This window comes from Novosphingobium sp. BL-S-21, assembly GCF_055521655.1.
Genome location: NZ_CM145496.1, coordinates 2,257,414 through 2,372,756, shown reverse-complemented (window position 1 = coordinate 2,372,756; position 115,343 = coordinate 2,257,414). Strand labels below are relative to the sequence as shown.

The 115,343-nt window shown below is 65.2% G+C and carries 97 protein-coding genes, 2 tRNA genes and 2 pseudogenes (2 of these 101 only partly in view); 46 read left to right on the top strand and 55 right to left on the bottom strand.

Going from position 1 to position 115,343, the window contains the following annotated elements; translation table 11 throughout:
- The 9 genes from ACZ1J6_RS19735 to coxB all read right to left on the bottom strand — a co-directional run.
- A protein-coding gene (locus tag ACZ1J6_RS19735) for a class I SAM-dependent methyltransferase (RefSeq protein WP_431568534.1) crosses the window boundary here: on the bottom strand, window positions 1–151 show its 5' end (the start). 752 nt of this gene lie to the left of the window's left edge; only the first 151 of its 903 coding nucleotides appear in the window; its start codon is at window positions 149–151; the stop codon falls past the left edge of the window.
- On the bottom strand, window positions 151–1,551 hold the full coding sequence (gene thrC / locus ACZ1J6_RS19730) for a threonine synthase (RefSeq protein ID WP_465127852.1): 1,401 nt from the start codon (window positions 1,549–1,551) through the stop codon (window positions 151–153). Before thrC ends, ACZ1J6_RS19735 begins: the two co-directional genes overlap by 1 nt.
- A gap of 209 nt (window positions 1,552–1,760) precedes the next feature.
- Window positions 1,761–2,327 (bottom strand): SURF1 family protein, encoded by a 567-nt coding sequence (locus ACZ1J6_RS19725; RefSeq protein WP_465127851.1) that lies wholly within the window; start codon window positions 2,325–2,327, stop codon window positions 1,761–1,763.
- 100 nt (window positions 2,328–2,427) lie between these two features.
- Window positions 2,428–3,249, bottom strand: coding sequence for a cytochrome c oxidase subunit 3 (locus ACZ1J6_RS19720; protein WP_132268062.1), 822 nt, complete (start codon window positions 3,247–3,249; stop codon window positions 2,428–2,430).
- Window positions 3,250–3,338: 89 nt separating this feature from the next.
- Entirely contained in the window at window positions 3,339–3,944 is a 606-nt protein-coding gene (locus tag ACZ1J6_RS19715; RefSeq protein WP_132268061.1) for a cytochrome c oxidase assembly protein, read from the bottom strand.
- Window positions 3,944–4,075: a hypothetical protein gene (locus ACZ1J6_RS19710; RefSeq protein ID WP_279388332.1), complete on the bottom strand. Its 132-nt coding sequence runs from the start codon at window positions 4,073–4,075 to the stop codon at window positions 3,944–3,946. Before ACZ1J6_RS19710 ends, ACZ1J6_RS19715 begins: the two co-directional genes overlap by 1 nt.
- 11 nt (window positions 4,076–4,086) lie before the next feature.
- Window positions 4,087–4,998, bottom strand: a complete 912-nt coding sequence (locus ACZ1J6_RS19705; RefSeq protein WP_132268059.1) for a heme o synthase — start codon at window positions 4,996–4,998, stop codon at window positions 4,087–4,089.
- A gap of 92 nt (window positions 4,999–5,090) precedes the next feature.
- Window positions 5,091–6,779, bottom strand: coding sequence for a cytochrome c oxidase subunit I (ctaD, locus tag ACZ1J6_RS19700; RefSeq protein WP_465127850.1), 1,689 nt, complete (start codon window positions 6,777–6,779; stop codon window positions 5,091–5,093).
- Between the two features lie 27 nt (window positions 6,780–6,806).
- Window positions 6,807–7,871: a cytochrome c oxidase subunit II gene (gene coxB / locus ACZ1J6_RS19695; RefSeq protein WP_132268055.1), complete on the bottom strand. Its 1,065-nt coding sequence runs from the start codon at window positions 7,869–7,871 to the stop codon at window positions 6,807–6,809.
- 207 nt (window positions 7,872–8,078) lie between these two features.
- Here coxB and pyrE point away from each other — a divergent pair, with 207 nt between their 5' ends.
- From pyrE to ruvX, 7 genes are read left to right on the top strand one after another with little or no spacing between them, the layout of a single operon-like run.
- A complete protein-coding gene (gene pyrE, locus ACZ1J6_RS19690) occupies window positions 8,079–8,663 on the top strand; it encodes an orotate phosphoribosyltransferase (protein ID WP_132268053.1) in 585 nt (194 codons plus the stop codon).
- A gap of 47 nt (window positions 8,664–8,710) precedes the next feature.
- Window positions 8,711–9,451: a pyridoxine 5'-phosphate synthase gene (locus ACZ1J6_RS19685; protein ID WP_132268051.1), complete on the top strand. Its 741-nt coding sequence runs from the start codon at window positions 8,711–8,713 to the stop codon at window positions 9,449–9,451.
- Window positions 9,452–9,467: 16 nt separating this feature from the next.
- Window positions 9,468–9,878 carry a holo-ACP synthase gene (gene acpS / locus ACZ1J6_RS19680; RefSeq protein ID WP_465127849.1) on the top strand — a complete coding sequence of 137 codons (411 nt, stop codon included), beginning with the start codon at window positions 9,468–9,470 and terminating at the stop codon, window positions 9,876–9,878.
- A gap of 19 nt (window positions 9,879–9,897) precedes the next feature.
- On the top strand, window positions 9,898–10,866 hold the full coding sequence (gene lepB, locus ACZ1J6_RS19675; protein WP_132268048.1) for a signal peptidase I: 969 nt from the start codon (window positions 9,898–9,900) through the stop codon (window positions 10,864–10,866).
- The gene (locus ACZ1J6_RS19670) at window positions 10,866–11,963 is read left to right on the top strand and encodes an AI-2E family transporter (RefSeq protein ID WP_132268046.1); all 1,098 of its coding nucleotides are present in this window, start codon (window positions 10,866–10,868) and stop codon (window positions 11,961–11,963) included. Before lepB ends, ACZ1J6_RS19670 begins: the two co-directional genes overlap by 1 nt.
- Before the next feature lie 32 nt (window positions 11,964–11,995).
- Window positions 11,996–13,111, top strand: coding sequence for a DUF3089 domain-containing protein (locus tag ACZ1J6_RS19665; RefSeq protein WP_465127848.1), 1,116 nt, complete (start codon window positions 11,996–11,998; stop codon window positions 13,109–13,111).
- Window positions 13,093–13,578, top strand: a complete 486-nt coding sequence (ruvX, locus tag ACZ1J6_RS19660; RefSeq protein ID WP_132268043.1) for a Holliday junction resolvase RuvX — start codon at window positions 13,093–13,095, stop codon at window positions 13,576–13,578. The genes ACZ1J6_RS19665 and ruvX overlap by 19 nt, the downstream gene beginning before the upstream one ends.
- Before the next feature lie 84 nt (window positions 13,579–13,662).
- On the opposite strand, the gene ACZ1J6_RS19655 is transcribed toward ruvX, so the two are convergent.
- The 7 genes from ACZ1J6_RS19655 to argH form a co-directional block, all read right to left on the bottom strand.
- Window positions 13,663–14,571 (bottom strand): transposase, encoded by a 909-nt coding sequence (locus tag ACZ1J6_RS19655; protein ID WP_465127847.1) that lies wholly within the window; start codon window positions 14,569–14,571, stop codon window positions 13,663–13,665.
- The gene (locus ACZ1J6_RS19650) at window positions 14,559–15,575 is read right to left on the bottom strand and encodes a hypothetical protein (protein WP_465127846.1); all 1,017 of its coding nucleotides are present in this window, start codon (window positions 15,573–15,575) and stop codon (window positions 14,559–14,561) included. The genes ACZ1J6_RS19655 and ACZ1J6_RS19650 overlap by 13 nt, the downstream gene beginning before the upstream one ends.
- Window positions 15,576–15,581: 6 nt before the next feature.
- Window positions 15,582–15,764 carry a hypothetical protein gene (locus tag ACZ1J6_RS19645; protein ID WP_132268037.1) on the bottom strand — a complete coding sequence of 61 codons (183 nt, stop codon included), beginning with the start codon at window positions 15,762–15,764 and terminating at the stop codon, window positions 15,582–15,584.
- Window positions 15,765–15,944: 180 nt separating this feature from the next.
- On the bottom strand, window positions 15,945–16,748 hold the full coding sequence (locus ACZ1J6_RS19640) for a precorrin-2 dehydrogenase/sirohydrochlorin ferrochelatase family protein (RefSeq protein ID WP_465127845.1): 804 nt from the start codon (window positions 16,746–16,748) through the stop codon (window positions 15,945–15,947).
- An 81-nt stretch (window positions 16,749–16,829) separates the two neighbouring features.
- The gene (gene lysA, locus ACZ1J6_RS19635; protein ID WP_134093809.1) at window positions 16,830–18,089 is read right to left on the bottom strand and encodes a diaminopimelate decarboxylase; all 1,260 of its coding nucleotides are present in this window, start codon (window positions 18,087–18,089) and stop codon (window positions 16,830–16,832) included.
- Between the two features lie 70 nt (window positions 18,090–18,159).
- Window positions 18,160–18,399: a hypothetical protein gene (locus ACZ1J6_RS19630; RefSeq protein WP_132268031.1), complete on the bottom strand. Its 240-nt coding sequence runs from the start codon at window positions 18,397–18,399 to the stop codon at window positions 18,160–18,162.
- 5 nt (window positions 18,400–18,404) lie between these two features.
- Window positions 18,405–19,778, bottom strand: coding sequence for an argininosuccinate lyase (gene argH / locus ACZ1J6_RS19625; protein WP_465128283.1), 1,374 nt, complete (start codon window positions 19,776–19,778; stop codon window positions 18,405–18,407).
- A gap of 19 nt (window positions 19,779–19,797) precedes the next feature.
- Here argH and ACZ1J6_RS19620 point away from each other — a divergent pair, with 19 nt between their 5' ends.
- Entirely contained in the window at window positions 19,798–20,388 is a 591-nt protein-coding gene (locus tag ACZ1J6_RS19620) for a TlpA family protein disulfide reductase (RefSeq protein ID WP_132268029.1), read from the top strand.
- Between the two features lie 67 nt (window positions 20,389–20,455).
- Here the strand turns inward: ACZ1J6_RS19620 and ACZ1J6_RS19615 are convergent, their stop codons facing one another.
- From ACZ1J6_RS19615 to ACZ1J6_RS19595, 5 genes are all read right to left on the bottom strand, one after another.
- Window positions 20,456–21,364 carry a VOC family protein gene (locus tag ACZ1J6_RS19615; RefSeq protein ID WP_465128282.1) on the bottom strand — a complete coding sequence of 303 codons (909 nt, stop codon included), beginning with the start codon at window positions 21,362–21,364 and terminating at the stop codon, window positions 20,456–20,458.
- A 19-nt stretch (window positions 21,365–21,383) separates the two neighbouring features.
- Entirely contained in the window at window positions 21,384–22,742 is a 1,359-nt protein-coding gene (locus tag ACZ1J6_RS19610; protein WP_465127844.1) for an aromatic ring-hydroxylating oxygenase subunit alpha, read from the bottom strand.
- Window positions 22,743–22,830: 88 nt separating this feature from the next.
- Window positions 22,831–24,072: an MFS transporter gene (locus tag ACZ1J6_RS19605; protein WP_465127843.1), complete on the bottom strand. Its 1,242-nt coding sequence runs from the start codon at window positions 24,070–24,072 to the stop codon at window positions 22,831–22,833.
- Complete coding sequence (locus tag ACZ1J6_RS19600) at window positions 24,065–24,439, bottom strand: EthD domain-containing protein (protein ID WP_465127842.1); 375 nt, start codon at window positions 24,437–24,439, stop codon at window positions 24,065–24,067. Before ACZ1J6_RS19600 ends, ACZ1J6_RS19605 begins: the two co-directional genes overlap by 8 nt.
- A 40-nt stretch (window positions 24,440–24,479) precedes the next feature.
- Window positions 24,480–26,090 carry an SMP-30/gluconolactonase/LRE family protein gene (locus ACZ1J6_RS19595; RefSeq protein WP_465127841.1) on the bottom strand — a complete coding sequence of 537 codons (1,611 nt, stop codon included), beginning with the start codon at window positions 26,088–26,090 and terminating at the stop codon, window positions 24,480–24,482.
- Window positions 26,091–26,329: 239 nt separating this feature from the next.
- On the opposite strand from ACZ1J6_RS19595, the gene ACZ1J6_RS19590 reads away from it, so the two are divergent.
- Together ACZ1J6_RS19590 and ACZ1J6_RS19585 are read left to right on the top strand one after the other, a co-directional pair.
- Window positions 26,330–27,286, top strand: a complete 957-nt coding sequence (locus tag ACZ1J6_RS19590; protein ID WP_465127840.1) for an SDR family NAD(P)-dependent oxidoreductase — start codon at window positions 26,330–26,332, stop codon at window positions 27,284–27,286.
- Between the two features lie 101 nt (window positions 27,287–27,387).
- A complete protein-coding gene (locus ACZ1J6_RS19585; RefSeq protein WP_465127839.1) occupies window positions 27,388–29,274 on the top strand; it encodes a flavin-containing monooxygenase in 1,887 nt (628 codons plus the stop codon).
- A 57-nt stretch (window positions 29,275–29,331) separates the two neighbouring features.
- Here the strand turns inward: ACZ1J6_RS19585 and ACZ1J6_RS19580 are convergent, their stop codons facing one another.
- From ACZ1J6_RS19580 to ACZ1J6_RS19565, 4 genes are all read right to left on the bottom strand, one after another.
- The gene (locus ACZ1J6_RS19580) at window positions 29,332–30,114 is read right to left on the bottom strand and encodes an enoyl-CoA hydratase/isomerase family protein (RefSeq protein ID WP_465127838.1); all 783 of its coding nucleotides are present in this window, start codon (window positions 30,112–30,114) and stop codon (window positions 29,332–29,334) included.
- A gap of 1 nt (window position 30,115) precedes the next feature.
- Complete coding sequence (locus tag ACZ1J6_RS19575; RefSeq protein WP_465127837.1) at window positions 30,116–31,387, bottom strand: acetyl-CoA hydrolase/transferase family protein; 1,272 nt, start codon at window positions 31,385–31,387, stop codon at window positions 30,116–30,118.
- Window positions 31,384–32,271 (bottom strand): HpcH/HpaI aldolase/citrate lyase family protein, encoded by an 888-nt coding sequence (locus ACZ1J6_RS19570; RefSeq protein ID WP_442046443.1) that lies wholly within the window; start codon window positions 32,269–32,271, stop codon window positions 31,384–31,386. The genes ACZ1J6_RS19575 and ACZ1J6_RS19570 overlap by 4 nt, the downstream gene beginning before the upstream one ends.
- A gap of 115 nt (window positions 32,272–32,386) precedes the next feature.
- Complete coding sequence (locus ACZ1J6_RS19565) at window positions 32,387–33,553, bottom strand: acyl-CoA dehydrogenase family protein (protein WP_465127836.1); 1,167 nt, start codon at window positions 33,551–33,553, stop codon at window positions 32,387–32,389.
- A gap of 151 nt (window positions 33,554–33,704) precedes the next feature.
- Between ACZ1J6_RS19565 and ACZ1J6_RS19560 the strand changes: the two genes are divergently transcribed.
- The 4 genes from ACZ1J6_RS19560 (at window position 33,705) to ACZ1J6_RS19545 (ending at window position 41,505) form a co-directional block, all read left to right on the top strand.
- Window positions 33,705–34,904 carry a CaiB/BaiF CoA transferase family protein gene (locus tag ACZ1J6_RS19560; RefSeq protein WP_465127835.1) on the top strand — a complete coding sequence of 400 codons (1,200 nt, stop codon included), beginning with the start codon at window positions 33,705–33,707 and terminating at the stop codon, window positions 34,902–34,904.
- A 138-nt stretch (window positions 34,905–35,042) separates the two neighbouring features.
- On the top strand, window positions 35,043–36,818 hold the full coding sequence (locus ACZ1J6_RS19555; RefSeq protein ID WP_465127834.1) for a thiamine pyrophosphate-binding protein: 1,776 nt from the start codon (window positions 35,043–35,045) through the stop codon (window positions 36,816–36,818).
- A gap of 94 nt (window positions 36,819–36,912) precedes the next feature.
- Window positions 36,913–38,334 (top strand): aldehyde dehydrogenase family protein, encoded by a 1,422-nt coding sequence (locus ACZ1J6_RS19550; RefSeq protein WP_465127833.1) that lies wholly within the window; start codon window positions 36,913–36,915, stop codon window positions 38,332–38,334.
- A 219-nt stretch (window positions 38,335–38,553) separates the two neighbouring features.
- The gene (locus ACZ1J6_RS19545) at window positions 38,554–41,505 is read left to right on the top strand and encodes a TonB-dependent receptor plug domain-containing protein (RefSeq protein WP_465127832.1); all 2,952 of its coding nucleotides are present in this window, start codon (window positions 38,554–38,556) and stop codon (window positions 41,503–41,505) included.
- 74 nt (window positions 41,506–41,579) lie between these two features.
- Here ACZ1J6_RS19545 and ACZ1J6_RS19540 read toward each other — a convergent pair whose 3' ends face one another.
- The 6 genes from ACZ1J6_RS19540 to accD all read right to left on the bottom strand — a co-directional run bounded on the left by ACZ1J6_RS19540 (window position 41,580) and on the right by accD (window position 45,815).
- The gene (locus ACZ1J6_RS19540; protein WP_132268007.1) at window positions 41,580–41,846 is read right to left on the bottom strand and encodes a hypothetical protein; all 267 of its coding nucleotides are present in this window, start codon (window positions 41,844–41,846) and stop codon (window positions 41,580–41,582) included.
- A gap of 107 nt (window positions 41,847–41,953) precedes the next feature.
- Window positions 41,954–42,027, bottom strand: a tRNA-Gly gene (locus ACZ1J6_RS19535).
- A gap of 152 nt (window positions 42,028–42,179) precedes the next feature.
- Window positions 42,180–43,127, bottom strand: a complete 948-nt coding sequence (locus tag ACZ1J6_RS19530; protein ID WP_132268005.1) for an acetyl-CoA carboxylase carboxyltransferase subunit alpha — start codon at window positions 43,125–43,127, stop codon at window positions 42,180–42,182.
- A gap of 35 nt (window positions 43,128–43,162) precedes the next feature.
- Window positions 43,163–44,512 (bottom strand): acetyl-CoA carboxylase biotin carboxylase subunit, encoded by a 1,350-nt coding sequence (accC, locus tag ACZ1J6_RS19525; protein WP_132268003.1) that lies wholly within the window; start codon window positions 44,510–44,512, stop codon window positions 43,163–43,165.
- A gap of 14 nt (window positions 44,513–44,526) precedes the next feature.
- Window positions 44,527–44,970 carry an acetyl-CoA carboxylase biotin carboxyl carrier protein gene (gene accB / locus ACZ1J6_RS19520; RefSeq protein WP_132268001.1) on the bottom strand — a complete coding sequence of 148 codons (444 nt, stop codon included), beginning with the start codon at window positions 44,968–44,970 and terminating at the stop codon, window positions 44,527–44,529.
- The gene (gene accD / locus ACZ1J6_RS19515) at window positions 44,967–45,815 is read right to left on the bottom strand and encodes an acetyl-CoA carboxylase, carboxyltransferase subunit beta (protein ID WP_132268000.1); all 849 of its coding nucleotides are present in this window, start codon (window positions 45,813–45,815) and stop codon (window positions 44,967–44,969) included. Before accD ends, accB begins: the two co-directional genes overlap by 4 nt.
- Window positions 45,816–46,282: 467 nt before the next feature.
- On the opposite strand from accD, the gene ACZ1J6_RS19510 reads away from it, so the two are divergent.
- The 3 genes from ACZ1J6_RS19510 (at window position 46,283) to ACZ1J6_RS19500 (ending at window position 48,659) form a co-directional block, all read left to right on the top strand.
- Window positions 46,283–46,699: a secondary thiamine-phosphate synthase enzyme YjbQ gene (locus ACZ1J6_RS19510; protein WP_134093796.1), complete on the top strand. Its 417-nt coding sequence runs from the start codon at window positions 46,283–46,285 to the stop codon at window positions 46,697–46,699.
- Between the two features lie 153 nt (window positions 46,700–46,852).
- Window positions 46,853–48,232: an L-serine ammonia-lyase gene (locus ACZ1J6_RS19505; protein WP_465127831.1), complete on the top strand. Its 1,380-nt coding sequence runs from the start codon at window positions 46,853–46,855 to the stop codon at window positions 48,230–48,232.
- A gap of 205 nt (window positions 48,233–48,437) precedes the next feature.
- On the top strand, window positions 48,438–48,659 hold the full coding sequence (locus ACZ1J6_RS19500) for a hypothetical protein (protein WP_132267994.1): 222 nt from the start codon (window positions 48,438–48,440) through the stop codon (window positions 48,657–48,659).
- Between the two features lie 55 nt (window positions 48,660–48,714).
- Here the strand turns inward: ACZ1J6_RS19500 and wecC are convergent, their stop codons facing one another.
- Both wecC and wecB read right to left on the bottom strand, forming a co-directional pair.
- Complete coding sequence (gene wecC, locus ACZ1J6_RS19495) at window positions 48,715–50,016, bottom strand: UDP-N-acetyl-D-mannosamine dehydrogenase (RefSeq protein WP_132267993.1); 1,302 nt, start codon at window positions 50,014–50,016, stop codon at window positions 48,715–48,717.
- On the bottom strand, window positions 49,994–51,148 hold the full coding sequence (wecB, locus tag ACZ1J6_RS19490; protein WP_465127830.1) for a non-hydrolyzing UDP-N-acetylglucosamine 2-epimerase: 1,155 nt from the start codon (window positions 51,146–51,148) through the stop codon (window positions 49,994–49,996). The genes wecC and wecB overlap by 23 nt, the downstream gene beginning before the upstream one ends.
- Before the next feature lie 124 nt (window positions 51,149–51,272).
- Between wecB and dcd the strand changes: the two genes are divergently transcribed.
- The 4 genes from dcd to ACZ1J6_RS19470 all read left to right on the top strand — a co-directional run bounded on the left by dcd (window position 51,273) and on the right by ACZ1J6_RS19470 (window position 56,037).
- Window positions 51,273–51,827, top strand: a complete 555-nt coding sequence (gene dcd / locus ACZ1J6_RS19485) for a dCTP deaminase (RefSeq protein WP_132267991.1) — start codon at window positions 51,273–51,275, stop codon at window positions 51,825–51,827.
- Window positions 51,828–51,900: 73 nt separating this feature from the next.
- Window positions 51,901–52,488: a DoxX family protein gene (locus tag ACZ1J6_RS19480; RefSeq protein WP_314468355.1), complete on the top strand. Its 588-nt coding sequence runs from the start codon at window positions 51,901–51,903 to the stop codon at window positions 52,486–52,488.
- A 246-nt stretch (window positions 52,489–52,734) separates the two neighbouring features.
- Window positions 52,735–52,810 (top strand) — tRNA-Val (locus ACZ1J6_RS19475).
- Window positions 52,811–53,100: 290 nt separating this feature from the next.
- Window positions 53,101–56,037, top strand: a complete 2,937-nt coding sequence (locus tag ACZ1J6_RS19470; protein ID WP_465127829.1) for a TonB-dependent receptor domain-containing protein — start codon at window positions 53,101–53,103, stop codon at window positions 56,035–56,037.
- A 97-nt stretch (window positions 56,038–56,134) separates the two neighbouring features.
- Here ACZ1J6_RS19470 and ACZ1J6_RS19465 read toward each other — a convergent pair whose 3' ends face one another.
- From ACZ1J6_RS19465 to ACZ1J6_RS19445, 5 genes are all read right to left on the bottom strand, one after another.
- On the bottom strand, window positions 56,135–57,052 hold the full coding sequence (locus ACZ1J6_RS19465; protein ID WP_465128281.1) for an SDR family NAD(P)-dependent oxidoreductase: 918 nt from the start codon (window positions 57,050–57,052) through the stop codon (window positions 56,135–56,137).
- Between the two features lie 110 nt (window positions 57,053–57,162).
- A complete protein-coding gene (locus ACZ1J6_RS19460) occupies window positions 57,163–58,371 on the bottom strand; it encodes a CaiB/BaiF CoA transferase family protein (RefSeq protein ID WP_465127828.1) in 1,209 nt (402 codons plus the stop codon).
- Window positions 58,371–59,393 (bottom strand): alpha/beta hydrolase, encoded by a 1,023-nt coding sequence (locus ACZ1J6_RS19455; RefSeq protein ID WP_465127827.1) that lies wholly within the window; start codon window positions 59,391–59,393, stop codon window positions 58,371–58,373. Before ACZ1J6_RS19455 ends, ACZ1J6_RS19460 begins: the two co-directional genes overlap by 1 nt.
- 102 nt (window positions 59,394–59,495) lie before the next feature.
- Window positions 59,496–60,638: an FAS1-like dehydratase domain-containing protein gene (locus ACZ1J6_RS19450; protein WP_442046455.1), complete on the bottom strand. Its 1,143-nt coding sequence runs from the start codon at window positions 60,636–60,638 to the stop codon at window positions 59,496–59,498.
- 33 nt (window positions 60,639–60,671) lie between these two features.
- Entirely contained in the window at window positions 60,672–62,249 is a 1,578-nt protein-coding gene (locus tag ACZ1J6_RS19445; RefSeq protein WP_465127826.1) for an acyl-CoA synthetase, read from the bottom strand.
- A gap of 118 nt (window positions 62,250–62,367) precedes the next feature.
- Here ACZ1J6_RS19445 and ACZ1J6_RS19440 point away from each other — a divergent pair, with 118 nt between their 5' ends.
- On the top strand, window positions 62,368–63,159 hold the full coding sequence (locus tag ACZ1J6_RS19440) for an IclR family transcriptional regulator (RefSeq protein WP_465127825.1): 792 nt from the start codon (window positions 62,368–62,370) through the stop codon (window positions 63,157–63,159).
- Here the strand turns inward: ACZ1J6_RS19440 and ACZ1J6_RS19435 are convergent.
- Window positions 63,156–64,031 (bottom strand): LysR family transcriptional regulator, encoded by an 876-nt coding sequence (locus ACZ1J6_RS19435; protein WP_465127824.1) that lies wholly within the window; start codon window positions 64,029–64,031, stop codon window positions 63,156–63,158. The genes ACZ1J6_RS19440 and ACZ1J6_RS19435 overlap by 4 nt on opposite strands.
- 125 nt (window positions 64,032–64,156) lie before the next feature.
- On the opposite strand from ACZ1J6_RS19435, the gene ACZ1J6_RS19430 reads away from it, so the two are divergent.
- The 5 genes from ACZ1J6_RS19430 to ACZ1J6_RS19410 all read left to right on the top strand — a co-directional run bounded on the left by ACZ1J6_RS19430 (window position 64,157) and on the right by ACZ1J6_RS19410 (window position 68,959).
- Window positions 64,157–65,758, top strand: a complete 1,602-nt coding sequence (locus ACZ1J6_RS19430; RefSeq protein ID WP_465127823.1) for a carboxyl transferase domain-containing protein — start codon at window positions 64,157–64,159, stop codon at window positions 65,756–65,758.
- Window positions 65,759–65,763: 5 nt separating this feature from the next.
- The gene (locus ACZ1J6_RS19425) at window positions 65,764–66,075 is read left to right on the top strand and encodes a DUF3088 family protein (protein ID WP_465127822.1); all 312 of its coding nucleotides are present in this window, start codon (window positions 65,764–65,766) and stop codon (window positions 66,073–66,075) included.
- Entirely contained in the window at window positions 66,072–67,916 is a 1,845-nt protein-coding gene (locus tag ACZ1J6_RS19420) for an acetyl/propionyl/methylcrotonyl-CoA carboxylase subunit alpha (RefSeq protein ID WP_465127821.1), read from the top strand. Before ACZ1J6_RS19425 ends, ACZ1J6_RS19420 begins: the two co-directional genes overlap by 4 nt.
- Window positions 67,917–68,023: 107 nt before the next feature.
- Window positions 68,024–68,443 (top strand): hypothetical protein, encoded by a 420-nt coding sequence (locus ACZ1J6_RS19415; RefSeq protein WP_134093785.1) that lies wholly within the window; start codon window positions 68,024–68,026, stop codon window positions 68,441–68,443.
- A 63-nt stretch (window positions 68,444–68,506) separates the two neighbouring features.
- Window positions 68,507–68,959 (top strand): MaoC family dehydratase, encoded by a 453-nt coding sequence (locus tag ACZ1J6_RS19410; RefSeq protein ID WP_132267969.1) that lies wholly within the window; start codon window positions 68,507–68,509, stop codon window positions 68,957–68,959.
- Between the two features lie 44 nt (window positions 68,960–69,003).
- Here ACZ1J6_RS19410 and ACZ1J6_RS19405 read toward each other — a convergent pair whose 3' ends face one another.
- The 6 genes from ACZ1J6_RS19405 to ACZ1J6_RS19380 all read right to left on the bottom strand — a co-directional run bounded on the left by ACZ1J6_RS19405 (window position 69,004) and on the right by ACZ1J6_RS19380 (window position 75,806).
- Window positions 69,004–70,008: an LLM class flavin-dependent oxidoreductase gene (locus ACZ1J6_RS19405; RefSeq protein ID WP_465127820.1), complete on the bottom strand. Its 1,005-nt coding sequence runs from the start codon at window positions 70,006–70,008 to the stop codon at window positions 69,004–69,006.
- 132 nt (window positions 70,009–70,140) lie between these two features.
- Window positions 70,141–71,178, bottom strand: coding sequence for a DUF2889 domain-containing protein (locus ACZ1J6_RS19400; protein ID WP_465127819.1), 1,038 nt, complete (start codon window positions 71,176–71,178; stop codon window positions 70,141–70,143).
- 33 nt (window positions 71,179–71,211) lie between these two features.
- A complete protein-coding gene (locus ACZ1J6_RS19395; protein WP_465127818.1) occupies window positions 71,212–72,246 on the bottom strand; it encodes an NADP-dependent oxidoreductase in 1,035 nt (344 codons plus the stop codon).
- Entirely contained in the window at window positions 72,243–73,565 is a 1,323-nt protein-coding gene (locus ACZ1J6_RS19390; protein WP_465127817.1) for a cytochrome P450, read from the bottom strand. Before ACZ1J6_RS19390 ends, ACZ1J6_RS19395 begins: the two co-directional genes overlap by 4 nt.
- A 2-nt stretch (window positions 73,566–73,567) precedes the next feature.
- The gene (locus tag ACZ1J6_RS19385; protein WP_465127816.1) at window positions 73,568–74,368 is read right to left on the bottom strand and encodes an SDR family NAD(P)-dependent oxidoreductase; all 801 of its coding nucleotides are present in this window, start codon (window positions 74,366–74,368) and stop codon (window positions 73,568–73,570) included.
- 13 nt (window positions 74,369–74,381) lie between these two features.
- Window positions 74,382–75,806 (bottom strand): aldehyde dehydrogenase family protein, encoded by a 1,425-nt coding sequence (locus ACZ1J6_RS19380; protein WP_465127815.1) that lies wholly within the window; start codon window positions 75,804–75,806, stop codon window positions 74,382–74,384.
- 238 nt (window positions 75,807–76,044) lie between these two features.
- Between ACZ1J6_RS19380 and ACZ1J6_RS19375 the strand changes: the two genes are divergently transcribed.
- Complete coding sequence (locus ACZ1J6_RS19375; RefSeq protein WP_465128280.1) at window positions 76,045–77,496, top strand: NAD-dependent succinate-semialdehyde dehydrogenase; 1,452 nt, start codon at window positions 76,045–76,047, stop codon at window positions 77,494–77,496.
- Window positions 77,497–77,569: 73 nt separating this feature from the next.
- Here ACZ1J6_RS19375 and cydX read toward each other — a convergent pair whose 3' ends face one another.
- The 3 genes from cydX to ACZ1J6_RS19360 are packed head-to-tail and all read right to left on the bottom strand — an operon-like array spanning window position 77,570 to window position 80,454.
- Entirely contained in the window at window positions 77,570–77,686 is a 117-nt protein-coding gene (gene cydX, locus ACZ1J6_RS19370; RefSeq protein WP_313435557.1) for a cytochrome bd-I oxidase subunit CydX, read from the bottom strand.
- Between the two features lie 10 nt (window positions 77,687–77,696).
- On the bottom strand, window positions 77,697–78,845 hold the full coding sequence (gene cydB / locus ACZ1J6_RS19365) for a cytochrome d ubiquinol oxidase subunit II (protein ID WP_465127814.1): 1,149 nt from the start codon (window positions 78,843–78,845) through the stop codon (window positions 77,697–77,699).
- A 13-nt stretch (window positions 78,846–78,858) separates the two neighbouring features.
- Entirely contained in the window at window positions 78,859–80,454 is a 1,596-nt protein-coding gene (locus ACZ1J6_RS19360) for a cytochrome ubiquinol oxidase subunit I (RefSeq protein ID WP_208324835.1), read from the bottom strand.
- Window positions 80,455–80,745: 291 nt separating this feature from the next.
- Between ACZ1J6_RS19360 and ACZ1J6_RS19355 the strand changes: the two genes are divergently transcribed.
- Together ACZ1J6_RS19355 and ACZ1J6_RS19350 are read left to right on the top strand one after the other, a co-directional pair.
- Complete coding sequence (locus tag ACZ1J6_RS19355) at window positions 80,746–82,197, top strand: ABC transporter ATP-binding protein/permease (protein ID WP_465128279.1); 1,452 nt, start codon at window positions 80,746–80,748, stop codon at window positions 82,195–82,197.
- Window positions 82,194–83,804, top strand: coding sequence for an amino acid ABC transporter ATP-binding/permease protein (locus ACZ1J6_RS19350; RefSeq protein ID WP_465127813.1), 1,611 nt, complete (start codon window positions 82,194–82,196; stop codon window positions 83,802–83,804). Before ACZ1J6_RS19355 ends, ACZ1J6_RS19350 begins: the two co-directional genes overlap by 4 nt.
- Window positions 83,805–83,809: 5 nt before the next feature.
- Here the strand turns inward: ACZ1J6_RS19350 and ACZ1J6_RS19345 are convergent, their stop codons facing one another.
- Entirely contained in the window at window positions 83,810–84,229 is a 420-nt protein-coding gene (locus tag ACZ1J6_RS19345) for an ArsR/SmtB family transcription factor (protein ID WP_465127812.1), read from the bottom strand.
- 1 nt (window position 84,230) lies between these two features.
- Entirely contained in the window at window positions 84,231–84,890 is a 660-nt protein-coding gene (locus tag ACZ1J6_RS19340) for a peroxiredoxin (RefSeq protein WP_465127811.1), read from the bottom strand.
- Window positions 84,891–85,268: 378 nt separating this feature from the next.
- Here ACZ1J6_RS19340 and ACZ1J6_RS19335 point away from each other — a divergent pair, with 378 nt between their 5' ends.
- The 7 genes from ACZ1J6_RS19335 (at window position 85,269) to ACZ1J6_RS19305 (ending at window position 96,627) form a co-directional block, all read left to right on the top strand.
- Window positions 85,269–88,070, top strand: a complete 2,802-nt coding sequence (locus tag ACZ1J6_RS19335) for a TonB-dependent receptor (protein WP_465127810.1) — start codon at window positions 85,269–85,271, stop codon at window positions 88,068–88,070.
- A gap of 189 nt (window positions 88,071–88,259) precedes the next feature.
- A complete protein-coding gene (locus tag ACZ1J6_RS19330) occupies window positions 88,260–90,482 on the top strand; it encodes a polysaccharide lyase 6 family protein (protein WP_465127809.1) in 2,223 nt (740 codons plus the stop codon).
- Complete coding sequence (locus tag ACZ1J6_RS19325) at window positions 90,479–92,770, top strand: alginate lyase family protein (RefSeq protein WP_465127808.1); 2,292 nt, start codon at window positions 90,479–90,481, stop codon at window positions 92,768–92,770. The genes ACZ1J6_RS19330 and ACZ1J6_RS19325 overlap by 4 nt, the downstream gene beginning before the upstream one ends.
- On the top strand, window positions 92,767–94,029 hold the full coding sequence (locus tag ACZ1J6_RS19320; protein WP_465127807.1) for an MFS transporter: 1,263 nt from the start codon (window positions 92,767–92,769) through the stop codon (window positions 94,027–94,029). The genes ACZ1J6_RS19325 and ACZ1J6_RS19320 overlap by 4 nt, the downstream gene beginning before the upstream one ends.
- A 13-nt stretch (window positions 94,030–94,042) precedes the next feature.
- The gene (locus ACZ1J6_RS19315) at window positions 94,043–94,795 is read left to right on the top strand and encodes an SDR family NAD(P)-dependent oxidoreductase (protein ID WP_134093774.1); all 753 of its coding nucleotides are present in this window, start codon (window positions 94,043–94,045) and stop codon (window positions 94,793–94,795) included.
- A 29-nt stretch (window positions 94,796–94,824) separates the two neighbouring features.
- Complete coding sequence (locus tag ACZ1J6_RS19310; RefSeq protein ID WP_465127806.1) at window positions 94,825–95,760, top strand: rhamnogalacturonan acetylesterase; 936 nt, start codon at window positions 94,825–94,827, stop codon at window positions 95,758–95,760.
- A gap of 129 nt (window positions 95,761–95,889) precedes the next feature.
- Entirely contained in the window at window positions 95,890–96,627 is a 738-nt protein-coding gene (locus tag ACZ1J6_RS19305) for a FadR/GntR family transcriptional regulator (protein ID WP_465127805.1), read from the top strand.
- Window positions 96,628–96,727: 100 nt separating this feature from the next.
- Here ACZ1J6_RS19305 and ACZ1J6_RS19300 read toward each other — a convergent pair whose 3' ends face one another.
- Both ACZ1J6_RS19300 and ACZ1J6_RS19295 read right to left on the bottom strand, forming a co-directional pair.
- Window positions 96,728–97,417 (bottom strand): hypothetical protein, encoded by a 690-nt coding sequence (locus ACZ1J6_RS19300; RefSeq protein ID WP_465127804.1) that lies wholly within the window; start codon window positions 97,415–97,417, stop codon window positions 96,728–96,730.
- A gap of 241 nt (window positions 97,418–97,658) precedes the next feature.
- Window positions 97,659–98,723 carry an ABC transporter permease gene (locus ACZ1J6_RS19295; protein WP_465127803.1) on the bottom strand — a complete coding sequence of 355 codons (1,065 nt, stop codon included), beginning with the start codon at window positions 98,721–98,723 and terminating at the stop codon, window positions 97,659–97,661.
- 180 nt (window positions 98,724–98,903) lie between these two features.
- On the opposite strand from ACZ1J6_RS19295, the gene ACZ1J6_RS19290 reads away from it, so the two are divergent.
- The 5 genes from ACZ1J6_RS19290 (at window position 98,904) to ACZ1J6_RS19270 (ending at window position 109,936) form a co-directional block, all read left to right on the top strand.
- Window positions 98,904–99,581 carry a TetR/AcrR family transcriptional regulator gene (locus ACZ1J6_RS19290; protein WP_465127802.1) on the top strand — a complete coding sequence of 226 codons (678 nt, stop codon included), beginning with the start codon at window positions 98,904–98,906 and terminating at the stop codon, window positions 99,579–99,581.
- A 258-nt stretch (window positions 99,582–99,839) separates the two neighbouring features.
- Complete coding sequence (locus ACZ1J6_RS19285; RefSeq protein ID WP_465127801.1) at window positions 99,840–101,039, top strand: DUF418 domain-containing protein; 1,200 nt, start codon at window positions 99,840–99,842, stop codon at window positions 101,037–101,039.
- A gap of 199 nt (window positions 101,040–101,238) precedes the next feature.
- Window positions 101,239–102,174: a glycosyltransferase family 2 protein gene (locus tag ACZ1J6_RS19280; protein ID WP_465127800.1), complete on the top strand. Its 936-nt coding sequence runs from the start codon at window positions 101,239–101,241 to the stop codon at window positions 102,172–102,174.
- Between the two features lie 46 nt (window positions 102,175–102,220).
- Window positions 102,221–103,660: a lipopolysaccharide biosynthesis protein gene (locus tag ACZ1J6_RS19275; RefSeq protein WP_465127799.1), complete on the top strand. Its 1,440-nt coding sequence runs from the start codon at window positions 102,221–102,223 to the stop codon at window positions 103,658–103,660.
- A gap of 540 nt (window positions 103,661–104,200) precedes the next feature.
- Window positions 104,201–109,936, top strand: a complete 5,736-nt coding sequence (locus ACZ1J6_RS19270) for a hypothetical protein (RefSeq protein ID WP_465127798.1) — start codon at window positions 104,201–104,203, stop codon at window positions 109,934–109,936.
- 446 nt (window positions 109,937–110,382) lie between these two features.
- On the opposite strand, the pseudogene ACZ1J6_RS19265 reads toward ACZ1J6_RS19270, so the two are convergent.
- Window positions 110,383–110,595, bottom strand: a pseudogene (locus tag ACZ1J6_RS19265) (IS110 family transposase); the annotation flags it as partial.
- A gap of 106 nt (window positions 110,596–110,701) precedes the next feature.
- On the opposite strand from ACZ1J6_RS19265, the gene tnpA reads away from it, so the two are divergent.
- Together tnpA and tnpB are read left to right on the top strand one after the other, a co-directional pair.
- Window positions 110,702–111,094 (top strand): IS66-like element accessory protein TnpA, encoded by a 393-nt coding sequence (gene tnpA / locus ACZ1J6_RS19260; protein WP_465127797.1) that lies wholly within the window; start codon window positions 110,702–110,704, stop codon window positions 111,092–111,094.
- Window positions 111,091–111,303, top strand: coding sequence for an IS66 family insertion sequence element accessory protein TnpB (gene tnpB, locus ACZ1J6_RS19255; RefSeq protein WP_465127796.1), 213 nt, complete (start codon window positions 111,091–111,093; stop codon window positions 111,301–111,303). The genes tnpA and tnpB overlap by 4 nt, the downstream gene beginning before the upstream one ends.
- 79 nt (window positions 111,304–111,382) lie before the next feature.
- On the opposite strand, the gene ACZ1J6_RS19250 is transcribed toward tnpB, so the two are convergent.
- Window positions 111,383–112,846 carry a recombinase family protein gene (locus ACZ1J6_RS19250; protein ID WP_465128278.1) on the bottom strand — a complete coding sequence of 488 codons (1,464 nt, stop codon included), beginning with the start codon at window positions 112,844–112,846 and terminating at the stop codon, window positions 111,383–111,385.
- Between the two features lie 240 nt (window positions 112,847–113,086).
- On the opposite strand from ACZ1J6_RS19250, the pseudogene tnpC reads away from it, so the two are divergent.
- Window positions 113,087–113,815: pseudogene (gene tnpC, locus ACZ1J6_RS19245) on the top strand (IS66 family transposase); the annotation flags it as partial.
- 4 nt (window positions 113,816–113,819) lie between these two features.
- On the opposite strand, the gene ACZ1J6_RS19240 reads toward tnpC, so the two are convergent.
- Complete coding sequence (locus ACZ1J6_RS19240) at window positions 113,820–114,089, bottom strand: DUF6429 family protein (RefSeq protein ID WP_465127795.1); 270 nt, start codon at window positions 114,087–114,089, stop codon at window positions 113,820–113,822.
- Between the two features lie 447 nt (window positions 114,090–114,536).
- Between ACZ1J6_RS19240 and ACZ1J6_RS19235 the strand changes: the two genes are divergently transcribed.
- A protein-coding gene (locus ACZ1J6_RS19235) for an FkbM family methyltransferase (protein WP_465127794.1) crosses the window boundary here: on the top strand, window positions 114,537–115,343 show its 5' portion. 126 nt of this gene lie beyond the right edge of the window; 807 of the gene's 933 nt are visible here — the first part of the coding sequence; the start codon lies at window positions 114,537–114,539; its stop codon lies off the right edge, out of view.

Genomic DNA, 115,343 nt, shown 5'->3' with positions numbered 1-115,343 from the left:
GGCGCGGCGTCCACATCGCCTGCGGTTCGGGGCGCACGAAGCGGTAGTCGCCATAGCGCTCCAGCTTGCGGCCGTGGCCCGAATCGACAAGGCCGTAATCGTCCCAGCCCTCTCCGGCGAGGATGACGGGTTGGGTTTCGAGGCGTGCCATCAGACCTTCGGGCTCGCGTGCTGGGCCACGAAAGTGGCGATCGAATCGTAGTCGCCGGTGAGTTCGACGCACTTTTCCTCGCGCTCGAACAAGTCACCGACGCGCGCGGGCAGGCCCGAGCGCTGGCCGGTGGCGCGCTCGACGGCGTCCGGGAACTTGGCGGGATGCGCGGTCGCCAGCGTGACGACCGGAATGCTCGCGTCGATTCCGGCAGTGCGGGCGGCGAAGAGCCCGCAGGCGGTGTGCGGATCGATCAGTTCGCCGCAGTTCTCCCAGGCCCAGCGGATGGTCGAGGCCATTTCGTCGGCATCGGTGCGCGCGGAGGAGAACAGTGCGGCAGCGCCTTCGCGCTGCGCATTGGTGAGCTGCATGGCCTTGGTCGCTTCGAATCCGTCCATCTGCGCGGCCAGCGCCTGGCCGTCGCGGCCGCCCAGGTCGAACAGCAGGCGTTCGAAGTTCGACGAGACCTGGATGTCCATCGACGGGGCGGCGGTGGGCGTGACGGTGCCTTGCGAATAGTCGCCGTCTGCCAGCGCGCGGTGGAGAATGTCGTTCACATTGGTGGCGACGATCAGCTTCTCGACCGGCAGGCCCATCTGCGCGGCGACATAGCCGGCGAACACGTCGCCGAAGTTGCCGGTCGGCACCGAGAAGGCGACTTTGCGATGCGGCGCACCCAGCTGGAGCCCGGCAGCGAAGTAGTAAACCACTTGGGCCATCAGGCGCGCCCAGTTGATCGAGTTCACCGCGCCGATGGCGAAGCGGTCGGTCATCGCCTTGTCGTTGAACATGCGCTTCACGGTCGCCTGCGCGTCGTCGAACGAGCCGTCGATCGCCACGTTGTAAACGTTGGGTGCCAGCACCGTCGTCATCTGGCGGCGCTGCACGTCGGACACGCGGCCCTTGGGGTGCAGCATGAAGATGTCGACCTTGGCGCGGCCGGCCACCGCGTCGATCGCGGCCGATCCGGTATCGCCCGAAGTCGCGCCGACGATCGTCAGGTTACGCTCCGATCGGCCGAGGAATTCCTCGAACAGCAGGCCCAGCAGTTGCAGCGCCACGTCCTTGAACGCCAGCGTCGGGCCGTGGAACAGTTCCAGCACCCACTGCTGCTCATCGAGCTGCTTCAGCGGCGTCACCGCCTTGTGCGCGAAGCGGCCGTAAGCCTGGGTGGTCAGTTCCAGCAGCCGGTCGTAGGTCAGGCTGCCCTCGACGAAGGGGAACATGATTTTCGCCGCCAGCTCGGCATAAGGCAGGCCCGCCATCGCGGCGATCTCTTCGCCGGAGAAGCGCGGCCATTCGCGCGGCACATAAAGGCCGCCGTCGGAGGCGAGACCGGCGAGCGTGGCGCCTTCGAAATCGAGCGCCGGTGCGCTGCCGCGGGTGCTGATGTAATCCATGGTGGCGCGGTTAGCCGCAGGGGCGCGAAATGAAAAGCCTGTCGTTGGGCTGGCGCGCGAACAATTCCTAAAGGGGGGCGTAGATCGGGACCGATCGAGGCGGGCAACTAAGGCGCGGCCAGAGTGCAGGCAGCTCACGCCCTCCCTCGACGCCGCGCATCATCGCCTCGTGGCACGCCGCGCCCGCCGCCTGCGAATGGCGTGCGAGCTTACTTCTGCCCCCGCTTCATCAACGCCAGCGCGTAGATCACCAGCGCGGTCGCCGCGAAGAGGAACCACTGGATCGCATAGGCGAAGTGGTTGTTGGGAATCTCCGAGGGATCGGGAATGGCGTTCGCCTCCAGCCCTGCAAGCGGAGGGGTCGCCACGAGCCGAGGGCCCGGCGCCACGATGCCGTGAACCGGGCCGCCTTCCCATCCGCCCGCCGCCATCGGCAAGCGCGACCATCCAAGCACGACCAGGGCACGGGTTCCATCCGCGAGGGTGCAGTCTGCCGTTTGTGCCGCGCCCGATTCGTCCTTGTCGTTGCGGCCGGCGATGCTCGAATGGCCGGTCACGGTCGCGCAGTCGAGCCGGGCGCGGCGGTACAGCAGGTCTTCCTGCCCGGCCCGATCGCGCGGCCATGCCACTTCCTGCGCCGCGCCTTTGGCGCTGGCGTAGTGCGCCAGCAAAGCCTCCTTCTCGTGAAGGCGGCGCAACTGCCAGAAGCCGAGCGAGACCATGACGGTCACCGCCACCAGCACCAGGAACGTGGGGATCAGGGGGATCGGGCGCATGGACGTTCCTTGGGTCATTCAACCGAAAGAGGGCAGACGCGGTGCGCGGCTGCCCTCCTGTTCGAACGATGGGACTGCCGTTGACCGGCAGGCCGGCCGGTCAGTGCGTGGGATAGCCCCAGCCGCCCCAGACGTAGATGGCGATGAAAAGGAACAGCCAGACCACGTCCACGAAGTGCCAGTACCAGGCCGCGGCTTCGAAGCCGAAGTGCTGGCGCGGCGTGAAATCGCCGTTGTAGGTGCGCTTCAGGCAAACGATCAGCATGATGGTGCCGACGATGACGTGGAAGCCGTGGAAGCCCGTGGCCATGTAGAAGGCCGAGCCATAGGTGTTCTTCCCGAAGGGGAAGGGCGCATGGATATATTCGTAAGCCTGGATGCTGGAGAACAACAGGCCGAGCAGGATCGTGGCCCAGAGCCCCTTCTTCAGCCCTTCGCGGTCACCGTGGATCAGCGAATGGTGCGCCCATGTGACGGTCGTGCCCGAGCAGAGCAGGATCAGCGTGTTGAGCAGCGGCAGGTCGAACGGGTCCATGACGGCTTCGATCGCCTTGGGCGGCCACTGGCCACCGACCACTTCGGCAAGCGTCGAAGGGAACAGCGAGAAGTCGAAGAAGGCCCAGAACCAGCCGACGAAGAACATCACTTCGGAAGCGATGAACAGGATCATGCCGTAGCGCTGGTGAAGCTGCACGACCGGCGTGTGATCGCCGGCATGGGCTTCATTGACGATCTTGGAGAACCACATGAACATCGAGGCCAGCAGGATCGCGAGGCCCAGCCAGGGCACGAACTTGCCACCCGCCATGTCGTGCATGAACAGGACCATGCCCGAAGTGAACGTGAGCGCACCGATGGTGGTCGCCAGCGGCGCAATGTCCGGCGGCAGAATATGGTAATCGTGATTCTTGGTACCGGCCATGGTGCCTTCGTCCCCGTTCTCGAAACTTCAGTGTTCGATTCTTCCGGTGGGGTAATGCTCCCCCCGTGATTTGTTTCCCGTACCGGGACTTAACCGCCCGTTTGGCTGTGGTCCAGTGTCTTTGCATCCGAGGTGCTGGTGACATGGAAGGTATAGCTCAGCGTGATCTGCTCCACGTCCTTGTTATCCGGGTCGTTCAGGAACGCCGGATCGACGTAGTAGATCACCGGCATCTTCACCGCTTCGCCCGGCTGGAGCGTCTGTTCGGTGAAGCAGAAACACTGGATCTTGTTGAAGTAGCGCGCCGCCTGCTCGGGCTCCACATTGAAGCTCGCCGTGCCGGTGATCACTTTGTCCGAATCGTTTTTGGCCCAGAAAAGCGCCATGTCGCGCTCGCCGATGGTCACCGTGTCGGTGCGCTGGAGCGGCTTGAACTGCCAGGGCATGCCGCGTTCGACATTGGCGTCGAAGCGAATCGACACGGTCTTGTCGGTCACCTGCACGGCTGCCGCCTGCGCCTCGTCCGCCCGGCGGGTGGTGCCGTTATAGCCGGTCACCTGGCAGAAGATCCGGTAGAGCGGCACCGAGGCATAGCCCAGCCCCAGCATGCCGAGAGCCATCGACAGGGCGATGAAAGCGACGCGCCGGTTGCTGCGGGTCTTGCCGTCGGTGGAAGGAGCGGCTGCGCCTGCCATCAGCTCATCTTCGCGATCGAGATGAAGAACACCAGTACCACGAAGCCCGCCAGGCTGAGCGCCAGCACGCGGTTGCGGCTCCGGCGAATCTGCTGCGGCGTGCGGGGATCGGGCTGCTGGACGTCGTTCATGCTTCGATCTTTCACAGGACGATGAAGCGATCCACCACCAGCGCCGCGAACAGGGCGAAGAGGTAGAGCACCGAATAGGCGAAAAGCTGCTTTTCCGGCTTCATGTCATCGTCCGGCCCGCTGCGTTCGCGCAGGCCGACACGGATGGAAAGCGCCAGGAACAGCGTGGAGAGGACCAGGGCGGAAACGCCGTAGATCGCATGGGCGCCGAACCACCAGGGCAGCGCCGAAAGCGGCAGCAGGAGGACGGCGTAGAGCAGGATCTGGTGCCGCGTCGCCTTCTCGCCCGCGACCACCGGCATCATCGGGATGCCGACTTTGGCGTAATCGCTCTTCACGAAGAGCGCGAGCGCCCAGAAGTGCGGCGGGGTCCAGAAGAAGATGATGGCGAAGAGCAGCACCGGCATCAGCGTGATCTCGCCGGTGACGGCCACCCAGCCGATCAGCGGCGGGAAGGCCCCGGCGCCGCCGCCGATCACGATGTTCTGCGGTGTGCGCGGCTTGAGCCAGATCGTGTAGATGACGGCATAGTAGACGATCGAGATCGCCAGGATCGCGGCGGGCAACCAGCCGACTGCAAAGCCCATCAGGAAGACCGAGACGGCGCAGAGCACGCCCGCGAAATCGCGCGCGGTCGTGCGGTCCAGCCGGCCTTGCGGCAGGGGGCGCTTCGCCGTGCGCTTCATCCCGGCGTCGAGATCGGCCTCCCACCACTGGTTCAGCGCGGCGGCACCGCCAGCGCCCATGGCGATGCAGAGGATGGCGGTGAAGGCGAGGACCGGATGGATCCGTTCCGGCGCGGCAAGCAGGCCGCAGAGGCCGGTGAAGATCACCAGGCTCATCACCCGCGGCTTGGTCAGCGCGAAAAGGTCGCGCCAATCGGCGGGGAGCGTTGCGGCGGGAGAGGGACTCGTTGTCGTCATGGTGGTTGGCCCCATACACCCGCAAAGTCGCGAAAGGCGAGTTCCTTGCGAATCGGGCGTCGTCCCGGGTCAGCCCCGGGACGACGCTTCGATCAGTGGTGAGCAACTTCCTCGATCACGGGAAGCGTCTCGAACTGGTGGAACGGCGGCGGGCTGGTCAGCGTCCATTCCAGCGTGGTGGCGCCTTCGCCCCAGTAGCTGTCCTCGGCCTTGCGACCGGCCGTGAAGGCATAGAGCATGTTGATCAGCCAGACCACCAGGCTGGTCGCCATGACCATGTAGCCGATCGTCGCGACGTGGTTCCAGTGCTGGTACGCCTCGGCATAGTCCGGATAGCGACGCGGCATGCCCTGCAGCCCGAGGAAGTGCATCGGGAAGAAGATCATGTTCACGCCGATGAAGAAGATCCAGAAGTGGACGTGGGCGAGGAACTCGGAATGCATCCGGCCGCTCATCTTCGGGAACCAGTAGTAGAAGCCGGCGAAGAGCGCGGTGACGGCACCCAGCGACAGCACGTAGTGGAAGTGCGCCACGACGTAGTAGGTGTCGTGCAGCACGTCGTCGACGCCGCCGTTCGCCAGCACCACGCCGGTCACGCCGCCGACGGTGAACAGGAAGATGAAGCCGATGGCCCAGACCATCGGGCTCTTGAACTCGACCGAACCACCCCACATCGTCGCGATCCACGAGAAGATCTTGATGCCCGTGGGCACCGCGATGACCATGGTGGCGGCGGTGAAGTACATCTTGGTGTTCACCGACATGCCGGTGGCGTACATGTGGTGCGCCCAGACGATGAAGCCGACCACGCCGATGGCGACCATGGCGTATGCCATGCCGAGGTAGCCGAACACCGGCTTCTTCGAGAAGGTCGAGACGATCTGCGAGATGATGCCGAAGCCGGGCAGGATCATGATGTAGACTTCGGGGTGGCCGAAGAACCAGAACAGGTGCTGGTAGAGCACCGGATCGCCGCCGCCCGAAGGATCGAAGAAGGTGGTGCCGAAGTTGCGGTCGGTCAGCAGCATGGTGATCGCGGCGGCCAGGACCGGCAGCGAGAGCAGCAGCAGGAAGGCGGTGACCAGCACCGACCACACGAACAGCGGCATCTTGTGCATGGTCATGCCGGGAGCACGCATGTTGAAGATCGTGGTGATGAAGTTGATCGCGCCCATGATCGAGCCGGCACCGGCAAGGTGCAGCGCGAAGATGCCGAAATCGACCGCGGGACCGGGCGAGCCGGTGGTCGAGAGCGGCGCATAGACCGTCCAGCCGGTACCCGCGCCGAGACCCGTGCCGCCGGGCACGAAGGCGGAGCAGAGCAGCGAGATGAAGCCCGCCACGGTCAGCCAGAACGAGATGTTGTTCATGCGCGGGAAGGCCATGTCCGGCGCGCCGATCATGAGCGGCACGAACCAGTTGCCGAAGCCGCCGATCATCGCCGGCATGACCATGAAGAACACCATGATCAGGCCGTGGGCGGTGATGAGCACGTTCCAGACATGCAGCGTCGAGTTGAAATCAGGGTTCGTCGCGCCGAACCAGCGCGCGAAGATATCGAGATACTGGATGCCTGGTTCGGCCAGCTCGATGCGCATCATGCCGGAGAAGGCACCGCCGATGATCCCCGCGAAGATCGCGAAGATCAGGTACATCGTGCCGATGTCCTTGTGGTTGGTGGACATGAACCAGCGCGCGAAGAAGCTCGGCTTGTGGTCGTGGTCGGCGTGGCCGTGATGATCGGCATGCCCTTGGAAATGTTCTGGAACGGTGGTTGCCATGGTGGAGCCCTGTCCTTCGATTCGCGCTTATTCTGCTGCGGCGGTGGCTTCGGAGGCCGAGGCCTCCGTCGCTTCGGCCGTGGCGACGGCGCCAGGGCTCATTGCGGGTGCCGCTGCTGCTGCGGCAGCGGCGGGCTTGGCCTGTCCGTCGATCACGCCGCCGGCGTGCGTCAGGACCCAGGCATCGTACTGGGCGCGCGGCAGCGCCTCGACCGCGATCGGCATGTAGCCGTGCTTGGCGCCGCACAGTTCCGAGCACTGGCCGTAATAGACGCCGGGCTTTTCGACCAGCAGCACCTTTTCGTTGATGCGGCCGGGCACGGCGTCGAGCTTGAACCAGAGCGAAGGCACGGCAAACGAGTGAATCACGTCCGCCGCGGTGATCTGCAGACGGATCGGTTCGCCCACCGGCACGACCATGCGGTTGTCCACCTCAAGATGCGAGGGGCCGTCCCAGGGCTTGGAGCCCACTTCGCGCACGCCGTTGTTGATGATCGGCTGGCCGGGCAGGTTGAGCATGTTGGAGACGACCTCGAAGTCGCCATTGTCGGGGTAGCCGTAAGTCCAGAACCACTGGTTGCCCGTGACCTTGATGGTCAGCGCGCCCTTGGGAGCCGGCTTGTACTGCTTGGCGATGAGGTCGATCGAAGGAACCGCGATGCCGATCAGGACCAGCACCGGAACCAGCGTCCACACCACTTCGAGGATGGTGTTGTGGCTGGTCTTGGAGGCCACCGGATTGGCGCGGCGGTTGTAGCGCACCGCGATAATGACGATGAGCAGCAGCACGAAGAGCGTGATGACCGTGATGATCGGCATCAGCACGCCGTCGTGGATCCACTCGCCATATTCGCCGAGCTTGGAAAACTGCTGCTGGAGGCCGATTCCGCCCTCTACCGGCATGCCGATGCCGGGGGTCGGCTTCAGCGGCGTATAGCTGGCGACGGGTGCCGGAACGACAGCCGAAGCAGCCGGCGCCGCGATTGCGGAAGAAACTGCCAAAGTCGACGAGAACGCCATGGCCGCGACAGAATATAGACCGAGAGCTCTTGCAGCCTCGCCCAAAGTACGAACGGTTTTGCCCAATATCATGGTTATAGCGCTTCCGTTTTCTTTATGAACGCCCAAGTGAGTCGCCTCCCAAGCGCGCACCCCTATTGCGGAGGCTTGGTGCCCCCCTTCACCGGGGGCTATACGCGGCCTTGCCGCCTGTCTCAAGCGCCTCTAGGGGATTTTTGACGCAAGCGTCCATGACGCCCTGCCAGAACATTGCAAATTGCACCAAAGGATTACCCGTCGATGCAGGAAGAAGAAGTCCTCGCCGAGTTCCGCGCCAGCAAGGCCTTGCTTGAGGGGCATTTCCTGCTTTCCTCGGGTCGACACAGCGCTTTCTACCTCCAGTGCGCCCGCGTTCTGATGAACCCGGACCGCGCCGGGAGACTCGCCGTCGCCCTGGCTGCAAAACTCCCCCACGATATTCGCAAGTCCATCACCAAGGTCGTCTCGCCGGCCATGGGCGGGGTCATCATCGGCCAGGAAATGGGCCGCGCCCTCCAGGTCGACGCCATGTTCGTGGAACGCCCGACCGGCACTTTCGAACTGCGCCGCGGCTTTTCGCTGGAAGCGGGCGACAAAGTGCTGATGGTGGAGGACGTGGTGACCACCGGTCTTTCCAGCCGCGAGGCGATCAAGGCCATCGAGGAAGCCGGCGGCGAAGTGGTCGCGGCCGCATCGCTGATCGACCGTTCGGCGGGCGCGGTGGACCTCGGCGTGCCCTTCTTCCCGCTGGTGGCGCTGAACTTCCCGACGTACGCCGCGGACGAGCTGCCGGCCGAACTGGCCGCAACCCCCGCGATCAAGCCGGGCAGCCGCGCCCAGCCCTGATCCCCGCCGATCTTCCGCCCGCCCCCTATCCCGTTCAGGATGAGCGAATGAACGTCCTCACCCCTTCCCGTCTGCGTCTCGGTGTCAATATCGACCACGTCGCCACCATCCGCAACGCGCGCGGCGGCGAGCATCCCGATCCGGCGCGCGCCGCGCAGATCGTGGCCCAGGCGGGGGGTGACGGCATTACCGTCCATCTGCGCGAGGATCGCCGCCACATTCGCGACGAAGACCTCCAGCGGGTGTTCGAGGCCACCGGCCTGCCGATCAACCTGGAAATGGCAGCGACCGACGAGATGCTCGAGATCGCGCTGCGCCACCGGCCGCATGCCGCCTGCATCGTGCCGGAGCGCCGCGAGGAACGCACGACCGAGGGCGGGCTGGATGCGGCCGGCCAGCACAACCGGCTCGCCCCGATCGTCGCCCGCCTGTCGGACGCCGGCATCCGCGTCAGCCTGTTCATCGCGCCCGAGCCGCGGCAGATCGAAGCGGCGATGAAGCTGGGCGCCCCGGTGGTGGAGTTCCACACCGGCGAATATGCCCATGCCGAAGGCGAGCAGGTCGCGGTGGAACTGCGCCGCATCGTCGACATGGCCGCCCTGGCCGCGAAGAACGGCATCGAGCCTCACGCCGGCCACGGCCTCACCTATGACAACGTCCAGCCAGTGGCCGCCATTCCGCAACTGGCGGAACTCAACATCGGCCATTACCTTATCGGTGAGGCGATCTTCTGCGGTCTGGAAACCAGCGTGCGCAAAATGCGCCAGTTGATGGACGAGGTTCGGTGAAAAGGACCGGAATTTCATGATTATCGGCCTCGGCTCCGATCTCTGCAACATCGAGCGGATCCAGAACTCGCTGGACCGATTCGGCGATCGTTTCCTCCAGCGCGTCTTCACCGATGTGGAGCGTGCCAAGGCGGCGCGCCGTCCCCACACCGTTGCCGGCACGCTCGCCAAGCGCTTCGCCGCCAAGGAAGCCTTCTCCAAGGCCGTTGGCACTGGCTTCAAGGCAGGCGTGTTCATGAAGGACATCGGCGTCGTCAACGCCCCCTCGGGCGCGCCGACGCTGGCGCTGACCGGCGGCGCGAAACTGCGGCTGGACGGCCTGACTCCGGCCGGACACGAGGCCGTGGTTCACCTCACGCTCACGGACGATCATCCATGGGCCCAGGCCTTCGTGGTCATCGAAGCACGCCCCCTCCCCCAATCCTGACGCCGAGTATCCCCGGGACATGATCCAACAGCCCAAGCCGACCGTGAACCCGGCGCCCCTTCAGGCCCCGCCGGTCGCGGAGAAGGTCAATTGGTTCCAGGAGCTGCGCGGCCTCGTGCTCATGCTGCTGGGCGTGCTGGCATTCCATTCCTTCATCGCCAAGCCGTTCTACATCCCTTCGATCTCGATGATGCCCGGGCTCTTGGTGGGCGACCGGCTGGTCGTTTCCAAATATCCCTATGGCTGGAACTGGTCCTCGATCAGCTTCCACCTGCTGCCGCGCAGCACCTGGCGCCTGCTGGGCCGGACGCCGGAATACGGGGACATCGTCATCGTCGTGCCTGGCAACCGCAAGGCCGACCTGATCAAGCGCGTGGTCGCCCTGCCCGGAGACCGCATCGCCGTGATCGACGGCCGCATCCGCCTCAACGGCCGCTTCGTGCCGCGTGAAATGGTGCCGCCCGTCCGCATCGCCGCCGACGATTCGCTGACCTGCGAGGGCGATGCCGAGCCCGGCCATTGCTATGAGGGCTTCGAACAGTTCCGCACCCGCCTGCCGAGCGGCCGGAGCGTCTACGAAATGCCGACCTACCGTGAAACATTGCCCAACGGCGCCAGTTATCAGGTGATCGACTATCTGAACCAGGAACTGGACAATTACGGGGAGGTCAGGGTGCCTGAAGGTCACGTCTTCCTGATGGGCGACGATCGCGACCGTTCGGCCGACAGCCGGGCGCCGTTCGAAACCGACATGTTCGGCCAGCCCGGCGGCGGCCTCGGCGGTCCCGTGCCGCTGTCCGACGTGGGCGGACGGGCCGAATTCATCACGTTCTCTCTCGACGGCACACAGAGCTGGAACCCGCTGACCTGGTGGAGCGCGCTGCGCCCCGGCCGCGCCTTCACCAGCCTGCGTCCGCCCGTGGATCCCTCCAAGACCTGGCCGTCCGGCGCCGACCAGCCGCGCATGGCCTCCGGAGCCGCGAACTGATGGCGACGGGGCCGGAACGGGAGGCAGGAGCCGATCTTGCCGAGCGTGCCGGTCCGACCGACATTTCCGATCCGCTGATCCGTACCGAAGCCCGCAAGGCCTTCGTGTGGATCGGGATGGCGGCGCTTCTGGCGCTCACCGTATTCCTGGCGCAATCGCTGCTCGTCATCTTCGGCGGCATCGTCTTCGGCGCCCTCATCGACGGCGGCGCCCGCCTGATCGGCAAAGTGCTGAAGATCCCGCGCGGACTGCGCGTGGGCATGGTTCTGCTCCTGGCCCTGCTGTTCCTGCTCTGGGTCGGGCGCTTTGCCGGCAGTCAGATCGCCATGCAGGCGGCCGAATTGCCGGCAACGATCGAAAGCCAGTTCCGCCACGGCCTCACCTGGCTTCACGCCCATGGCATCCAGCCGCGCATCACCGAACTGCGCGGCATGGCACAAGAGGCGCTTGGCGGGATCGGGCAAGTGACGCGCGTGGTCGGCGGGCTGATCGGGGTGGTCACGACCCTGTTCCTGATCCTGGTTCTGGGCATCTACTTTGCCCTGGAGCCCCGGCTCTACCAGCGCGGCGTCGGCTGGATGCTGCCCATAGACAGGCGCGATCATTTCGAAACGACGGTGGAGATGATGGGCCAGGCCCTGCGCCGCCTGATGTTCGGCCGTCTGATCGGCATGACCGTGGAAGGCCTGTTCACCTGGGCGATGCTGCAATTCTACGGCGTGCCGATGGCGGTCCTGCTTGGGCTCATCACCGGCATGCTCGCCTTCCTGCCCAATATCGGTGCGCCGATTTCCGGCATGATCATGATATTGGTCGGCTTTTCGGGCGGGTACGAGATGGGGCTCTACACCATCGTCGTCTACTTGCTGATCCACCTGATCGACGGTTACCTGATCGTGCCGATGATCGCCCGCAAGACCGTGGACCTGCCGCCCGCGCTGGTCTTGGCGACCCAGCTCATCATGGGCGTCCTGTTCGGCCTGCTCGGGCTGGCACTGGCCGATCCGCTGGTGGCGATGATCAAGATCTGGCTCGAACGGGAGGCCGATCGCAACGGCGGGGGCAAGACTGCCGCCGGCCTGGAGGCTTCGGCTTGACCCGCCGCCACACTCGGGCGAGATCCTGAACCATGGCCCGCAAGTTCCTCTACGTCATCGCCATTCTCGTCATCCTCGCCATCGGCCTGCTGGCGGCCATGCGGCTCTGGTCGGAAGACCTGACCGAAATCGCCTTCGTGCCCACGGTGGATTACGCCCCCAAGGACGCCCTCGGGCCGGACGCCTGGCGCGATCCGAAGATGTGGATCGCCCGGCCAGACATGAAGGACGATCCCGCGCGCTGGCTGCCGCCGGGCGTGGAGAAGCCGGCCAGCCCTCTGCCGGTCGCGGTGTTCTTCGTGCACCCCACCAGCCTTGTCGTGCGCAGCGCCTGGAACGGCGATCTCGCGGATGACTTCTCGCAGGGCCGCGCAGAACTTTTCGTCAAAGGCATGGCGAGCCCCTTCAATCGCGCCGAGATCTGGGCGCCGCGCTACCGCCAGGCGGCCATCGGCGCCTTCCTTACCGCCGCGCCCCAGGCCAACCGCGCCATCGACCTGGCCTATTCCGACGTGCTCGCCGCCTTCGACCAGTTCGTGAAGAGCGTACCTGCGGGCCGCCCGATCGTCGTGGCCGGACATAGCCAGGGTGCCTTCCTGCTGCGCCGCGTGCTGCGGGACCGGGCAGCCGGGAAGCCGCTCGGCAAGCGCATCGTCGCCGCCTACGTGATCGGCTGGCCGGTCTCGCTGGCGCATGACCTGCCCCGGATGGGCCTGCCCGCGTGCCTGCGCTCCGACCAGACCGGCTGCGTGATAAGCTGGCTTTCGGTGGCCGATCCTGCCGAGACGCAGATGCTGACAAACGCCTACGCCCGCCGCACCGGCCTCGACGGGCAGAGCGTGGCCGCCAGCCCGTTCCTCTGCACCAATCCGCTGACCGGCACCGAAGGCGGAAGCGCGGATGCTGCCGCCAATCTCGGCACGCTGGTGCCCGATTTCCACACCGGGACCGGCACTCTGGCCAAGGCGACCGTCCCGGCCAGCTGCGGATCCGACCATTTTCTCCACATCGGACCGCCGCCGGCGCTGGATCTGGGGCCTTACGTGCTTCCCGGAAACAACTACCACCTCTATGACGTGACGCTGTTCTGGGCGAACCTTCGCGCGGATTTCGAAGGACGCGTCGCGGCATGGCAGAAGGCACATTGATCACCACCAACGCGCTGGACTACCGCGCCGTACTGGCGGAAAACCGGGGCGCGCTGATGGGCCTCGACCTGGGCACCCAGACCATCGGCACGGCCTTCTGCGATGCCGGCTGGCGCATCGCCTCCCCCGGCAAGACGCTGAAGCGCAGCAAGTTCGGCGCGGACAAGGCTCTGATGGAGGAACTGATCCGCGAACGCGGCATCAAGGGAATCGTCATCGGCCTGCCGCTCAACATGGACGGCTCCGAAGGCCCCCGCGCGCAATCGAGCCGCGCCTATGCCCGCAACCTCTCGGTGGTGGGCCTGCCGATCCTGCTCTGGGACGAGCGCTGGTCCACCACCAGCGCCGAGCGCGGCCTGATCGACCAGGACATGAGCCGCGCCAAGCGCGCCACGCGGATCGATTCCGCGGCCGCCGCGGTGATCCTGCAAGGCGCCGTCGACGCCCTGGTCGGCGGGATGTTCTGACAAGGCCGTCATTCCGGAACGTCGGCGCCTGAAGACAGCCGGCGCCAGGGCGGCGCCTGTCGACGGTCCGCGACAGGCGCCGCCCTAGCCGTCGTCTCCCCGCCGCCGCAGCGCCTCGGCGGCAACCAGACGGCTTCCGCAGCCTTCCGCCTCTCGCCAGACGGCGTCGCGCGCCTCGGCGCCCGCGGCTGCGCCAGCCAGCGCTTCCCAAGCGGCCAAGCGCATGCGGTCGCTGGGATGGGACTGGCCGAACCGGCTCGCAAGATCCTGCGCCTCCCCGCCGCCGAGCGCGACGGCGATCCGCAAAAAGCTCTCGCTCGGCCCATGGCCGTGGAGCCGCGTGACGGTGCCGCCCGCCGCATCGAAATCGTAGCTGTCCATCCAGCCTTGCACGGCCTGCGTATGCACGAGGTTCAGCGCCACCGACAGCGAGGCCGGGGGATGCTGGACATGAACGTCGCGGTGCGCGCGGTAATGCACCATGCTGCCCGGTGCCAGCACGAACCGGCCGGCCGGGCGCAGCGCCACCGGCTCCCCTTCGTATCCCACCACCGCCCCGTAGTCGTATTCGAACTCGTCCGCCGCGTAGCCCGGCCCGAAATAGCCCAGCGCCAGCATGTCGAAGTTGTGGTCGTGCGCCTGACCGTAGCCTAGCGCCTCGGGGCCGCTGGCGCGGTAGAGCGCGTCCTGCTCGGCCGGCCAGATGCGCGCGTTGAGGAAGAAATTGCCCTGGCCCGGCGTCACCAGCATGATCGAATGCGCGCCGATCCCTTCCAGCGCGTCCGCCCCGTCCGGCACAGGCGCCAGACCGGAGATCAGGTCGATCAGCATGTCGCCCAGGAACGTCCGGTCGTTGCCGAGCCGCTGCAACCAGTTCGCCGCGTGGGACAGGCTCACGTCGTCGCGCGGATCGAAGCCCCAGCTCGACAGTGCATCGACGAACTCCGCGAGCGAGGCGCTCGTCGGGTCGCGCATGGTCATCATCCGCGCCATTGCGCCACTTTCTCCAGCTCCGGCCATTGGGCGACCAAAGTGCGATGCAAGTCGCGCGCGGGCCCGGACAAGGCCGGATCATCGCTCGACGCAACCGTTCTGAGGAGCACCAGCCCGGCGCGGGTATCGAGCGCCAGGATCGCCCGCAGCGCCTGCCAGCGCAGGGCGGCGGGGCCTTGGCCATGAACCAGGCGCGAGAGCGCCGGAACCGCGTCCTGCCGCCCGAGCGCCGCCAGAGCGGCCATGGCCATGTCCATTCGGCTGTATTCCGCCGTCAGCGCTGCTTGCGACCGCAAGTCGCCGTCTCCCAGCGCCACCTCGCGCACGGGATCGTGGAGCGACGTGAGCCGTTGCAGCCGCAAGACGACGAGGCTGCCTGAAACCTCCCGCAATTGCAGGGCCTGCCGCGCGCCATGCCGGTGGAACGTCATGCCGGGCACCAGATCGAGAGCTTCGGTGCGCAAGGCGGCGCTTTCCGGTTCGCGCGTGGTGAGGTCGCCCCGCCCGCTTCCCGCCAGCACGCGAAACCACGTCTCGACAGGCGCGAATTCCGCTGTTCTGGGCGCGGGCTGCCGCGCGAGCGCCGCACCGTCGAACACCGCGAGCCCCAGCGTGGCAGTTCCCGAATGGGCCAGGAGCAGCGTATCGGCCGCCTGCCTGTGCGCATGGCGAAACGGCATCTGGCCAAGCGGATGGGCCGCCAGCGCCGCCAATCCCCGGCGCATCAGCCCACTCACCAGCTCGCGTGCAGGATCGGAGGGCGTATCGGGGGCCGGATCGGGGGCCGGATCGGGACCAGCATCGCCGACTTTCGCGAAGAGCGCCGCCAGCGCAGCGCAGGAATCGAGCGGTTCCTTCCGCCCGAACCTGTCGAGGGCGGCGAGTACCGACGCGGCCTCCGGCGCAGTCCGCCACGCCGCGATCGTCCGGGCGAGCGTCCGTTGGCCCTGTTCCCAAGCGGCGGCGTCGCGCGAAAGCGCCTTCAGGTCGTCATGCACCTGCATCCCGGTTCACGTTCCCGGATGCAGTTCGTAAAGGCAGGGGAGCAGCAGGGCGCGGTTGTCGTCCAGGCTTTGCAGGCGGGGTCGGTCCGTCAGCGCGCCGTGCAGCGCGGTGGGACGATCGCAGTCGGAAAAACTGGCGAGATCGGGAAGGCTGGCAAAGTCGATCTGCGGCAATTTGATAGTCGTCACATCGGATATTTGCAAAACCGGTTCCTTCGGCCATTCCTGCGCCGCAGTAGTCTCAAGTCACACTGGGCAAAGTCTGCCGCACACCGCGCCTTTGAATGAGTTAATTCCTTGAAATTGTAAACTTGTTTTTAACCGCGCAAATTGTTCGACACTATTGTCGAACAAGAGCTGTCGCCGCGATCAACCCCGGTTCGCGGCGGGGAAGCGGAGGGTTACGACCAGTCCGCGATGCATTTCGAAAGATTGCTCGTCAGCCCCGGCCAGCTGCCGGGCGGCATCGGCGCGCGCGCGGTCTAGAATGGCCGGGGGCACTTCCGCCTCGTGCACGATCAGATCGGCCGAACCGAGCAGGCGTGCTTCCCGCAAGGTCAGGTCTTCGGGATCGGCGCTGCGCAGGGTGATTTCCACCGGAGCGCGCGGCGCCTGCGGGGCATGGGCCAGCCACTCGGCCACCCGCTCCGCGCCCGCGTCCTCCAGAGGGTCCAGCGCGCCGCCCTGCCCCAGCGCCGCATCCAGCGCCCGCCGCCGCTCGCCTGCCTCTGGAAAACGTGCGCGCAGCGCCGGACGCGCCGCCAGCAAGGCGCTGGCCAGAACGCCCAGCGACTGCGGCAGCAGCGCCTCAAGCCGCAGGCGCAGCTGCTTGGCCAGCCCCGCGGAAGCCCCGCCCGTGCCGATCGCCAGCAGCACCGGCGTGCGGTCGAGAATCGAGGGGACGGTGAAATCGCAGAGCGCGGGGCGATCCGGGGCGTTGACCAGCATCCCGGCCGCGCGCGCGCGCGCGACAGCGGCCCGGGCGGCCGCCTCGTCCTCCTGGGCGATGAAGGCGATGCGGGCGCCCGCCGCCATGCCCTCGGCCAGGTCCTGAACCACCCGGCCGCCCGCGCGCTCCACCAGGCGCCGCTTGGCATCGGCCGCCTCGCCATCCCCGGTGACCACGACCGGACGCCCCGAAAGGCGATGAAATAGGGGCAGGCTTTCGATCATGGAAACAGGGCCTCGAAACGAAAAGGAACGGCAAACCGTGCCGTTCCTATCCGTTCGATCCGCGCTTGTCGAAGCCGGCGCTCAGGCGAGCCAGTCGGGCACGGTTTCGGCCGCCAGGATCGTCTCCGGCTCGATGCGGGCGGCCACCACCGCCCACTTTTCGCCGTCCACCATGACTTCCGGCACCAGCGCGCGGCTGTTGTAGGTGTTCGCCATCGTCGCGCCATAAGCACCGGCCGTGCGGAAGATCGCCAGATCGCCCGCGGCGACTTCGTCGATTTCGCGGCCCATGGCGAAGGTGTCCGAGCTTTCGCAGATCGGACCGACGATGTTCGCGGTCATCGTGGCGCCGTTGGGCTTCACGGCCGCAAAGTCGTGCCAGGCGTCGTACATGGCCGGGCGGGCAAGGTCGTTCATGGCCGCATCGACGACGACGAAGGGGTTCACCACGCCCTCCTTCACGCGCACCACTTCGGTGACGAGCACGCCGGAATTGCCGGTAATCACGCGGCCCGGTTCGAACATCAGGGTAACGCCCCAGTCCTTCGCCACCGAGGCGACCATCGCGCCGTAGTCCTGCGGGGTCGGCAGCGAATCGCTGGCCTTGTAAGGCACGCCAAGGCCGCCGCCGAGATCCATGTGAGTCACCGAATGACCTTCGGCGCGAATCGCCTCCATCAGCTCGCCCATCTTGAGGAAAGCGAGGCGCGAGGGTTCGAGGTCGGAAATCTGGCTGCCGATGTGGACGGCAAGGCCCTTCATCTCCAGCCCGGGCAGAGCCGAGAGACGGGCGTAGATCCCGCCCGCGCGGTCGTAAGCGACGCCGAACTTGTTGTCCGCCTTGCCGGTGGAGATCTTCGCATGGGTGCGAGCGTCCACGTCGGGATTGACGCGAAGCGCGCAAGCGGCGCGCAAGCCGAGTTCAGCGGCGATTTCCGCCAGTTCGACGCCCTCTTCCTCGCTTTCGAGGTTGAACTGGCCGATCCCTGCCTTGACGGCCGCGGTCAGTTCGCGGCGGGTCTTGCCGACGCCCGAGAAGACGATGTCACCGGCCGGGATACCGGCGGCCAGCGCGCGGTTCATCTCGCCTTCCGAGACGACATCGGCGCCGTAGCCCTCGCTCGCCAGCAAGCGCAGCACGGCAAGGTTGGGGTTGGACTTCACGGCAAAGGCGATGTGGACGCTGGGCAATTCGGCCAGCGCCTCGCGGAACACGCGGGCGTGGCGGCTCAGGGTCGCACGGGAATAGACGTAGACGGGCGTGCCGACTTCGCGGGCGATGACGGCCAGCGGCACGTCTTCGGCGAAAAGCTCGCCGTTGGTCAGGGCAAAATGGTCCATGGGTGTCTCGGTATCTGGAAGGCCTGATCGGCCTGGAAGTGTATCCGGCCTAAAGCGATTTGGCCTGAAACTACTCAGGCGGCGGGAGATCGAAGGGATCGTCGTCCCGTGGCTCCGAGCGGGTGCGCAGCTCGACGCTGCGTTCGGGGATCGCCAGCGTCGGCGTCTGGAGCAGCTCGGCGCTGCCCGGTTTCTGCTCGCGGCCGTATGGTGCGGGCGGAAGCTGCTGCCCCGGTTTCAATGCCAGCGCCGCCCTCTGGCCGCAGGCCGAGAGCGCGAGAAGCAGGATCAGGGCGGCAGTCTTGCGCATCAGGCTTACTCCAAACCGAGCGCGAGCCGGGCTTCGGCCACGCGCAGGCGTACTTGCTCAGGCGCGGTGCCGCCGTGCGACCGACGCGCGGCGACCGATGCCTCGACCGAGAGCGCCTTGAATACGCGTTCGTCGATGCGGCTGTCGATGGCCTTGAGGTCTTCCAGCGGCAATTGATCGAGCGCGACGCCGCGCTGCTCGGCCAGCTTCACCGCAGAACCGGTGATGTGGTGCGCCTCGCGGAAGGGAATGTTGCCTTCGCGCACCAGCCAGTCGGCCAGATCGGTGGCGGTGGCGAAGCCCAGTTCGGCCGCGCCGCGCATGCGATCGGTGCGGAAGCGGGTTTCGGCGACCATGCCGGTCATCGCCGCGATCGACAGCGCCAGCAGGCTGGCGGCCTCGAACACCGGCGGCTTGTCGTCCTGCATGTCCTTCGAATAGGCCAGCGGCAGGCCCTTCATCGTGATCATCAGGCTGGTGAGGCAGCCGACGATCCGGCCCGAATGGCCGCGCACCAGCTCGGCTGCGTCGGGGTTCTTCTTCTGCGGCATGATCGAGCTGCCGGTGGACAGCGAATCGGGCAGCGCCACGAAGCCGAAGGGCTGGCTGGCCCAGATGATGAATTCTTCCGCGAGGCGCGAAAGGTGCAGCGAGCACTGCGCGGCGGCCATCAGGTAATCGAGCGCGAAGTCGCGGTCCGACACCGAATCGAGGCTGTTGTCGGTCGGCGCATCGAAACCGAGCGCCTGCGCCGTCATCTTGCGGTCGATCGGGAAGCCGGTGCCGGCCAGCGCCGCCGCGCCCAGCGGGCTGCGGTTCATGCGCTTGCGGGCGTCCGCGAACCGCGAACGGTCGCGGCCGATCATCTCGTAATAGGCCATCAGGTGATGGCCCAGCGTCACCGGCTGCGCGGTCTGGAGATGGGTGAAGCCGGGCATGATCGAATCGGCATGCTCGCCGGCGCGGGAAACGAGCGCCTTCTGCAGCGCTTCAAGGCCGGCGTCGGCCTGATCGACGGCATCGCGCACCCAGAGACGAAAATCGGTCGCGACCTGATCGTTGCGCGAACGCGCGGTGTGCAGACGGCCGGCGACGGGGCCGATCAGTTCGGCAAGGCGGCCCTCGGTGGTCATGTGAATGTCCTCAAGATCCCAGTTTTCCGGGACTCCCGAGACTTCGTACTCGGCCGCGACCTGTTCCAGGCCGTCGCGAATAGTGATCGCGTCCTCGCCCGAAACGACCCCGCAGGCACCCAGCATAGCGACGTGCGCCTTGCTGGCCGCGATATCCTGTCTCCACAGCGCCTTGTCGAAGGGGATCGAGGCATTTATCTCGCGCATGATCGCAGACGGTCCACCTTCGAACCGTCCACCCCACATCTGGTTGGAGCTTCCACCCTTGCTGTCTTCGAAATCGCTCAAGTCGCTCGTCCTGTGTTCCATCGCGGGGGCCGGCGCCCTCCTGGCCGCGGGCTGCGATAGGCAAAGCAAGAAGGACGCGCAACAAGAGGCTTCGCAAAGCCCCGCACCGACGGCCCAGCCCGCCGCGACCGGCAAGGTCGACCGTTCGCACAAGGGCGATCCGCTGCCCGACGTGACGCTGGTCGACAACACCGGCGAGAGCCTCGATCTCATGTCGCTCAAGGGCAAGCCGCTGCTGATCAATCTCTGGGCCACCTGGTGCGCGCCCTGCATCGCCGAGATGCCCACCCTGGAGGCCCTGGCCAAGGATCCCAACGGACGCGTGCAGATCTTGCCGATCTCCGAGGACACCGGCGATACCTACAAGGTCGTGGAGATCCTTCGCCGCCGCAAGCTCGACAACATCCAGCCCTGGGTCGACGAGAACGGCGATTTGGGCTTCCAGTACGGCGGCAACCTGCCGGTCACCGTCCTGTTCGACAGCCAGGGCCGCGAAGTTTGGCGCTATACCGGCGGCAACGACTGGTCCTCGCCGGAAGCGGCCAAGCTGCTGGCGGAAGCGAAGTAATCCTTAGGGGGCAGGGGCCTGGCGCCTCTCCCCCGAAGGCATTCGCCATACATCCCGGGCTGCCCGTTCAGCCGGGAACCGTGCTTCGATGGAGCCGCGATCCCGGCACGGGGTAGCCCTGCGGCGTCGTTTCGGTCAGCCAGATCAACCGCCCCTGCGCCGCTTCGGGGGCGATGGCGAAGCGGTCCTCGACCTGGCCGATCAGCGGCAGGCCCCTCCCGCGAAGATATTGCGCCGCGCGGCCGGCATCGCGAACCTTGAAGACGAGGTGGAAGATGCCCTTCACCTCGCGCGCGTGGACGGCAACGGCATCGCCCTCTTCTCTACCTTCCAACGCTTCCAGCACGGTGTCGGCCATCGCGAAGGCGGCGCAGTCGGCTTCCGGCAAGGCGCGGGTGCCGAGTTCGGACCAGTCAAGTTTCCCGTGGAACAATTCGCGCGCCTCTGCCAACGACGGGGCGGAAATGCCGATGGCCTGAAGGCCCTCGATGCCCAGCGGATCCTCGCAGTCCGGGCGCCAAGCCGAATCGCGGCGCGGATCGCCCGGCATGTCCTGCTTGACGATTTCCAGCCGCAGACCCATCGCCTGCCCGCGCGGAACGAGGAAGTAGAAGGCTTCCATGCCGGGATCGTAGTGGCGCTTGAACCCGCGCTGGCCGAACCAGGCGTCGGCCACGGCCAGATCGCCGACCTTGAGGGCAATGCCGATCCAGCGATTCGGTGCCGCCGAGCGGCGCAGCATGTCGCCCAGCGGATTGCCCTCCTGCGCACCGCAACCGGCGGGAGCGATCGGGATCACCATGGTGTCGCCGATCATGAGCAGACTTTCCTCGCGGTCGAGCCCCAGCTTCTCGGTTTCCGGCGTAATCAGGATCTCGTGCGCGGTTCGCGCGCCGAACACTTCGCGAAAGAAGGCATCGCACGCCGGGCGCCCCGCATTGTCGGCCAGCGCCCAGCTGACATGCACCAGGGGCATCGGATCCAAGGCAGAGACCTCAGTAGGTTTCGGGCGCGCCCGAGCCCATGAACCGGGCGAGGTTCATGTGCAACGACGCTACCGAGCGCTCCATGTAGGGATTGGGCTGGGCGCCCCGGAAGCCGACGTTCTTCATGCCCTGCTGGACGGCAGCCATATTGGCGAAGTCCTGCTGGAGCACCGGCGGCCAGTCTGCGGGGGCGGTATATTCCCACTCCGTCTCCGGCGCCTCACCCTCGGGCCAGAGTTCGTAGACGGCGGCTTCGAAAATGCACTTGTCCGGATCGGTGCCGTAAGGCCGCGCCTGGTAGCAGAGCATGTTGTTGACCGCGTGGCCGATTTGGAAGTTCGGGAAGATCTGCCAGGCCGTGCCCGCCTGCGCGGTGTGCTGCGGATCGACTTGCGCCCAGACCACGCCGCGTTCCGCATCTTCCTTGCGCGCGGTGCCGATCCAGTAGGCGGAGACTTCCGCCGCCGGGGTTCCTTCGGGGAGTTCGTCCTTCAGGCGGTTGGCGACGCCGACCAGCGTCATCGTCGTATTCGTATTGGCGTTCGCCCAGGTGAAGTTCTGCATGTCCGCCGTGGTCAGGCGCGGGTCTTCACCGGCGCCGAGGCGCAGCTTGCCCGAGTCTTCCTCCTGCCCCTTCGGCGCGTCATAGCCGATGTTGGAATGGAGGCCCTGGTTGCGCGCCCAGCCGCGAAACTGGCCGAATTCCATGAATTCCGGGTGCGTGGTGGAGACGTGGTAGGTCTCGCAAAAGGCCTCCATCGCGACCTTCCAGTTGCATTCGAACACCACCCACTTGCGCCAGCGCGGGCGCATGTTCTGGAGGCCGTAGGGATCGAGCATGCCCGCCGCCGGGTGCAGATAGTCCGCCAGCGGCATTGCTTCGGGGTCCAGATTGACCCAAATCCAGCCGCCCCAGGTATCGACCTTGACGACCCCTAAGTCGGCCTTGCCGGCACAGAGATGGCCCTGCCAGTCCTCCGGATGCTCCAGATAGGTGTTCGCGCCGTCCAGCCCGAAGGTCCAGCCGTGATAGCCGCAGATGAAGCTGCGACGCGTGCCGCGCGCATTGCGTTTTCCGGCTGGCGTATCCACCAGCTTGCGGCCGCGATGGGGGCAGACGTTGTGAAAAGCGTGAATATCGGTTTCGGAGGCGCGGACCACGATCACCGAATCGTCGATGATGTCGAACGTGATGAAATCGCCCACTTCCGGAATGTCTTCCAGCCGCCCGGCCTGCAGCCAGACCTTGCGCCAGAGCTTGTCGCGTTCCGCCTTGGCGTATTCCGGGGAGATGTAAGCTTCTGCCGGGACGCGGACCGGGACGGTCAGATCCTCGGGAGCCTGTACGATCTTACCCTGCTCACCCATTGCTCTCTTCCCAATTTCGTATCGCGCCGATTTGCGGCCGTTATCCCATTATTCGCACGCGAGGCCAATCGCCGAGGCGCTACATCGGTTACGCCGGCGCAAATTTGAGGCGGCCGCGCGGCAGTGAGCCGATCGCGAGGCTGCTGGCTGCCATCGTGGCAATCGCCAGATAGAGGAACATTTCGTAGCTGCCCGTGCGGTCGTGAATCAGCGCCGCCACCAGCGGGCCGACTGCCGTGCCGATCGACAACGCGGCCAGCACGCCGCCGTAAAGTCCGCCGAAGTTTCCGAGGCCGAAGTGCCGGGTGATCAGGTAGACCACCACGTCGATTTCCGCCCCCAGAGTCAGTCCGATCAGCCCCGAGGCGAGCGCCAGCGCGGCGAGCGACGTGCCCGATCCCAGCAACAGCAGGCAGCCCATCACCGGCAGCATGAACACCGCCGCGCCGACCAGCGAAGCCGGGAAACGGTCCAGCAGCACGCCCGTCCCCAGCCGCCCGGCGAGCGAGAACCAGCCGACGAACGAGGCGATCGCCGCCGCCGTCATCGGATCCGCGCCGCGATCGCCGAGGATCGAGACGAAGTGGACGACGATGGCGATGATCGTAAACGTAAACAGCAGGCTCGCCACGAAAAGCCGGTGGTAGACGCTGGAGCGCAGCCCCTCCCCCAGCGAAACACCGGGTAGGTCGCGCTTGGCCGGGGTGGGTTCCTTGCGCCGCCCCCGGTCATGCGCGCCGCGAAAGAACAGAAAGATCACCGGCGCCGCGATCATGAACCACAGTCCGCCGTGCACTGTGAAAGCCAGCCGCCAGCCGAAGGTCTTGATCGCCCAGGTGCCGATGATCGGAAACAGCCCCGCCGCGATCGAGGCGCCGCAGAGCGTTACCGCCAGCGCCATTCCGCGCGAAAGCTCGAACCGGGACGCCACCGCGCTGGTCCAGACCGAGGCCTGCACCGGCAGCGAGACCATCGCGATCAGCCCCCAGAGCAAGTACCATTGCGACAGGCTGGCCCCGGTCGTGCCGAGCAGCGCGAAGGCCAAGGTCAGCAATACGATGCCGATCACCCCGAACCGGCGCGGGCCGAAGCGGTCGACCGCAAGGCCGATGAACACGCCGCCGATGGCCTGTACGAGAGTCGCGATGGTGAGCCCAAAGGTCACTTCGGTGCGGCTCCAGCCCATCGCTTCGGCCACCGGGCCGATATAGGGGCCAATGCCGTAGATATGGATCACGCTGGTGGCGTAGCCGAGCCCCGCCGCCACCGGCACCAGCCCGAACTGCCGCCATTCTTCCCGAGCGGTTGGCCGGGCCGTCAGTTCAGTCACCGTAGCGCAACTCTACTCGCGTCGCCTCGCCATTCGGACCCATCGGCGAATCGTATTCGATGCAGGTGCAGACCGGGTTGGCGTGGCTGGCGAACAGCTTTTCCTCGTCCGCCTTGGTCATCGGCAAGCGCGCGGGATCGCTGATGATCGCCTGCGAGCGTTCGAAGTCGGCGCGGCTGTTCCACCAGATTTCCATCACGCAGTCGAAGCCCGGATCGTGTATTTCGCCGGTGATCGGGTTCTTCTCCGGCACCAGATAGCGCCGCACATACCGCACCGCACCGGGGATCGCCGGCTGCGCGCCCATCTTCTTCGACAGCTGCGAGTGCTGGTTCTCGTAGTAGTCCATGAACTCGTCCATGGTCATATCCGGGCGTTTCCGGAAAAAACATATCTGCTTGAGCATGTTACGCCTTCCTGAGTGCGAGAACGGTGCCTTCGAGGTCACCGCAGATCCAGACCGTGCCGTCCGGCCCCACATCGAGCCCGGTCATGTTGCCCATCGGCCCGCACATGTCGCCCACGCCGCCCAGCGGCTTGGGATCGGTGCCCTCGGGCGCGCCGACCGGCAGGCCGGCCGCGATCACTTCGCGCGTGCCGCCGGACAAGTCGCACTGGATCGCTTCGCGGCGCTTCACGTCGAGCACGGTCACGGTGCCATTGCGGATCGCGAGGCCTTCGGGGCGCACGAGATCGTCCAGCACCGTCTCGGTGCGGCCGCCGACCAGCTTCACCACACTGCCCGCGCCGCTTTCGGCCACGTAGACGGTGCCGTCCCCGGCCACCGCCACGCCCTTGGGCCGATCCAGCCCGGAGGCCAGTTCCTCTACTTTGCCATTGTGCACCGAGTGAACCTTGCCGGTGCCGTATTCCGCAAAGACCACCGCGCCGGAGGGAGCCAGCGCCACGCCCATCAACTGGTCGTAGCCGCTCGCCAAGACCTCGCTGGAAGGACCGGCAGGATGGAACTTGGCGACTTCGCCGTTGGCCGTCGTGACGATCATCGTCCCCGCACCCGCCGCCGCGACGCCGCGCGAGTAACCAGGGAAGCTGGGGCTGAACAGCATGCCTTCCAGCTTCACCGCTTCCCCCGCGCGGAGCGAGAACACGAAGCCGCCATCGGCGATCCACAGCACCCCGTCCTCGCCCATGGCGACGTCCAGCGGCCATTGCAGGCCCTTCTCGATCAGCGGCTTCACCACACCGCCCGCCGCCTTGGGGGTGGTGATCTCGTGAATCGAACCCAGGATGTGCGAGATGAACAGGCGGTCGCCCACGAAGGTGCAGTTGTCGAGGCCCGCGCCGATATCGGCCAGCACCGTCTTCGCGCCGGTGCGCGGATCGATGCGCAGCACCTGCCCGCTGGCGACCTGGGTGGAGACGATCATCCCCTCGCTATCGAACTTCACCGAGTCCGGCACGCCAAGGTCGCCGCAGACCACTTCAGGTTCGCCACTGCCGTCAAGGTCAATGCGCCAGATCGCATTGGCGCCCATCACCGGGATGTAGAGCTTGCCGTCCGGGCCCACTTCGAAGGCATTCGGCATCGGCACATCATCGGCAATCACGCGCGGGGCGCCGCCATGGCGGTCCAGTTCGAGTATCTGCGATCCCATCCGGCAACCCGCCGCGATCAGACGACCTTGCGAATAGGTGATCGGATTGGCCACCGGCACATCGCCGCAGACCACTTCGCTGCTGCCGTCCGGGCGCAGCATGGTCACGCGGCCCTCGGTAATCTCGGTGGCGTAGAGGTTGCCTGCCTCGTCGAAGGCCAGATCGTCCGGCGCCGTGATCGCGCCGCCCATCGGGCTGATGATTTCCACCGCGCCGGTATCGGGATCGACCGCGCTGATCTGGCTGCCGCCCACTTGCGCCACATAGATGCGCCCGTCTGGACCGGTGCGCAGGCCGTTGGCGCTGTAGAGGCGCGTGGGCGGGGTCAGCCGGTGCAGCATCCAGCCTTCCGAAGCGCGGGCGGAAACGACGCCGTGATTACGTCCTGCGGGTTCGAGCATCGGTGAAATTGTCCTCTCGTCCGGCGCTCTTGCCGCCGTTCTTTTCCTGCCGAGCCTATCCAGCGTGTCGGGGGCAGGCAACGAGAGGACCGGGACGAAGGCCTTGCCGCGACGCACTATCGCCCCGGCGACGTTCGAAGGGCTTTGTTCGATTGCCCCCGCTCGCCCCGTGCGCATATTCGACCGTCAGACGGAAAAGAGACTGCCCGGCCGAGAACGGGCATGCCGGAGAGCTTACCATGGAAGAGATGCGTTTCGCCCCCCTGCGCTTTGCCCCGTTGCGCTTTGAGGGCCGGGTGGCCGTGATTACCGGGGCCGGCCGCGGACTGGGACGGGCCTATGCCCTGCTGCTGGCCGAACGCGGCGCCAAAGTGGTGGTCAACGATCTCGGCGGCGCGATCCGGGGCGATCTCGATGCGCCGGGCGCGGACGTCAGCGTCGCACAGCAGGTGGTGGATGAGATCGTGGCGGCGGGCGGCGAGGCGATCGCCAACACCGATTCCGTTTCCACCCCCGAAGGCGGCAAGGCGATCATCCAGGCCGCGCTCGACCAATGGGGCCGGATCGACGTGCTGGTCCACAACGCCGGCAACGTCCGCTACGGATCGATCCGCGATCTTTCCGGCGCCGACCTCCATTCCGTGCTCGACGTCCATCTGCTGGGCGCGTTCCATGTGGTGCAGGCCGCATTCGGGCCGATGTGCGACGCGGGATATGGCCGCATCGTGCTGACCAGCTCGGTGGGCGGGCTCTACGGCAATCTCAACTGCGTGAACTACGGCATGTCGAAGTCGGCCATGCTGGGCCTGAACAATGTCGCCGCGCTGGAGGGCGAAGCGCACAACGTGAAGTGCAACGTCATCGTGCCCGGCGCGGTGACGCGCATGGCCGAAGGCATCGACATCTCGCAATATCCGCCGATGGAGCCCGAACTGGTCGCTCCGGTGGTCGGCTGGCTGGCACATGAGAGCTGCCCCGTCACCGGCGAAATGTTCGCCTCCATGGCGGGCCGCGTGGCGCGGATGTTCGTGGCGGAAACGCGCGGGGTCTATCGCCCGGAATGGACCATCGAGGATGTCGCCGCGGCTTCGGACGCGTTTCATGACAAGGCCGAAGTGCTCGATTTCGGCCTGCACGGGCACGTCGATCATATCGGCTATTCGTTCAGGATGGCCACAGCGGGTGCGGATGCCTGACACGCTTAATGAACAACAGTGTTGACAACTAGCGCTGCAATTCGCAACTCTGGAATCAAAGGGCGGCCTCAGCAGAGTCGCCGCGAAGAGGATGCCACGCGATGGAAATGACCTGCCTCAAGTCCGACGTGCCTTCGCCCGAGGAACTCGATATCCCGGCGCTCAAGGCCAAGTATCTTCAGGAGCGCGACAAGCGCCTGCGCCGTGAGGGCGGCGAGCAGTACGTGCGGCCGACCGACGACTTTTCGGACAACTACGCCCACGATCCGTTCACCCCGGTGGCCGAGCGCGAAGCGCTGGCGGAGGATATCGACGTTGCCATCCTGGGCGCCGGTTTCTCGGGCATTCTGGCCGGCTATCACCTGCACAAGCAGGGCGTTTCCAACGTCCGCAATATCGACCATGCCGGCGGTTTCGGCGGCGTCTGGTACTGGAACCGCTATCCCGGCGTGCAGTGCGACAACGACGCCTACTGCTACCTGCCGCTGCTGGAAGAAACGGGCTTCATGCCCAGCAAGAAGTTCTCCGACGGCTGGGAAATCCAGCAGTACTGCCAGGACATGGCCGAGCGGTTCGACCTGGCCGACAAGGCGCTGTTCCACACGCTGGTCACCGGCATCCGCTGGGATGAGAGCATCAAGCGCTGGCATGTGACGACCAATCGCGGCGACGACATCCGCGCCCGCTTCGTGGTTATGGCGGGCGGCGTGATGAACATGCCCAAGCTGCCCGGCATCCCCGGCATTCACGACTTCAAGGGCAAGATGTTCCACACCAGCCGGTGGGAGCATGACTATACCGGCGGTTCGTGGACCGCGCCGGAACTGGAAAAGCTGCGCGACAAGCGCGTCGCCATCATCGGCACCGGCGCCACTTCGGTCCAGGCGGTGCCGCACCTCGCCAAGTATGCCAAGCACCTCTACGTGCTGCAGCGCACGCCATCGAACATCGACGAGCGGCCCAATCCGCCGACGAATCCCGAATGGGCCGCCTCGCTCCAGCCCGGCTGGCAGCAGGAGCGCATGGCCAACTTCCACCGCGCCGCGCAGCAGTTCTTCATCCCCGGCGAGCCCGATCTGATCTGCGACATCTGGACCGAGATCAGCCGCAACCTCGCCATCGAACTGGGCGAGGAAGGCTGGCCCGCGCTCGAACCGCTGGAGTTCATGGACCGCCGCGAAGTCGTGGACTTCCAGGTGATGGAACGCCTGCGCCGCCGCGTGGATTCGATCGTCGAGGACAAGGACACGGCGGAGAAGCTGAAGCCGTACTTCCGCTTCATGTGCAAGCGGCCGCTGTCCAACAACGATTACTACCCTGCCTTCAACCAGCCCAACGTCACGCTGATCGACGTTTCGGCGACGCAGGGCGTGGAACGGATGACCGAGAAGGGCTTCGTGGCCGACGGCGTCGAGCATGAGGTCGATCTGGTGATCTTCGCCAGCGGCTTCGAAGTGACCAGCGACCTCAAGCGCCGCTGGGGCATCGACACGGTGGAAGGACGCGGCGGCAAGTCGATCTACGACCACTGGACCAATGGCGCGAGCACGTTCCACGGCGTGATCACCGACGAATTCCCGGCGATGTTCTACATGGGCTACATCCAGGGCGCGACGAACTCGTCCACCACCGAGCAGTTCGGGCGCCAGGCGGAACACATCGCCTTCATGATCGGCGAGACCAAGCGCCGGGGCGCCAGCACTGTCTCGGCCACGAAAGAAGGCGTCGAAGGCTACTGCGCGCACTGCAAGGAAAACGAAGTCGACATGTCCGGCTTCCAGAACGATTGCACGCCCAGCTACTTCAACAACGAAGGCGACAAGGAACTGAAGTGGGCGCTGTTCCGCGGCTATCTGCCCGGCTGGGACGCCTTCCGCGACATGCTGGGCGACTGGCGCAAGGGCGACGGGCATCCTGGCGTGAAGTTCGAGGACGCTTCACCCGACGAGGCGAGAGCAACCGCGGAAAGCCTGGTGGAAGAGCGCTGAGGCGTCACACGGTGGACCAAACCTCTCCCGGCATGTCGGCCGGGAGAGGTAGCCCGCCTAGCGCCCCTTCCACTCCGGCTTGCGCTTCTCGGCAAAGGCGCGCGGGCCTTCCTGCGCGTCGCCGCTGTTGTAGGTAAGCTCATGCGCAGCCCGCGCCGCCTGTAGCGCGGCGGAGCGGCCCATCTCGGTCGAGAGCATCACGGTCTCGCGCGCGGCTTTTACCGATAGGGGCGCGCCTTCCAGCACTTCCAGCGCCAGTTCGATCGCCGCGTCCAGCACCGCACCGGGCTCGGCCAGGCGGTTGACGAGGCCGATCTCGTAGGCGCGCTGGGCGGTGATCGGCTTTCCGGTGAGCATGATCTCCATCATGATCCGCTGCGGGATCATGTGAATCAGCGGCGAGGCCCAAGGACTGCCGCGCCCGACTTTCACCTCGGTAATGGCGAACTTCGCATGGGTGCTGGCGACACAGAGGTCGCAGGCCTGCGCGATCATCCAGCCGCCGGCGAAGGCATGGCCGTTGACGGCAGCAATGGTGGGCTTGGTCAGTTCGATGGTGTCGTAAGGCAGCGCGTAGAGATCGCGCGGCGGCACGGCCATGCCGGTTTCCACCATCTCCTTGAGATCGCCGCCGGCGCAGAAAGCCTTGTCGCCGCTGCCGGTGAGGATGGCGATGCGGGCGGAGGCGTCGTTCTCGAAAGTCGCCCATGCCTCGCGCAGCCCCTCGCGCACTTCGCGCCTCAGGCAATTGCGCTGTTCGGGGCGGTTGATGGTGATGACAGCGATGCCGTCGTCATGGGCATCGTAGAGGACAGCTCGGCTTTCTTGCGAACTCGACACTTCAGAAGCCCCTTTTCTCGATCTCATGGGCGGTGCGCGACAGGTCCTCGCGGAAGTCGGGATGGGCGATGGCGACCAGCCGCTTCGCGCGTTCGGCCAAAGTCTGGCCCTTGAGCAGCGCTGCCCCGTATTCGGTGACGATCACGTCCACTTCCGTCCGCGCCGTGGTGACGGGGCCGGAGAGGGCGGGGACGATCTTGCTCAAGCTGCCGCCCTTCGCGGTGGAGGCCAGCACGATCAGCGAGGCACCGCCCGGCACGCGCGATCCGGCGCGGACGAAATCGACCTGTCCGCCGGTGCCGCCGAGGTAGGTGTGCCCCGATTGCTCGGCATTGACTTGCCCGGTCAGGTCCACTTCCAGCGCGGAGTTGATCGTCACCAGCCGGGTAAGCTGGATGATCGGCTTCACCCCGTGCGTATAGCTGCTGGGCATCATCTTGATCGCGGTATTGTTGGCGGCCCAGTCGTAGAGCCGCCGCGTGCCGATCAGCGCGCCGTTGATCGAGACGCCACGGTCGATCTCCTTGCGCGCATTGGTCAGCACGCCGGCTTCGGCCAGATCGACCAGACCGTCGCCCAACATGCCGGAATGGACGCCCAGGTCCTTGCGGTCGTGCAGCAGGCGCAGGATCGCGTCCGGCACCGCGCCGACGCCGGTTTGCAGCACGGCGCCGTCTCCGATGAATTCGGCACAGTGGCGGGCGATGGCCTCGTCGGTCGGCCCGATCTTCGCCGGGGCCACTTCCACCGGCGCGCGGCTGACGTGGACGGCGACGTCGATCAAGTCACCGGGTATCGTCTCGCCGGGAACATAAGGGACTTGCTCGTTGACTTCGGCGATGACGAGGCGGGCCTTGTCCACCGCCGCGCGCACGTAGTCGGAGATCAGGCCGCAGCTGTGGTTGCCTTGCGCATCGGCCGGGCTGACCTGAATCATCGCCACATCGCAGGGCATGATTCCCCCCTCGATCAGGCAGGCGATCTGGCTGACGTGAACGGGGATGACGTCCAGCGCATTCGCCTTGGTCATGCTGCGCAGCGCGCCGATCGCGCCCATGCTGGAAAGACGGAAGGATCGCGCGCTTTCGGGCGTGAACAGGCCGGAGAAGCTGGTGGCGATGAAGGCGTGGAGGCTGCCGATGGCCTCCCCCTGTTCGATCAACGCCTCGACCAGCGTGGTCGGCTCGCCGCAGGCTTGGCCGAAGACCACGCGGTCTCCCGGTTTCAGAAACCGGGAAAGGTCGAGTTCGGACGCGGCGAGCTTGATGGTCACAGCTTGCCGGCCTGCCGCAGCAGACGTTCGGCACGGGCGAGGTACGGACGGTCGAGCATGCCGCCTTTCCAGCCGATGGCGCCGACGCCGGGGTTGGCGGCGAACACGTCGACGATCTCCTGCGCTTCGGCGATCTCGGCCTCGGTGGGGGTGAAGGCTTCGTTGATCACCGGGATTTGCGCCGGGTGGATCGCCATCATTCCGCGATAGCCGTCGCGGCGCACCTTCTCGGCGCGGGCCTTGAGCGCGTCGAGGTCCTTGAAGTCGGCAGAGATCGTCTCGATCGCGGTCACGCCCGCCGTCGCTGCGCCCAGCACGGTGAGGCTGCGCGCCAGTTCGTAGGTGAAGGAATACGAGCCGTCCGCATTCTTGTTGGACGAAGCGCCGATGGAGTCGGCCAGGTCTTCCGCGCCCCAGGTCAGCGCCACCACGCGCGGCGCGCCCTTGTAGTCGCCGGTGTGGAACATCGCCTCGGCCGTCTCGGTGATCAGCACGATCACCGGGGTCGATCCCTGCTCGATGCCGTTCGCCACTTCCAGCGCTTCGAGGTAGCGGTCCAGCGTCTCCACGTCCTGCCGGCCATAGACCTTGGGCAGCATGATCCCGCCGGGACGCGCGGGCATGATCGCCACAAGGTCGTCCAGCGTGTGCGGGCCGTCGAGCGGGTTGATCCGCACCCAAAGGCGGCCGCGCTGATCGGGGTTGGCGGCAATGAAGTCATGCACCATCGGGCGCGCGGCGGCCTTGGAATCGGGCGCGACGGCGTCTTCCAAGTCGATCAGGACGATGTCGGCCTCGCCCTCCATCGCCTTGGTCATCTTCTTCTCGCTGTCGCCCGGCGCGAAAAGCCAGGAGCGGGCGGCGATTGCTTCGTGCTTGGGCATGTTCTCTCCAGTCGTCATCCCCGCGGAAGCCGGGATCGCGGGCAGCCAGACCCCGCGCTTCCGATTACGATCCCAGCTTTCGCCGGGATGACGGGCTTTCTCAAGTGGAGCGGCCTCAATAACTCTTGGGGAGTTCCAAAACCCTCTCGGCGATGAAGTTCATGATCTGGTGCGGACTGACCGGGGCGATGCGCGGGATCATCACTTCGCGCAGATAGCGCTCAACGTGGTATTCCTGCGCATAGCCCATGCCGCCCATCGACATCACGGCGGTCTGGCACGCCTCGAACCCGGCCTCGGCGGCGAGGTACTTTGCGGAGTTGGCCTCCACGCCGCAGTCTAGCCCCTTGTCGAACAGGGTGGCAGCCTTGAACACCATCAGGCTGGCCGCCTCCACCTGCATCCACGCCTTGGCGAGCGGGTGCTGGATGCCCTGATTCTGGCCGATCGGCCGCCCGAACACCACGCGTTCCTGTGCATAGCGTGAGGCCCGCTGGATCGCGACGCGGCCCAACCCGGTCGCCTCGGCGCCCAGCAGCACACGTTCGGGATTGAGGCCCTTGAGCAGGATGCGAAAACCCTGGCCTTCCTCACCGATCAGATCCTCGTCTGGGATGAACAGGTCGGTGATGAACATCATGTTGGAGCCGACGGCGTGGCGGCCCATCTTGGGGATGATCCGCGTCTCGATATGTTCACGGTCCAGCTTGGTGTAGAAAAGGCTGAGGCCGTCGGTCTTCTTCTTCACTTGTTCCAGCGGCGTGGTGCGGGCGATGATCAGCATCCGATCGGCGATGTGGGCCTGCGTGATCCAGACCTTCTCACCATTGACGCGGTAGCCGCCCGGCACCTTTTCGGCGCGGGTCTTGAGGCTGGTGGTGTCGAGCCCGGTGTTCGGCTCGGTCACGGCGAAACACATCTTTTCCTCGCCCGAAAGGATCGGCGGGATCATCCGCTGCTGCTGTTCCTCGGTGCCGAACAGCATCACCGGCTCCAGCCCGAAGACGGGCAAGTGGATGGAGGATGCCGCCGTCATGCCGCCGCCGCTTTCGGCCACGGCCTGCATCATCACGGCCGCCTCGGTAATGCCCAGCCCGGCGCCGCCGACGCTTTCGGGCATGGCCACGCCCAGCCAGCCGGCATCGGCCATCGACTTGTGGAACTCATACGGGAATTCGCCGCTGCGATCCTTTTCCAGCCAGTACTCGTCAGAGAACTGCGAACAGTGCTTGAGAACCGCCTCGCGGATGTTCTGCTGGTCGTCGGTCAGGGCGAAATCCATGGCGTTCCTCTTGTCTTCCCGCTCCCCGAACTAGCAGCGGGCCCTTTGCCTCACAACCATCATCGTGCCGATATGCGTCCATCAAACGCAAATACGAATGGTTTTCGCTCGGGCGTTGCGTTACCCATTGGCCAACGAGAAGGAGAGGACCTTGACCGCGAGCAAGGATTCGAAAGGTGACGGACCATTAGCCGGCCTGCGCGTGGTGGACCTCACCAGCGTGGTCTTCGGCCCCTATGCCACGCAGATCATGGCGGACATGGGCGCCGAAGTGATCAAGGTGGAACCGCCGGAGGGCGACAACACCCGCTGGATCACCCAGGGCCCGGTGCCCGGCATGGGCGGCATCTACGTCAACGTGAATCGCGGCAAGCGCGGGATAGTTCTGGACTTGCGCGCCGAGCAGGATCGCGAGAACCTGCGCGCGCTGATCGCCACGGCGGACGTCTTCATCCATTCGATGCGCGGCAGCGCGATCCGCAAGCTGGGCTTCGATTACGAGGCGGTGCGCGCGATCCGGCCGGACATCGTCTACACCAATTGCTACGGCTATTCGCGGCGCGGTCCGGAGGGCGACAAGCCCGCCTATGACGATACCATCCAGGCCGAATGCGGCATCCCGCATGTGCAGGGGCTGATGAATGGCGAGCCGGGCTATGTCGCCACGATCATGGCGGACAAGGTGGCCGGCCTCCACGCGCTCTACGCGACGATGATGGCGCTCTATCACCGCGAGCGCACGGGAGAGGGCCAGGAAGTGGAAGTCACCATGTTCGAGGCGATGACCTCGTTCATGCTGGTGGAGCACGCCAACGGCGCGATGTTCACGCCGCCGACGAGCCCCGCGCATTATCACCGCGCGGTCGAGCCGAACCGGCGGCCATACAAGACGCAGGACGGCTACGTCGCCGCGCTGGTCTACAACGACAAGCACTGGAACGCCTTCATCGAATCGGTGCAGCCGGAATGGGCGACGGCGGAGTTCTCCACGCTGGAAAAGCGCGCCCGCCAGATCGGCCGGGTCTATGGTCTGCTGGGTGAGACATTTCTGACGCGCACTACGCAGGAATGGCTCGATACCCTGCGCGGCCTGCACATCCCCTGCGCGCCGTTGCGCTCCACCGACGAATTGTTCGACAACGCGCACCTGAACGCCATCGGCTTCTTCGAAGAGGTCGAGACCGAGCAGGGTCCGGTGCGATTCCCCGGCGTGCCGACGTGGTTTTCCGCGACGCCGGGCCGGGTACGCGGGCCAGCGCCCACGCTCGGGCAGGACAACGAAGCGGTGCTCGCAGAACTGGCCGAAGAGGCCCCCAGCGTCGCCCCGGCGATAGCAGTCGATTCCAAGTGAACAGTACTGTTGATTTCACCTGACAGTGTCCCGAGGCTTGGGCTAACCACATGTTCAAGCCGTGCCTTGGGAAAAAGAACGGCAACCTGATTCCCCCCGCATCGCGGGCAGAAAACGGATCGAGAGGAAGGCAAGACGATGTACGACGATCAACCCCAGGCCGAAGCGCCTGTTTCGGCACGCAAGGGCACCCCGGTTTTCAAGCGCATTCTCGACCTGTTCGAGGCTGAGGGCATCAAGACCCTGTTCGGCATTCCCGATCCCAACTTCGTCCACTTGTTCCTCGAAGCCGAATCGCGTGGCTGGACCGTCGTTTCGCCGCACCACGAAGCGTCCGCCGGCCACATGGCCGCCGCCGCCGCCCGCATCACCGGCAAGCCCGCACTCTGCATCGGTACGCTCGGGCCGGGCATGGCGAACATGATGCCCGCCATCCAGTGCGCCAAGGTCGAGAACGATCCGGTGATCTTCATGGGCGGCCAGCGCGCCCGCATCACCGAGCGCCGCGTGCGTCGCGGTCGTATCCAGTTCGTGCGGCAGGAGCCGATGATCGAGGATTCGGTGAAGTTCTCCAGCTCGATCGAATATGCCGACCAGACCGACGAGATCGTGCGCGAAGCCATCCGCGTCGCCATGTCGGGCACGCCGGGGCCGGCCTATATCGAGTATCCCGCGCACGTCATTCTGGAAGAGCTGGACCTGCCGCCGGTGCTGCCGCCGCACCGCTATCGCCTGACCATGCAGGGCGCCGACGGCGACCGCATTGCCGAAGCGGCCGAGATCATCCGCAATGCCAAGAATCCGGTGCTGCTGGTGGGCCACGGCGTCTACACCGCCAAGGCCGGCGCCTCGGTCAAGGAACTGGCCGAACTGATGCAGTGCCCGGTCATCCAGACCTCGGGCGGCACCTCCTTCATCGAGGGGCTTGAGGACCGCACCTTCCCCTATGGCTTCTCGGAAGCGTCGATCGACGCCGTGGTCGAAAGCGATTGCTGCGTGGCACTCGCCACCGAACTGGGCGAGCCCAGCCACTATGGCCGCTGGCGTCACTGGGTGGACAACGAAGCCAACCGCAAGTGGATCTACGTCCAGCAGGACCCGACCGCGATCGGCGTCAACCGCCCGATTGACGTGCCGCTGGTGGGCGACGTGCGCGCCGTGGTGCCGCAGCTTGTCCGCGCTCTCAAGGACACGCCGCGCAAGGCTGCAGCGTCGCTGGCCGAATATATCCAGCGCGATGCTGACCAGCTTGTCGAACTGGCCGAGGAAGCCGCCGGCAAGCCCGATGGCTCCACCGCGAAGATGCACACCAGCCAGTTCGTCACCGAAGCGACCAAGGCCTTCCCGAAGGACGGCATCCTGATCCGCGACGGCGGCGCCACGGTGATCTTCCAGTGGACCTATTCGCAGGCCAAGCCGCACGACGTGATCTGGAACCAGAACTACGGCCACATCGGCACCGGCCTGCCCTATGCGACGGGCGCCATGCTCGCCTACCAGGCCGAAACGGGCAAGCAGCGCCCGGGCATGCTGATCACGTCGGACTCCTCGTTCCTGTTCCATGTTGGCGAACTGGAAGTGGCGGTGCGCAAGAACCTGCCGCTGGTGGTGATCGTCGGCGTCGACTTCCAATGGGGCCTCGAAGTGGGCGTCTACAAGCGCACCTTCGGCAAGGGTACCAAGGAAACCGGCGTGCACTGGTCCGACAAGGTCCGCTTCGACAAGATCGCCGAAGGCTTCGGCGCGGCAGGCGAATACGTCGAGAAGGCGGAAGACATCGGCCCGGCCATCCAGCGCGCCTATGAGCGCGGCGGCTGCACCGTGATCCACGTCCCGATCGACCCGGCCGCGAACTCGGAAGAAATGCCGAACTATTCGGAATTCCGCACCTGGTACGCCGAAGGCACGCAGTAAGCCGGACACCGGAAAACCAATGCAGACCTGAAGCGAAGCCGCTCCCTCTCGATCCGAGTGCGGGGCGGTTTTGCTTTAGGAACGGGAGAGAACGATGCGCAATTACACCCAGTTCTACATCGACGGTCAGTGGGTCGATCCCATCGCTCCGCGCACCGCACAAGTCGTCAATCCGGCCACCGAGGAAGTCTCCGGCACGATCTCGCTGGGTTCGGCTGCCGATGTCAACAAGGCCGTGGCCGCCGCCCGCCGCGCTTTCGCCACTTTCGGCGAGACGAGCGCGAAGGAACGCCTCGACCTGCTCGAAGCGATCCTGGCCGAATACCTGAAGCGCGAAACCGAACTGGGTGAGGCTGTCAGCGAGGAAATGGGCGCGCCGATGTCGCTCGCCTGCGGGTTCCACACGCTGCTGGGCAAGGGCCACCTGTCCACCGCGATCGAAGTGCTGAAGGACTTCAAGTTCGAGGAACAGCGCGGCGTCACCCTGATCCGCAAGGAGCCGATCGGCGTCTGCGGCCTGATCACGCCGTGGAACTGGCCGATGAACCAGACCTGCGTAAAAATCTTCCCGGCGCTCGCCGCCGGCTGCACGATGATCCTGAAGCCGCCGCAACTGGCGCCATACTCGGCCCAGATCCTGGCCGAAATCCTGCATGATGCGGGCGTTCCGGCAGGCGTGTTCAACATGGTGCAGGGCAAGGGCAGCGAGATCGGCACCGCGCTTTCCACGCATGAGGATGTGGACATGATCTCCTTCACCGGGTCGGAGCCGGTGGGCGTGCAGATCCAGAAGGACGCGGCCGATACCGTGAAGCGCGTCGGTCTCGAACTCGGCGGCAAGTCTGCATGGATCGTCCTCGACGACGCCTCGCTCGCCGCCAACGTCGCCGCCGCTACCGGCGGGATGATGGGCAATTCCGGCCAGACCTGCTCGGCCGGTTCGCGCCTGTTGGTGCCGAACGCGCGCATGGACGATGCTATCGCCGCCGCTACCGAAGCCGCGAACGGGGTGACCGTAGGCGATCCCAAGGGCAACTTCGCGATGGGCCCGGTCGTCTCCAAGAGCCAGTACGAGATCATCCAGGGCTATATCGAGAAGGGCCTGGAGGAAGGCGCCAAGCTGATCGCCGGCGGTCCCGGCAAGCCCGATGGGCTCGACAAGGGCTACTACGTCCGCCCGACCGTGTTCGTCGGTTCCAATGACATGGTGATCGCGCGCGAGGAAATCTTCGGCCCCGTCCTCGTCATCATTGGTTACGACGATATCGACCACGCGGTGGCCATCGCCAACGATTCGAACTTCGGCCTTGGCGGCTACGTTTCGGGCGAGGACCTCGACGCGGCGCGCGCGGTTTCGCGGCGGATGCGCACCGGGGCGATCTGGGTCAACGGCGGGTTCGACTTCCACGCGCCCTTCGGGGGCTACAAGCGTTCCGGCAACGGACGCGAATGGGGCGAGCACGGATTTGCCGAATATCTCGAAACAAAATCGGTAGTTGGCTGGAACCAGGCCTGATTGCGGCGGTGGATCGGAGCGGCACCTGGCCGTGCCCTCCGACTCGCCCCCGCATTAAACTGTTGCAATCCTACAACGGACATCCGTGATAATTCCGCCAATGCGTCGTTACATTTCTTGTTAATCGCTACGTAAATCTCTTCGCGTACCGCCGCCGTGTTCCCTTCTGACCACTTCTCGGTCCGACGGGCCGATGCGACTGTCTAAGGAACGCGAAAAATGATGACCCGCAAGGACAAGGTCCTTCTCGGCGGAACGCTTGTGCCGACCCTCGCCTTGCTCTTCCCGCAGCCCATTCTGGCGCAGGAAGCCGGCGATGCCGCAGGCGAAGCGATCGTCGTCACCGGATCGCGGATCGCGCAGGCCTCGTCCGACGCGCCCAATCCGGTGACCGTGGTAACGGCGAAGGACGTGCTCGAATCAGGCACGACCAACCTGACCGACTTTCTCAAGACCATTCCGGCCCTGCAGAACTCCGTCGGGTCCTATGACACCAGCGGGAGCCGCGCGGGCATCGGCTTCACCGGGCTCAACCTGCTGAACTTGCGCAATCTCGGCACCCAGCGCACTCTGGTGCTGATCGACGGCCGCCGCCAGGTCGCCTCGGTCCCCGGCGTGCAGTCGGTGGATATCAACACCATCCCGCTCGATCTGGTGGAGCGCGTCGAAGTGCTCACCGGCGGCGCTTCGGCCGTCTACGGTGCGGACGGGGTATCCGGCGTCGTCAACTTCATCCAGAAGCAGGACTTCGAAGGCCTGACCGCCCGTGTCCAGACGGGCATTTCGGGCCACGGCGATGCCGGCCAGCGCCTGATCGCCCTCACCGCGGGTCACAATTTCGCCGGCGGCCGTGGCAACTTCGCCCTGGCCTGGGAGCACGGCGAGGAAGACCGCCTCAGCGCCCATTCGCGCCGCTATCTCGACGGCGAAAACAAGGTCGACTTCTACCTCAACCCTGCCGATACCGAGGCCGGGCTGACCAATGACGACGGTATCCCCGACTACGTGCCGATGCGGAATATCCGCTATTTCGACACCTCGCGCGCGGGCGGAATCGACGTCAATTTCGACGGTGTGCCCGATTTCGTCGGCGCCGACGGCCAGCCCTTCGACCACGGTACCCTCGTGGCCCCGGCCTACCAGCAAGGCGGCTCGGGCACGCTCGTTTCCGACTATGGAAACGACCTCCTGCCGCAGATCAAGCGCGACGTGGTGAGCGCCTCGGCCCATTTCGACGTCAGCAGTGCGCTGACGCTCTACGCCGAGGGCAAGTACGCCAGCAGCCGCTCCTTCTCGCTGGGGCAACCGACTTTCGACTATTACCTCTTCATCCCCCAAGACAACCCGTATATCCCCGCGGCCGTCCAGCCCTATATCGATCCGGCGATGGGCGGCGTGCTCGTCAACCGTGACAACTTCGATTTCGGCCGCCGCGGCGAGGACGTGACGCGCGAGACGATCCGCAGCGTCGTCGGCGCGCGCGGGCAGATCAGCCCCAACTTGCGCTACGATTTGTCCTACGTCTTTGGCCAGACCAAGGTGAAATCGCGCTACGTCAACAACATGCTGACCGACCGCTACCTCGCCGCGATCGACGCGGTGAGCGACGGTAACGGAGGCGTGACCTGCCGCGTCAACACCCAGGCCGGATGGACGCCGTTCCAGCCCTACAACCGCAACCGCGCGCCGATCCCGCCCGTGACTTTCGCGCCGGGCGACTGCCTGCCGCTCAACCTCTTCGGTGAGAACAACGCCGCGAACCAGGCCGCGCTGGACTGGATCATGGCCGATACGACCGACCGCACGACGATGACCCAGCATGTCGTCAGCGGCACCCTGACCGGCGACAGCCAGGGCCTGCTGGAGCTTCCCGGCGGTCCGATCTCCTTCGCGCTGGGCGGCGAATATCGCAAGGAAATCAGCCGGTTCGTGGCAGACGAACTCGTCTCGCAGGGCCTGACCTTCACCAGCGCCCTGGGCGACACCCGCGGGGCGTTCGACGTGTGGGAGGTCTTCGGCGAAGTGAACCTGCCGATCCTGGCGGACATGCCCTTCGCCCATCGCCTGTCCGCCAACGGCGCCGTCCGCTATTCGGACTATTCCACAGTCGGTTCGACCGGCGCCTGGAAGCTGGGCGGCGAGTGGGCCCCGGTGCAGGACCTGACGTTCCGCGGCTCCTACTCGAAGTCGGTCCGCGCGCCGAACATCAGCGAACTCTACACCGGCGCCACGCAGACCTATCAGGCGATCAACGATCCCTGCGGCTCCGCCTATCTGCAGAACGGTACGCAGTACCGTGCAGCGAACTGCAGCGCCCTGCTCACCTCGCTGGGCGCCGACCCTTCCGGCTTCAACGGCGTAACCGGGCAGGTCATTCCCGGCTACGGCGCCGGCAATCCCGACCTGAAGGAGGAAACCGCGAAGACCTGGACCGCAGGAGTGGTGCTCCAGCCCACCTTCCTGCCGCGCCTGACGCTCTCGGCCGACTGGTACGACATCCGCATCCGCAATGCGATCAACGTCACCACCGCCCAGAACCTGGCCGATCTCTGCGTGGATCAGGCCAGCCTCGACAATCCCTATTGCGGCGTGGTCACGCGGCAGAACGGCGGCACCGGCGCGGGCAATATCACCGGCTTCCAGCTGACCCCGTTCAACGTGGCGCAGATCCGCACTTCCGGGCTCGACCTGGCGCTCGCCTATGCGGTCCCGACGGCGAGCGCCGGCACCTTCGGCGCGCGGGTCATGGCCAATTACCTGCACAGCCTGGATTCGGTGCCGATCCCCGGCGCAGCCACGGTGAACAACGCCTATGTAGCCGGCGCACCGAAGTACCAGGTCACGGCCGACCTCACCTGGCAGAGCGGCGCCTTCGGCCTCGACTGGCAGATCAACTACGCCTCGGCCGTTTATCGCTACGACCGCCAGACAATCGCCGCCAATCCGGACATCGTCGCGCCCGAATATCTCAAGTTCAAAGAGCGCTTCTCGCACGACCTGAGCCTGACTTACGATGTGGGCGACCAGTTCACGCTCTACGGCGGCGTGACCAACCTGTTCAACCAGAAGCCCGACCTCGGCAGCCTGAACACGCCGATCAGCGCGGTGGGCCGCTATCTCTTCCTGGGCGCCCGGGTCAAGCTGGCCGACCTGTTCGGCGGCGCCAGCTAAGCACGGAGTCTTGAAGGAACGAAAAAAGGGGCCGCGTCGCTGCGGCCCCTTTTTTCATGCCCGGCCTCCGGCGCTCAATCCTGTCCCAGGGCGCCCGCGATCATGAAGCGCCAGGTGTTCGCAGCGTCGTTGCGATAAGCCTCCTCGCTCTCGTTGCTGCCGACATGACGCACGATTTCCGCGCCCGATTCCGTCATGTACAGGTCTGGCTCGCGGATCGCTTCGAGCACCGCCCGCGCGGCGGCCTTCAGCTTGTCGCGCGAAAGCGCGTCCACTGCATCCCAATCGCCGTAGCCCAGCGTCTCCGCCAGAGCCCGCATTCCCCGTTCGACAGGCGTCATTTCGCATCCCTCATAGCCCCAAGGCCCGTCCAGACACACCATGCGCCCGGATTTGTCCAGCCGGGACGCCCGAATCCGGCAGCGAGATCGGATCTAAATGGGAAGTTTGGAGCGGGTGAAGGGAATCGAACCCTCGTATTCAGCTTGGGAAGCTGCTGCTCTACCATTGAGCTACACCCGCGGATCGGCGGCGATGCAGCGCATCGGCGATCGGTAAGCCCGCGCTCTGACACAGCGGGCCGGGACGGTCAATGGGGATGGCGCCGCCCTTTCCCTGCAGGAAGAGCGACCGGAAGAGGCACCGACCCACCGGCCGGCGCCTCTTCCTGGAAATCACGCGCGGCCGATGGCCAGGAAGCGTTCCTCGCGGCGGGCGAGCAAGTCGCTGGCCGGAAGTGCGTCCAGCGTGTCCAGTTCCTCTTCGATCGCGGCGAACAGCGACCGGGCGGTGGCCGGGGCATCGCGGTGAGCGCCGCCGACGGGTTCGGAAACGACGCGCTCGATCACGTTCAGCGACAGCAGATCCTGGGCGGTGACCTTCATGGCCTCCGCTGCGTCGGGAGCCTTGTCAGGCGTGCGCCACAGGATCGAGGAGGCACCTTCCGGCGAGATCACCGAATAGATCGAGTGTTCCAGCATGAGCACGCGGTCGGCCGCGGCCAGCGCCACGGCGCCGCCCGAACCGCCCTCGCCCACGATTGCCGAGACGATCGGCACCGGCACCGCAAGGCAGGCCTCGATCGAACGCGCGATCGCTTCGGCCTGGCCGCGCTCCTCGGCTTCGATGCCCGGGAATGCACCGGCCGTATCGACCAGCGTGACGACCGGCAGGCCGAACTTGCCCGCCATTTCCATCAGGCGGATCGCCTTGCGATAGCCCTCTGGCTTGGCGGAGCCGAAGTTGTGCTTGATGCGGCTGGGCGTGTCGTGGCCCTTTTCATGGCCGAGCACCATGACCTTGCGGCCATTGAGCCGGGCCAGGCCGCCGATGATCGCCGCATCCTCGCCATAGACGCGGTCGCCCGCGAGCGGAACGAAGTCGGTGAAGCCGAGGCGCAGGTAGTCGAGGAAGTGGGGCCGCTGCGGATGGCGGGCCACTTGCGTCTTCTGCCAGGGCGTCAGCTTGCCGTAAGTCGCCGCCAGCATGCCGGCGCTCTTCTTCTCCAGCCGGGCGATCTCGCCCGCGATGTCGAGGTCGCTGTCGCTGGCGGTCGTGCGCAGCTCCGCGATGCGCGCCTCGAGCGCGGCGATCGGCTTTTCGAATTCAAGGAACGAGATCATGCTCTTTTCCGTCTACCTGCCTGGTCCAGCGCGCCTCAACCGGCGCGCTTGGCCAGCCATTCTTCCAGCCACTTGATCGTATATTCGCCGCTCTGGAACTCGGGGTCCTCGAGCAGGGCCTGGTGCATCGGGATCGAGGTCTTCACCCCGTCGATCACCATTTCCTCCAGCGCGCGCTTCAGGCGCATGATCGCACCCTGGCGGGTACGGCCGGAGACGATCAGCTTGCCGATCATCGAATCGTAGTACGGCGGAATCCGGTAGCCCGAATAGAGCCCCGAATCGACGCGCACGTTCATGCCGCCGGCCGCGTGGTAGTTGGTGACCTGGCCGGGCGAGGGCGTGAAGTTCCACGGGTCTTCCGCATTGATGCGGCACTCGATGGCGTGGCCCTTGAACTCGATGGCATCCTGCGTGAAGGTCAGCGGCTTGCCGTCGGCAACGCGGATCTGTTCGCGCACGAGATCGACGCCGGTGATGGCCTCGGTCACCGGATGCTCCACCTGCAGGCGGGTGTTCATCTCGATGAAGTAGAACTCACCGTTTTCCCAGAGGAACTCGATGGTGCCGGCGCCGCGATAGGCCATGTCGGCCATCGCCTTGGAGACGATGCCGCCCATGCGGTCGCGCTCTTCGGGGGTGATGACCGGCGAAGGCGCTTCTTCCAGCACCTTCTGGTGGCGGCGCTGGAGCGAGCAGTCACGCTCGCCAAGGTGCACGGCCGCACCGTTGCCGTCGCCGAACACCTGAAACTCGATGTGGCGCGGGTTGCCGAGGTACTTTTCCATGTAGACCGTGGCGTCGCCGAAGGCCGCCTTGGCCTCCGAGCGAGCCTGGCCCATCTGGCTTTCCAGTTCCTCGGCCGAATTCACGACCTTCATGCCGCGGCCACCGCCGCCGGAAGCGGCCTTGATGATGACCGGATAGCCGATGGTCTCGGCCAGTGCGCGCGCCTCGTCGAAGTCCTCGATCGCACCATCGGAGCCCGGAACCAGCGGCAGGCCGAGCGCACCGGCGGTGCGCTTGGCTTCCACCTTGTCGCCCATCGTGCGGATGTGCTCAGGCTTGGGGCCGACCCAGACCAGACCATGCGCCTCGACGATCTCCGCGAACTGGGCGTTCTCGGAAAGGAAACCATAGCCGGGATGGATCGCGTCGGCCTGGGTGATCTCGGCCGCGGCGATGATCGCCGCAACGTTCAGATACGAGTCCTTGGCCGCCGGCGGGCCGATGCAGACGGCATGGTCGGCCAGCCGCACATGCATGGCGTCAGCGTCGGCGGTCGAGTGGACCGCCACGGTCTCGATGCCCATCTCGCGCGCCGCGCGGTGGATGCGCAGCGCGATCTCGCCGCGGTTGGCAATCAGGAGGCGCTTGATACTCATGAAGCGTCCGGTCCTCAGGCGATAACGACGAGCGGCTGGTCGAATTCGACCGGCTGCTGGTTGTCGACGAGGATGGCCTGGATCGTGCCGCTCTTGGGAGCGTTGATCTGGTTCATGACCTTCATGGCCTCGACGATCAGCAGCACGTCACCCGCCTTGACCTGCTGGCCGACGCTGATGAAGTTCGGCGCGCTGGGCTCGGGCGCGAGGTAGACGGTGCCGACCATGGGCGACTTGACCGCATCGACCGGAGCGGCCGGAGCCGCTTCGGCGACCGGCGCGGCAGCAGCGGCAACCGGCGCTGCGGCCAGGGCCGGGGCGGCAGCGGCAACGATCTGCTGTGCGACCTGACGCACGACCTTGATCTTGCGTTCGCCGTCCTCGACCTCGATTTCGGTCAGGCCGGTTTCAGCAAGGAGCTCGGCGAGCTCGCGTACCAGCGCGCTGTCGATGTTCACGCAACTTCCTTTCGTTCAAGATATTCGAGCAGCGAGGCCAGCGTGTCTTTGAGGTCCTTGCGTTGGACCACCATGTCCACCATGCCGTGGGCATGGAGGTACTCGGCGCGCTGGAAGCCGTCGGGGAGTTTTTCGCGGATGGTGTCCTGGATCACGCGCTGGCCGGCAAAGCCGATGAGCGCGCCCGGCTCGGCGATCTGGACGTCGCCCAGCATCGCGTAGCTGGCAGTGACGCCGCCGGTGGTGGGATCCGTCAGGACGACGATATAGGGAAGCCCGGCCCGCGCCAGGCGGCGGATGGCCACGGTGGCCTTGGGCATCTGCATGAGCGAGAGGATGCCCTCCTGCATGCGGGCGCCGCCCGCTGCCGTGCAGATCACGTAGCCGCAATCTTCGGCAATGGCGCGTTCGACGGCCTCGACGAAGGCCTCGCCCACGGCCATGCCCATCGACCCGCCCATGAAGGCGAAGTCCTGCACGCCGAGCACGACCTTGCGGCCATCGATCGCGCCGAGCGCATTGGTGAGCGCATCGGGGAACGGATTGGCGGCGCGAGCGGCCTTGAGACGGTCGGAATACTTCTTGCTGTCGCGGAAGTTCAGCGGGTTCTCGGGGACCCGGGCCGCGGGCAGCACGGAATAACCGGCATCGAGCAGCTGGTCGAAGCGGGTCTGCGCACCGATGCGGCCATGGAACTGGCAACGCGGGCAGACCGACAGATTGTCCTCGAACTCCTTGGTGAAGAGCATCTCGCCACACCCGCGACACTTGGTCCACAGGTTGTCGGGCGTATCCCGCTTCTTCAGGCTCCCGAGGGAATTGCGTACCTTGCTAAGCCAACTCATGACGAACCCTTGCGTGAATCTCATGCGGCCCGGTGAGTCCGGGCTCGCCTGCTGGATCGACCGGGCGCAATGCCTGGGGCTGGTATTCCTGCGCCCCTTGCGACCGAACGATCTCTATGTGCGACGTGCTCCGCGCTGGCCTGTCGGGCCCGCCGCCGAGCGCGGCAATACGCGGGGACAATGGGTTGATCAATCGCCAGAACGCGTCGGTATGCGCAAAAAGTGCCGCACGCCCTGCCGGAGGGAGGGTGAAAGGCGCAGAAATCCGCGAATCCGGCAGGCCATCGGGCACCCCCTCAAAAGATCCATGGAAACGGCGAAAACAGGGTTTTTTCACCCCTTTACCAATAGGTCAAGCGGCAAATGCGTGACCTTTCGAACACGGCTTGGCCATTTCGCCCCCTCCCCGCGCCGGCCGGGCAGCACGCGATTGATGCCGCGGGCGGAGCGGTTCAGGGTGGCGCGCGATGAAACAGGCGACCACGATCCTCGCGTTCGAGACACCCGGCCGGGGCCTCACCGATATCACCCGCACGATAGCCCGATGGCAGCAGGAGAGCGGCATCGGCGAAGGGCTGCTGACCATGCTCTGCCGCCACACCTCGGCCTCGCTGCTGATCCAGGAGAACGCGGCGCCGGAAGTGCGCGGTGACCTGATGGCATGGCTCGACCGCGTCGCGCCCGAAGGCGGACACTACGCCCATGACGACGAGGGACCGGACGACATGCCCGCGCACCTCAAGGCCGTGCTCACCGGCGTGAATCTCGCGGTTCCGGTGATCGGCGGCCGGCTGGCGCTGGGCACCTGGCAGGGGATCTACCTCGCCGAGCATCGGCGCCGGCCGCATCGGCGGGAACTGGCGCTTCACCTGATCGGCACCTGATCCCATGCACCCTCCCGGCGGCCGGGCGGACTGTTCCGCCCGGATCGCGCTCGCCGCTATTGCATCCGCCCCCGCGATGCCTATCCACGCTGGCTACCTGGATTTCGGAGACTGTGCCGTGTTCTTCCCCCTTTTCCTGCATGAGTCTCTCTCTTGATCTCGGCACTCGACCTTTTCCGCATCGGTCTTGGCCCTTCCAGTTCGCACACGGTCGGCCCGATGCGAATCGCCGCCCGGTTCCTCCAGACGCTGGATGACGCCGGACAATTCGCCGCGATCGCGCGGGTGCTGGTGGAATTGCAGGGCTCGCTGGCGCTGACGGGCGAAGGCCACGGCACGCCGGACGCCTGCCTGATGGGGCTGATCGGCTTCCAGCCCGAGACCGCCGAACCCGAGGAAGCCCAGGCCGCCGCCGCCGCCGTGCGCAAGACACACCGGATCGCGCTGCTCGGCCGGCGCGAGATCGCCTTCGATCCTGCCACCGATCTCGTGCTCGATTTCGAGCACATTCCCGACCTTCATCCCAATGGCATGGTGCTGACCGCTTTCGACGAAACCGGCGCGGAACTGGCCCGGCACGACTATTTCTCGACGGGAGGCGGCTTCTTTTCCAGCCGCCACCAGCTGGAACAACCCGCGCCGGACGATCAGGTGACGCACGGCCCGCCGGTCGCCTGGCCCTTCGGCTCGGGCGCGCAGCTTCTGGAAGTCTGCGAGACCAGCGGGCTCGACATCGCTGGCGTCATGCTGGCCAACGAGGCCGCGCGGCGTGACGAGGCGGAGACCCTCGCCGGGCTGGATGCCATCGCCGATGCCATGAATGCCTGCATAGACCGCGGCCTCGAACGCGAGGGCCTGCTGCCCGGCGCGCTCAAGGTCCGCCGCCGCGCCCGCGCGATCCACCAGAACCTGATCTCGCGCCCGCAGGACAACCAGGCCGAGACGCTGATGGACTGGCTGAACCTCTACGCCATGGCGGTGAACGAGGAAAATGCCAGCGGCGGCCGGGTCGTCACAGCCCCCACCAACGGCGCGGCCGGCATCATCCCCTCGCTTCTGCGGCAATATTGCAGCGAAGGACGCAAGGCCGTGCCCGGCAAGGCGCGCCGCTACCTGCTCACCGCTGCCGGGATCGGCCTGCTCTACAAGCAGCGCGCCTCGATCTCGGGGGCCGAAATGGGTTGCCAGGGCGAAGTGGGCGTCGCCTGCTCTATGGCGGCAGCGGGGCTGGCGGCGGTTTGGGGCGGCACGCCCGAACAGGTCTGTGCGGCGGCCGAGATCGGCATGGAGCACAACCTCGGCCTCACCTGCGATCCCGTCGGCGGTCTGGTGCAGATCCCCTGCATCGAACGCAATGCGATCGCTTCGGTCAAGGCGGTCAATGCCGCCAAGCTCGCGCTCCATGCGGGCGAGACCCCGCGGGTGTCGCTGGACCAGGTGATCGAAACGATGCGCCAGACCGGGCTCGACATGTCCAGCAAGTACAAGGAAACCAGCCAGGGCGGGCTGGCGATCAACGTGGTGGCCTGCTGACGGCAAGCCTCGCGCGCGGCTTCATTCAGGACCTCGCACGGGGCCGCGCACCAGGGGCGAGCCGGCCCGTTCCCACGCCCCATCCTTTCCGATGTTCACCGCAACTTCAGGCACGCTCGTGCTTTGCACCTCCCGCGCGGCGGGTGCGACGCTGCGATCGCCAGAAAAGTCAGGCGAAAGTTTGAATTTCAGAAGGATACCAACAATGACGAAGACCGGCGCCACTCTCCTTGCCGCCCTCGCACTGGGCGCGCTCGTTCCTGCCGGTGCCGCCATGGCCCAGCCTGAGCGTCATCCCACGCCGCATCACCAGACCGTGGTGAAGAAGACGACGGTGAAGAAAACCGCCGTCCGCAAGCCCGTGCACAAGAAGGTCACCTGCCGCTACGTCGTGCAGCACGGCCGCAAGGTAAAGGTCTGCCGCTGACGCCTTCCCGGCCCTCGTTCACGCGGGGGCCGGACGTGATGGAAGGGCGCTGGCCTCAGGCCGTCAACGCCAGCCGCGCCTCTTCCTCGCGCACGACGCGGGGCTGGTCCGGCCAGATGCCGCGCGTATCGTAGACCAGCTTTTCCGCACGCTCGGCCAGCGGCACCACGCGGAACACGTCATGGTCGACCAGGACGATCAGGATTTCGCAAGTCTCCAGCGCATCGTCGATGTCGATCTGGACAGCGCCCGTATCGGTGAACTCGATGGGCAACTGCGCCGCGTAAGGTTCCACCACATGGATGCGGCTGCCGAACTTGCGGGCCAGACGGCTCGTGACGAAGCGAGCCGGGCTCTCGCGGAAATCGTCTATATTGGCCTTGAAGGCGAGCCCCAGGCAGGCGACCTTCGCCTCGGGATTGGCCTCTACCAGCGCTTCGGCCTTGGCGATGACATGGCTCATCTTGTGGTCGTTGACGCCGCGCGCAGTGCGGATCAGCGGCGTTTCCTCGGGCGCACCGTGGACGATGAACCAGGGGTCGACGGCGATGCAGTGCCCGCCCACGCCCGGTCCCGGCGTCAGAATGTTGACGCGCGGATGGCGGTTGGCGAGGCGGATGACTTCCCACACGTCCAGCCCCATGCGGTCCGCCACCATCGACAGCTCGTTGGCGAAAGCGATGTTGACGTCGCGATAGGCGTTCTCGACCAGCTTGGTCATCTCGGCCGATCGGGCATCGGTGGTCACGCACTCGCCGCGCACGAAGCGCTTGTAGAACGCCAGCGCCTTGCGCGCGCAGCGCGGGGTGATGCCGCCGATCGAGCGATCGTTGTTGGTCAGTTCCTCAAGGATGCGGCCGGGCAGCACTCGCTCGGGGCAATAGGCGATCGAGACATCCGGGATGTCGCGCGTCTTGCCGGGGATCTTCAGGTCCGGCCGCAGCTCGGCGATCAGGTCGCGCAGCTGATCGGTCGTGCCGACCGGCGACGTCGATTCGAGAATCACCACGTCCCCCGCCTTGAGCACCGCGGCGACCGAGCGGCCGGCGGCGAGGACATAGGAGATGTCCGGCGCGTGGTCCTTGTCGAACGGCGTGGGCACCGCAATCACGAAGACATCGGCAGGCGCGATCTCGGTGGCGGCCGAAAGCAGCCCGCGCGACACGACGCCTTGCACAAGGCCATCGAGATCGACTTCCTCGATATGAATCTCGCCGCGGTTGATGGTGTCCACGACGTTCTGCGAGACGTCGAGGCCAAGCACCTTGCACCCGGCGCGGGCGATCACGGCAGCGGTGGGAAGGCCGATATAGCCAAGACCCACGACACAGACGTCAGGCTTCGAATCCGATTTCATGCGCAAGCAGCTCCACGATTCGGCGCGAAGTCTGCCCATCTCCGAAGGGATTGTGAGCGCGCGCCATGGTCTCGTAGGCTCCCCTATCATCCAACAAGGTTGATATTTCGGTAACGATCGTCTCGGCCGAGGTTCCGACCAGCTTCGCGGTGCCGGCCGCGACGCCTTCCGGCCGTTCGGTGGTTTCGCGCATGACCAGCACCGGCTTGCCCAGCGCCGGCGCTTCTTCCTGCACGCCGCCCGAATCGGTCAGCATGATCTCGGAGATCGCCAGCAGCCGTGCAAAGTGCGGATAGTCCAGCGGCTCGATCAGGGCGACGTTGTCCAGCCCGGAAAGCCGCTCGTTCATGACCTTGCGCACATTGGGGTTGAGGTGGACCGGGAAGATCACGGCCGTATCGCTCCGCTCGGCGATGCGGCGAATGGCCTGGGCGATCTGCTCCATGCCCTCTCCGAAATTCTCGCGCCGATGGCTGGTGACGCCGATGATCCGCTTGCCCGCAAAGCGCGTCTCTAGATCGGCCAGCCCTGCGGCCAGCGCCGGTTCGCGCGCGATTTCGGCCGTCACCCATTCCAGCGCATCGATCACGGTATTGCCCGTGACATGGACGCGCGAGGGATCGACGTTCTCGTTGACCAGGGCGTTCCGCGACGTTTCGGTGGGCGCGAAGTGCAGGCTGGCCATGCCGCCGATGATCTTGCGGTTCACCTCCTCGGGCCAGGGATGGTAGATATTGCCCGAGCGCAGCCCGGCCTCGACATGGTCGACCGGCAGCTTGCGGTAATAGGCCGCCAGCGCCCCGGCCATCGCCGTGGCCGTATCGCCCTGCACGATGACGCGGTCCGGCCTGCCCGCGTCCATCACTTTGCCCAGCCCCGTCAGCAGGTTCGCCGTGAGCGCATCCAGCGTCTGGTCCGGCTGCATCACGTCGAGATCGTGATCGGGCACGATCCCGGCAATCTCCAGCACCTGGTCCAGCATCTGGCGATGCTGCGCCGAGACGCAGACCACGCATTCGAAACGCGGATCGGCCTTGAGCGCGTGGATCACGGGAAACATCTTGATCGCTTCCGGGCGCGTGCCGAAGACGACGAGGATACGGGCCGGGGTCATGCGGGTCTGGGCGGTCATGCGGCGGACATAGCAGCGGAGGGGTAAGGGTGAAGTTAAAAGACCGAACGCCGCTCCATTTCCGGGCGTGGACAAGGTGGCCGGGGGGCTTGCCCCGGCCCCGTCCATCGGCAATCACCCTGCCATGTCTATCCTGAGCGACAAATGGATCCGCAGCCAAGCGCTGGAAAACGGCATGATCGAGCCTTTCGTCGAGGCTCAGCGCCGCGACGGCTGCATCTCCTACGGCTTGTCCTCCTACGGCTACGACGCCCGCGTCGCGCCGGAGTTCAAGATCTTCACCAATGTCGATTCGGCGGTGGTCGATCCCAAGAACTTCGACAACAATTCCTTCGTGAACCGCGAAACCGACGTCTGCGTGATCCCGCCGAATTCCTTCGCGCTGGCCCGCACGGTCGAATATTTCCGCGTGCCGCGTGACGTTCTGGTCATCTGCCTGGGCAAGAGCACTTATGCCCGCTGCGGCATCATCGTGAACGTCACCCCGCTGGAACCGGGCTGGGAAGGCCACGTCACGCTGGAATTCTCGAACACGACGCCGCTGCCCGCCAAGATCTATGCCAACGAAGGCGCCTGCCAGTTCCTCTTCCTCAAGGGCAACGAACCCTGCGAGACGAGCTATGCCGACCGCGCCGGCAAGTACATGGGCCAGCTCGGCGTAACCCTTCCCAAGCTCTAGGCCCGGGCGCCAGGGAACAATCCCCCGATACGTCCGCTTCTCCCGGCATGAACGCCATGTCGGGAGAGAAGACATGTCCAAGATCGCTGCCATAATCGGGCGCTTCCTGATCGCCCTGATCTTCGTGATTTCCGGTGCCTCCAAGCTGATGGACATCAGCTCTACCGAGACCATGATCGTTGCCGCCGGCCTGCCGGGAGGGCTCGCCGTTCCGGTCGGCCTGTTCGAACTTCTGGCCGGGCTGTGCCTTGCCGCGGGGTTCATGGTGCGCCTGGTATCTGTCCTGCTGGCGGTCTTCGTCGCCGCGACGATCCTGTTCTTCCACAACAAGTTCACCGACCCCATGCAGCAGGTCATGGCCCTGAAGAACGTGGCCATCATCGGCGGCCTCGCGCTGGCCTTCGCACATAGCCAGATGTGGAGCCACTATTACGCCATCGCCCGCGAGCGTCACGGTGAACTGGCGGCCCGCAGCGCCGAGGAACGCATTCGCGACGCCGAACTGCGCGCCGCCCGCGCCGAAGCCCGCGCCGACGCCATCGCCGAAAACCAGACCGCACCGACTTACGTGGAAACCACCCCGCGCACCGTCGTGACCGACTACAACCACGACGGCGTCCCCGAAGTCCGCGCCCGCCATCGCCGCTGGTTCGACTGGTAAGCCCCTCCACGAAGCGCGAATCGCCTTCCCGTCCCGTGCATCTGGTGGAACGGGAAGGCGATCCACTGCCTGAATCCACCGACAACCGCCTTTTTCCCTGGTATATGCACCTGCGCGATCACGCACTGTGGGACAGTCCTTCCCCGGAAACCTGCGGAAACGACGAAAACTGCCCAGCTCCCAGTTGACCCGGTGAGGATTTCTCGTAAAGCGGCCTCCATCGAGCCACCCCACGCGGGTCGCTTCGGGCGGTTAGCTCAGTTGGTAGAGCATCTCGTTTACACCGAGAGGGTCGGGGGTTCGAGCCCCTCACCGCCCACCATTCCACATCGTTGGTAATGCGTCTCCGACCGGATTTCCGGTCTGATCCGACGCATCGCGTTGGCACGCTGACCGCTCTGCCATCGATTCGGCAGGCACGCCCTTCCCCTTCCTAAGCTCCCTGCATCGTCGTTTCGGCGCGGCCTCGATTCGGGCGTCCCGGGGGCAGGTTCGCCCGCTTGTTGCGCATGAATTAACCCAATTTCACCGCAATACGATATTTCGTATACGATATTTGACAATGTCGGATTTGTGACGCAAGGTTGGCGCAATCAAAAGGGAGTTACGACCATGAGGGGTCACAGAAGGAAACTTTATTGCGCGGCCGCACTGACAGCGATCATCGCTGGCACGGCCCAGGCCCAGGAAGCGGCGCCGGCCGATGCCGGCGTTGCCAACGACATCGTCGTCACCGGCACCCGCATCAAGCGCGCCGACCTTGAGAGCAACAGCCCGCAGACCGTCGTGGGCGCCGACGAGTTCCGCTACCAGGGCGCAACCACGGTCGAGCAGGTGCTGAACCGCCTGCCGCAGTTCACCGCCGACGCCAACGAGAACGTCTCGAACGGTTCGGACGGCACTTCCAAGATCAACTTGCGCAACCTCGGCTCGAACCGCGTGCTTACGCTGCTCGACGGTCAGCGCCTGATGCCTTCGCAGGCCATCAACCTCTCCTTCATCCCCAGCGCCCTCGTCGAGCGCGTCGACGTGATGTCGGGCGGCGCCTCCGCGGTCTACGGTTCGGACGCGCTGTCGGGCGTGGTCAACTTCGTCCTCAAGAAGGACCTCGACGGCGTTCGCATCGACGCGCAAACCGGCTTCTCGCAGCACAATAACAACAACAGTTCGCTCCGCGTGCTGCAGAGCGGCTCGGGCTACGACACGGCCCCGTCCTCGGTCATCGATGGCGGCAAGCAGGATGTCACCATCGCGGCGGGCAAGAACTTTGCCGATGGCCGCGGCAACATCACCGTCTATGGCGGCTACCGCAAGTTCAGCCCGGTCCGCCAGTCGAGCCGCGACGTCTCCGCCTGCGCCCTGCAGGACCGTGAATCCGTTGCCGGCTCCGGCAGCTTCGACCAGCTGTTCTGCGGCGGTTCCAGCAACACGCCTTACGGCTCGTTCATTCCGCTCTCGGACCTCAGCCCGTACAAGGGCCAGACCCTCATCAACAACCGCGACGGCAGCGGCACGCTGGTGCCCTACGATCCTTCGTATGCCTACAACACCTCGCCGGACAACTACTTCCAGCGCTCCGACGAGCGCATCACGGCGGGCGGCTTCGCACGGTACGAATTCAGCAAGGCAGCCGAAGTCTACGGCAGCGTCATGTACATGAACGACCAGACGTTCTCTCAGGTCGCGCCTTCGGCGGTCTGGTTCGGGACGGCGTTCGACGTATCCTGCAACAACCCTTACGCCAACGCATCCCAGCTTGCCGCGATCTGCGGTTCGGCTGCCGGCACCGACGCGACCGCTCCGACCAACGTGGGCTACCGCGTCGTCGGCCAGCCGCGCCGCGACAACCTGCGCTTCAACGACTACCGCTATTCGGCGGGCCTGCGCGGCGACATCGGCAGCGGCTTCAGCTACGACGTCAACTACATGTACTCGCTGGTGAAGTTCAAGGAAACGTACCTGAACGACGTGAACCAGGCGAAGGCGGGCCTCGCCCTCAACGCCGTCAGCGTCAACGGCGTGCCGACCTGCCGCTCGGTCATCGACGGTACCGACCCGAACTGCATTCCGATCAACGTCTTCACGCCCAGCGGCGTGACGGCAGACCAGGCCGCCTACATCTTCGGCGAAAGCAACACCGCCTCGCGCAATTCGCTGGGTGTGATCTCCGGATCGCTGAGCGGCGACCTCGGCCAGATGGGCGTGACCCTGCCCTGGGCCGAATCGGGCGTCGGCATCGCGCTTGGCGTCGAACGCCGCCGCGAAACGCTGAACTTCACGGCCGACGAAGTGGCGCAGCAGAACGGCGTGTTGCCCTCCGACGGTATCATCGCCGTGACCGAGGCCTTTGGCGAAATCGAAATCCCGCTGATCGAGAACAAGCCGTTCTTCCGCTCGCTCACGATCAACGGCGGCCTGCGCTACTCGTCTTACGACAACAAGCAGAACTCGACCGGCATCAAGTCGGGTTACAACGTCTGGACCTACAAGGGCGAGATCTCGTGGGCGCCGGTCGACGACTTGCGCGTGCGCGCCAGCTACAACCGCGCCATCCGCGCCCCGAACGTGGCTGAACTCTTCGCCTCGCAGGCGGTTGGCAACGTCAACGGCACCGACCCTTGCGCCGGTGCCAATCCGAGCGCCTCGTTCGAAATCTGCCAGGCTACCGGCGTGACCCAGGCCATGTACGGCAGCATCCCCGGATGCCCGTCCGACCAGTGCTCCGGTCTTGGCGGCGGCAACGTCGCACTCAAGCCCGAAACCGCGGACACCTATACCCTTGGCGTCGTCATCACACCGCAGGCGCTGCGCCGCTTCTCGCTGTCGATCGACTACTACAACATCAAGGTGAAGGACTACATCGGTTCGATCGCGCCGTCGCTGATCATGGGTCAGTGCGCCGCCACGGGTGACCCGTACTTCTGCGGCCTGTTCGTTCGCGATCCGCGCTCGGGCCAGGTCTTCGGCCAGAATTCGGGCTACATCATCTCCACCACGATGAACACGGGCTACCTCAAGACCTCCGGTCTCGACGTGAATGCGGATTACACCTTCGACGTCGGCAATCTGGGCAGCGTCAATCTGGGTCTCGTGGGCACCTACCTCATCGAGCAGGTTTCCCAGCCGGTGCCCGATGGTGGCTCCTACGACTGCAAGGGCCTGTTCGGCTATACTTGCGGCCAGCCCACCCCCGAATGGCGCCATGTCGCGCGTCTTTCGTGGATGACCCCCACCGACACGACCGTCTCGCTGTCCTGGCGCCACATCGGCGGCACCAAGCTGTCGAGCCTGACCGACAATCCGCTGCTTTCGGCAGACAAGACCGTCGTGAACCGCAAGATCAGCGCCTACAACTACTTCGACCTGTCGCTGACCCAGGCGATCGACAAGCGCTTCACCCTGCGCGCAGGCGTGAACAACATGTTCGACAAGGATCCGCCGGCTCTCGACTCGGGCCTGCTGCAGAACTTCGGCAACGGCAATACCTACCCCGGTGTCTACGACGCCTTGGGCCGTACGATCTTCGTCGGCTTCACGGCCAACTTCTGATCCAGGAGGAACAGCGACCCCTTCCACCCACCCGGGGGTCGTGTTTCAGGAAAGCCCGTCCGGTCGCGAGACCGGGCGGGCTTTTCCGTTCTGGCGGTCAGGCCGTGGCGGCGCGGATCATGCCGAAGCCATAGAGCAGATGTTCGAGCTGGCCATCCGGCACTGGTGGGAAGGCCAGCGTATCGCCGCCATGGCGGATCGCGCCGATCTCGGCGGCGACTTGTTCCAGGCTCCAGTCCTTGCGGAAGGCGCCCTCGTTCTCGACGATCTTGGCGCGCGCCAGACGGCCGCCCATGGCGACGAACATCTCGCCCGAAGCCTCGCAGCTTTCGTGGCAGAGGTAGCCGACCATCGGCGCTACCTGTTCCGGCTCCATCGGCGGGAACTGGCTGGTGTCGATCCCCTCGGACATGCGGGTGACGGCGGCGGGCACGATCAGGTTGGACTTCACGTTGGCGTGCTGGCCCTCGATCGCCGCGGTGTTGGACAGGCCCATGAAACCGGCCTTGCACATCGCGTAAGTCACATTGTCCGACTTGCCGTAGAGGCCGTTGATCGAACTGGTCAGCACGATGCGGCCGTAGCCTTGCGCCATCATGTGCGGAAACGCCGCCCGCACGACGTGGTACGCCCCCTTCAGGTGGACATCGAGGACAGCGGTGAAATCCTCGTAGGCAAGTTCGCTGAGGCTGCCGCGTCGTACATTGCCGGCCGAGTGGATCAGAATATCGATCCGCCCGAAAGCATCGAGCGCCGACTGGACGATCGCCTTGCCGCCTTCCGGCGTGGCGACGCTGTCGGTATTGGCCACGGCCTCTCCCCCCATGGCACGGATTTCGGCGGCGAGCGCTTCGGCGGGGCCTTCCTCGGTGGCGTCGCCCGCCATCGACACGCCGGGGTCGTTGACCACGATCTTGCAGCCCCGGCTCGCCAGCAGCAGCGCATGGGCCCGGCCCAGCCCGCGCCCGCCGCCGGTAATCACGGCGACACGGTTATCGAAGCGCAGGTCTGGCATAGTCATCTCCACTCATCGTCATTGCGAGCGGCAAAGCCGCGCGGCAATCCAGGGCCGCCCCAACCGCCCTGGATTGCTTCACTGCGTTCGCAATGACGAAGGTTCGGGCCTCACGCAACGATGCCCGACGCCCTGAGCGCCGCGATCCGCTCGGGCGATAGATCGAGCACGTCTTCCAGAATGAAATCGGTGTGCTCGCCCAGCACCGGCGGCGCGGTCGGCACCGGCTGCGGTGCATCGGTGAAGCGGATCGGGCGATTGACGATGGGGATCGGCCCCAGGGTCTTGTGCTGCGTTTCCACCACCATCTCGCGCTCTACCGCCTGCGGCTGCGCCAGCGCTTCGGAGACGCCGAGGATCGGTGCATGCGGCACTTCATGCGCGGTGAAGATCGCCACGAGTTCGTCCACCGTGTACCGCTCGGTGAAGGCGCTGACGATCGCGTTCACTTCCGCCCTGGCATCGCGGCGCTTTTCCAGCGTGTCGTAGCGCGGATCCTCGATCAGTTCGGGCCGCTCGATGGAGCGGCAGATGCGGCTCCAGAACCCCGGAGTCAGGCAGGCGACGACGATCGAACCCTCCCGCGCCGGGAAAATGCCGTAGGGGACGAGGTTGGGATGCTGCGATCCCACCCGGCTCGGGTCGGTGCCGTTGAAGAAGGCCAATTGCGCGATGTAGCCGAGCATACCGATCAGCCCGTCCATCAGGCTGACGTCGATATGCCGCCCCACGCCGGTCCGCTCGCGCTCGTAAAGGGCCGAGAGGATGCCGATCGGCCCGTTGATCCCGCCGACCAGATCGCCCAGCGGAATGCCCAGCTTGGTCGGCAGCCCGTCCGGCTCGCCGTTCATCGACAGCGCGCCGGACATGGCCTGGAGCACGATATCGAAGCTGGGCCGGTCCTTCAGCGGCCCGGTCTGGCCATAGCCGGAGATCGAGCAGTAGATCAGGCGCGGGTTGATCGCCTTTATCGCTTCGTAGCCAAGGCCCAATCGGTCCATCACACCGGGGCGGTAGTTCTCCACCAGCACGTCGCACTTGGCCGCCAGATCGCGGACGAGCGCCAGCCCCTCCTCGCTCTTGAGGTCGACGACGATGGACTTCTTCCCGCGATTGACCGCGAGGTAATAGTGGCTCTCGCCGTCCCGCGTGGGCGGAAACGTGCGCGTCTCATCGCCAGTGCCGGGCGGTTCGATCTTGAACACTTCGGCGCCCATGTCGGCCAGCGCCAGCGAGGCGGCGGGGCCTGCGAGCACGCGGGTGAAATCGATCACGCGCACACCCGCCAGCGGCCCGACCCAAGGTTCTTTTGCAGACATCAGGCCAGGTTCTCGCGAAAGAAGGAGAGGATCGCCGCCACGGCATCACGCCCCTCGGGAATGCCGATATTGTAGTGATAGCAGTGGCCCATCCCCTCCCCCACGATCAGCGTCGAGCGCACCCCGGCCTTCAGCAATTGCGAGTTGGTGAAGATCGCCGGGCTGAGGTCCATGGCGCGAGTGCCGGTGATGACGAGCGTGGGCGGGAACGTGGCCAGCACATCGAGATGATAGCCCGGCCAGGCGCTGGGATCGCGCGGGTCGCAGCCGTCGAAATAGCCGCGCGTGATGTCGATGGGGCTGCGGCCGTCTGCGGGCGGCGGCGGGAACGAGCCATCGATATAGCCTGCAATGTAAGCCGATTCGCCGGCCCCGAACGGCACCCCGCCCGCGCCGAAAATGCCGACCGCGCCCGCCTGCGGCAGTCCATGTGCCGGAAGCCATGCCGCCGCCTGTGCGGTGAGAGCGCCGCCCGCCGATCCGCCGTAGATGCCAATCCGGCCGGGGGCATAGTCCGTCAGCAGCGCGGCATAGACCGCCGCGACATCCTCCACCCCTGCCGGATGGCGATGCTCGGGCGCCATCCGATAGTTGACGCTGACGACGCGGAACTTGCCGAGCGCGGCGATAGGGATCGCCTCCATCAGCGCGATTCCATCCCACCCCACGGTGAAGGCGCCGCCGTGCAGGTTGATCAGCACGCGTTCGGGATCGTGGCCACCATCGGCGGGGGTGACGTCCAGCACCTCCACGCCGCCGATCACCCTGAGCACGATCTCGACTGCGAAGTTCTCGCGCAGCCGCGCGACACCTTGCGCGGCATAAGCATTGATCTGCTCACGCCGCACCGCGACATCGGCTTCCTGCTCACCCGCCGCGTCGAACGCCGGTGTCTCTGCGCGGGCGCGTTGCATCGCCGCGGCCTCTTCGCTCAGCAGGGTGGAGACGGGCAGGACAAAGGCAGGAACGCGCACGTCACCATTGGCATCGAACTGCGGCCTTGCCGCCTGATCCTGTCCCATTTCCACTCCGTTCTCTTTTCCGGGCCAGCATACGACACGGCCCGAACCTTTCGCAAAGGTCCGGGCCGAAATCGCTCCCCCGTTATGCGGGACTGCCGACGATCATGCCTTGCTGGGCAGTTCCGCGACGGCGGTGCCGAAGGCCGAAAGTTCACCGCGATGGGTGGTGGCCTTCTGCGCCACTTCGACGAACTTCTTGCCGCCTTCCTCGAACTTGCGCGTCACTTCGCCGGTGATGATGATGGCATCGCCGTCCGGGTTGTGGCGGCGGATCTGGCAGTCGGACTTGGTGAGGAAGCCGTCGTCGCCGATCCAGTTGGTCATGTGGTGCGTCAGCCACGAGCAACGCTCCGGGCCGTAATCGTAAGCGCCCGGCGCGCCGACTTCGAGGGCGAAAGCTTCGTCCCAGTGCACGCGCTCGGGGCAGTCCGGCACGTTGAAGCGGTTGCGGATGCCCAGGCCCGGGTGGGCCTTCTGCATCTTGTAGGCCAGCTTGTTGGCGCGGATGTAAAGGCCGCCCCAGCCCTGCGCGTAACAGATGAAGCCGGTGACGGTCATCGGCCCCTTCATCATCGGCGGCAGCTTGTCGCCGACGTTCACGTCCTCGAAGTAACGCGGGGTGGCGCCGCGGATCTCTTCCTGGTCGTAGATGTCGTAGAATTCGTCCAGCTGTTCCTGCGTGAACGGCTCCACGCGGCCGCGTGCTTCGGTGTACTTGGTGCCACGCTCGCGCGCCTCGTCACGGTCGGTGCGGAACACCCACGAGTCGGCACCGGCAACCTGTTCGCCGTTCTGGTTGAAGAAGTCGACGTGGTAGATCTGCTGGAAAGAGCGGCCGGCGAACTTGGTCTGATGCTCGACCAGATCCTTCAGATAGGCGACCGTGGTGATGGTGTCATTGCGCAGCACCGGCTTGTGCCAGGTCCAGTCCGCACCCGCCCACATGGCGTGCACGCCCGACAGACCGCCGCAGTAGCCCGAGACGATGCGGCTGGTGGTGAACAGGAACGAAGGCAGCGCGACCAGCGAGCCGTACTTGGTCTTCGCGGCATATTCCGGATCGCACCACAGCGGATTGTCGTCGCCGATGCCGTGGGCATAGTGGCGGATCGCATCTCGGGTGGCTTCATAGTTCCACGGCTCGACGGTGTTCTCGATCTTCACGCCGATGCGGGCGCGCAGATCGTCGAGGCCGGCCTCGGTGATCTTGGGGAACTTGGATTGGGGCTCTGCTGTGGTTGCCATTTCGGTACTCTCCTAAATTCTCGAGATTGGTTTTCAGCCGACCGTTTCAGCGGCCTTCGCCGCTTCGCGATCGCGCAGCATCTTGCGGTGGACTTTGCCGGCCGGGTTCTTGGGAAGCTCGTCCACGAACTCGACCACGCGCGGGAATTCGTGCTGGGCCAGGCGTTCGCGGGTGAAGTCCTGAAGCTCCTTGACGAAGGCATCGTCGCCCGCGCGGTTGGCGACGACGAAGGCCTTCACCACTTGCCCGCGCTGCTCGTCGGGCACGCCGATCACACCGCATTCGAGGACGTTCTCATGCCGCAGCATGGTGTTCTCGATTTCGACGGCGGACATCGTCCAGCCTGCCGAGATGATCACGTCATCGGCGCGGCCGCAGTGATAAAAGTAGCCTTCCTCGTCGATCTTCGCGCGGTCCTTGGTGGTCATCCAGGAGCCGCCCCGCCAGAGCATCAGCTCGCCGATCTCGCCGGGAGCCGTGGGCATGCCATCGGGGTGCTGCACTTCCAGCTTCTGCCCGGGAACCGCCTTGCCCAGCGAGCCGGGCTTCACCGTGAAGTCGCTCGCGCCGGGGTAATTCACCAGCACCACGCCGATCTCGGTGGTGCCGTACATCGAGCAAACCGGAACCTTGAACGCGCCGTCGATGAACTCCAGCGTCGCCGGGTCTATCGGCTCGCCGGTGTAGGACAGCTTGCGGAAGTGGAACGCGAAGTCCCCCGCCGCGCCGCTGTTCTTCATCATCCGGTAGTGCGTTGCCGCCGCCGACATATTGGTGATGCCGTAATCGTCCAGCGCCTGCATCAGCCGCACCGGATCGAAGCGCCCGGCGAACGTCCCGGTGGTGACGCCAAGGCCCAGCGGCGCCAGCGTGCCGTGCCACAGGCCATGCCCCCATGCGGGCGAGGACGGGCAGAAGAACTCGTCGCCCGGACGGATTCCCGTGCCGTAGAGCGCCGCGAACATCAGCGTGACGAGCGCCTTGTGCGTATGCTTCACCGCCTCCGGAAGCTCACGCGTGGTGCCGCTGGTATACTGGAACACGGCGAGGTCGCCGGCCTTGGTCTTCGGCTCATAAGCCGCCGGGAACTTCGCGATCTCGTCCAGCAGGCCATCGTCGGCGACGATCACGCGCAGCCCATTCTCGGCCGTCACTGCACCGCGCGCGAGGTCGGCCTTCTCGGCATTGGTGATGAGGATGGCGGGTTTGCAGTCGTCGATGCGCAGCTTCAGCGCGTCCGGCCCGAACAGCGTGAACAGCGGCACCGAGATCGCGCCGGTCTGCATCGCGCCGAACAGGCAGACGTAGAACGGCAGCGAGGGCTCCAGCATGAAAGCGATGCGCTCGCCCGGCTTCACGCCTTCCGCGTCCAGCCAATGCGCGAACCGCGCGGCACCGGCAGCGATCTTGTCGAAGCTCAGGATCTCGTCACGACCATCTGCATGCGCGATGCGCACCGCGGGACGGCCCGAACCATCGGCATGACGGGTGATGCATTCGTGAGCGATGTTGAGCACGTCGCGGTCGCCGTCGAACAGGTCCCACAGCGCGGCCGACGAGGCCTGCGCCTGCGCATCGGCATAGCTTGTCAGTTCGGTCAGCCTAACCATCGCTCATCCCACTCCGCACCGACACGACTCAGCGGCCGGCCATTTGTCCTTATGTTCAACAAATGTGCGGAAGCAGACTTGTTTTGTAAATATTGAATGTTATTCTGTATATTGAACGATGAGCAGACCAGACCCTCTCGAAGACGCCGTGCGCGCCAGCAAGGCCCCTGCCATCGCCCGGGCGGCGGCGGTACTGCGTCTGCTCGGCAAGCGCGGCACGCCGATGGGGGTGCAGGCCATCGCCCGCGAGCTGAACCTCGTGCCCAGCACCTGCCTCTATGTCTTGCGGGCGCTCGTTACCGAGGATCTCGTGGCTTTCGATGCCGATACCAAGCGCTATGCTCTCGATGCCGGCGTGCTGACGCTCGCCCGTGCCTGGCTGCGGCGGGACCAGTTCAACGACCTTGCCCAGCCGGTTCTCGACCGGGTGGCGCGCGAATTCGGGCTGACCACGCTCGGCGTCCAGATCTTCGGGCTGGACCACATCATCGTCACCGCGATGTCGCAGTCCGGCCAGAATTTTCAGCTCTCGACGCAAGTCGGCAGCCGCTTCCCCGCGCTGGTTTCCGCCACGGGGCGATGCATCGCCGCTTTCGGCGATCATGAGATTGCAGACCTCAAGCCCCGTTTCGACGCCCTGCGCTGGGATGAGGCGCCGTCATGGGAGGATTGGTGCGCCCAGGTGGCCGAGGCGCGGGAGAGCGGCGTGGCCGTCGATGCCGGGCACTATATCGCCGGGGTCACGGTCATCGCCGCCCCGGTCTGGAAGACGGGGCAAGAACGGCGAGTCGCGCCCAGCCACGCCCTCGTCGCCATCGGCATCGGCGCGGCCCTGCGCAGCGATCTGACAAGCCTGAAAACCGCGCTCGCCACTTCCGCCCGATCGCTGAGCGAGCAACTCGCAACCTAGGCTGTCTCTGCTCGCTCCGTCGCTCGGCCAAGTTGCCGGCGCAGGCTGTCCAGGAATGCGCTTTCCCGCGGAGCCCCGGCATGGAGCAACCCCACTTCGCGCACCAATTCGAAATCGCGCACCGGAACGAAGCGCAGCGAACCATCGGCGAAACCTTCCGGCATCATGCCGATACCGGCACCGCTGCGAATTACCGAGAGGACGCGCTCGTCGCTGGTGGTCTTGAGCACGAAGCGCGGGCGCACGCCGCGCTGGGTGAAGAAGCGGTTGATCTCGGGCAGCGCCTCGCAGTGGCGGCGCAGGGCCATGCGATCCTGCGCGAGTTGTTCGGCAAGCACCTCGCGCTCTCCGGCCAGGGGATGATCGGGCGGAAGCACCATCATGTAGCGCTCGCGGGACAGGACTTCGGGCTGGTAACGGGCGTGGTGCGGCCGCACGGCGGTCAGCGCCACGTCGATCCGGCCGCGTTCGAGGCGCTCGGCAAGATCGCGCTCACTGCCGTCGAGCAGTTCCAGCGCTTCGCCCGAACGCGCGTGATGCGCCGCCAGGGCACGGCCGATCAGGGGGGTGGGGATGGTGTTGAGCACGCCCACGCGCAGCAGGCTGGGCTCGGCAGGCTCGGCCAGTTCGACCAGGGCGTGCTCGTATTCGGCGGCGATGCGGCGCGCGCGGATGAGGAAGCGGCTGCCCGCCGGGGTCAGGGCAACTCGCTGGCGATCCCTGTCGAACAGGCGCGCGCCCAGTTCGCGTTCCAGCTTGGCGATTCCCGCCGAAAGCGTCGGCTGGGTGACGCTAACCGCCCGCGCCGCGCGGCTGAAATTGCCGGTTTCCGCCACAGCAAGGAAATAGCGCAGGAGATATTGGTCGATCATAGACACGATCTATTACGAAGCACGGAAACTTTCAATTTCCGCTGGGGCTTTGGCTTGTCTACATAGGAGAGACAAATCATCCGAACTTGGGAAGAGGCTGAAATGGCCGGACCGGAGAAACAAGCATGAGCGCACCGGTGCTCCAGACGAGCCTGAATCTCGACAGTCCCGAGGCGCAGGCGCGCGATTCCCACAACCGCGCGCTGGTTGCCGAATTGCGAGCGAAGGTCGCCGCGGCAGCGCTGGGCGGAAACGCAAAATCGCGGGAACGCCATGTCGCGCGCGGCAAGCTGCTGCCGCGCGAACGGGTGGAGCGCTTGCTCGACCCCGGCTCTCCGCTGCTCGAGCTGGGCCAGCTCGCGGCCGAGTGTCTCTACGAGGACGACATTCCCGGCGCGGGGCTGATTACCGCCATCGGCACCGTTTCCGGCCGCCAGTGCATGATCGTGTGCAACGATGCCACCGTGAAAGGCGGCACCTATTACCCGATCACCGTGAAGAAGCACGTTCGCGCGCAGGAGATCGCCCAGGAGAACAACCTGCCGTGCATCTATCTGGTCGACAGCGGCGGCGCCAACCTGCCGCACCAGGCGGAAGTCTTCCCGGACCGGGATCACTTCGGCCGCATTTTCTTCAACCAGGCGCAGATGTCCGCAAAGGGCATTCCGCAAGTCGCCTGCGTGATGGGAAGCTGCACAGCGGGCGGCGCCTATGTGCCGGCGATGAGCGACGAATCGGTGATCGTGAAGGAACAGGGCACGATCTTCCTGGCCGGTCCGCCGCTGGTGCAGGCGGCGACAGGCGAGGTGATCTCGGCCGAGGACCTTGGCGGCGGCGATCTGCACAGCCGCAAGTCGGGTGTGACCGATCATTTGGCCGACAGCGACGAACATGCGCTGACCATCGTGCGCGATATCGTCAGCCACCTCGGCCCGCTGCATCACCACGACCAGCCGCTGCGGCCCCCGCGCCCGCCCAAGTACGATCCCGAGGAACTCTACGCGATCGTGCCGGAAGACGTGCGCGCGCCCTATGACGTGCACGAAGTGATCGCCCGCATCGTCGACGGCAGCGAATTCCACGAGTTCAAGGCGCTCTATGGCAGCACGCTGGTCTGCGGTTTCGCGCATATCCATGGCCAGCCGGTGGCCATCCTCGCCAACAACGGCGTGCTGTTCTCCGAATCCGCGCAGAAGGGCGCGCACTTCATCGAACTGGCCTGCCAGCGCCGCATTCCGCTGCTGTTCCTCCAGAACATTTCCGGCTTCATGGTCGGCGGCAAGTACGAGGCGGAGGGCATCGCCAAGCACGGCGCCAAGCTCGTCACCGCCGTCGCCACCGCCACGGTGCCGAGGATCACGGTGCTGATCGGTGGCTCGTTCGGTGCGGGCAACTACGGCATGTGCGGGCGCGCTTACGATCCGCGCTTCCTGTTCACCTGGCCCAATGCCCGCATCTCGGTGATGGGCGGCGAGCAGGCTGCTTCGGTGCTGGCCACCGTCCACCGCGACGCGGCCAAGTGGTCGCCCGAGGAGGCCGAGGCGTTCAAGGCCCCGATCCGCCAGAAGTACGAGGATGAGGGCAATCCCTACTACGCGACCGCGCGCCTGTGGGATGATGGCGTGATCGATCCGGCGCAGACCCGCAATGTGCTGGGGCTGGCGCTGGCCGCCTGCCTTGAGGCGCCGATCCCCGAAAAGCCGCAGTTCGGCGTGTTCAGGATGTGATGGCGATGGCCAAGGATACTCTCTTCGTCCTCGACACCGACTATGCCGATCCGGCGTTCGGCGGCGAGCGGCGCTTCTACTGCAAGGACTGCGTGACGGTGGAGGGCCTGCTGGCGCTGTTCCCCGATCGCGCGGGCAATATCGAGGTCGTCCGCGTCGCCTGGCCGCGTCCCCGTGCGGCGGTGGTCGCGGCGCTGGGTGAGGAAAATCAGAATCTTCCCGCGCTGGCCTTTGCCGAGGGCGGCTTCGCCAACGATATCGAGGGCGTCCTTGCGGCGCTGCACTCCCGTCACGGTTTCCCGGAGCGTCACCCATGATCCAGTCGCTGCTGATCGCCAATCGCGGCGAGATTGCCTGCCGCGTCATCCGCACGGCGCGGGAACTCGGCATCCGTACCGTCGCGGTATATTCCGACGCCGATGCCGATGCACTGCATGTGCGCGAGGCGGACGAGGCCGTGCATATCGGCCCCTCGGCCGTGCGCGAATCCTACCTTGTTGGCGAAAAGATCATCGCCGCCGCGAAGCAGACCGGGGCCGAGGCGATCCATCCCGGCTACGGCTTCCTCTCGGAGAACGCCGCGTTCGCACAGGCAGTGAAGGACGCGGGGCTGATCTGGGTCGGCCCGAACCCGTCCTCGATCACCGCGATGGGCCTCAAGGATGCGGCCAAGACGCTGATGGCCGCGGCCGGAGTGCCAGTTACGCCCGGCTACATGGGCGCCAACCAGGAGCCGGCTTTCCTGGCCGAAGAGGCCGCCAAGATCGGCTATCCGGTGCTCATCAAGGCTGTTGCCGGCGGCGGCGGCAAGGGCATGCGGCTGGTCGAGGCGCCAGCGGATTTCGTCGAAGCCCTGGCATCGTGCAAGCGCGAGGCGGCGTCGTCGTTCGGCAACGACCATGTGCTGATCGAGAAGTACATCGCCAGCCCGCGCCACATCGAAGTGCAGGTCTTCGGTGACAGCCAAGGCAACGTCGTCCACTTGTTCGAGCGCGATTGCTCGCTTCAGCGCCGTCACCAGAAGGTGATCGAGGAAGCCCCCGCGCCGGGCATGGATTCGGCAACGCGCGAGGCGCTCTGCGCGGCGGCGGTGCGTGCGGCCAGGGCGGTCGACTATGTCGGCGCCGGCACCATCGAGTTCATTGCCGACGGTTCGGGCAAGCTTTCCGCCGATCGCATCTGGTTCATGGAAATGAACACGCGCCTGCAGGTCGAGCATCCGGTGACCGAGGAAATCACCGGCGTCGATCTGGTCGAATGGCAGCTTCGCGTTGCCAGCGGCGAAGCGCTGCCGATGTCGCAGGAAGACCTCACCATCGATGGCTGGGCGATGGAAGCGCGCCTCTATGCCGAAGACCCAGCGAAGGGCTTCCTTCCCAGCATCGGCAAGCTGGAACTGCTGGAATTCGGCGAGGCTGAAGGGGGCCGTATCGACACCGGCGTCTATCAGGGCGCCGAAGTCTCCCCGTTCTACGACCCGATGATCGCCAAGGTCATCGCCTGGGGCGAGGACCGCGAGGAAGCGCGCGAGCGACTGGGCGAAATGCTGGAAGACAGCGCCGTCTGGCCGGTGCGCACCAATGCCTCCTTCCTTGTGAAAGCGCTGCAACATCCCGACTTCGCCGCGGGCAAGGTCGACACCGGCCTGATCGGCCGCGACGGCGAGGCCATGGCAGAGGCGCCCCGGCCTTCGGACGAAGTGCTGGAGGCGGCCGCCAATTCGCTGGTTCCGGTGCGGGCGCTTCCCGGCTTCCGCCTCAATGCCGCGCCTGCGCAGTCGGCATGGTTCTCGCTCGACGGCGAGAAAGTCGAGATCGCGCTGACCGGAGAAGGCAGCGAGGAGCCGGACGACGCCGTTCTGGTGACCGAACAGGGGCAGGCCTGGCTGCTTACCCCCTGGCGGCGCGACGGCGTGCATGGCGGGGCCGATGGCTCCGGCGCGATCCTGGCGCCGATGCCGGGCAAGGTGATCGCGGTAGCCGTTGCCGAAGGGCAGGCCGTCACCAAGGGACAGAAGCTGCTGACCCTGGAAGCGATGAAGATGGAGCACACGCTCACCGCGCCGTTCGATGGCGTGGTGGCGGAGCTGAACGCCGTAACGGGCGCACAGATCCAGGTGGATGCGCTTCTCGCGCGGGTCGAACCGACGGAGGCTTGAGGCAGGTTACGGGCTGGGCTGAAGAATCCGCATTTTCAGTTCATCCGGATCGGCCTAGCCCTCTTGCATCCGCGCCTTCGCGCGGACTCGATACGAGGAGACTTCCCGTGAAATTTTCGTATCTTCCTGCCTGCTCATTCGCCTGTTTCGCAGCCGCTCTTGTTGGCACCTTTGCCGTTTCCCTCGCCCCTGCCGATGCCGCGCCGCCCTCGAACTGGCGGGTACTGGCCTCGCAGACCGTGGCCACCGGCAGCAGCCGCACCACGATCCGCATTCCCGGCAGCAATCGCTATCGGCAGATCCAGCTCTGCACGCGCAATGCCCCGATCCGCCTGTCGAACTACACCTTCCGTTTCGACAACGGCCGCCAGCAGAGCGTGCGCGTGAATACCCGCATCAACACCGGCGGCTGCAGCCGGGCCATCAACCTGACCAATCCGCCGCGCCGGATCGACCGCGTGGACCTGGCCTACCAGCCGATCCCGCGCGGTACACGCGCTCCGCAAATCCGGGTGGTCGGACGCTGAACACTATTTCCGGCCGGAGCGCTGCTGCGGTCCGGCCGGACATCATGAAAAGGAGAGAGGATCGTGCCGGGGCGCTTTTTCGACGAATGGACCGTGGGTGACCGGATCACTCACCAGCCGAGCCGTACGGTCACCGAGACCGACAATCTGATGTTCTCGGCGATGACCCACAATATGCAGCCGCTGCACCTCGATGCGGAATTCGCAAAGAAGAGCGAATTCGGCCAGATTCTCGTCAATTCGACTTTCACCTTCAGCCTGGCGGTAGGTCTGTCGATCGCGGATACCACCGTGGGCACGCTCGTCGCCAATCTCGGCTTCGACAAAGTGGTGACGCCCAAGCCGACCTTCATCGGCGATACGCTGACCTGCACGAGCGAAGTCATGGAGATGCGCGAAAGTAAGTCGCGGCCCACGCAGGGCATCGTCGTGTTCAAGCACGAGCTGACCAACCAGCGCGGCGAAGTGGCGCTGTCCTGCCTGCGTTCGGTGCTGTTGAAAAAGAAGGACGCCTGAAAGCCCGCTGAAAACTCGCGGTAGACGAATTTTGCAGAGGCGGCTCAGGCCGCCACCGCTTCCTTCAGGCGCGGCATCGTCCGCTCCAGCAACCTGAGGCTCTTCCAGCCCTCTTCCGGCGACAATCCGCCGAGCAGAGGCTGGAAGCCGACTTGCCCGCCCGGCCCCAGGGCCCGCACTCTTTCCACCAGCTGGTCCGGCGTCCAGGCCGCGAACATGCCGGCATGGCGCAGCGCGGCAGGATCGGTCAGGCCCTTGAAAGGCGAGTTCGAACCATCGCCCTCCTGCTCGGCCCACTTGGCATATTCGGTGATGACGTGGACGGCGTGAGGCGCAATGGCTTCCCAGCCCGCCTCCGGGTCTTCGCATAGATGCACGGCCAGCGGCATCCCCGGAACCGGGCGGAAATAGGTCCGGGGCGCATGGCCGAGCCGCTCGCATTCGGACAGGTAGAGATCGATCAGCTCCGGCTTCATCGGCCCGAAGCCCACGCCGAATTTGGCCGCGCGCCGCGCCGAGGCAGGTACGCCCCCGCCGACCATGACGATGTCCTCGGGTGCCTGCACCGGCAGCGGGCGAACGAAGATCGGGCGGCCGTCGAACTCGAACTTTTCGCCCTTCAGCGCGCGCAGGATGATCTCCAGCCCCTCGTCCATCAGCCGCGCACGGTCCTTGAGCGATTTGCGGAACATGGCGAATTCGAACGGGACGTAGCCGGCGCCGAAAATGACGTTGAGCCGCCCGTTGGACATCTGGTCCACGATGGCGATCTGCTCGGCCAGTTCCACCGGATCGTGCAGCGGCAGCACCACCGCGCCCAGCATGAACCGGATCCGGCTGGTGACCGCGGCCATTCCCCCGGCCAGGGTGAAAGGCTGCGGCAGATAACCGTCGTCCGACCCGTGGTGCTGCATCAGCCCGATCTGGTCGGCGCCGATACGGTCCACGAAAGCCGCCATCTCGATCGCGGCCCGGTAGAGCTGCGAGGTGGGCGTCGCCCAATCCGGCGAGCGCATGTCGAACGAGACATTGATGCGGATATTGTTCACGGCCTCACTCCCCTGCGGCAAACCTGCCCGGGTGGTGCGCCAATCGGTTGCCCGCCGCAAATCCGCCGCGGGAGATACCGCCGGGGCGGTCTGCGTGCGAACCGGCCGCCGCGCCCGGTCACCTTGTCCTGCTCACGCCGGCTGGCGCAATTGCTCGACCAGCCGCGGCACATCGGCCAGCGCGCGCAGCGCATCGTTGAGATGGGTGCAGCCTTCCGGCCCGCGCAGCATCTCCAGCACGTCTTCCCGCACCTCGCCCAGATTGCGACCAACCAGCCGCGCCACGTTGTGCACGGCCCCCGGACACTCGCGAAACGGCAGGATGTGCGCCTTCGGTTCGAGGGCGATCACTTCGAGCGTGCCAGCGTCCACCGTCGCGCCCAGGCTATATTCGTGAATGGCGACACGTCCGCCCTCGCGCAGCCTGGCGCTGTCCTGGAACGCGGAATCGATGTGGATGGTCCCGCGATCGGCGCCGTGCGTCACGTCGATCCGGCGAGCACGGCGGAAGCCCGGGCCATCGTGATCGAGGAACGCGTGCCAGCCCGCCGGGTCCGCCGGATTGCGCAAGTGACCCGCATCGGCATCGGCGACGTTCTCCAGCGCGGCGCCCCCGGTAACGCCGCTGTTGCCGTCCTGCAGGCCCCAGCAGACATTGGCACGCTGGGCCAGCACCGAGCCGTCCTCGTTCCCGCCGCTCAGCCGCTTGCGCAGCACCTCCATGCGCTCTGGAAACCACTGCCCCCACGCGAAGGCGGAGACCAGCGCGGTGCCGGACAAGTCGTCGAGCACGAGATAGAGCGGGTCCGCGCGCGCGATCAGTTCGGGCACGACCTCGCGCAGCAGCATGCGCAAGTGGCCGCCCGCGCGCGCGCCGACAAGCCGGCCGATTTCCGCGGGAGCGGGATCGGCGGCGATCCGTGTGATCGTCTTGTCCTCGCTCATCCGCAGGGTGAATTCGCCCTCGGCAAGCGTGCGGCCCTGTCCGTCCGCGCCGGTGAGGAAATCGCGCGCGCGGCCAACGAAGAGGCGCTCGCCATCGACACCCTCGGGCCAGGCCACGTCGATACTAGACGTGCGGCGCAGCGAATTCGCCGGGCGCGGCGGCGCCGGGTTTGCCGTTTTGCGCGGCGGCGGCGGGTAGGACGCGGAAGGGATATGCATGGTCATGGCGGCATCCTGCGATTTTATCGTTATCGCGAGTCAGCCTGACACCTTCACCAGCAACTTGCCTAGATGGCTGTTGCCAGAAAACACCCCGGCGAAGGCTTCGGGTGCAGCTTCCAACCCCTCGACCACCGATTCGGGGCAGCGGATCCGGCCCTCGGCGATCCAGCCGGCGATGTCGTCGAGCGCCTGCTGACCGCCGACAAGGAAGCCCCCGAAGCCCTTGATTTCCAGCCCCTTGGACATGATCGTGCGAAAAAAACCGGGAAGCTTGTCGGGGCCCGGCCCTTCCATGCCCATGCCGTAATAGGCGATGAAACCGCAGACCGGCATGCGCGCGCCGCGTTTCAGGTGGGGCAGCACGGCCAGCATCACGTCACCGCCGACATTGTCGATGAAGACGTCCGCGCCTTCGGGCAGCGCCTTGGCGAGCTGTTCGGCGAAATCCGGCGCCTTGTAGTCGGCTGCTGCGTCGAAGCCGAGACCGAGCAGGCCCCGGCACTTGTCCGGCCCGCCGGCGATGCCGACGACTCGCGCACCGCGAATCCGGGCGATCTGCCCGGCAAGGCTGCCCACCGCACCTGCTGCGGCCGAGATCACCACCGTCTCGCCCGCCGTCACGCGGCCGATGCCGATCACGCAGGCATGGGCGGTCTGCCCCGGCATGCCCAACGCGCCCAGCGCAGTGGAAACCGGTGCCAGCGCGGGGTCGAACTTTCTCGGCGGCCCGCGCCAGTCGGCCTTGTCCGGCGCGACAACGGCATATTCGCGCCAGCCGGTGCGGTCCTCCACCAGGTCGCCCACCGCGTAGCCGGGATGGTTGGAGGCGACGACCGCGCTGACGGTCGGCCCGTACATCACCTCGCCCGGATGAACCTGGGTAACGCCGGAAAGCCGCTTCTCGTCGATGGCGAAGCGGATCAGCGGGTCCAGCCCGAGCCAGAGCGTTCGCAGCAGCACCTCGCCCTCGCCCGGCTGCGGGATCGGCGCATCTTCCACGCGGAAGTCCGAGGGCTTCGGATTGCCGCTGGCGTAGCTGGCCAGCACGACCTGCTTCATCGTGCCGCTCACCGCAGTTCCACCGTCACCGCCGACATGCCGCGATGGTCCAGCCCCCGGTATTCCGGCTTCGGCTTGCCCGGATCGAGCGTCATGTTCGGGAAGCGATCGAGCAGGCCGTTGATCGCCACCACCATCTCCTGCCGGGCGACATCCATGCCGAGGCATCGGTGCGGGCCGAAGCCGAAGCCCATGTGATGCTCCTTGCGGCGGAAGATGTCGTATTCCTCCGGCTTGTCGAACACGTCGGGATCGTGGTTCGCGGCGCCGAGGCACAAGTGGATGCGGGTTCCGGCAGGGACTTTCACGCCCTCCATCTCGGTATCCTCCATGCACAGCCGCATGAACACCGGATCGGTCGCGCGCCAGCGCAGACCCTCTTCCACGGCGAGGTCGATCACGCTGCGGTCGGCGCGACAGGCTTCCCAGAAGTGGCGGTGGTTCATCAGCGCGTCGATGGTGATGCCCAGCTGCCGCCAGGTGGTGCCGCCGCCCGCGAAGATCGCAAGCTTGCAGTAGCCGAACAGCTCATCCTCGGTGAGCGGTCGCTTGGTGCCGTCCTCGTGCGTGATCTCGCAGCCGATCAACCCGGCGATCAGGTTGTCGCCCGGCTCGCGCTGGTTCTCCGCGATCAAGCGGCGCAGCGTGCCGTCCACCCAGGCGCGCGCCTCGGCGGCTTCCTCCGGTCTCAAGTATCGGGCGCCGAAGGTTGCGCGGTTGAGCTGGTAGCGGAACTCGATCACGTCCTCGCCCTCCAGCCCGATGGCGCGGGTGACGGTGGCCATCGGCAGGCGGGCGCAAAGTTCGGTATTGAGATCGGCGGTCTCACGGTCGAGCAGCTGATCGAGCAGGACGTCCACCGTCTCCTCGATCCAGCGCTTGTTCCACCAGTCCAGCACCTTGGGCCGCTTGAACAGCGGCTGCGCGGCGGAGCGCAGGCGCTTGTGCGGCTTGCCGACCATCGACAGGATCGTGGTGCCCAGCGTCCGCACGCCCGCGCTCTCGTTATATCCTTCCGATGAATAGAGCTGGTTCTCGCGAAAGCCGATCTCGCAGGCGCGATAGGAGAAGAACGTCATGTTCTCTCGCGGCGCGCCGAGCATCGTCACCATTTCCGGCACGCCGAGCAGTTCGCGCAGGGTGCCCTTGTGCACCGCGCCCGCCGCCCGCAGGCGGTTCATATCCTCCGTATAGTCGCGGCTGGGATCGACGCCGGAATTGGCGTCCACTTTGTCGACATCGAACATCTCGGCATAGCGCGGATTTTCCGAGAGCAGCGATGCCAGCGCGTTCGAGCGCGAATCGCTTCCGGAATAGGGACAGGTCGCCATGGTCAGCCTCCTACCTTGCGTCCGGCCGAAAGCCCCCCGTCAACGGGAAGGTTCACGCCGGTCACGTTGCTTGCGAGATCAGAACAGAGGAACAGCGCCGCCGAAGCGGTGTCGCGCGGGTCGATCGCCCGGCCGAGCGGGTGGACGCGGCCCATGCCTTCGAGGATGCGGCCCCGGTGTTCGCTGTCGGGGTCCATCCCGGCATAGTGGGTGAGCATCCCCGCCGGGCAGACTGCGTTCACGCGGATGCCCTTGTCCGCCACCTCGATGGCGAGCGCGCGGGTAAGCTGGACTACCGCGCCCTTGGTGGCACCGTAGAACACGCCGCCATAACCGATCAGCCCGGCGACCGAAGCGGTGGAGACGATGACGCCGCCGCCGCCCTGCTTTTCGAACTGGCGGATCGCGGATTGGCAGCCGTGGACCACACCCATCACGTTGACTTCGGCCACGCGGCGCATGTCCTCCCCATCGCATTCGGTGAGGGTGCGCAAGCCCTTGCCGGGGATCGGGCTGATGGTCACGCCGGCGTTGTTGTAGATGCAGTCGAGCCGGCCGTAGGCTTCGACGCCCGCCGCCACGGCAGCATCGACGGAGGCGGGATCGGCAACGTCGCACGCGGCGGCGATGGCCTCACCGTTCTGGGCGCGGACCATCTCCGCCGTTTCCGCCGCATTGTCTGCATTCACGTCCGCCGCGATCACTTTCGCGCCGTGTTCGGCAAAGAGCAGGCAGGCCGCGCGGCCAACGCCCGATCCTGCCCCGGTTATCAATGCGACTTTGCCTTCGAGCAGTCCTTTCATCCCGGTCCTCCCCCTACCCGCCGATATTGAGCGTGGTCATGATCTGGAATTCGCGCAGGCCTTCGACGCCGCGCTCGCGGCCGAGGCCGCTCATCTTGATGCCGCCGCCGCTGGCATGGCTGGAGGCGAGCGCGCCGTTGACGTTCACCGCACCGCTGCGGATCTTCAGGCCCACTTCCAGCGCTTTGACCTTGTCCTTCCCGTGGACCCAGCCGGAGAGGCCGAAGCGGCTGTCATTGGCCATGTCCACCGCGTGATCGAGATCGCGGTAGCCGATCACCGAAACGACCGGACCGAAGATCTCCTCCTGCGCGGCGGGATTGGCGTTGTCGGGCAGGTCGAGCACGGTGGGTTCGAAGAAATAGCCCTTCTCCAGCCCCTCGGGCCGCTTGCCGCCGCAGACCACGCGGCCTCCCCCGGCGACGGCGGCGGCGACGAAATGCTCGCAGCGGGCGCGCTGGGCGGCGCTGACCACGGGGCCAAGCTGCGTCGCCAGATCGTGCGCGGGGCCGATCTTCACGCCGGCCAGCAGCTTCGCCATCGCCTCCAGCACCTCGGCCTTGCTTTCCTGCGGCACGAAGACGCGGGTGCCGAGCACGCAGCCCTGCCCCGCGTGCGAGGTGCAGACCGACAGCGCCGCCATGGCCGCGCGCTCCACCGAATCGGGCAGGTAGATCTGCGCCGACTTGCCGCCGAGTTCGAGCACCAGCCGCTTGAGTGTTGGCGCTGCCTGCTTCGCGACTTCCACGCCCACGGTGGAGGAGCCGGTGAAGCTCACCATGTCCACACGGCGGTCGCTGGTCAGCGCCTGCGCGCCCTCGACACCCGCCTCGATCACGAGGTTGAACACGCCCTTGGGCAGCCCTGCTTCCTCGGCCGCTTCGGCGAAGACCAGCGAAGACAGCGGCGTCAGCGGGTTGGGCCGCAGGATCACCGTATTGCCCGCCATCAGCGCGGGGACGACTTTCCAGAGCGCAGTGTAGAACGGCACGTTGTAGGCCGAGATCGCCGTCACCACGCCGATCGGCGACCAGCGCTTGACGCTCTGCACCGCGAAGTGCGCGTTGACCCGTTCGTGCAGCGGGAGCGCATTATCCTCGATTTCGGGCAGACGCAGGAACATCTCGACGATCTCCCGCGCCATCCGCAGCGGCGAGGCGACTTGCGCGCCCATGACCGTGGAGGACACCGGACAGCCCGCTTCGCGCACGGCAAGGTCCTTCAGCCGGTCCGCGCGGGCGGCCATGGCATCGGCGAAGCGCAACATCGCCGCGCCGCGCTCGCGCATGGAAAGGCCGGGCCACATACCGGTGTCGAAAGACCGGCGCGCCGCCGCTATCGCCGCCTCCACTTGCGCGCCCGACAGCCCGGAAAGCTGCGCCACCACGCTCTCGTCCGAGGGATCGAGCACCGTGAACGAAGCGCCCGCCCCGGCCACGAAAGCGCCATCGACATAGCCAGCCTGATCCAGCGACTCTCTCCCGATTAATTCGTTATTGTGAACTTATGTTCGCAAATGAGACTATCGAAGCAATCTGCTCCCGTCAATCGCAGGCGCGGTGCCCGCTCTCCGATCACCTGTCACAGTTGCCTCTCCTTCGGGCTGACCCTATTTCATGCCCGCAAAGCGAGGCGATGCGCACGGCATGGCCGCAACGAGCGAGGATCAGCACGAAATGGCTTTCACCGACTTCCTCCGGCAGCAGTGTTACATCGATGGCAAATGGTGCGACGCCGACAGCGGCGCCACGCTGGACGTGACCGACCCAGGCACCGGCGAAACCCTGGGCACCGTGCCGAAGATGGGCGCCGACGAGACTTCGCGCGCCATCGATGCCGCCGAAAAAGCCCTTCCCGCCTGGCGCGCCAAGACGGCGGGCGAGCGCGCGAAGCTGATGCGCAAGCTGTTCGAACTGATGCTTCAGCACCAGGACGACCTGGGCGAACTGCTCACCCGCGAACAGGGCAAGCCGCTGGCCGAAGGGCGCGGCGAGATCGCCTATGGCGCCAGTTTCATCGAATGGTTCGCCGAAGAGGGCAAGCGCGCCTATGGCGACGTGATCCCCGGCCATGCGCCGGATCGCCGCATCGTCTGCATCAAGCAGGGCGTGGGCGTGGTCGCGGCGATCACGCCCTGGAACTTCCCCAATGCGATGATTACCCGCAAGCTCGGCCCGGCGCTGGCGGCGGGCTGCACCGTGGTCATCAAGCCGGCCTCGGCCACCCCGTTCTCGGCGCTGGCCATCGCGCAGCTTTGCGAGATGGCGGGCATTCCGGCGGGCGTGGTCAATGTCGTCACCGGCAGCGCCGGGCAGATCGGCGGCACGCTGACCGCCAGCCCCAAGGTCGCCAAGCTGACGTTCACCGGCTCCACCGAGATCGGCCGCGACCTGCTGCGCGAATGTGCAGAGACGATCAAGAAGACCTCGATGGAACTGGGCGGCAATGCGCCGTTCCTGGTGTTCGACGATGCCGATGTCGATGCCGCGATCGACGGCGCGATGATCTCCAAGTTCCGCAACGGCGGGCAGACCTGCGTCTGCACCAACAGGTTCTACGTGCAGGACGGCGTCTATGACGAATTCGTCGAGAAGCTGGCCAAGCGCGTTTCGGCAATGAAGGTCGGCTACGGCATGGATGCCGGCACCGAAGTCGGCCCGCTGATAGACGAGAAGGCGGTCGAGAAGGTCGAGGAACACCTCAAGGATGCGGTGGACGGCGGCGCGAAAGTCCTCGCCGGCGGCCAGCGCAACGAACGCGGCGGTTCGTTCTTCAACCCCACCGTCGTCGCCGGGGTGAAGCCCGGCATGAAACTGGCGAAGGAGGAGACTTTCGGGCCGCTGGCCGGGGTGATCCGCTTCACCGACGAGGCCGAGGCGATCCGCATGGCCAACGACACCGAGTTCGGCCTCGCCAGCTATTTCTACGCATCGGACATCAGCCGCGTCTGGCGCGTCGCCGAGGCGCTCGAGGCCGGCATGGTGGGCATCAACACCGGGCTGATCTCCACCGAAGTGGCGCCGTTCGGCGGTGTGAAGCAGTCCGGCCTGGGCCGCGAAGGCTCGCACTACGGCCTCGATGACTACATGGAGGTGAAGTACCTCTGCATGGGTATCAAACCGGCCTGAGACGCAGCCTGAAACAACGAAAAGGGCAGGAGGCCATCGGACCCCTGCCCTTTTTCATGTGCCCGCCCTGAAGTCAGTCAAGCACGGTGTGCTCATCGGCCGGGTCGGTGTGGAATTCATGCCAGACGCCGTTGATGATGCCGAAGCCGACGGCAAAGCTGACGCCGAGGATCCAGGAAAAATACCACATTGTCTTGTCCTCAGTAGAAATCGGGGTTGAGGTTCACTTCCCGCTCGGTGATCCGGCCGAACATGACCTTGTAGGCCCAGGCGGTGTAGGCAAGGACGATCGGCAGCAGCACCGCGGTCACCAGCAGCATGATGAAAAGCGTGGTATGGCTGGACGAGGCATTCCAGGCCAGCAGGCTGGAGCGGGCATCTATCGAGCTGGGCAGGATGAAGGGGAACATCGACAGGCCTACCGAGGCGATGATGCCCAGGTTCGCCATCGAGGATCCCGCGAAAACCACCGCGTCCTTGCGCCCGCGAATGCCGACGAGCGCCACCAGCGGACCGGCCAGGCCGAGCAATGGGGCCAGGATCATCCAGGGATGCGCGCCGTAGTTGGCCAGCCAGGCACCGGCGGCATGGACCGTCTCGGTCATGCGCGGGTTGGAAGGACCGCCCGCCTCGGCCACGCCGGCCACCCGGTAGCCGATGTCTCCCATCGCCAGCCAGACGCCGCCGAGGGCATAAAGCACGAAAGCCGCCAGTGCCGCCACTTGCCCATAGCGCTGGGCGCGGCCGCGAACCGGGCCGTCCTCCAGCTTGAGCGTCAGCCAGCCCGCACCGTGCAGGACCAGCATCGCCACGGAGACGAGGCCCGCCAGGAGCGCGAAGGGGCTGAACAGGCCGAGCAGCGAACCTTCGTAGAAACTGCGCAGGTCGCTATCGAGCCGGAAGGGAACGCCCTGGAGGACATTGCCCACCGCCACGCCGAAGACCAGCGCCGGCACGAAACCGCCGACGAAGAGCGCCCAGTCCCAGCGCGCGCGCCAGGCGGGATCGGGGCGCTTGGACCGGTACTTGAAGCCGACCGGGCGCAGGATGAAGGCGCAGAGCACCAGGAACATCGCGAGATAGAAGCCCGAGAAGCTCACGGCATAGACGAAAGGCCAGGCCGCGAAGATCGCTCCGCCGCCCAGGATGAACCACACCTGGTTGCCTTCCCAGGTCGGGCCGATGGCGTTGATGACCATGCGGCGCTCGGCGTCGGTGCGACCGACGAAGGGCAGGAGGGCAGCCGAGCCGAGGTCGAAACCGTCGGTCAGGGCGAAGCCGATGAGCAGGACGCCCATGAGCGCCCACCAGATCAGCCGCATCGTTTCGTAGTCGAAGGGAATGGACATTGTTGCCTCCGTCTTACTCGGCCGGGATGGCGGTGAAAGTGCTGGCCGAAGATTGCCGGCTTGCGTGTTCGAGCGCAGGCCCGCCTTCGTAGGGCTCGTAACGGTCGGGGCCGTGGCGGATCGCCGAGAGCATGAGCTTCACTTCGATCACCGCCATGACGCTGTAGAGCGCGGTGAAGCCGAAGATCGTCGCCCAGATCTGGGTGGTCGTCAGGCTGGATGCGCCCAGGAACGTGGGCAGAACCCCTTCCACCGCCCAGGGCTGGCGGCCGAACTCGGCCACGGCCCAACCCACTTCGATCGCGATCCACGGCGCGGGCATGGCGATCACGGCCAGGCGCAGGAACCACTTGCGGTCGAACCGGCGGCGGACCGAAAAGGCGAAGGCGGTGGCGAAGAACACGATCAGGAAGAAGCCCAGCCCCGCCATGATGCGGAACATGAAGAACAGCGCCGGTACGTTGGGCACGGTGCTCCAGGCGGCCTTGTCGATGGTCGCATCGTCCGCCAGGCGCGGATCGGCCACGAAGCGCTTGAGCAGCAGGGCATAGCCGAGGTCGTTCTTGTTGCGCTCCCAGGCCTCGCGCGCGACCAGGTCCCGCGGGTTCACCTTGAGCTTTTCCACCGCGTCATAGGCCAGGATGCCGGTGCGGATGCGATGGTCCGCGCGTTCCACCAGCGGGATGATGCCGGTGACTTCGCCCGAAAGGCTGCGCGTCGCGATCAGGCCCAGAACGTAGGGGATCTTGATCTCGTAAGCGGTTTCGTGCGCCGAGTTGGAAGGGATGCCGAACAGGGCCAGCCCGGCGGGCGCCTTGTCGGTTTCCCACATGGCTTCCATCGCCGCCAGCTTCATTTGCTGGTTGTCGGTAAGCGCGTAACCGCTCTCGTCACCCAGCACGACGACCGAGAGCGAGGACGCCAGGCCGAAGGCCGCGGCCACCGTGAAGCTGCGCTTGGCCAGTTCGATATGGCGACCGCGCAACAGGTAGAAGCAGGACACGCCCAGCACGAAGACGCTGGCGCAGACGTAGCCGGCGCTGACGGTGTGGACGAACTTCGCCTGCGCCACCGGGTTGAAGATCACGTCCTTGAAGTTCGAGACTTCCATGCGCATCGTCTCGGGATTGAATACCGCGCCCGTGGGGTGCTGCATCCAGCCGTTGGCGATGAGAATCCACAGCGCCGAAAGGTTCGAGCCGACCGCGACCATGATCGTCGTCAGCAAGTGGCCGCGCTTGGACAGCCGGTCCCAGCCGAAGAACATCAGGCCCACGAACGTCGCTTCGAGGAAGAAGGCCATCAGGCCCTCGATCGCCAGCGGGGCGCCGAAAATGTCCCCCACGTAGTGCGAGTAATAGGCCCAGTTGGTGCCGAACTCGAACTCCATGGTGAGGCCGGTGGCCACGCCCAGCACGAAGTTGATTCCGAACAGCTTGCCCCAGAACCGCGTGACGTCCCGCCAAATGGGACGGTCGGTTATGACATATACACTTTCGGTAATTACTAGAATGAAAGAAAGCCCCAATGTCAGGGGCACGAAGAGAAAATGGTACAGCGCCGTCAAGGCGAACTGCAGCCGCGATAGTTCCACCACTGCCATGTCGATCATGTCGAATCCCGCTGTTTTTAGCGGCTTGAGGCGGAGAGAAAGCAATTGCCTCAAGCTGGTTGGTTTCGTAGGGTCGCGTTAGGCTTGCATCTGAAAGCTGTCAAACTTTACTTACATGGTTTACTTAATTTGATCTATGTCAAATTTGCCCGGGCCTTGATACCCGGAGCCTGGCTTGTCGATATTGCGGGCGCCGCGCTCTTTGCGTGGGGCGTGGCGAGCGGCGTGGGCGCGGTTGCCAGCCATGCGGCGATCGCGCTGCCTGCGGTATGGATCCTGTGCGGGGTGATGTTGCGCGCGGTGGCGACCTGCACGGTCGACCGGATCGCAGTGGCGTCGGCACAGGCCGCAAGCCGCACAAGGCGGGCCGACCTGTGGCACAGACTTCTGGGCGGACGACTGGCGAGACTGATCTCCTCAGGCGAAAGCGCAAACCTTGCCCTCGATCATAACACCGCGATCGAGAATCGGGACCAGCGGTTTTCCCCTATAAGGATCAACGCCGTAGTCGGCCCCCTCGTGGTCGCCTTGGTCGTCGCCCCTGCAAGCTGGGTGGCGGCGGCAATCATGCTGGGCACCCTGGTGCCTTTCACGCTCGGCATGATCCTGGCAGGCACCGCATCGCGCCGCGCCGCAGAGCGCCAGCTCGCGGCGCTGGGAGCGCTCTCGGGCCTTTTCGTGGACCGCGTGACTCACCTGCCGCTGATCCGCCATTTCGGCGCGGAAGCCCGGATCGGACGGCAAGTCCGCACCGCCACCGGCGAAGTGGCCCACCGCACGGTTGCGGTCCTGCGCACGGCCTTCCTTTCGAACGCGGTGCTGGAGTTCTTCTCGGCCCTGTCGATCGCGCTGGTCGCGGTCTATTGCGGCTTCTCGCTGCTCGGCCTCCTGCCCTTCCCGGCGCCCGAGAAGCTGACGCTGGTCCCCGCCTTCTTCGTCCTTGCGATGGCCCCGGAATTCTACCTGCCGATGCGCCGCCTGGCCGCGGCCTATCACGAGAAGCAGCTGGGCGAAGCGGCAGAGCAAGCCCTTGCCCCCTTCGCAGCGGAGCCTGAAACCTATGGCCAAGATGGCGACCCCGATGGCGCCGCCGGTGGCAGCGCCGTCAGCGATCACGCCAGCCCAGCGCCATTCGACGGCCTCCATGTCGAGCGCCTCGTGCTCGCCTTCCCCGGCCTTGCCGTGGGCCCGCTCGATTTCGACCTCGAATCCAGCGACCTGGCCGCCCTGTCCGGCCCCACCGGCAGCGGCAAGACGAGCACCCTGGCCGCCATTGCCGGACAGCTCGCCCCCTCTTCCGGCAGGATCTCCAGCCGCGCGGGCACACCGCTCGCCGGAAACGCCGCCGCCTGGGCGGCGCAGCGCCCACTGTTGATGACGGGCACCCTCGGCCACAATCTGGCGCTCGCCGCACCCCAGGCCACCGAAGCCGAAATTCTCGCCGTCGCGCAGCGAGTCGGCCTCGGCCCCGTGCTCACGCGGCGCGGCGGGCTCGCCATGCCCATCGACCATGCGGGTTCCGGCCTTTCGGGCGGCGAACGTCGGCGCATCGGCCTGGCCCGCGCGATTCTCTCCGCGCGCCCGCTCATCCTCTGCGACGAGCCCACCGCGGACCTCGACGAAGACTCCGCCACCGGCATCATCGCCCTGCTGCGCGAACTCGCGGCGGAGCGCTGCATCCTCGTCGCCACCCACGACCCTGCGCTGATTCGCGCCGCCCGCCAGGAGATCGCGCTGTGATTCCGACCCAGGCCGCCACGCTCCCCACCACCGCCCGGCCCGCGCTTCTCGCCACCGCCGGCCTCGCCCGCCGCCGCCTGGCCTACGCCAGCCTCTGCGCCGGCCTTGCCGCCATCGCCGCGATCGGGCTGCTGGCACTCTCCGGCTGGTTCCTCACGGCTGCCGCGCTGGCAGGCTCGGCCGGTGTCGCCACCGCCATGGGCTTCAACTACCTGATCCCGAGCGCGGCCATCCGCCTGCTCGCCATCGTCCGCACCTTGTCCCGCTATGGCGAACGCCTGCTTTCCCACAAAGTCGCGCTGGAAGGCATGGCGGACTTGCGCGGCTCGCTGTTCGACAAGCTGGCGGCGCAGGACAGCCGCACCGCACCCGATACCTCGCCCGGAGAGGCCAGCAACCGGCTGATCGACGATGTCGAGGCACTGGAAGACCTCGTCATCCGCCAACCCGCACGCCACGCCGCGGCGGTCTCGGCATTGGTGAGCCTGGTGCTCGTCGCTTTCGGCGGATGGCGCGCGCTGCTCTTCCTGGCCGCGATGATGGCCGGCCTGCCCTTCCTGTTCCGCCGCATTTCCGAGCGCCTCACCCGCGCGCCGGCCGAAGAAGCCGCCGCCGCGCTGGGGGATTTGCGCAAGGGCTATGTCGAACTGGCCAGCGCGCGCGCGGAAATCGCCGCCTATGGCCTGGCCGATCAAGCCATCGCCCAACTGGAGCCGTCCGCCAGCGCCTTCGACAAGGCCCGCGCCGACCTGTTCCGTGCCGAGGCGCTGCAAGGCGCCCTGCTCTCCATCTACGGCGGCCTTTGTGTCGCCGGAGTTCTGTTGCTCGCCCGCGAATCGGCGCCGATGGTCGCCCTGGCCATGCTGGCGACGGCATCGGCGGTCGAAGCCATGGGCGGCCTTTCGCGCAGCTTGCTGCGCCGCGCCGCGCTGGAGGCCGGGCTGCGCCGCATCGCCTCGCTCAATGCCCTCGACGCCGCTCTTCAGGAGCCCGTCTCCGCCGCAGCCGCGCCCCTGGCTTTCGGCACTCGCCACGTCCCGACCGGCGCCCGTCTTGCGATCACGGGGCCCTCGGGCTCGGGCAAGACCCGCGTGCTGCTGGCCCTTGCGGGCATGCAGCAACCCGTCGCGGATCTGAGCATGGACGCGACGCCGCTCGCCTCGCTTCCGGCATGGCGCCTGAACAGCCAGTTCGCGCTGTCTCCCCAGGACGCGCCCATGCTGATCGGCACCGTCGCGGACAACTTGCGGCTTGCCCGATCCGGCGTGACCGAGGCGCAAATGTGGGAAGCGCTGCAGGTCGCCCAGCTCGACCAGCGAATCGCGCGCAGCGAAGCGGGGCTCGACACGCCCGTCTCCGAGGGCGGCGGCGTGCTGTCGGGCGGCGAACGCAAGCGCCTCTCGCTGGCCCGCGCTTTGCTGGCCGAGCGGCCCTGGCTGCTCCTGGATGAGCCGAGCGAAGGTCTGGACGCGGCCACGGAAGCGGCCCTGGTGGAAAGCTTGCGCCGCTGGCTGGATCGCACCGGCACCGGCCTGGTGCTGGTCTCTCACCGCAAGGCGCCGCTGACGCTATGCAGCGAAACGATCGACGTGACCGACCTGGCCTGATCCGCTCAGCGAAACACGCGTGCGAATCGGGCCGCGCCGCCCGGCGGCGTCGGGCCGGCGCCCCTCGTGCCGCCTGCTGCGCCCAGCGCGGCTGCTGCCGTGGAGGCGTGCCGAGACGCGGCCTCCCCTGCACCCGTACCGCTCAAGGCCGCGAGCGCCTCGGCCACTTCGGCCATCCGCTCGCCATCGACCTGATAGAAAACCTGCTTCCCGCTCCGCTTCGAACGCACCAGCTCCGCCTTGCGGAGGATCGAGAGCTGCTGCGACAGGCCTGGCTGGCCGATGCCGGTCGCCTCCTCGATCTCGCCGACTGCCAGTGGCCCGGCCCTCACGGCATGGAGGATCTGCAGCCGCACCGGATGGGCAAGCGCACGAAGCAATTCCGCCGTCCCGTCGAGTTCGGCGGCGATATCCGGGTCCATCATCTCAGGCTCCGTCGCCAAGCGGCGCATGGAACCATCCAGCCGCATCGTCCGACCCCAGCGCCGCCTCGGCCGTTTCGCCCGGCAGCCGCAGCAGCGGCGCGCCCGGCTGCCAGTCCGCCGGCGCCAGCCCGGCCTGCGCCCGCACCGCCTGAAGCGCTTTCAGCACCCGCAACATCTCGGGAATCGAGCGCCCGACCGTGAGCGGATAAGCGCTGGTCGCCTGGATCACGCCCTCGGGATCGATGAAATAGGTCATCCGCACCGTGCCGCTATCCCGCGCATCGCTGCCGACCATGCCATAGCCCCGCGCGATCTCCATCGTCGGGTCCTCGATGATGGGAAAGGAAACGGTCACCCCGGTCGCATCGCGAATCAGCCTTATCCACGCGAGATGCGAATAGAGACTGTCCACCGAGAGCCCGACCAGCCGGCACCCCAACCCCGCAAACTCATCCGCCGCCCGCGCCAGAGCAATGACCTCGCTCGTGCAGACCGGCGTGAAATCCGCCGGATGGGAAAACAGGACCAACCAGCCCCCCCGATAGTCGTCGAGATCGAAAGACCCCAAAGTACTCCGCGCCAGAAACCGCGGCGCCTGATCGCCAATCTGGAGCGGCAGGATAGCGCTCTCGCGCCTGATGTCGTCCAATTGGCCTGTCATGGGGCCATCAGTTACAGATTTGCCCGCTACGGTAAAGTGAACGCTGCAAGCGCTGCCTGCATATCGGAAATGCCACGGCCATTCCCGGTCTGATATTTCTTTTTCAGACCCCGATGCACCCCCGGTAAAGGCGCCATCTCCCATCCTTTTCCTGAAACCCCGTATCCGTCCGGACCACACCCAGCCGACTGGCCCTGAATTCATGCCTGTTGTGACAGTACGATTGGTATGAATATATTGGTTGACAGATAAGCCGACATCGGACCAAGTAGGCGGTATATAAAAAAGGCGAGGAGAGTCTGAGTGGCTATGGGGCAGCAATCGGCTGGCGTTGGTTTTACACGCTTGCGAGCAACACTTCTCGTTGGTGGCTCTTTGATGGCATGTGCGGCCGGGCCGGCATTCGGGCAGGTTGCGCAAGCTGGCGCCGCGCCGCCTCCTGCGCAGGAGCCCGCGTCCGGGGACATCCTCGTCACCGGCGTGCGCGAGACGATGCAGAATTCGATCGAGACCAAGCGCAGCGCGGATGCGATCGTCGATGCCATCTCATCGAAGGAAATCGGCGAACTTCCTGGCCAGTCGGTGGGCGAGGTGATCGCCACGATAACCGGCGCCTCCATCGACCGCGCCAATTACGGCCCTACCGAAGTCTCGATCCGCGGCCTGGGCTCAGGCCTGAGCATGACCACCTTCAACGGGCGCGAAGCCACCAATGGCTCGGGTGACCGCGCGGTCAATTTCGGGCAGTTTCCCGCCGAACTCTTCAATGCGATCAAGATCTACAAGACCCAGCAGGCCGATCTCATCGAAGGCGGCGTGGCCGGCCTGATCGAGTTGGAAACCCGCAAGCCGCTCGATCACAAGCGGCGCCAGATCCAGGCCGAGATCAAGGGGAACATGAACCCCTATCAGGACCGGATCGACGGAGAGAGCCCCTATGGCTATCGAGTTACGGCCAGTTATATAGACCAATTCAATCTCGGCGCTCTGGGCGACGTGGGGATTTCCCTCGGCTTCCAGCGCAACAAGGTAAGCGATCCGGTAGAGCGCTTCTACACCAGCTCGACCTGGTTCACCTGCAACGCCGCAATCGTCTCCACCGGCAATTGCACCGAAGTGAGCCGAGAACAAGGCAACTCCGGCACGCCTTTCTACCACGCCTCGAATTCCTATGCCTTCCGACAGATGACCACCTCGGACTTGCGTAACGCGCTGTTCGGAGCCCTGCAGTGGAAACCCAGCCCCACGCTCGACATCAATTTCGACGTTCAGTACTCGCGCCGTCAATATAGCGAGGAGCGCCACGATTTCGGTACGGCGGAAGGCCGCTACAATCTTCACAACGTCGTCATCGGCGATAACCACCAGTTGCTCGCTGCCGATGGCTCGGCGACGATGCAATCGGTTTCCGGCTTGTTCCAGCGCGACGAGAAATACCTCGGGCTCGGCGGCAACCTGGCCTGGGAAGCAACCGATCGCCTGACGCTTAGCGCCGATGCGGGCTATTCCCATACCAAGCGGGTGGACATCACCCGTCAGGTTCGCCTGCGCACCGATCCCTTCGACATCTACGGGCAGCGCACCGCGATCAACAACCAGCGCATCCCCTACCACGTCGACCTGAGCCAGAGCTTCCTGCCGGTCTTCACATTCGACCAGCGCTTCGACCCGACCAATGCCGACCTCTTCAGCGACGATGCCCGCCTCACCCGCTCGCAGGACGGCCGTGACGACGAGATCTATTCCGCTCGCCTCGACGGGCGGTACAAAATGGACGGTTTCCTTGAGGAAGTGGCGATCGGCGGCCGCTGGTCGCAGCGCACGTTCTTCGGCTACAGCAACGACGTCAATATCGACCAGACCGACCCGGCGGTGGACCGCGACGTCAACCTCGCCTGCCGAACGCCATTTGCGCAGAAGAATTTCTTCGCGGATGGCCCCGCCGGCGCGATCACCAATTTCGCCACTTTCGACGTGCTCTGCCAGTTCCGCAATTATCTTGGCACCGAAGACCCGGGCAACACCGGCGACTTGCGGGCGGTCGAAAACTCGGACGTCACCGAAAAGACCCTCGCCGGCTACGTCATGGCGACCTACTCGGGCGACCTCGGCGGCATACCGGTGCGGGGCAACTTCGGCTTACGCGGCGTGCACACCCGCGTCACCGCGCGCGGCCTGCGCAGCGGACTCGACGTCATCAACAATGCCGACGGCTCGATCTCGCTGCGGGAAAACGGCGACTTCACCGAGACGAAGATCGGCTCCAGCTCGATGCGCTGGCTGCCCAGCCTCAATGCGATCTTCGACATTTCGGACAAGGCGCGCCTGCGCACCGGGCTCTACCGCGCCATGTCGCGCCCGGCGCCCAGCGCGCTTGGCGCCGGCCGGCAGATCACGCTGGAGACCGGCACCGGCTTCACCTCGGTAACGGACGCCATCAATACCATCATCGCCACCGGCAGCCCCGCCCTGAAGCCGACGATGTCGTGGAACGCGGACCTCAGCCTCGAATACTACGCGAACAAGGACACGCTGCTGGCCGCGGCGGTCTATTACAAGCGCTTCACCGGCGGACGCATCCCGATCGAGGAGGACGAGGACTTCACCATCGGTGGCACCAGCTATTCGGTACCCGTCACCCAGACCATCAACAGCGACGAGCAGAGCGACCTGTACGGCCTCGAACTGACGGCCAGCAACCAGTTCACCTGGCTGCCCCACCCGCTTGATGGGCTGGGCGCCAAGCTGAGCTACAACTACGCCTGGACCAACTTCAAGACCCAGGACATCCGCTATGGCGACGTGATCGACAGCGCGACCGGAGACGTCACGCCTGGCCTGATCCCGGCCGCCAGCCTCAGCGGCTATTCCAAGCACGTCTTCTCGGCGCAGGCTTTCTACGAGATCGGCAAGTTCTCGATCCAGGGCATCTATCGCTACCGCTCGCGCTACTACCAGGCCTTCACCAGCGACAACACCCAACTGCGCTACGTGAAGGGCAACGACACGTTCGACGTCAACGTGCGCTACGCGATCAACAAGGCCGCCGACATCCGCTTCCAGGCCCTCAATATCTTCAACGAGCCGCGGGTCGAATACATGCCGGTCATCGGCAGCACGCGGAACGTGGAATACTACGGCCCGCAATATTTCCTCAGCCTGCGCCTGCGTCTGCGCTGATCTCGGGAAACCGCGCGGGAGCATAGCCAAGCTGCGCCCTCCACAGAAGGAAGCAGCCTTGTTCAAACCAAACCTGTCGATTTGTCATGAGATTTGGTCTGAACAATGGTTGCCCAATTTGCCGAGCGGCATTATGCCAATTTCAAGGGGCTCCTTAAGGGCCGGTCTGAACTGGAAGAGAGCAGCCTGATGGCACGATCTACCACACTCGCCTTCAGCGGCCTGCTTCTCGCCGCGGCGCCTGCCTCGGCGCTGGCCCGCGATTACCTAGTGCACGACCAGGCAGAGTATCGGGCAGCGGCCGGCGCGGTGAAGGCCGGCGATGTCATCCGGCTTGCGGAGGGCGAGTGGAAGGACTTCCCGATCCTGCTGGAAGGCCAGGGTACCGCCAAGCAGCCGATCAAGCTTACCGTGCAGACCAAGGGCAAGGTCATCCTGACCGGCGCCTCCAGCCTGCGCATGGCAGGAAGCCACCTGCTCGTCTCCGGCCTCGTCTTCCGGGACGGCAGTGCGCCGGGCGCCGAGGTCATCAGTTTTCGACGCGACCCGCGCAGCTACGCCCGCCATTCGCGGCTCACCGAAGTGGTGATCGATCGCTACAACAAGGCCGACCGCCGTACCGAAGACCGCTGGGTCTCGATCTATGGCAGCGACAATCGCGTCGATCACAGCTGGTTTGCCGGCAAAGGCAATCTGGGCGTCACGCTCGCAGTGATCCGCCCCAAGGGCCAGCCGGAAGCCAACCGCCACCGGATCGACCACAACTACTTCGGCCCGCGCCCACCGCTCGGCTCCAACGGGGGCGAGACCATCCGCCTCGGCACCAGCGACGAATCGCTGTCCGATTCCGCCAACCTGGTGGAGGCCAACGTCTTCGATCGCTGCGACGGCGAGGTGGAGATCGTCTCGGTGAAGTCCGGCGCGAACGTCGTGCGCGGCAACCTGATCCTGGAATCGCAGGGCGCGATCGTGCTGCGACACGGCAATGGCAACCGTGTCGAGCGCAACGTCTTCCTCGGCAAGGCCAAGCCCCATACCGGCGGGGTGCGCGTGATCAACGAGGGCCAGATCGTGCGGGGCAACTACATGGAAGGGCTCGCGGGAACCGATTTCACCAGTGCGCTGGCGGTGATGAACGGCGTTCCGGGGTCGGCGATCAACCGTTACCACGCGGTCTCCGGGGCGGAGATCGCCAACAATTCGATGTTCGAGGTCGCCCGGGTGACGCTGGGAGCAGGCGCCGATGCCGAGCGCACGGCGGCGCCGACCGGCAGCCGGCTCACGAACAACCTGATCACCGCACAGGACGGCAAGCCCTTCCGGATCGAAGCCGACATGGTGGGCGTCACGTTCACGGATAACGTGACCGATGGCGAAGTGCCGGGCGCGATCCCTTCCGGCCTGCGGAAGACCGGGATCGCGACGAAGCGCGCGGCGAACGGGCTGCTCTATCCCACCGACCCGGCTCTTGCCGCACTGGGTGCGCCGCGCGACCTCAGGCCGGTCATGCTCGCGGAGGTCGGCCCGGCCTGGTATCCGAAGGCGACCGGCATCGCCGCATTCGGGTCGGGCCGCGCCGTTCCGGTAAAGGCCGGCGGTCTCGAAGCCGCCGTGGCCTCTGCGAGGCCGGGCGACACGCTGAAACTGGCGGCCGGCCACTACACCGCCGAAACGCCGCTGCGCATCTCCGTGCCGCTGACGGTCTCCGGCCCCAGGGATGCCGATATCGCCTTCTCCGCTCCCACGCTCTTTCAACTGGAAGAAGGCGCAGCGCTGCGCCTGGAAGGCCTGAGCATCACCGGCGACAAGGCCCCGCGCCAGAGCGGCAATGCCGTCATCCGCACCTCCGCCCTGTCGACCGTCGCCAACTATGCGCTGGAAATCGACGGTACAGCCTTCTCCCGCCTCGACAGCGCCCCGGCCTTCGACCTGATCGCCACCACGCCCGGCACTTTCGCCGACCGGATCGCCATCACGAAGGCCGCAGTGAACGGCCTTTCAGGCGCGGTGCTCGCAGCTGCGGCCGAGACGGAAGGCAAGGGCCGCTATGCCGCCGAGCGCATCGCCATCGCCGATTCCCGTTTCGAAAAAATCGGCAGCCTGGCCCAGATCCTGCGCGCGGGCACCGACGAGAGCACGTTCGGCCCCGAGCTGATCCTGCGCGGCAACACGGTCGTGCAGAGCGGCCCGGTTATGCTCGGCCTGTCCGGCGTGCAGTCGATCCTCATCGAGGGCAATACCTTCCGCAGCAGCGGCAGGATCGCCGTGGCCAACAGTGTCGGCACACCGGAAACCCGGATCATCGACAACCACTTCATCCAGACCCCGGAGCCGACCGTGACCAAGCTCTACCCGCAAGGTTCGCCGCGCGTCCTGGTCTCCGGCAACAGTATCGGCGGAGACGCATCATGATCGCCAGGCCCCTCCTTCCCAGGCCCTTCGCTCTCGGACCTCTCCTTCTCGGCACAGCGCTGCTTGCGCTGACGCCGGTTCCCGTCTTCGCCGCCCCGTCCAGCGCCGCTCCGGCGTCCCCGGTCAAGGCGGACGATGCCCATCCGGTCTTGATGAATGCCGCGGTGCTCTCCGGCCTCGGCGCAGAGGCCCAGCGCTATCCGCTGTTCGCGGCGGAACTTGCGCGGGTGCGCAAGGATGTCGACGCCGCGATCCATGCGGGGGTCAACGTACCCGTGCCCAGGGACGCGGGCGGCGGCGCCAGTCACGAACAGCACAAGCGCAACTACACCGCGCTCTACGGCGCCGGCCTGCTCTATCGCGTCACCGGCGATCGCCACTATGCCGACTTTGCGCGCGACCTTCTGCTTGCCTATGCCAAGCTCTACCCCACGCTCGGCCCGCACCCGGCCGCCAAGAACGAAGCGGCGGGACGCCTGTTCTGGCAAAGCCTCAACGACAGCGTCTGGCTGGTCTACGGCATTCAGGGCTACGACGCGGTGCGCGATGCACTCACCCCTCGGGATCGCAAGACCATCGACGATCAGGTCTTCCGCAAGATGGCCGAGTTCCTCTCGACCGGATCGCCCAAGGTCTTCGACCGCATTCACAACCACGCCACCTGGGCCAATGCCGGCGTCGGCATGACGGGCTATGTCCTGCGCGATCCCAATCTCGTGGAGCAGGCGCTGAAGGGCCTCGACAAGAGCGGCAAGGCGGGCTTCCTGCGCCAACTCGACCTGCTGTTCTCGCCAGACGGCTATTATGCCGAAGGACCCTACTACCAGCGTTACGCGCTCCAGCCCTTCGTGATCTTCGCGGCCGCCGTCGACGCCAACGAACCGCAGCGCCGCATCTTCGAATATCGCGACGGCATCGTGCTGAAGGCGATCCGCACCGCGATCCAGCTCACGTCTGACGGCTATTTCCTGCCCTTCAACGATGCCATGCCCGACAAGAGCCTCAAGACCGAGGAACTCTACCAGGCCGTGGCCATCGGATACGGCAAAACCCACGACCCGGCGCTGCTTTCGATCGCACGGTGGCAGGACCGCACCGTGCTCACCCCGCAGGGCCTGGAAGTTGCGCGGGACCTGGCCGCGGGCAAGGCCAAGCCCTTCCCTTTCGCCTCGATGCTGCTGCGCGATGGACCGGCCGGCGACCATGGCGGGATCGCCGTCCTGCGCGATGGCCCGGGCAGCAAGGACCAGTTGCTGGCCGTCAAGAACACCGCGCAAGGCATGGGCCACGGCCATTTCGACAAGCTGAACTGGATCCTATACGACAACGGCCAGCCTATCGTCACGGATTACGGCGCCGCGCGCTTCCTCAATATCGAGGCCAAGGACGGCGGCCGCTATCTTCCCGAAAACGAGACCTGGGCCAAGCAGACGGTCGCTCACAACACCCTGGTGGTGGATGAAACCAGCCACTTTGGCGGCGACTGGAAGCGCGGGGAGACCCTCTCACCGCGCCAGCTCTACTTCTCGGCCGACGGCCAGACCCGCGCTTCGATAGCCGAGATGACGGATGCCTATCCCGGCGTCACCTTCCGCCGCGCGCTGCTCCAGGTAAAAGTGGATGGGCTCAAGAGCCCGATAATCGTCGACCTGCTGAAGGTGAACGGCGGCAAGCCCGCTCGCTACGACCTGCCGCTGCACTATACCGGCCAGCTGATCGACACGAACTTCCCGCTTCAGTCGAACGTCGCGGCCCGGCCGGTGCTGGGCAAGGCGAACGGCTACCAGCACCTCTGGGTGGATGCCACCAGCCAGCCGAACCCGGCATCGCAAGCGCGGAACGGGCACGCATCGGGGAATGTCGTCACCTGGATCGAGGACGGGCGCTTCTACAGCTATCGCGTCGCCACGCCCGGCGTAACGATGATCCTGGGCGAAAGCGGCGCCAACGACCCGCGCTTCAACTTGCGGCGCGAACCCTTCATTCTCCAGCGGCTGGACGGCGCCACCGATGCGGCCTTCGTCAGCCTGCTGGAGCCCCACGGCCGGTATGACGCCTCCGCCGAAACGACCATCGGCAGCGACAGTGCCGTGCAAGCGCTCACCCATGAGCGAAAGGGCGACTTCGACCTCGTGACGATCACCTTCCGCAAGGGCGGCAGCCTGGTGCTGGCGATCGCCGACGACACCGATCCCGCCAAGAACCACACGCTCCAGATCGGCGGCAGGTCCCAGACCTGGGCGGGCCCGGTCGGCCGCTTCGACATGACGCAGGAGGCATCCCGGTGAAGAACCTGCGCTGGATGGTCATCAGCCTGATCGGGCTGGCCACGGTCATCAATTACATCGACCGCAATGCGCTGGCCGTGATGTGGCCCGCCGTCTCCAAGGAGATCGGCGCCGACAAGTCCGATTACGCGCTACTGGTGACCGTGTTCATGCTGGCCTATGCTTTCGGCCAGTCGGTCTTCGGCAGGATTTTCGACGTAATCGGCACCCGGCTGGGCTTTGCCGTCTCGATCCTGTTCTGGTCGCTGTCGATCGGGCTGCACTCGGTGGTCCGCTCGCTCGGCATCCTGGCCGTGCTGCGCGTGACCCTGGGCGTGAGCGAGGCAGGCAACTGGCCCGGCGCGGCCAAGGCGAATGCCTTGTGGTTCCCCCAAAAAGAACGCGCGCTGGCGCAAGGCATCTTCAACGCCGGCGCATCGCTCGGCGCCATCGTTTCGGCCCCGCTGGTGGCGCTGCTGTTCACCGCCTTCGGCTGGCGCATGACCTTCCTGTTCATCGGCGTGCTGGGATTCCTCTGGCTGGTGCCCTGGCTGTTCCTCTACCGCGCGGATCCCGAGACCAACCCCTGGCTCACTCCGGGCGAGCGCAACCACATCCTCGGCACCGCCGAAGCGCAGAGCCGCAAGGCCGATGGCTATGCGCCAGGCTGGACCGAGATGCTGCGCCATCGCCAGAGCTGGGCCATCATCCTCAGCCGCTTCTTCCTCGATCCCGTCTGGTGGCTGTTCGTTTCCTGGCTGCCGATCTACCTGGCCGAGACGTTCGGCTTCGATGTCCAGCAGATCGGCCTCTTCGCCTGGGTGCCTTTCGTCGGCGCCATGGCGGGCAGCCTGATCGGCGGTTGGCTATCGGGCGCGCTGATCGCCCGCGGCAAGACGGTGAACTTCGCGCGCAAGACTGCCATCACCCTGGGCTGCGCGATCATGTTGCCACCCCTGCTGCTGACCATGCATGCGGGCAGCCCCCTCTATGCCGTGCTGCTGATCGCCGTGATCCTGTTCGGCTTCCAGATGGCGATCAACAATATCCAGACCCTGCCGGCGGACTACTTCGCGGGCGGTACCGTCGGCTCGCTCGCCGGCCTGGGCGGCACTGCGGCCGTCGCCGGAACCCTCGTCACTACCTGGCTCGTGCCGGCCATGACCAAGGCGAGCTATGCCCCCATCTTCGCGCTGGCCGCCGCACTGGTGCCGGCATCGCTTCTCTGCATCTGGCTGCTCGGCGGCCGGATCGCGCCTCTCTCCTCCCCCAACAGATAACAAGGGCAAACCCATGCGTTTCAAGGACAAGATCGCCATCGTCACCGGCGGCGGCCGCGACATCGGCAAGTCGGTATCGCAATACCTCGCGCGCGAAGGCGCCAAGGTCGTCATCAACTATCGCAGCAACCACGAGGAAGCGGCCAGGACCCTTTCCGAGATCGAGGCCGAGGGCGGCACCGCAATCCTCCACCAGGCCGACGTCAGCAATGCCGAGGATGTCGCGGGCCTGATCGCCGCCTCGGTCGCCGCCTTCGGCGAACGGATCGACTTCCTCGTCAACCTTGCGGGCGGCATGGTCGCGCGCAAAACGCTGGCGGAAATGGACGAAGCCTTCTTCGACCATGTGATGGACCTCAATCTCAAGTCCGCCTTCCTCGTCACCAAGGCCGCGCTGCCGCAGCTCGCCAAGGGCAGCGCCATCGTCAACGTCGCCTCACTGGCCGGGCGCGACGGCGGCGGCCCGGGCGCAACCGTCTATGCCACGTCGAAGGGTGCGCTCATGACGCTGACGCGCGGCTGGGCCAAGGAATTGGGGCCGCAGGGCATCCGCGTGAATGCCGTCTGCCCGGGCCTCATCGGCACGAGCTTCCACGACGTGTTCTCCAAGCCCGAGGGCCGCGCCGCTACCGCGAACAACACCCCCCTGCGCCGCGAAGGCCACCCGGACGAGGTCGCCACCACCATCGGCTTCCTGCTCTCCGAAGAGGCGGCGTTCCTGACGGGCGTCAATCTCGACATCAACGGCGGCCTGTTCTTCTCGTAGGCCGTAGCATTCGCAAGGGAGACTAGAGGATGACCCGAAAGACAAGGATTGCAGCGGCTGTAATGGCAGCGCTGCTCGCACAGGTCGCAGGGACTGGTGCGGCAACGGCCCAGGTAAAGACCCTGGGAATGCCCACCGGCGCCCCGGCATCGCGGGAAGGCGACACCAGCAAGGGCCGCACGGTGCGCACCGATGCAAAGCCGCTTAGCCCCTACAAGATCATCCTGGTCGGGGATTCCACGATGGCGCCGACCAGCGGCTGGGCCTCGATCTTCTGCGCACATCATGTCAAGTCTTCGGTCGCCTGCCTCAATCTGGGGCGCGGCGGCCGCTCGACCCGCAGCTACCGGCAGGAAGGCTCGTGGGACGGCGCCTTGGCCGAGGCGAAAGTGCCCGGCTACCACGCCACTTACGTGCTGATCCAGTTCGGCCACAACGATCAGTCTTCCGCCTCGGAACGCTGGACCGAAATGGACAAGGAATTCCCTGACAACCTGCGGCGCATGGTCGAGGAAGTCCGCGCCGTTAAGGCCGTGCCCGTCTTGGTCACTCCGCTCACCCGGCGCGAATTCGTGGGCGGCAAGCTCAACAATACGCTGGAGCCCTGGGCCGAGAAGGTCCGCGGCGTGGCCCGCGCGCTGAAAGTGGCGCTGGTCGATCTCAACGCCTCCAGCGCGGCCGCCGTGCAGCAGATGGGCGCGGAACCCGCGATGGCGCTGGCCCAGACCGCTCCCAACGAGGCCGAACGGGCGGCTGCACGCAGCGGCACCACCCTCAAGCCCCGCACGGCCGAGGAAGCCCGCCTGCCGCCGGTCCCGACCATGCCGGACGGCCCGCACGGGCAGTTCACGCGCAAGTTCGACTATACCCATATCGGCGATGCGGGCGCGGAAGTCTTCGCTGCCCTGGTGGCGCGTGACCTTGCCCGCGCGGTTCCCGACTTGCGCAGCCAGATCGCGCCCTGACTCTCCGCGCTTCGTTCAGCGCACCATTAAGTGCGCTGCATAACTGGTCGGACAATTGCTTCGTTTTGGCATGGAAGCTATTAGGTCTCAAACCTCATGCAGGCGTGATGGAAAGAAAGAAGACACACCATGGCTGACAGGCTGTTCCAGGGCATTGCCGACCAGATCGTTGCCTTGATCAATGAAGGCGCGTTTCCGCCAGGAACGCGCCTGCCGGGCGAGCGCGAACTGGCGGAGCGGTTCAACGTCAGCCGGGTCACGATCCGCGAGGCCGCCATCGCGCTTCAGGCCGTGGGTGTGCTCAAGATCAAGACCGGCTCGGGCATTTACGTTTCGGAACTCAGCGATCGCACCGACGATGCCCTGCCCAAGGTCAGCGCGCTCGAACTGACCGAGGCCCGCTCGCTGTTCGAATCCGAGGCCGCGGCGCTGGCCGCCCCGGTCATTTCGGATGCCACGCTGGCCAAGCTCGACACACTGCTGGAAGCCATGGCGGCCGAGGGCGACGACGAAAAGTCGACCGAGATCGACCGCGAGTTCCACATGACGATCGCTTCCGCCTCGGGCAATGCGGCGATCACCCATGTCATCCACACGCTCTGGCGGTTGCGCACCGAACTGCCGGAAGTGAAGTACACTCACGAAAGCGTCTGTCACCATGACGGCAGGACGCGGCAGCACGAACACGCAGCGGTCGTTGAAGCGCTTCGCAAGCACGACCCGCAAGGCGCGCGCCTTGCCATGCGTCAGCACTTCCAGCGCCTGCTCGCCTCCATGCTGGACGCCACCGAAGAGCACGCCATCTCGGAACTGCGACGCAAGTCGCAGGAAAGCCGCGAGCGTTTCCTGATCAGCGCGAAGATCTGACCCGCACCCGTAATCCGACACCGCCGTTTCTAACGCGGGCGCCGAAGGCTTCCCGCCATGTCCCGACGGGTCGGGCGCCGGATGGACCGGCGCCCTGCACTCAGAACCGGTAGCCCAGCTTAACCTGCAACACCGGGTAGACCTTGTAGTCGTTGATATCGTCGTTGACGCTCTGCCGCTCCGCTTCGAGATCGGCGGCGAGGGTGGAGCAGGGACCAAGGGTGATATCGGCGCAGAGACCGGTGACGGTCAGCGGCTTCACCTTGACGCTGCCCTGGAACAGGGCGCCCGCCTCGATGCCCACGGTCAGTCCCTTCGACAGGCCGCCGCCGTAACCCAGCGTCAGGGCCGGGGCGAGCTTGTCGATGTCCGTTTCGGCGTGGAGCGTGCCGATCTCGGCCGCGGTGTAAGTCGTGCCGTCGATGGTATAGCTGGTGCCGTCGTTCGGTACGCCGACGCCGCGTCCCTTGTTGCCGTTGACGCGCAGACCGCCGGAAACGCGGAAACCGCCGCCGAACGGATAGACATCGACCATGGCACCGCCCGAGCGGAGCTTCAGCTTCGCATCGTATCGGATGTCGTCCGAATGGATGTTGTGGCTGAACGAGAAGAACGTGGCGTTCGCGCGGACGCCGATGTTTTCCGACACCCGGTACCCGACCTCAGGTCCGATCCCGAGCGTGCCGGCGGTGACACCCAGGCTGACGCGCGCGTCATCGCCTTGAGCAAGGGCGGGAGCGGCGCCCAGGCTGGCGGCTGCAAGAAGGGCTGCTCCGAAATAGGCTCGCACGTAATCTTTCCTTTTCCATTCCGGCGAAATTTGCCGGGCATCGCACCGCGATCTTCGATCACGTCCCTATTGTAGATGATCGGACCCCTAGGGGAGCAGACGCGATGCGTCCGATCTGGAAAAGATCCCGCCATCAGCCGGCCTCAGCCTGGCTGGTGGCCTTGATCGCGGCCGGTGAAAATGCCGGAAATCGGGGCTATTGACCGGACTTCGCGGCTGATGTGGCGAAAGCCGAAGAGGATCAATCGAGTGTGGTGCGCGAACGGGCGACCGTCAGAACGGCAACCACCACCAGGAATCCGCCAAGGGCGAGCAGATCGGTGCCCATGTCCGCGAGCACCTGCCCTTTCAGCAGCGATCCCCGGATGATGCGCAGGAAATGAGTGATGGGGATGATCTCACCCAGGACCCGCGCCCAGCCCGGCAGCCCCGCGAAGGGAAACATGAAGCCGGACAGGAACAGCGAAGGCATCATGTAGAACATCGAGATCTGCATGGCCTGAAGCTGACTGCGCACCACGGTGGAGATCAGATATCCCAGCGCCAGATTGCCGGTGATGAACAGCACGATCCCCACCGTCAGCGCGATCCAGCCGGCGAGAGTCTGCGCCATGGGCACCGAGAACAGCAATCGGGCCAGAGCCAGCACGATCACGGTCTGGACCAGGCCGACCGCGATATAAGGCAGCAACTTGCCGATCATCACCTCGAACGCCGTGGCCGGGGTGGACAGCAGGCTCTCCATCGTGCCTCGCTCCACCTCGCGGGTGACGGCCATGGCGGTCATCATCACCAGCGTCATCGAAAGGATGATCGCCAGCAGGCCCGGCACGATGTTGTAAGAGGTTATGCCCTCTGGATTGTAGAGCCGGTGCACCACGACTTCGAAGGGCGCTGGGGACACGGGCTTTGCGGCCGGGCCTCTCAGTTCGGACCGGAAGGCATTCGACGGCAGAGTGGCGACCGCGAAGTCCTCGCCCGCAAGGCCGATGCCCGGGCCACCAGAGCCCGACCCCGTGTTACCCGTGCCGAAATTGGCCAGCGCGGATGGCAGGGCATTGCTGCTGAGGCGGGTGTAGCCGGCTTGCGCGCTGGCATTGACGGATGGCCCGCCGGCCGCGCGCGTCGCCTGTTCCTGGGCGCGGGCCTGCTTAACCCGCGAGGCCGCCTGCTGGATATCGAGATTGCCGGCCATGGCGCGGGCCACCAGATCGTCGAGCACGGGATCGCGGAACGCCTGCCACCAGATGGCGGGGTCGTCCGCCGTTGGCGTGGCGGGCTCGGCCGAACTATAGGCGGTGGGCATCTCTACGACAGGAGCGTGATAATCTGGACCGACCGTACAGCCTCCCAGAAGGAGCACTGTAGCGACAACGGCGATTCGAGCGGATGCCATGCCGCAATTCAATCCTACCTATTGACCAACAGGTCAATAATTATATCGTTTTCTGCCTGGGCACGGGATCGGTAGAATCAGGGACCAGACGTGAAGAAGACCACCGAACCGAAACAGGATTCCATGCAGCTTCCCGCCAAGGCCGCGGCGCAAGGGCGGCGTCGGCGCAAGGATGCCCGGCCCAGCGAGATCATCGACGCTGCGATGGAGGTCTTCGCCGAACAGGGCTTCGGGGCCGCCAGGGTGGAAGAAGTCGCGCGCCGGGCCGGGGTCTCGAAAGGCACGGTCTTCGTCTACTTCGCCAACAAGGAGGAATTGTTCAGGGCCGTGGCCCGCAGCATTCTCGCGACTCACCTGAGCCTGCTTCCGGCGCCTTCCGCCGAATTCGCGCCGCCCCTGGCCGAATTCGTCCCTGCGCTTCTGCGCAAGGTTGCGGCAACGGCAGGCAGCCGGGCTCCGGCCATGGTCCGCCTGCTGATCGCGGAAGGCTCGCGTTTCCCGGATCTCGCGCAAGTCTGGCACGACGAGGTGGTGTCCAAGGTACTCACCCTCGTGACGCGGGCTATCGAGCAGGGGCAGCAACGCGGCGAAGTGCGCGCCGGCGATCCGCTGCTCTATGCCATGTCGATCATCGGCCCGATGCTGGCCGGAACCTTGTTCCGCGAAGTCCTGGGTAACACGGGCGCCCGAATGCCCGACCTGCACGAACTGGCGGTGCAGCACGCAAGCGTGGTCCTGAAGGGCATGCTGACCGAGACGGGCGGCTGACCGGCGCCGGAGCGGGTTCCGCGAACCTCGGAGCGCGAATCGCGGCCCGGTCGCCGGGGCCTGGCCTGCGCCGCCTCCAAAGCCACGAAAATCGGCTTCGTCCTTCTAAATGAAGGCAAAAAAGAAGCCTTCCATCACCCTTTTTAGAATGCCCCTTGTGGTTCCATGCGGGATAATGTGCCGCCGGGACGCTCAGATAGGGAGTACGCTGCGATGCCGCCAGGTCGCAAGATCCTGGGACTTGATATAGCTCGGACCGTGGCGATCACCCTGGCGATGCTCAACCACTCCTTCATCGCGACGAACGTTTGGGAAGATTTCTTCGAGCAAAAGCCTCATTTTGCATTCGTCGTAAGACTGGCGACTCCCATGTTCATCATTCTGTTCGGCGCCCTGCTGGAGGTCGTCTACAGGAATCGCGCCGATCGCGACGGCATCCAGTCGGTGACGGCCAGATTGTTCGAACGGGCCTTTCTCTGCTGGCTTCTATACGCCCTGACCTTGATTCCCGTGCTCTGGATGGGAAGACTGAGCCTGAAAAGCGCGTTTTTCGGCGCATTGCTCGCGGGGAAAATTCCGCTGAGCGACATCCTTCGATACTACGCCATTCTCTTCTTCCTCGCCCCGCTGATCCTCGTGGCCCGGCTGCGCTGGGGCCTGGCGCCGCTGCTGATCGCCTCGACCGCGATCCTGCTCCTGCACCCCCTGTTCGTGCTGCTACCCGCCCCGCCCCCCAATTTCGCCCACTATGTGCCGGCGCGACTGGCTGACCTGCTTCTGGGCATAGGCGATGCCGTCGCCGGGCCCTCCGTGCTGCACAGCCTGTTTTTCGTCGCCGTGGGCATGCTGATCGGCTGGCTGCTCAGCGAGGATCGGTCGGCGGACGCCGAAGTGAGAAAATCCGTGACCCGGCGCTTCCTCCTCCTCTGCGGGGCACTCGGCGTCGGCGCGTTCGCAACCTATTTCATGGGGCCGGAGAAAGTGACTGCCGAGACCGCAGCGGGAATGGTCCTCAGGAACGCCAACCATCCCTTCTATTTCTTCTGCGGCGCGCTCGGCACCGCGATGATCGTCGCGCTCTGCCGCTCCGTCAGACAAGGCGGCCCCGGCCTTGATCGCGCGACGATGCTGGGTCGGCGCAGCCTGTTCACCTTTTCGGCGGGCAATGCATTCCTGATCTTCGTCACGCGGGATTACGATCAGTCGATCCCGGAAAGACTGTTGCTGAGCGGGTTGTTCTTCGTGGTCGTGGTCGGGCTCGCCGCGCTTTACGACATCGTCATGCAGCCGGACGCTCTCACGTCACCAAATCCGGTCGTGAGAGTGTCGTCGCGATGGTGGCGCGCGATCACCGATCCGGTAAACCGCCTGCTGCGCACCGCCGCCCTGCGGCTGACGTCCCTGCTCTCATGGGTTCCCCTCTTCTCGCAGCGGGAAGTGCAGAGCAGCCAGCGATGAGGGACCATCGGCCGGCTGCTCCCGCCGATCAGCGGCGCTTGGTATGTATGGAAGTGCGCGTCTCGATAATCGGTCAAGTCTTGATCAGGAGAAGACTGGTGCCTTTGTTGAAGCACAGACTGGATCACCGCCTGAGATCTCTGGGGGTGCGAAGCCATTGCTCCGGCCTCGATGCATTCCCCGCTTCCGGTGTTGAAGGATGAACCCGGTGATGCAGCCGAAACTGTCCGTGATCCTGGCGGCCTACAATTGCGCCGACTTCGTGGAGCGCTCGATCGGTTCGGCTCTCGATCAGCAGGGGCTCTCGGTGGAAATCGTGGCGGTGAACGACTGCTCGACCGACGCGACACTGGACGTCCTGCAGGCGATCGCGCGCAAGGACCCGCGATTGCGCGTCATCGACAGCAAGGAAAACCTTGGCCCATCCGGCGCCCGAAATCTCGCGTTCGACCATGCCGCCGGTGAATGGGGCGCCGTTCTCGACGCGGACGACGCGCTGGAACCCGGCGCCCTGAGCCGTCTCGTGCAGATCGCCGAAGATCGCGATGCCGACATCGTCGCCGGATCCATCCGCTTTTTCTCGCATCAGCGGCAGGAGATCTCGGGACCCGTCTTCCAGGAGAACGCCCCGATAACGACGCTCAGCCTCGGCGATTTCGTGGAAGCGGCCCGGCCGGCCAACAGGGAGCCGGACTACGGCTTGTTGAAACCTCTGTTCCGGATCGCCTTCCTGAATGACAACGGCCTGCGCTACCGGACCGACATCCGGCACGGAGAAGATTTTCATTTCATCATCGATGCGCTGTCGAAAGGCGCAAAATACGTGCTCGCCCGCGAGGTGCTGAGCTATATCTATACCACGCGGGACTCCGGCCTCAGCCGCACGCGGGTGGACTACAGCCGGATGATCTCGGAGACGGAAAAACTCTCCCGCCGCGCCCCCTTTGCCAGCAATCCAGCGGTCGCAGGCGCACTAACCCGCCGCGCGGACGCGCTCAGGACGCATGAACTGAACGTGCTCTACGGGGATGCACCGAATCTCTCATCGAAGCTGGGAGTCCTGGCGAAATCGCTCAAGAGTTCCGCAGGACAGCACTGGCTGAAAACCAAGATTGTGAAATACGTTGGCCGGTAATCCCTCAGCCCTGGACTCCGGTTTGACGCCGGGCGACCACTCTTCGATGCGCCGCAAGTCGGCGCAGGGCATCGCCATCAACATGAGCGCCCAGGCGGTCCGCTTCGGGCTGCAATTCGTCGTGTCGATCGTCATGGCCCGCCTGCTGGGTCCGACCGAGTTCGGCATTCTGGCAATGGCGGCGCCCCTGTTGGCGTTCGTGGCGCTGTTCGCCGACCTGGGCTTAAGCCAGGCCACCGTTCAGAGGCCGCAGATCACGCAGGCACAGCTCAGCCTCATCTTCTGGACGAGCGCGCTGGTAAGCGTCACGTCCGGCATAATCGTGATGCTGGGCGCGCCGCTTGCATCGATCTTCTACCACGACGCCCGCGTTGCGCCCGTGCTGGTCGCGCTTGGCGCGATCCTGATGCTCACCGGCTTCTACAACCAGCATGTCGCCATCCTCAACCGGCGACTGGCATTCGGTTCACTGGTGGCCGTCGATCTCGGCTCTTACGTCCTCAGTTCGATAGCGGGCATTTCGGCGGCCTTGCTGGGGTTTTCCTACTGGTCGCTCGTGATCAGCCAGGCCACGCTGACGACCACCGCGCTCGTGCTGGCCTGGTCGCTGGCCCGCTGGGTCCCTTCCAGGCCGGGAAAAGCGCCCGAAGCGCGAGAGATCCTGGGCTTTGGAGGCAACGTCACCTCGTTCAACATCTTCAACTATTTTGCCCGCAACCTCGACAACATTCTCATCGGCCGGCACCTCGGCGAGGTTCAGCTCGGCATATACGACCGCGCCTACAAGCTGCTGCTGCTGCCGCTCAGCCAGATCACCGGCCCGATCGCCAAAGTGGCGACCCCCCTGCTCTCCCGATTGAACGACGACCGCGAGAAATACTCCAAGTCGTACCTGATGCTCCTGGAGACGATCATACTCCTCACTTATCCCAGCATCGCCGTTACCGGCGTGGGGAGCAAGCTGGTCATCTACACCGTGCTCGGGTCGAAATGGCACGCGGTAGCGCCCATCTTCCAGGTCCTGGCGATAGGAGCGCTCTTCGCGCCCGTCAGCAACAGCACGGGCTGGCTGTTCACCACGCAGAACCGCACGCGCGAGATGAGGAATTTCGGGCTCTTCAGCTCGCTGGCCTTCGTCGGTTCATTCATCGTGGGACTGCCGTGGGGGATACAGGGCGTCGCGAACGCCTACATCGCCACGGGCTGCGTCCAGGGCCCGCTGATCTGGTACGCCGCAACCCGGAAGGGGCCGGTCACCTTCGGCACCCTGCTGCGAGCCCTCTCCCCTTACGCCTTTTCCATAGCGATAACCTCGCTGATGGTGTGGATCTGGACCCAATACCTCAGCGTGGGCTGGGTAAACGTCTTCATGCTCTTGGCGGCGGGATACCTTCTCTTCTGGTCCCTCGTCGCCGCCACCCCCCGCGGCCGCGCAACTCTTCTCACCCTGTTAAGCGAAGCCCGGAGACTGATAAAGCGCTCCTGACGGGCGGAATTTGCGGGGCGAGCGCGGCAGGTGTGAGGCCCACATAGGGCCGACAGGAGCGTTTCGCTTTGGCCCGCTCAAAACGCTGAAGCCGGTACGGCAAGCGCTTTGGCAGATTGGCGAGCGCCCGACAGCGTGCCCACGCCATATCACAGCAACGGTGTGAACCGACACCGTATTGGTCTGAGATGTCTTAAATCGCCGCGGTAGCGTGAGTATAAAACACCGGACAAGTAGTTGTTTTTTATTATATATGGTCCTTTAAATTTTTATTTCGGTCCATTCAGCATACCCTTGTCAAGAAAGAATTACTTGGTTCGATTCTGGGGAGAAAAATCGAAGCCGCGTTGGGCAACGCGGCTTTCTCGCAACGATGAAAGACGGGGTGCTGCGTTGATACGCCGACGAGCCGCCCTACGCAGCATCAAACCCTATAAAAATTCTGTCATCCCCTCCTGACTTCTGGACAACGCCCCTTGTCCTTGCGCATGGCGGAAATTCGGCGGCTAATCAGCTGCTACATACGGGGGTATTGTTTCAATGATCGACCGACAGACGGCGCGGGTGCGTCGATGGTCCTTTGTGCTCGGTTCGAGCATCGCTGCCGTTGCGGCGGCATCGGCTACTCCGGCCTGGGCAAAGTGCAGCCCCGACCCGACGGCAGCGGGTGGCATCACCAACTGCACCGGTGCGGATACCGACGGCCTGCGCGTCACCACAGACGGCAGTTTGGTGCAGGTTGCTCCCTTGGCTAGCGTTTCCGGCTCGGGCGCTGCGGCGATTACCGTAGAGATCGCCCCGGTTCCCGATAGCTACTTTGCCCGAACCGCCACGATCACCGTGAGCGGCAGCGTGGATGGCGGCACCCAGAGCGGGATTTCGGTCCTGTCCGGATCGGTGCCGGCGAACAGCTACGACTTCTATGGTACCGAGGCTCAGGTGACGGTGGAGGCAGGCGCCACGGTGACCGGCGCCACTGGCATTACCGCCGGCTCTTCGGCGACGAACAGCTATGCGCCCGCTCTCGTCAGCATCACCAATGCCGGCACGATCTCGGGAACGAGCGGCGTTGCCCTGGAGGCGACCAATCCGGCACGCGGCGCTTTCAATGTCATCGAGAACCAGCAGGGCGGCACGATCGGCGCGATCGTCGGCATGATCGGCACTCTGAACAATGCCGGGATGATCGATGGCGGAGCGCTCAGCGCCATCGACCAAACGACCACTTATAACAACAATCCCTATTTCACGGGGTGGACCAACAGCGGCACAATCAGCTCCGCCTCCAGGGCAGCGACGATCGCCAACCTGTCCACGTCGTTTAATCCGCTGACCAACAATGGAAACATCGTCAACGCCGGCACCGGGGCCGCCATTCAGAGTACGGGTGCGCTGCAGGTCGTTAACCTCGCCGGGGGGACCATTTCCGCGGCGGGCAGCACGGCGATTTCCGTAGGATCGCTGACGCTGACCAACAGCGGCACGATCACCGGCGATATCGTGACCCAGCCTCTCTACGGTTCTTATACCTACAGCGTGATCGATTCCACGCAGGGCACGATCGCGGGCAACGTCTCGCTGGGCAGCGGCAACGATCTTGTCTACGGCCGCTACGACGGCACGGAAACGCTGGTGACCGGGATCACAGGCACGCTCGACGCCGGCCTGGGCACCAATTCCCTCGTTTTAGCGACCGACGCGGACCTGACCGTCTCCACTGCGATCACGCTACCAACCGGGTTCCAGCGTCTTCGGCTCACTCCCGGGGAGGACGCCACGCTAACGCTGGCCGATGGCTTCGTCGCTCCCGGCACGATCGAGATGGATGGCAACGGTACGATTGTGAACGAAACGGCGATCAAGACGCAAGGGCAAGCCTTCCTCGTGCCTTATCCCGCATCTGGTTCGCCCAGCCTTACAAATACCGGTTCAATCGATGCGGACATGGGGTCGAACCGCTACCTCTACGCTATGGTCATGGGCTCCCAAAACACGCTGACCAACAGCGGCACGATCACATCCAGCGGCTTCGGCGTGAACACGGACGGCGAAGTCGCCAATTCCGGCACGATCACCGCCGCCGACACCGCGCTGTATATGTTCGGCGAAGGGCTAAGCAACAGCGGCACGATCCGCTCGACCGGCGGCATCGGCGTCGATCTGAACGGCAACTCATACTATACCGCCACGAACAGCGGCACGATCGAAGGCGCGACTTACGGCGCCGTTATCGGCTATGTCCTGAACAACAGCGGCACGATCTCCACCAGCGCCACCGGTACTGCTGTGGGTCTCGACGGCTACGGCGTGCTCAACAACCTGGCAGGCGGCGTGATCGAAGGCGGCGCTTGGGCGATCACCGGCAAGGACCCCTACGGATCGACCAGCACGTACAATGCCGCAGTCTTCAATGCGGGCACGATCAACGGCGACGTAACGTTCGTTTCCCCGCGTGACAGCAGCTATTACAGCAATAACAACACCTACGTCGCGCTTACCGGCGGTGTCCTCAACGGCAACCTGACGCTGGGCAAGGGCGATACGCTGGTGACCGACTTGGTCAACACCGGCACGAGCCAGTTCGCAGGGATCAACGGCACGGTGACCACCGCGGGCGGCCTGCTGCGCTACCGTGTCTCGGGAGAGGCGAGCGCGGTGATCGGCGCCGTGGGCCCCTTCGCCACGGCCGGCTACGAACTGGTCGACGGCGCGAAGCTGACGCTGACCGCAGAAGCGCCGCAGACTCTGCCGCTGATCCTTGCCGGCACCGGCACGGTAGACCTGACGGCCGATATCCAGACCACCAACCAGACAGCCCTGAGCGTAGTTTGGACGGCGAGGCCCGATAATTCGTCGCTCAATAATCCCAACGCACTGACGGTCGTGAACCACGGCATGATTTCGGGAACGATCAATGATTACTGGGGCGGCGGCTTCGGAGTCGTCAGCCTCGGCACGAACAACACGCTGCAAAACGATGGCACGATCAACGCCGCGTTCACGGCTACCAACGGCGGAACTTCGTACAATGCCGCCGTCACTTACGGCAGCACGCTGGTCAACAACGGACGCATCACGCTGGATGGCAGCTACGGCACCTACAACGTCACCACCGTGGTGAACACGGGCACGATCGAACAGACCGGCCCAGGCGCTTCCTACGGCCTTTACAATGTCTCCAACGTGACCAACAGCGGCACTATCCAGACCTCCAACAGTGCGATCCGGGGCGATTACGGAGGCGTGGTCGTCAATTCCGGTACAATCGCCAGCACCGCAGACACCGCGATCTCGTCCGTCATGAAAGTCGCCAATCTGGCTGGCGGCACGATATCGGGTGGCGCCGGGACGGCGATCTCCATGAGCGGCGGATCCGTGAGCAATGCGGGCCTCATCCTGGGCAATGTCGACCTCGGCTACTGGGGCGGCTACGGCAGCGCCTATTACGCCAACGGCGGGACGCTGATCGGCGACCTGACGCTGGGTAGCGGCAACGACCTGTACCTCCAGAGCGGCACCGAAACCGGTGTAAGCGGCACGATTGACGCGGGCTCTGGCCGCGACACTTACGGCATGGCCCTCACCAGCAGCGGCACGGTTGCGGTCGGCGCTGCGCCCGGAACCGGCTTTGAAGACGCAATGGTCGCGGCGCTAGGCGCCGATACGGTCGCCACCGTCACTGGTCTCGATGCCACGTTCACCGATCTGTACGCCGCGGGCGACGGCACCGTCGTCAACGCGATGAACCTCTCCGGCGCGCTGATCATGGGCAGCGATGCTTATACCGGACAGGCCTATATCCTGGGCCAGACACTCCGCGCGCTCGTCAATGACGGGTCCGTGGCGGGCGGCGTGAGCGGTTCCGTGGCCCGTCTGGTCAACACCGGCACGATCGGCTCGGCAGAGCTGGCCTATTCCCCGATCACGGTCTGGAACTGGGGCGATATTGCCTTCGAAAACAGCGGTATCGTAACGGCCAGCCAAACTGAAGGCGCCTTCTCGTCGCTGGCCGGATACGCCATCAAGATCGCCAATAGCGGCATGATTGCAGGCGGCTTCCAGGCCTTCGCGGTCGCCTCGCAAGAAGGCACCGCGGGCACCGTCAGTGTGGCCAACAGCGGCATGATCGCCAATGAAGGTGCCGGCGCGGCCCTGCAAATGCTGGCGGGATCGGTCGATGTCAGCGTGCCCGCCGCCTTGTCGCTTGAAAACAACGGCACGATCCGTGCGGATGGAGACGGCGCGGTCGCGGTCGACCTTGGTCTGGCTGTTCCTGACTACGGCATTTTCCCCCCTCCGCCGCTGGGCACGGTAACCGGCACGCTCATCAACGCGCAAAGCGGGACGATCTCGGCTTCGGGCAAGGACGCCATTGCGATCCAGTCGCTCGGCACCACGTTCAACCTCGAAAATCACGGCCGCATCGAGGCGAGCGGCGAGGGCGCGCTGGCCATCCTGACCACCGATGCCTTTCCCGCCGTGCTCCGCAACACGGGCACGATCGTGGGCGGCGTATTATTGGGCGGCGGTGACGATCTGGTCGACAATAGCGGCACGATGGGCTCCATCGACCTTGGCGCCGGGGACGACCTGTTGCGCCTTTCGGGCGGCACTTTCGCAGGTGCGGTCTATGGCGGCGAGGGTAGCGACAGCATCGAGATCGCCGGCGGCCAGGCTGCATTCTCGACGATTTCCAACGTCGAAGCCCTGCGCATGAGCGCGGGCCTCGCAACCGTCAGCGGCAGCGCCTCCTTCGACAGCATGGCGCTTACCGGTGGCCGCATGATCGGGCTGGCGGGTTCGACGATCACGGCGCCGACGATCACCGTGGGGCAAGGGGCAACATTCGGTTCCGCAGGCACCGTCAACGGCGATATCGCCGTCGCCGGCACGCTCAGCCCCGGCGCCTCGCCCGGCACGATGACGGTCAACGGTAATGTCACGCTGGCGGGCACTTCGGTCTCGATCTTCGAGATCACCCCCACGGTTTCGGACAAGCTGATCGTCAACGGCAATCTTACGATCGCCTCCGGCGCCACGCTGCAGATCGCCGCCAGCGGCATTGTCAACCCCGGCCAGTCGCTCGACCTGATCGATGCCCAGAGCATCACCGGCAGCTTCACCAACATCATCCGCTCGGGTCCGCTTTTCGGCGTCCTCGTCCAGGACGGCGGCACGGTTTCGCTGCTCGGCGAGTTCATGAACGATACGGCCTTCACGCCGCAGGTTCAGGGCGCGATCGATTACGTGAACGGCCTCATGACCAACGGTACGGCTTCGGCCGCATTCATGGCAGCGGTTCCGGAGTTGGTCGCCAGCTCCAGCACCACCAACCAGACCGTCTTCGCGCAGCTGACGCCGGAGGCCTATGCCTCTGCCGGGCAGATCACCGTGGAGCATGGGCTGGAACTGGCAGATGTCGGCCGCAGCGATGCCTTCGCACCGCGCCCCGACACGCCCGGAGCGTTCACTTTCGGAAGTATGCTCGGCAATACGCGTACGCTTGAAGGCGGCTCGCAAGGCCCGTCACGCGCACGGATCAACGGCTACGGCTTTCTCGGCGGGATTGGCTGGGGCAGCAGCGACTGGTCGATCGGCGGCTTTGTGGGCTATCTCAACAGCCGGCAGACACTGTCCTCGCTCGGCACCCGCACCGAAGTCGACGGCGTGGTTGCCGGCGTCCATGGCCGCTGGAGCAACGGCAAGCTCGGCATCAAGGCGACAGTGGCTTACGATGGCGGCAAGGCCGATACCCAGCGTAACCTGCTCGGCGCTTCAGCCAAGGGCTCCTATGACCTGACAGGCTGGACTGGCGACCTCAGCCTTACCTATGCGATGCCGCTCAGCCGTGGCTGGACAGTGCAGCCGATTGTCGGCGTGACTGCAATCCGCACGACTCGCGGCCAGGTGGCGGAAAGCGGCAACAGCCCCTACGTCCTCGAAGTTAAGCGCGAAAACGACTACGCGGTCTTCGTCGACGGTGGCCTTACCTTCAAGGGCGCCATGGAGGAAGGCGCGGCCGCGCGTCCCTACCTTACGGTCGGGATGCGCTATCAGGTGGAAGGCCGCGCTCCCTTCGCGCTTGCCGCTCTCGGTGGCGGAGGCTCCGGCCTTATCGCGACGGGGGCCTCCCGCGCTCCGGTCCTCGCCACGGCAACCATGGGCGCGGATGTTGCCGTGACCTCAACTCTGATGTTGTTCGGCGCAGTGAGCGGTGAAGCTGGCAATGCCGACAGGCGCGCCAGCGCGCGTGTGGGCCTGCGTCTCGCGTTCTAAGCAAATGGCCGGGTTTGATTTCGGTCAGATCCGGCCCTTCAGATCGTAAACGCGAGATGGTTAACGGGGTTTCGCAGTGACTGGGGGGGTGTCGATCCGCCGGGCTCGCTCGGTTCTGGAAATAGACACCTCGACCTATCACTATAAATCCTGTCGCCGCCAGCAGGCCAGCATCTAAGCCCGCATCCGTGAGATCTGCGAATAGAGATGCATCTGGCACGGCGGCGGATTTAGCCGAAGTGGTGATCGGACAAATACCCGGATCGTGGTAAGGTGTCGGCTCGTCTCTCCTGCCAGGTTTCATGCGAGTCTGCACCTCCAATCTGCCGATCTCGCTATCGACTGCTCGCAATTGTGCGGCGAGCCGTCCAAAGCAGCGCTAGTGTGTACGGGCAGCGCTTCCTTTCGCTCATGCAGTGCATGGATTATGGAATTGACGTCGCCTGTGCCGATGCCGGCCACAATACCGCACTCACGCAGGTGCCCGCGCAGGGCATTGATAAGCATAGTGCGCCGCGCACCATCAACTCGCGGCGCTCGTGCAACATCAGCACGGCCTGCTGTTCCGCGGTCTTCACAGCAAGGAATCGCATCGTTGGCCGCGTCACCGCCCCGTAGATCGCCACTGCCTCCGCCGCGCCAGTCTTGCGGCGCTTTACACATGTGCGGGTGGCATCAACCGAACCTCAGTAGGCGCCGGCGGAACCCGGCCTTGTGCGGATGTGGATCGGCGTGAATTTCGCTGGGCACATGGAGGCCTTGCGAGTGGATATCGAGCAGTCAAAAGAGCCTCGTATGAGCGCTCGCCGAGATGGTGGAGCGGTCGTACGGGTGGAACGTCGCCGGCACTGGAGTGACGAAGAGAAGCTGGCGATCCTGAAAGAAACCACGCAGCCCGGCGCCATCATGGCAGTGGTGGCGCGTCGGTACGGGATCGGGACCGGTCAGCTCTACACCTGGCGCAAGCAATTGCTCCGCGGCGCGATGGCCGGGTTCGTGCCGGTTGAGCTGACGCCCGCCGAACCGCTGGCCACGCAATCTGACGCTGGCCGGATCGAAATTCGGCGCGGCGGTGGCTTCACGGTATCGATCGACAAGCTGGTTGACAAAGAGACGTCAAGATTGGCGCTCGAGGTTATCGGGGAGCTTGAACGTTGAGTTTGACGCTGCCGCCGTCGGCGAAGATCTATCTGTCGCTGGCGCCGTGCGACATGCGCAAGGGATTCGACGGACTGTCGGCGCAGGTGCGCAACATCCTCCAGCTCGACCCATTCTCCGGCGCCGTATTCCTGTTCCGCGGGAAAAGAGGCGATAGGTTGAAGGCACTGGTGTGGGACGGGTCAGGACTTTGCCTCTATGCAAACTAACTGGCTTCACACTACAGCCCTTCCATCGAGATCGTTGCACTTTGTTCGCTAAGCCGACGGACGCTTTCAGCACGATGTGTCAGTTGGTTCCATCGGATACATTGTTTGGCCGGGACGTGCGGCCCCGGCGGTTCATAGAGGCCCATATAGCCATTGTAGGCGTGACGATTGATGATGCCGTACTTCGCCCACACCTGACCAAGGTGGCTTCCGAGATTCCGAGTTTTGCGCAGGCTTCCGCCTTTGTCAGCATACCACGGTCGCGCAACCGGTCGTAGCGAGTGCGCAGACCATACTGTTTGACGAGGTAGATGACGCGCAGGTCGGTAAACTGCGCATTGGCCTGGTCACGCCGCGCAGAGCCACCGGGACGGATACCTTTCGCATTCAGGATATCCTTGATTTCGGCGCAGATATGGTCGTCGAGAAGCTTGTCGACCAGGCCCACTACCTCCGGTCGGGTCTTTACCTGCTGGGCAGAAGATTTGGGGTTCTGAGTGGTCAGCGTTTCGGTCCTCCCGCCTCTGAAGCGGATGTGGACGCGGGTTTCTCCCTCGGTGGGGAACTTGAGCAGGGTGACGTCCTCGACAAGGTAGGCCAAGAGTCGCTTGCGTTCACGGTTCGGCAGGGTTGGATCGTACCAGACCGTTTTAAAATCGGTCGTCATGGCGATCAACCGATCGTGGATTGCGTCGTCCAGCTTCAACTGGCCTTCGCGCAGAGCACGCTCTCTGTCTTCTTGTAGCTCAGTCAGCGAGCGCAGCTTGTCGTTCCATTCTCGTTCCAATGTGTCGGCAACCAGGCGGTTGTTCGGATCGACCAGCATGAAGCGGCGCTGCGCCAGATCGGCTTCAATCCGGGCACGCTCGACAGCGCGGAGCCGGAGGTCATCCGCTTCGCCATGACGACGCTCGATCTCTTTCCTGATCTCCAGCGCCAATTCTACAGCGGCGGGCGTCATTTCCGCTGCGATCAATTCGCCGATTGCTGCGTCAATGGGCCACCCTGCGATCGACTGACAGTGCGGTTCGCCGCGAGAAGCAGAAGCGCGGCTGCACAGATACCAGGTATCCACCTGACCGCGCCGGTCGGCGTAGCGGGCTCTCATATGACTTCCGCAACGTCCGCATACAACGCGCCCTTGCAGCAGGGCCGCGCCTTCGCGGGGCGGCGAGGCGCGCACGGTCTGATAGCCTCGACCATTGGATTCGAGGACCCTGAGGTTGTGCTGGAACTGATCCCAACTTATGTAGCTGGGGTGGGCATCCGGGATGCAGGCAAGCCAATCTTTGGGATCACGCTTGCGGAGCTGCTTCTTCCCATCGACAGTCCGGCGGTAAAGCCGCTGCCCATAGGCATAGACACCGGCATAGCGAGGATTGTGCAGCGTTCGCATGGCGGTCGATGCGGTCAGCGGTTGGAAGATCACCTGCTTACTATTGCGCACCCGAGACGGGAAGAGCAGGCCTTCCCTGGCGAACGCCTTGACTGTCTGCGAGGCCGATCCGACCCGCGAGAACGTTTCGAAGAAGTGGGTGATCATCTCCCGGATCTGGGCGTCAGGATCGAGGACAACATTGCCAATCTCATCGTAGAGGAAGCCGGTTGGCAGGGGGCAGCGATATTCACCGCGGCGCACCTTGTTGAGGATACCACCGCGTAACCGGGCTTTGATGACGTGCAACTCGGCTTCACTCATGGTGCCCTTGAGACCGAGCAGCAGGCGATCATTGAAGTTGGCCGGATCGTACACGCCATCCTCGTCGAGGATCAGTGTGTCGGCCACCCGCGCGCCCATCTGGCAGGCTATACCGGGATCCTCCAGGTCGACCGGTATGCCGGCTTCAATGCCCTGTTCGAGGAAGGCCGGATGGACAAACCCATGACCCGCGCCAACTGCTGGGTTCACGCACGCCGGGAGTTCTTCAAGCTCGTCGATATCAGGCAGCAACTCAAGCGCCGGAAGAAGGGTGCCGCGCCGCTCGTCTCGCCGCTGGCGACCGAGGCGCTCGAGATCATTGACCGGCTCTTTGCCATTGAGCGCGACATCAACGGCAAGCCTGCCGCCGAGCGCCTAGCCGTTCGCCAGGAATTATCCGCGCCCATCGTTGCCGAACTCGAGACCTGGATGCGCGAGACACGCAGCAAACTGTCTCGTCACGATGCCGTGGCCAAGGCCATCGCCTATCTCCAGAACGACTGGGACGGCTTCACCACCTTCCTCGCCGATGGCCGGATATGCCTCTCCAACAACGCCGCCGAGCGTGAGCTGCGCAGCGTGGCCCGGGGCAGAAAGGCATGGTTGTTCGTCGGATCGGATCGTGGCGGCCAGCGCGCTGCGATGATGTTCAGCCTCTTCGGTACCGCGCGCCTCAACAACGTCGATCCGCTCGCCTGGTTGACTGACGTACTCGCCCGGATCGCCGACATACCCCAGAGCCGCCTTCACGAACTCCTCCCTTGGCACTGGAAGGCCGCTCAGCTGCAGCTCACACAGGAAATCGCTGCCTGAACCGTTAGACCGAGGCCTTGCGGTTTGCGCAGAACAGTCCATGAAATAGCCGCTCGCAGCGCTCACGGCCGGCTGAGGTCAACATTACCGACTTCGCCTTGCCCACGGGATTGTTGATCAATCCTCGCTTGTGCAAGCGTCCCAGCGCATCCCAATCAAAGGTCTTCCAGGCTCGACAAGTCCCTGACGTCCGATCCAGGTCGTGCAGCGTCAAAAACATCAGAGCCAGAACCGCCTCATCAATCCGGTCGGTATCGATATCCTGCTCGTCCATAGGCAGCTCCTCGCGGCGCTGCCGATAATCTCACATCTTGACCACCAGCTCCACTGCGTCCGCTATCGGAGGTGGGTTCAACGGGTGGCGGGCTTTACCGGATTGGTAGGGACTGTAACGTGGCGTCTCTTTTACGGGTAAGAGCTTTTGCGAAGCATTGGTGCCTGCTTTGTCAACGGAAGCGGCTAATGGGACAAATGAGTCTTCAGCAGGCAGAATTATTCGGCCGCAAGTCCTTGGAATTCATGACATTAGCCGAATATTTTTCATTGCCCCGGGAGGCCCGGCATTCTGGCCGGCGGCAAGCCAAATCTGGCAACTGTAATTTTTTCTTGATTTCCATCACTACATCCCGGCAGCATAGCACCCGAAATTAATTAGCAGGTAACTGATGCGACAGACTTGAGCCAAATATGGCTGAGGACGTTACCCATAATAGGAGAGAAAATGGCAACCAAATCTTTAATGTTCGATTATTCTGGTGTGGGATTTCGATTTGAGATTGGTGCTGATGAATATATAATTTCAGATAATATAGAGAATACGGGTAATTGGGAAGAAAATCAGTTATCGCTTTACCGGGAATTGATTGGAGAGAATGGCGTTTTTGTCGACGTCGGTGCAAATGTCGGCATAAATAGTATTTTTGCCAAACTTTCCCAACCCAATTCGCGCGTTATTGCTATCGAACCCGAGCCACGAAATTTTGCTATTCTTTCTCGAAATGCTGCAGGTAGGAATATCGAACTCCATAACCTTGCTATCGCGGACAAGCCGGGAGAGATGGGCTTCGAGGGGACGGGGACCAATGCGCATCTTTCGATTTCCGGCAACGCAGTCAAAGTTAAGTGCGTTACTCTCGACAGTTTTGCCAAGACGATCGATCGCATAAACCTCATGAAAATCGACGTAGAGGGTTTCACCGATTTAGTGCTGGCAGAGAGCCGGGAGGCACTCTCACGAACGAACAATGTTATTATCGAATTCTCCTACGGCGACACCGAGCGCCGTTTAAAGTCAATGGGTGTAAAATCTCCGAAACAAGCAGATGTAGTGATACACTCAGAAGAACTATTTGAAAATTTAAAACTTAATTTCAGTCATTTTTACTATATATCTCGTAGAGACGGCCTAGTTGATCTCTTGGAGACGAAAGACCTATATGAGATCATGTTTGCAGAAGCCCCTGTAGGAGACATTTTGGCCACGCGTAGCCCTCGGGGGGATGCGATAAGTGCTCTCGCATTTGCTTTC

Coding starts and splice junctions, on each gene's coding strand:
- thrC (WP_465127852.1), bottom strand. CDS start 1,551: ATGGATTACATCAGCACCCGCGGCAGCGCACCGGCGCTCGATTTCGAA.
- ACZ1J6_RS19725 (WP_465127851.1), bottom strand. CDS start 2,327: ATGCGCCCGATCCCCCTGATCCCCACGTTCCTGGTGCTGGTGGCGGTG.
- ACZ1J6_RS19720 (WP_132268062.1), bottom strand. CDS start 3,249: ATGGCCGGTACCAAGAATCACGATTACCATATTCTGCCGCCGGACATT.
- ACZ1J6_RS19715 (WP_132268061.1), bottom strand. CDS start 3,944: ATGGCAGGCGCAGCCGCTCCTTCCACCGACGGCAAGACCCGCAGCAAC.
- ACZ1J6_RS19710 (WP_279388332.1), bottom strand. CDS start 4,075: ATGAACGACGTCCAGCAGCCCGATCCCCGCACGCCGCAGCAGATTCGC.
- ACZ1J6_RS19705 (WP_132268059.1), bottom strand. CDS start 4,998: ATGACGACAACGAGTCCCTCTCCCGCCGCAACGCTCCCCGCCGATTGG.
- ctaD (WP_465127850.1), bottom strand. CDS start 6,779: ATGGCAACCACCGTTCCAGAACATTTCCAAGGGCATGCCGATCATCAC.
- coxB (WP_132268055.1), bottom strand. CDS start 7,871: ATGATATTGGGCAAAACCGTTCGTACTTTGGGCGAGGCTGCAAGAGCT.
- pyrE (WP_132268053.1), top strand. CDS start 8,079: ATGCAGGAAGAAGAAGTCCTCGCCGAGTTCCGCGCCAGCAAGGCCTTG.
- ACZ1J6_RS19685 (WP_132268051.1), top strand. CDS start 8,711: ATGAACGTCCTCACCCCTTCCCGTCTGCGTCTCGGTGTCAATATCGAC.
- acpS (WP_465127849.1), top strand. CDS start 9,468: ATGATTATCGGCCTCGGCTCCGATCTCTGCAACATCGAGCGGATCCAG.
- lepB (WP_132268048.1), top strand. CDS start 9,898: ATGATCCAACAGCCCAAGCCGACCGTGAACCCGGCGCCCCTTCAGGCC.
- ACZ1J6_RS19670 (WP_132268046.1), top strand. CDS start 10,866: ATGGCGACGGGGCCGGAACGGGAGGCAGGAGCCGATCTTGCCGAGCGT.
- ACZ1J6_RS19665 (WP_465127848.1), top strand. CDS start 11,996: ATGGCCCGCAAGTTCCTCTACGTCATCGCCATTCTCGTCATCCTCGCC.
- ruvX (WP_132268043.1), top strand. CDS start 13,093: ATGGCAGAAGGCACATTGATCACCACCAACGCGCTGGACTACCGCGCC.
- ACZ1J6_RS19655 (WP_465127847.1), bottom strand. CDS start 14,571: ATGGCGCGGATGATGACCATGCGCGACCCGACGAGCGCCTCGCTCGCG.
- ACZ1J6_RS19650 (WP_465127846.1), bottom strand. CDS start 15,575: ATGCAGGTGCATGACGACCTGAAGGCGCTTTCGCGCGACGCCGCCGCT.
- ACZ1J6_RS19640 (WP_465127845.1), bottom strand. CDS start 16,748: ATGATCGAAAGCCTGCCCCTATTTCATCGCCTTTCGGGGCGTCCGGTC.
- lysA (WP_134093809.1), bottom strand. CDS start 18,089: ATGGACCATTTTGCCCTGACCAACGGCGAGCTTTTCGCCGAAGACGTG.
- ACZ1J6_RS19630 (WP_132268031.1), bottom strand. CDS start 18,399: ATGCGCAAGACTGCCGCCCTGATCCTGCTTCTCGCGCTCTCGGCCTGC.
- argH (WP_465128283.1), bottom strand. CDS start 19,778: ATGTGGGGTGGACGGTTCGAAGGTGGACCGTCTGCGATCATGCGCGAG.
- ACZ1J6_RS19615 (WP_465128282.1), bottom strand. CDS start 21,364: ATGCCCCTGGTGCATGTCAGCTGGGCGCTGGCCGACAATGCGGGGCGC.
- ACZ1J6_RS19610 (WP_465127844.1), bottom strand. CDS start 22,742: ATGGGTGAGCAGGGTAAGATCGTACAGGCTCCCGAGGATCTGACCGTC.
- ACZ1J6_RS19600 (WP_465127842.1), bottom strand. CDS start 24,439: ATGACCATGGACGAGTTCATGGACTACTACGAGAACCAGCACTCGCAG.
- ACZ1J6_RS19595 (WP_465127841.1), bottom strand. CDS start 26,090: ATGCTCGAACCCGCAGGACGTAATCACGGCGTCGTTTCCGCCCGCGCT.
- ACZ1J6_RS19590 (WP_465127840.1), top strand. CDS start 26,330: ATGGAAGAGATGCGTTTCGCCCCCCTGCGCTTTGCCCCGTTGCGCTTT.
- ACZ1J6_RS19585 (WP_465127839.1), top strand. CDS start 27,388: ATGGAAATGACCTGCCTCAAGTCCGACGTGCCTTCGCCCGAGGAACTC.
- ACZ1J6_RS19570 (WP_442046443.1), bottom strand. CDS start 32,271: ATGCCCAAGCACGAAGCAATCGCCGCCCGCTCCTGGCTTTTCGCGCCG.
- ACZ1J6_RS19565 (WP_465127836.1), bottom strand. CDS start 33,553: ATGGATTTCGCCCTGACCGACGACCAGCAGAACATCCGCGAGGCGGTT.
- ACZ1J6_RS19555 (WP_465127834.1), top strand. CDS start 35,043: ATGTACGACGATCAACCCCAGGCCGAAGCGCCTGTTTCGGCACGCAAG.
- ACZ1J6_RS19550 (WP_465127833.1), top strand. CDS start 36,913: ATGCGCAATTACACCCAGTTCTACATCGACGGTCAGTGGGTCGATCCC.
- ACZ1J6_RS19545 (WP_465127832.1), top strand. CDS start 38,554: ATGATGACCCGCAAGGACAAGGTCCTTCTCGGCGGAACGCTTGTGCCG.
- ACZ1J6_RS19540 (WP_132268007.1), bottom strand. CDS start 41,846: ATGACGCCTGTCGAACGGGGAATGCGGGCTCTGGCGGAGACGCTGGGC.
- ACZ1J6_RS19530 (WP_132268005.1), bottom strand. CDS start 43,127: ATGATCTCGTTCCTTGAATTCGAAAAGCCGATCGCCGCGCTCGAGGCG.
- accC (WP_132268003.1), bottom strand. CDS start 44,512: ATGAGTATCAAGCGCCTCCTGATTGCCAACCGCGGCGAGATCGCGCTG.
- accD (WP_132268000.1), bottom strand. CDS start 45,815: ATGAGTTGGCTTAGCAAGGTACGCAATTCCCTCGGGAGCCTGAAGAAG.
- ACZ1J6_RS19510 (WP_134093796.1), top strand. CDS start 46,283: ATGAAACAGGCGACCACGATCCTCGCGTTCGAGACACCCGGCCGGGGC.
- ACZ1J6_RS19500 (WP_132267994.1), top strand. CDS start 48,438: ATGACGAAGACCGGCGCCACTCTCCTTGCCGCCCTCGCACTGGGCGCG.
- wecC (WP_132267993.1), bottom strand. CDS start 50,016: ATGAAATCGGATTCGAAGCCTGACGTCTGTGTCGTGGGTCTTGGCTAT.
- wecB (WP_465127830.1), bottom strand. CDS start 51,148: ATGACCGCCCAGACCCGCATGACCCCGGCCCGTATCCTCGTCGTCTTC.
- dcd (WP_132267991.1), top strand. CDS start 51,273: ATGTCTATCCTGAGCGACAAATGGATCCGCAGCCAAGCGCTGGAAAAC.
- ACZ1J6_RS19480 (WP_314468355.1), top strand. CDS start 51,901: ATGTCCAAGATCGCTGCCATAATCGGGCGCTTCCTGATCGCCCTGATC.
- ACZ1J6_RS19470 (WP_465127829.1), top strand. CDS start 53,101: ATGAGGGGTCACAGAAGGAAACTTTATTGCGCGGCCGCACTGACAGCG.
- ACZ1J6_RS19465 (WP_465128281.1), bottom strand. CDS start 57,052: ATGCCAGACCTGCGCTTCGATAACCGTGTCGCCGTGATTACCGGCGGC.
- ACZ1J6_RS19460 (WP_465127828.1), bottom strand. CDS start 58,371: ATGTCTGCAAAAGAACCTTGGGTCGGGCCGCTGGCGGGTGTGCGCGTG.
- ACZ1J6_RS19455 (WP_465127827.1), bottom strand. CDS start 59,393: ATGGGACAGGATCAGGCGGCAAGGCCGCAGTTCGATGCCAATGGTGAC.
- ACZ1J6_RS19450 (WP_442046455.1), bottom strand. CDS start 60,638: ATGGCAACCACAGCAGAGCCCCAATCCAAGTTCCCCAAGATCACCGAG.
- ACZ1J6_RS19445 (WP_465127826.1), bottom strand. CDS start 62,249: ATGGTTAGGCTGACCGAACTGACAAGCTATGCCGATGCGCAGGCGCAG.
- ACZ1J6_RS19440 (WP_465127825.1), top strand. CDS start 62,368: ATGAGCAGACCAGACCCTCTCGAAGACGCCGTGCGCGCCAGCAAGGCC.
- ACZ1J6_RS19435 (WP_465127824.1), bottom strand. CDS start 64,031: ATGATCGACCAATATCTCCTGCGCTATTTCCTTGCTGTGGCGGAAACC.
- ACZ1J6_RS19430 (WP_465127823.1), top strand. CDS start 64,157: ATGAGCGCACCGGTGCTCCAGACGAGCCTGAATCTCGACAGTCCCGAG.
- ACZ1J6_RS19425 (WP_465127822.1), top strand. CDS start 65,764: ATGGCCAAGGATACTCTCTTCGTCCTCGACACCGACTATGCCGATCCG.
- ACZ1J6_RS19420 (WP_465127821.1), top strand. CDS start 66,072: ATGATCCAGTCGCTGCTGATCGCCAATCGCGGCGAGATTGCCTGCCGC.
- ACZ1J6_RS19400 (WP_465127819.1), bottom strand. CDS start 71,178: ATGACCATGCATATCCCTTCCGCGTCCTACCCGCCGCCGCCGCGCAAA.
- ACZ1J6_RS19390 (WP_465127817.1), bottom strand. CDS start 73,565: ATGGCGACCTGTCCCTATTCCGGAAGCGATTCGCGCTCGAACGCGCTG.
- ACZ1J6_RS19385 (WP_465127816.1), bottom strand. CDS start 74,368: ATGAAAGGACTGCTCGAAGGCAAAGTCGCATTGATAACCGGGGCAGGA.
- ACZ1J6_RS19375 (WP_465128280.1), top strand. CDS start 76,045: ATGGCTTTCACCGACTTCCTCCGGCAGCAGTGTTACATCGATGGCAAA.
- cydX (WP_313435557.1), bottom strand. CDS start 77,686: ATGTGGTATTTTTCCTGGATCCTCGGCGTCAGCTTTGCCGTCGGCTTC.
- cydB (WP_465127814.1), bottom strand. CDS start 78,845: ATGTCCATTCCCTTCGACTACGAAACGATGCGGCTGATCTGGTGGGCG.
- ACZ1J6_RS19355 (WP_465128279.1), top strand. CDS start 80,746: ATGTTGCGCGCGGTGGCGACCTGCACGGTCGACCGGATCGCAGTGGCG.
- ACZ1J6_RS19345 (WP_465127812.1), bottom strand. CDS start 84,229: ATGATGGACCCGGATATCGCCGCCGAACTCGACGGGACGGCGGAATTG.
- ACZ1J6_RS19340 (WP_465127811.1), bottom strand. CDS start 84,890: ATGACAGGCCAATTGGACGACATCAGGCGCGAGAGCGCTATCCTGCCG.
- ACZ1J6_RS19335 (WP_465127810.1), top strand. CDS start 85,269: ATGGCATGTGCGGCCGGGCCGGCATTCGGGCAGGTTGCGCAAGCTGGC.
- ACZ1J6_RS19330 (WP_465127809.1), top strand. CDS start 88,260: ATGGCACGATCTACCACACTCGCCTTCAGCGGCCTGCTTCTCGCCGCG.
- ACZ1J6_RS19325 (WP_465127808.1), top strand. CDS start 90,479: ATGATCGCCAGGCCCCTCCTTCCCAGGCCCTTCGCTCTCGGACCTCTC.
- ACZ1J6_RS19315 (WP_134093774.1), top strand. CDS start 94,043: ATGCGTTTCAAGGACAAGATCGCCATCGTCACCGGCGGCGGCCGCGAC.
- ACZ1J6_RS19310 (WP_465127806.1), top strand. CDS start 94,825: ATGACCCGAAAGACAAGGATTGCAGCGGCTGTAATGGCAGCGCTGCTC.
- ACZ1J6_RS19305 (WP_465127805.1), top strand. CDS start 95,890: ATGGCTGACAGGCTGTTCCAGGGCATTGCCGACCAGATCGTTGCCTTG.
- ACZ1J6_RS19295 (WP_465127803.1), bottom strand. CDS start 98,723: ATGCCCACCGCCTATAGTTCGGCCGAGCCCGCCACGCCAACGGCGGAC.
- ACZ1J6_RS19280 (WP_465127800.1), top strand. CDS start 101,239: ATGAACCCGGTGATGCAGCCGAAACTGTCCGTGATCCTGGCGGCCTAC.
- ACZ1J6_RS19275 (WP_465127799.1), top strand. CDS start 102,221: ATGCGCCGCAAGTCGGCGCAGGGCATCGCCATCAACATGAGCGCCCAG.
- ACZ1J6_RS19270 (WP_465127798.1), top strand. CDS start 104,201: ATGATCGACCGACAGACGGCGCGGGTGCGTCGATGGTCCTTTGTGCTC.
- ACZ1J6_RS19250 (WP_465128278.1), bottom strand. CDS start 112,846: ATGATCACCCACTTCTTCGAAACGTTCTCGCGGGTCGGATCGGCCTCG.
- ACZ1J6_RS19240 (WP_465127795.1), bottom strand. CDS start 114,089: ATGGACGAGCAGGATATCGATACCGACCGGATTGATGAGGCGGTTCTG.